The organism is Pseudomonas lundensis (assembly GCF_001042985.1).
Classification (GTDB): Bacteria; Pseudomonadota; Gammaproteobacteria; order Pseudomonadales; family Pseudomonadaceae; genus Aquipseudomonas; species Aquipseudomonas lundensis.
The window spans coordinates 57672-173014 of record NZ_JYKY01000002.1 but is presented as its reverse complement, the minus strand read 5'-3'; the positions used below and the strand labels follow the sequence as shown (position 1 = coordinate 173014).

102 protein-coding genes, 2 pseudogenes and 1 riboswitch (2 of these 105 cut by a window edge) are annotated in these 115343 nt (G+C 59.6%); of the genes and pseudogenes, 64 read left to right on the top strand and 40 right to left on the bottom strand.

The features are described 5' to 3' along the window. Together TU74_RS02505 and TU74_RS02500 are read left to right on the top strand one after the other, a co-directional pair. On the top strand, window positions 1–1121 hold the 3' portion of the coding sequence (locus TU74_RS02505) for an NADPH-dependent 2,4-dienoyl-CoA reductase (RefSeq protein WP_048374925.1). The gene continues 916 nt to the left of window position 1, outside the view; only the last 1121 of its 2037 coding nucleotides appear in the window; the start codon falls outside the window, past its left edge; the stop codon is at window positions 1119–1121. A 67-nt stretch (window positions 1122–1188) separates the two neighbouring features. Then, complete coding sequence (locus tag TU74_RS02500; protein ID WP_048374922.1) at window positions 1189–2115, top strand: 1-aminocyclopropane-1-carboxylate deaminase/D-cysteine desulfhydrase; 927 nt, start codon at window positions 1189–1191, stop codon at window positions 2113–2115. Here the strand turns inward: TU74_RS02500 and TU74_RS02495 are convergent. Further along, window positions 2112–2660, bottom strand: coding sequence for a cytochrome b (locus TU74_RS02495; protein WP_047275522.1), 549 nt, complete (start codon window positions 2658–2660; stop codon window positions 2112–2114). The two genes, TU74_RS02500 and TU74_RS02495, sit on opposite strands and share 4 nt — an antisense overlap. Before the next feature lie 94 nt (window positions 2661–2754). Further along, window positions 2755–3711 (bottom strand): DUF1853 family protein, encoded by a 957-nt coding sequence (locus tag TU74_RS02490; protein ID WP_048374920.1) that lies wholly within the window; start codon window positions 3709–3711, stop codon window positions 2755–2757. Window positions 3712–3815: 104 nt separating this feature from the next. Here TU74_RS02490 and TU74_RS02485 point away from each other — a divergent pair, with 104 nt between their 5' ends. The 6 genes from TU74_RS02485 to pepN all read left to right on the top strand — a co-directional run bounded on the left by TU74_RS02485 (window position 3816) and on the right by pepN (window position 10379). Then, entirely contained in the window at window positions 3816–4706 is an 891-nt protein-coding gene (locus tag TU74_RS02485; RefSeq protein ID WP_047275519.1) for an NAD(+) kinase, read from the top strand. Beyond that, window positions 4706–5677, top strand: coding sequence for a metallophosphoesterase (locus TU74_RS02480; protein WP_047276490.1), 972 nt, complete (start codon window positions 4706–4708; stop codon window positions 5675–5677). The genes TU74_RS02485 and TU74_RS02480 overlap by 1 nt, the downstream gene beginning before the upstream one ends. Continuing rightward, window positions 5674–6546, top strand: coding sequence for a rhomboid family intramembrane serine protease (locus TU74_RS02475; protein ID WP_048374918.1), 873 nt, complete (start codon window positions 5674–5676; stop codon window positions 6544–6546). Before TU74_RS02480 ends, TU74_RS02475 begins: the two co-directional genes overlap by 4 nt. Before the next feature lie 75 nt (window positions 6547–6621). Further along, window positions 6622–6882 carry a YeaC family protein gene (locus tag TU74_RS02470; protein WP_047276494.1) on the top strand — a complete coding sequence of 87 codons (261 nt, stop codon included), beginning with the start codon at window positions 6622–6624 and terminating at the stop codon, window positions 6880–6882. Continuing rightward, window positions 6879–7709 (top strand): DUF2797 domain-containing protein, encoded by an 831-nt coding sequence (locus TU74_RS02465; RefSeq protein ID WP_048374915.1) that lies wholly within the window; start codon window positions 6879–6881, stop codon window positions 7707–7709. The genes TU74_RS02470 and TU74_RS02465 overlap by 4 nt, the downstream gene beginning before the upstream one ends. Before the next feature lie 12 nt (window positions 7710–7721). Beyond that, a complete protein-coding gene (pepN, locus tag TU74_RS02460; protein WP_048374913.1) occupies window positions 7722–10379 on the top strand; it encodes an aminopeptidase N in 2658 nt (885 codons plus the stop codon). A 67-nt stretch (window positions 10380–10446) separates the two neighbouring features. On the opposite strand, the gene TU74_RS02455 is transcribed toward pepN, so the two are convergent. Both TU74_RS02455 and TU74_RS02450 read right to left on the bottom strand, forming a co-directional pair. Then, window positions 10447–11163, bottom strand: coding sequence for a FadR/GntR family transcriptional regulator (locus tag TU74_RS02455; RefSeq protein WP_048374911.1), 717 nt, complete (start codon window positions 11161–11163; stop codon window positions 10447–10449). A gap of 124 nt (window positions 11164–11287) precedes the next feature. Further along, window positions 11288–13024, bottom strand: a complete 1737-nt coding sequence (locus TU74_RS02450) for an IlvD/Edd family dehydratase (protein WP_047276501.1) — start codon at window positions 13022–13024, stop codon at window positions 11288–11290. A 188-nt stretch (window positions 13025–13212) separates the two neighbouring features. On the opposite strand from TU74_RS02450, the gene TU74_RS02445 reads away from it, so the two are divergent. From TU74_RS02445 to TU74_RS02420, 6 genes are all read left to right on the top strand, one after another. Next, window positions 13213–14535 carry an MFS transporter gene (locus TU74_RS02445; protein WP_047276503.1) on the top strand — a complete coding sequence of 441 codons (1323 nt, stop codon included), beginning with the start codon at window positions 13213–13215 and terminating at the stop codon, window positions 14533–14535. A 21-nt stretch (window positions 14536–14556) separates the two neighbouring features. Further along, a complete protein-coding gene (araD1, locus tag TU74_RS02440) occupies window positions 14557–15549 on the top strand; it encodes an AraD1 family protein (protein WP_047294256.1) in 993 nt (330 codons plus the stop codon). Between the two features lie 13 nt (window positions 15550–15562). Beyond that, window positions 15563–17143, top strand: a complete 1581-nt coding sequence (locus tag TU74_RS02435; RefSeq protein WP_048374908.1) for an aldehyde dehydrogenase (NADP(+)) — start codon at window positions 15563–15565, stop codon at window positions 17141–17143. 124 nt (window positions 17144–17267) lie between these two features. Continuing rightward, a complete protein-coding gene (locus TU74_RS02430; RefSeq protein ID WP_048374907.1) occupies window positions 17268–21992 on the top strand; it encodes a dermonecrotic toxin domain-containing protein in 4725 nt (1574 codons plus the stop codon). Between the two features lie 70 nt (window positions 21993–22062). Then, window positions 22063–22362 (top strand): DUF5629 family protein, encoded by a 300-nt coding sequence (locus TU74_RS02425; RefSeq protein ID WP_048374906.1) that lies wholly within the window; start codon window positions 22063–22065, stop codon window positions 22360–22362. Next, window positions 22352–23524, top strand: a complete 1173-nt coding sequence (locus tag TU74_RS02420) for a lactonase family protein (RefSeq protein ID WP_048374904.1) — start codon at window positions 22352–22354, stop codon at window positions 23522–23524. The genes TU74_RS02425 and TU74_RS02420 overlap by 11 nt, the downstream gene beginning before the upstream one ends. An 80-nt stretch (window positions 23525–23604) precedes the next feature. Here the strand turns inward: TU74_RS02420 and TU74_RS02415 are convergent, their stop codons facing one another. The 10 genes from TU74_RS02415 to TU74_RS02370 form a co-directional block, all read right to left on the bottom strand. Beyond that, window positions 23605–24204 carry a glutathione S-transferase gene (locus tag TU74_RS02415; protein WP_048374902.1) on the bottom strand — a complete coding sequence of 200 codons (600 nt, stop codon included), beginning with the start codon at window positions 24202–24204 and terminating at the stop codon, window positions 23605–23607. Continuing rightward, window positions 24201–27842 (bottom strand): AAA family ATPase, encoded by a 3642-nt coding sequence (locus TU74_RS02410; RefSeq protein ID WP_048374900.1) that lies wholly within the window; start codon window positions 27840–27842, stop codon window positions 24201–24203. The genes TU74_RS02415 and TU74_RS02410 overlap by 4 nt, the downstream gene beginning before the upstream one ends. Next, complete coding sequence (locus TU74_RS02405; RefSeq protein ID WP_048374899.1) at window positions 27839–29083, bottom strand: exonuclease SbcCD subunit D C-terminal domain-containing protein; 1245 nt, start codon at window positions 29081–29083, stop codon at window positions 27839–27841. The genes TU74_RS02410 and TU74_RS02405 overlap by 4 nt, the downstream gene beginning before the upstream one ends. A gap of 70 nt (window positions 29084–29153) precedes the next feature. Further along, window positions 29154–30788, bottom strand: coding sequence for a BatD family protein (locus TU74_RS02400; protein WP_048374897.1), 1635 nt, complete (start codon window positions 30786–30788; stop codon window positions 29154–29156). Next, window positions 30785–32521, bottom strand: a complete 1737-nt coding sequence (locus TU74_RS02395) for a tetratricopeptide repeat protein (RefSeq protein ID WP_048374895.1) — start codon at window positions 32519–32521, stop codon at window positions 30785–30787. The genes TU74_RS02400 and TU74_RS02395 overlap by 4 nt, the downstream gene beginning before the upstream one ends. After that, a complete protein-coding gene (locus TU74_RS02390) occupies window positions 32518–33594 on the bottom strand; it encodes a vWA domain-containing protein (RefSeq protein ID WP_048374893.1) in 1077 nt (358 codons plus the stop codon). Before TU74_RS02390 ends, TU74_RS02395 begins: the two co-directional genes overlap by 4 nt. After that, complete coding sequence (locus TU74_RS02385; protein ID WP_047275479.1) at window positions 33587–34081, bottom strand: DUF4381 domain-containing protein; 495 nt, start codon at window positions 34079–34081, stop codon at window positions 33587–33589. The genes TU74_RS02390 and TU74_RS02385 overlap by 8 nt, the downstream gene beginning before the upstream one ends. Beyond that, window positions 34078–35022, bottom strand: coding sequence for a DUF58 domain-containing protein (locus TU74_RS02380; protein ID WP_048374891.1), 945 nt, complete (start codon window positions 35020–35022; stop codon window positions 34078–34080). The genes TU74_RS02385 and TU74_RS02380 overlap by 4 nt, the downstream gene beginning before the upstream one ends. A gap of 3 nt (window positions 35023–35025) precedes the next feature. After that, complete coding sequence (locus TU74_RS02375) at window positions 35026–35985, bottom strand: AAA family ATPase (protein WP_016780594.1); 960 nt, start codon at window positions 35983–35985, stop codon at window positions 35026–35028. Between the two features lie 150 nt (window positions 35986–36135). Further along, on the bottom strand, window positions 36136–37026 hold the full coding sequence (locus TU74_RS02370; protein ID WP_048374889.1) for a LysR family transcriptional regulator: 891 nt from the start codon (window positions 37024–37026) through the stop codon (window positions 36136–36138). A gap of 147 nt (window positions 37027–37173) precedes the next feature. On the opposite strand from TU74_RS02370, the gene TU74_RS02365 reads away from it, so the two are divergent. Further along, complete coding sequence (locus tag TU74_RS02365; protein ID WP_048374887.1) at window positions 37174–37935, top strand: iron-containing redox enzyme family protein; 762 nt, start codon at window positions 37174–37176, stop codon at window positions 37933–37935. Window positions 37936–37967: 32 nt separating this feature from the next. Then, window positions 37968–38798, top strand: coding sequence for a DMT family transporter (locus TU74_RS02360; protein WP_047276529.1), 831 nt, complete (start codon window positions 37968–37970; stop codon window positions 38796–38798). 18 nt (window positions 38799–38816) lie between these two features. Here TU74_RS02360 and TU74_RS02355 read toward each other — a convergent pair whose 3' ends face one another. Further along, entirely contained in the window at window positions 38817–39176 is a 360-nt protein-coding gene (locus TU74_RS02355) for a hypothetical protein (protein WP_048374883.1), read from the bottom strand. 511 nt (window positions 39177–39687) lie between these two features. Between TU74_RS02355 and TU74_RS02350 the strand changes: the two genes are divergently transcribed. Together TU74_RS02350 and TU74_RS23930 are read left to right on the top strand one after the other, a co-directional pair. After that, window positions 39688–44544 carry an NAD-glutamate dehydrogenase gene (locus tag TU74_RS02350; protein ID WP_047294228.1) on the top strand — a complete coding sequence of 1619 codons (4857 nt, stop codon included), beginning with the start codon at window positions 39688–39690 and terminating at the stop codon, window positions 44542–44544. 82 nt (window positions 44545–44626) lie between these two features. Continuing rightward, window positions 44627–45989: pseudogene (locus TU74_RS23930) on the top strand (IS3 family transposase). A 78-nt stretch (window positions 45990–46067) separates the two neighbouring features. Here TU74_RS23930 and TU74_RS02335 read toward each other — a convergent pair. Continuing rightward, window positions 46068–46331: a DUF4404 family protein gene (locus tag TU74_RS02335; protein ID WP_047282686.1), complete on the bottom strand. Its 264-nt coding sequence runs from the start codon at window positions 46329–46331 to the stop codon at window positions 46068–46070. A gap of 294 nt (window positions 46332–46625) precedes the next feature. On the opposite strand from TU74_RS02335, the gene TU74_RS02330 reads away from it, so the two are divergent. The 3 genes from TU74_RS02330 to rssC all read left to right on the top strand — a co-directional run bounded on the left by TU74_RS02330 (window position 46626) and on the right by rssC (window position 49316). Then, window positions 46626–47315, top strand: a complete 690-nt coding sequence (locus tag TU74_RS02330; RefSeq protein WP_047275462.1) for an MlaA family lipoprotein — start codon at window positions 46626–46628, stop codon at window positions 47313–47315. 337 nt (window positions 47316–47652) lie between these two features. Continuing rightward, window positions 47653–48837, top strand: a complete 1185-nt coding sequence (gene rssB, locus TU74_RS02325; protein ID WP_047276147.1) for a two-component system response regulator RssB — start codon at window positions 47653–47655, stop codon at window positions 48835–48837. After that, complete coding sequence (gene rssC / locus TU74_RS02320; protein ID WP_047275460.1) at window positions 48834–49316, top strand: anti-sigma factor antagonist RssC; 483 nt, start codon at window positions 48834–48836, stop codon at window positions 49314–49316. The genes rssB and rssC overlap by 4 nt, the downstream gene beginning before the upstream one ends. Before the next feature lie 75 nt (window positions 49317–49391). Here rssC and dusA read toward each other — a convergent pair whose 3' ends face one another. Further along, window positions 49392–50402: a tRNA dihydrouridine(20/20a) synthase DusA gene (gene dusA, locus TU74_RS02315; protein ID WP_048374879.1), complete on the bottom strand. Its 1011-nt coding sequence runs from the start codon at window positions 50400–50402 to the stop codon at window positions 49392–49394. Between the two features lie 100 nt (window positions 50403–50502). Between dusA and TU74_RS02310 the strand changes: the two genes are divergently transcribed. After that, window positions 50503–51636, top strand: coding sequence for a site-specific integrase (locus TU74_RS02310; RefSeq protein ID WP_048374877.1), 1134 nt, complete (start codon window positions 50503–50505; stop codon window positions 51634–51636). Here the strand turns inward: TU74_RS02310 and TU74_RS02305 are convergent. The 8 genes from TU74_RS02305 to TU74_RS02270 form a co-directional block, all read right to left on the bottom strand. Beyond that, window positions 51614–51898 (bottom strand): pyocin activator PrtN family protein, encoded by a 285-nt coding sequence (locus TU74_RS02305; protein ID WP_047275453.1) that lies wholly within the window; start codon window positions 51896–51898, stop codon window positions 51614–51616. The two genes, TU74_RS02310 and TU74_RS02305, sit on opposite strands and share 23 nt — an antisense overlap. Window positions 51899–52111: 213 nt before the next feature. Continuing rightward, complete coding sequence (locus tag TU74_RS02300) at window positions 52112–52933, bottom strand: YfdQ family protein (RefSeq protein ID WP_048374875.1); 822 nt, start codon at window positions 52931–52933, stop codon at window positions 52112–52114. A 47-nt stretch (window positions 52934–52980) separates the two neighbouring features. Then, the gene (locus TU74_RS02295) at window positions 52981–53322 is read right to left on the bottom strand and encodes a hypothetical protein (protein WP_047275449.1); all 342 of its coding nucleotides are present in this window, start codon (window positions 53320–53322) and stop codon (window positions 52981–52983) included. Window positions 53323–53374: 52 nt separating this feature from the next. Beyond that, on the bottom strand, window positions 53375–53617 hold the full coding sequence (locus tag TU74_RS02290; protein ID WP_047275447.1) for a pyocin activator PrtN family protein: 243 nt from the start codon (window positions 53615–53617) through the stop codon (window positions 53375–53377). Then, window positions 53614–53988 carry a hypothetical protein gene (locus tag TU74_RS02285; RefSeq protein WP_047293134.1) on the bottom strand — a complete coding sequence of 125 codons (375 nt, stop codon included), beginning with the start codon at window positions 53986–53988 and terminating at the stop codon, window positions 53614–53616. The genes TU74_RS02290 and TU74_RS02285 overlap by 4 nt, the downstream gene beginning before the upstream one ends. Continuing rightward, window positions 53985–54266, bottom strand: coding sequence for a phage antirepressor KilAC domain-containing protein (locus TU74_RS02280; RefSeq protein ID WP_048374873.1), 282 nt, complete (start codon window positions 54264–54266; stop codon window positions 53985–53987). Before TU74_RS02280 ends, TU74_RS02285 begins: the two co-directional genes overlap by 4 nt. Window positions 54267–54277: 11 nt before the next feature. After that, window positions 54278–54841, bottom strand: coding sequence for a deoxynucleotide monophosphate kinase family protein (locus TU74_RS02275; protein ID WP_048374872.1), 564 nt, complete (start codon window positions 54839–54841; stop codon window positions 54278–54280). Between the two features lie 325 nt (window positions 54842–55166). Then, window positions 55167–55925 carry a LexA family transcriptional regulator gene (locus TU74_RS02270; RefSeq protein WP_053069951.1) on the bottom strand — a complete coding sequence of 253 codons (759 nt, stop codon included), beginning with the start codon at window positions 55923–55925 and terminating at the stop codon, window positions 55167–55169. Between the two features lie 581 nt (window positions 55926–56506). Here TU74_RS02270 and TU74_RS02265 point away from each other — a divergent pair. The 28 genes from TU74_RS02265 to TU74_RS02130 all read left to right on the top strand — a co-directional run bounded on the left by TU74_RS02265 (window position 56507) and on the right by TU74_RS02130 (window position 81630). Next, on the top strand, window positions 56507–56995 hold the full coding sequence (locus tag TU74_RS02265; RefSeq protein WP_048374870.1) for a phage regulatory CII family protein: 489 nt from the start codon (window positions 56507–56509) through the stop codon (window positions 56993–56995). After that, window positions 56988–57209 (top strand): TraR/DksA C4-type zinc finger protein, encoded by a 222-nt coding sequence (locus TU74_RS02260; protein WP_047275436.1) that lies wholly within the window; start codon window positions 56988–56990, stop codon window positions 57207–57209. The genes TU74_RS02265 and TU74_RS02260 overlap by 8 nt, the downstream gene beginning before the upstream one ends. Beyond that, window positions 57206–59923 carry a DUF5906 domain-containing protein gene (locus TU74_RS02255; RefSeq protein WP_048374867.1) on the top strand — a complete coding sequence of 906 codons (2718 nt, stop codon included), beginning with the start codon at window positions 57206–57208 and terminating at the stop codon, window positions 59921–59923. The genes TU74_RS02260 and TU74_RS02255 overlap by 4 nt, the downstream gene beginning before the upstream one ends. 327 nt (window positions 59924–60250) lie before the next feature. Then, entirely contained in the window at window positions 60251–60733 is a 483-nt protein-coding gene (locus TU74_RS02250; RefSeq protein ID WP_048374865.1) for a hypothetical protein, read from the top strand. 268 nt (window positions 60734–61001) lie between these two features. Next, a complete protein-coding gene (locus TU74_RS02245; protein WP_047275720.1) occupies window positions 61002–61340 on the top strand; it encodes a phage holin family protein in 339 nt (112 codons plus the stop codon). Window positions 61341–61500: 160 nt separating this feature from the next. Next, window positions 61501–62109 (top strand): hypothetical protein, encoded by a 609-nt coding sequence (locus tag TU74_RS02240; RefSeq protein ID WP_048374863.1) that lies wholly within the window; start codon window positions 61501–61503, stop codon window positions 62107–62109. Beyond that, window positions 62099–64129: a phage terminase large subunit family protein gene (locus TU74_RS02235; protein WP_048374861.1), complete on the top strand. Its 2031-nt coding sequence runs from the start codon at window positions 62099–62101 to the stop codon at window positions 64127–64129. Before TU74_RS02240 ends, TU74_RS02235 begins: the two co-directional genes overlap by 11 nt. A 2-nt stretch (window positions 64130–64131) precedes the next feature. Beyond that, the gene (locus TU74_RS02230; protein ID WP_047275423.1) at window positions 64132–64338 is read left to right on the top strand and encodes a phage head-tail joining protein; all 207 of its coding nucleotides are present in this window, start codon (window positions 64132–64134) and stop codon (window positions 64336–64338) included. After that, entirely contained in the window at window positions 64339–65823 is a 1485-nt protein-coding gene (locus TU74_RS02225) for a phage portal protein (protein WP_047275421.1), read from the top strand. Then, window positions 65820–66953 carry a head maturation protease, ClpP-related gene (locus TU74_RS02220; RefSeq protein WP_048374859.1) on the top strand — a complete coding sequence of 378 codons (1134 nt, stop codon included), beginning with the start codon at window positions 65820–65822 and terminating at the stop codon, window positions 66951–66953. Before TU74_RS02225 ends, TU74_RS02220 begins: the two co-directional genes overlap by 4 nt. Beyond that, window positions 66950–67294, top strand: coding sequence for a head decoration protein (locus TU74_RS02215; protein ID WP_048374857.1), 345 nt, complete (start codon window positions 66950–66952; stop codon window positions 67292–67294). The genes TU74_RS02220 and TU74_RS02215 overlap by 4 nt, the downstream gene beginning before the upstream one ends. 63 nt (window positions 67295–67357) lie before the next feature. Beyond that, entirely contained in the window at window positions 67358–68353 is a 996-nt protein-coding gene (locus tag TU74_RS02210) for a major capsid protein (RefSeq protein ID WP_048374856.1), read from the top strand. Between the two features lie 2 nt (window positions 68354–68355). Beyond that, window positions 68356–68676: a head-tail joining protein gene (locus tag TU74_RS02205; protein ID WP_047275413.1), complete on the top strand. Its 321-nt coding sequence runs from the start codon at window positions 68356–68358 to the stop codon at window positions 68674–68676. Next, entirely contained in the window at window positions 68673–69338 is a 666-nt protein-coding gene (locus tag TU74_RS02200) for a hypothetical protein (RefSeq protein ID WP_047275411.1), read from the top strand. The genes TU74_RS02205 and TU74_RS02200 overlap by 4 nt, the downstream gene beginning before the upstream one ends. Continuing rightward, the gene (locus tag TU74_RS02195) at window positions 69331–69840 is read left to right on the top strand and encodes a hypothetical protein (protein ID WP_048374854.1); all 510 of its coding nucleotides are present in this window, start codon (window positions 69331–69333) and stop codon (window positions 69838–69840) included. Before TU74_RS02200 ends, TU74_RS02195 begins: the two co-directional genes overlap by 8 nt. Next, the gene (locus tag TU74_RS02190; RefSeq protein ID WP_048374853.1) at window positions 69837–70430 is read left to right on the top strand and encodes a phage baseplate assembly protein V; all 594 of its coding nucleotides are present in this window, start codon (window positions 69837–69839) and stop codon (window positions 70428–70430) included. Before TU74_RS02195 ends, TU74_RS02190 begins: the two co-directional genes overlap by 4 nt. Window positions 70431–70472: 42 nt before the next feature. After that, window positions 70473–70706 carry a hypothetical protein gene (locus tag TU74_RS02185; RefSeq protein ID WP_230683715.1) on the top strand — a complete coding sequence of 78 codons (234 nt, stop codon included), beginning with the start codon at window positions 70473–70475 and terminating at the stop codon, window positions 70704–70706. A gap of 6 nt (window positions 70707–70712) precedes the next feature. Next, window positions 70713–71039 carry a GPW/gp25 family protein gene (locus TU74_RS02180; protein WP_048374851.1) on the top strand — a complete coding sequence of 109 codons (327 nt, stop codon included), beginning with the start codon at window positions 70713–70715 and terminating at the stop codon, window positions 71037–71039. After that, window positions 71036–71923 (top strand): baseplate assembly protein, encoded by an 888-nt coding sequence (locus tag TU74_RS02175; protein ID WP_048374849.1) that lies wholly within the window; start codon window positions 71036–71038, stop codon window positions 71921–71923. The genes TU74_RS02180 and TU74_RS02175 overlap by 4 nt, the downstream gene beginning before the upstream one ends. Further along, the gene (locus TU74_RS02170) at window positions 71920–72522 is read left to right on the top strand and encodes a phage tail protein I (protein ID WP_048374847.1); all 603 of its coding nucleotides are present in this window, start codon (window positions 71920–71922) and stop codon (window positions 72520–72522) included. Before TU74_RS02175 ends, TU74_RS02170 begins: the two co-directional genes overlap by 4 nt. Continuing rightward, a complete protein-coding gene (locus TU74_RS24615) occupies window positions 72519–74702 on the top strand; it encodes a phage tail protein (protein ID WP_241485535.1) in 2184 nt (727 codons plus the stop codon). Before TU74_RS02170 ends, TU74_RS24615 begins: the two co-directional genes overlap by 4 nt. Next, a complete protein-coding gene (locus TU74_RS02160) occupies window positions 74699–75313 on the top strand; it encodes a phage tail assembly chaperone (RefSeq protein WP_052892175.1) in 615 nt (204 codons plus the stop codon). Before TU74_RS24615 ends, TU74_RS02160 begins: the two co-directional genes overlap by 4 nt. A gap of 90 nt (window positions 75314–75403) precedes the next feature. Then, the gene (locus tag TU74_RS02155; RefSeq protein ID WP_047275400.1) at window positions 75404–76576 is read left to right on the top strand and encodes a phage tail sheath subtilisin-like domain-containing protein; all 1173 of its coding nucleotides are present in this window, start codon (window positions 75404–75406) and stop codon (window positions 76574–76576) included. A gap of 12 nt (window positions 76577–76588) precedes the next feature. After that, window positions 76589–77092: a phage major tail tube protein gene (locus tag TU74_RS02150; protein ID WP_047275398.1), complete on the top strand. Its 504-nt coding sequence runs from the start codon at window positions 76589–76591 to the stop codon at window positions 77090–77092. Window positions 77093–77103: 11 nt separating this feature from the next. Next, window positions 77104–77412, top strand: coding sequence for a phage tail assembly protein (locus TU74_RS02145; RefSeq protein WP_047275396.1), 309 nt, complete (start codon window positions 77104–77106; stop codon window positions 77410–77412). A 148-nt stretch (window positions 77413–77560) separates the two neighbouring features. Continuing rightward, window positions 77561–80587 (top strand): phage tail tape measure protein, encoded by a 3027-nt coding sequence (locus tag TU74_RS02140; RefSeq protein ID WP_048374845.1) that lies wholly within the window; start codon window positions 77561–77563, stop codon window positions 80585–80587. A gap of 16 nt (window positions 80588–80603) precedes the next feature. After that, window positions 80604–81449 (top strand): phage tail protein, encoded by an 846-nt coding sequence (locus TU74_RS02135; RefSeq protein ID WP_048374843.1) that lies wholly within the window; start codon window positions 80604–80606, stop codon window positions 81447–81449. Continuing rightward, window positions 81424–81630, top strand: coding sequence for a tail protein X (locus TU74_RS02130; RefSeq protein WP_048374840.1), 207 nt, complete (start codon window positions 81424–81426; stop codon window positions 81628–81630). Before TU74_RS02135 ends, TU74_RS02130 begins: the two co-directional genes overlap by 26 nt. Here TU74_RS02130 and TU74_RS02125 read toward each other — a convergent pair. Next, a complete protein-coding gene (locus TU74_RS02125; protein ID WP_047273846.1) occupies window positions 81627–82028 on the bottom strand; it encodes a type II toxin-antitoxin system MqsA family antitoxin in 402 nt (133 codons plus the stop codon). The genes TU74_RS02130 and TU74_RS02125 overlap by 4 nt on opposite strands. A gap of 2 nt (window positions 82029–82030) precedes the next feature. Beyond that, entirely contained in the window at window positions 82031–82327 is a 297-nt protein-coding gene (locus TU74_RS02120) for a type II toxin-antitoxin system MqsR family toxin (protein ID WP_048374838.1), read from the bottom strand. Between the two features lie 130 nt (window positions 82328–82457). Here TU74_RS02120 and TU74_RS02115 point away from each other — a divergent pair, with 130 nt between their 5' ends. From TU74_RS02115 to TU74_RS02095, 5 genes are all read left to right on the top strand, one after another. Beyond that, entirely contained in the window at window positions 82458–83504 is a 1047-nt protein-coding gene (locus tag TU74_RS02115; RefSeq protein ID WP_047273849.1) for a phage late control D family protein, read from the top strand. A gap of 47 nt (window positions 83505–83551) precedes the next feature. Continuing rightward, the gene (locus TU74_RS02110) at window positions 83552–84097 is read left to right on the top strand and encodes a glycoside hydrolase family 19 protein (RefSeq protein ID WP_047273850.1); all 546 of its coding nucleotides are present in this window, start codon (window positions 83552–83554) and stop codon (window positions 84095–84097) included. Next, complete coding sequence (locus TU74_RS02105) at window positions 84094–84621, top strand: lysis system i-spanin subunit Rz (protein WP_080960339.1); 528 nt, start codon at window positions 84094–84096, stop codon at window positions 84619–84621. The genes TU74_RS02110 and TU74_RS02105 overlap by 4 nt, the downstream gene beginning before the upstream one ends. Window positions 84622–84771: 150 nt before the next feature. Continuing rightward, window positions 84772–85566 (top strand): DNA adenine methylase, encoded by a 795-nt coding sequence (locus TU74_RS02100; RefSeq protein ID WP_048374836.1) that lies wholly within the window; start codon window positions 84772–84774, stop codon window positions 85564–85566. Between the two features lie 512 nt (window positions 85567–86078). Next, a complete protein-coding gene (locus TU74_RS02095; RefSeq protein ID WP_048374834.1) occupies window positions 86079–90092 on the top strand; it encodes an NACHT domain-containing protein in 4014 nt (1337 codons plus the stop codon). A 339-nt stretch (window positions 90093–90431) separates the two neighbouring features. Here TU74_RS02095 and TU74_RS02090 read toward each other — a convergent pair whose 3' ends face one another. The 4 genes from TU74_RS02090 to dcm form a co-directional block, all read right to left on the bottom strand. After that, on the bottom strand, window positions 90432–90665 hold the full coding sequence (locus TU74_RS02090) for a hypothetical protein (protein WP_047298777.1): 234 nt from the start codon (window positions 90663–90665) through the stop codon (window positions 90432–90434). Between the two features lie 114 nt (window positions 90666–90779). After that, window positions 90780–92030, bottom strand: coding sequence for a type II restriction endonuclease (locus tag TU74_RS02085; protein WP_047273859.1), 1251 nt, complete (start codon window positions 92028–92030; stop codon window positions 90780–90782). Beyond that, complete coding sequence (locus tag TU74_RS23265) at window positions 91991–92494, bottom strand: very short patch repair endonuclease (protein WP_080960338.1); 504 nt, start codon at window positions 92492–92494, stop codon at window positions 91991–91993. Before TU74_RS23265 ends, TU74_RS02085 begins: the two co-directional genes overlap by 40 nt. A gap of 60 nt (window positions 92495–92554) precedes the next feature. Beyond that, entirely contained in the window at window positions 92555–93961 is a 1407-nt protein-coding gene (dcm, locus tag TU74_RS02080) for a DNA (cytosine-5-)-methyltransferase (RefSeq protein ID WP_047273861.1), read from the bottom strand. Window positions 93962–94603: 642 nt separating this feature from the next. Between dcm and TU74_RS02075 the strand changes: the two genes are divergently transcribed. Both TU74_RS02075 and TU74_RS23260 read left to right on the top strand, forming a co-directional pair. Further along, window positions 94604–95683, top strand: coding sequence for a tyrosine-type recombinase/integrase (locus tag TU74_RS02075; protein WP_420912153.1), 1080 nt, complete (start codon window positions 94604–94606; stop codon window positions 95681–95683). Further along, window positions 95602–95853 (top strand): annotated as a pseudogene (locus TU74_RS23260) (DNA adenine methylase); the annotation flags it as partial. The gene TU74_RS02075 and the pseudogene TU74_RS23260, both read left to right, overlap by 82 nt. 59 nt (window positions 95854–95912) lie before the next feature. On the opposite strand, the gene TU74_RS02070 reads toward TU74_RS23260, so the two are convergent. The 3 genes from TU74_RS02070 to TU74_RS02060 all read right to left on the bottom strand — a co-directional run bounded on the left by TU74_RS02070 (window position 95913) and on the right by TU74_RS02060 (window position 97530). Next, window positions 95913–96146: a DUF7683 domain-containing protein gene (locus TU74_RS02070; protein WP_048374831.1), complete on the bottom strand. Its 234-nt coding sequence runs from the start codon at window positions 96144–96146 to the stop codon at window positions 95913–95915. A gap of 267 nt (window positions 96147–96413) precedes the next feature. Next, window positions 96414–96686, bottom strand: a complete 273-nt coding sequence (locus tag TU74_RS02065) for a hypothetical protein (protein WP_048374824.1) — start codon at window positions 96684–96686, stop codon at window positions 96414–96416. A gap of 130 nt (window positions 96687–96816) precedes the next feature. Next, window positions 96817–97530, bottom strand: a complete 714-nt coding sequence (locus TU74_RS02060; RefSeq protein ID WP_047293553.1) for a murein L,D-transpeptidase catalytic domain family protein — start codon at window positions 97528–97530, stop codon at window positions 96817–96819. Window positions 97531–97656: 126 nt separating this feature from the next. On the opposite strand from TU74_RS02060, the gene TU74_RS02055 reads away from it, so the two are divergent. Together TU74_RS02055 and TU74_RS02050 are read left to right on the top strand one after the other, a co-directional pair. Continuing rightward, entirely contained in the window at window positions 97657–99225 is a 1569-nt protein-coding gene (locus TU74_RS02055) for a L,D-transpeptidase family protein (protein WP_048374822.1), read from the top strand. Between the two features lie 121 nt (window positions 99226–99346). Next, window positions 99347–100429: an NAD(P)H-dependent flavin oxidoreductase gene (locus tag TU74_RS02050; protein ID WP_048374820.1), complete on the top strand. Its 1083-nt coding sequence runs from the start codon at window positions 99347–99349 to the stop codon at window positions 100427–100429. Here TU74_RS02050 and TU74_RS02045 read toward each other — a convergent pair whose 3' ends face one another. The 6 genes from TU74_RS02045 to TU74_RS02020 form a co-directional block, all read right to left on the bottom strand. Further along, window positions 100430–101743: a spinster family MFS transporter gene (locus tag TU74_RS02045; protein WP_048374819.1), complete on the bottom strand. Its 1314-nt coding sequence runs from the start codon at window positions 101741–101743 to the stop codon at window positions 100430–100432. A gap of 54 nt (window positions 101744–101797) precedes the next feature. Continuing rightward, the gene (gene dmpG, locus TU74_RS02040; RefSeq protein ID WP_047274630.1) at window positions 101798–102820 is read right to left on the bottom strand and encodes a 4-hydroxy-2-oxovalerate aldolase; all 1023 of its coding nucleotides are present in this window, start codon (window positions 102818–102820) and stop codon (window positions 101798–101800) included. 10 nt (window positions 102821–102830) lie between these two features. After that, window positions 102831–103760, bottom strand: coding sequence for an acetaldehyde dehydrogenase (acetylating) (locus TU74_RS02035; RefSeq protein ID WP_047277065.1), 930 nt, complete (start codon window positions 103758–103760; stop codon window positions 102831–102833). A 22-nt stretch (window positions 103761–103782) separates the two neighbouring features. Beyond that, on the bottom strand, window positions 103783–104574 hold the full coding sequence (locus tag TU74_RS02030) for a fumarylacetoacetate hydrolase family protein (RefSeq protein WP_047280755.1): 792 nt from the start codon (window positions 104572–104574) through the stop codon (window positions 103783–103785). 65 nt (window positions 104575–104639) lie between these two features. Continuing rightward, window positions 104640–105413 carry a glucose 1-dehydrogenase gene (locus TU74_RS02025; RefSeq protein ID WP_047274628.1) on the bottom strand — a complete coding sequence of 258 codons (774 nt, stop codon included), beginning with the start codon at window positions 105411–105413 and terminating at the stop codon, window positions 104640–104642. Window positions 105414–105463: 50 nt separating this feature from the next. After that, on the bottom strand, window positions 105464–106444 hold the full coding sequence (locus TU74_RS02020) for a flavin reductase family protein (protein ID WP_047274627.1): 981 nt from the start codon (window positions 106442–106444) through the stop codon (window positions 105464–105466). Between TU74_RS02020 and TU74_RS02015 the strand changes: the two genes are divergently transcribed. From TU74_RS02015 to TU74_RS01995, 5 genes are all read left to right on the top strand, one after another. Next, the gene (locus TU74_RS02015; protein WP_277620516.1) at window positions 106411–108063 is read left to right on the top strand and encodes a coniferyl aldehyde dehydrogenase; all 1653 of its coding nucleotides are present in this window, start codon (window positions 106411–106413) and stop codon (window positions 108061–108063) included. The two genes, TU74_RS02020 and TU74_RS02015, sit on opposite strands and share 34 nt — an antisense overlap. A 42-nt stretch (window positions 108064–108105) precedes the next feature. Continuing rightward, entirely contained in the window at window positions 108106–109686 is a 1581-nt protein-coding gene (locus tag TU74_RS02010) for an amidase (protein ID WP_048374818.1), read from the top strand. A 44-nt stretch (window positions 109687–109730) separates the two neighbouring features. After that, a riboswitch (cobalamin riboswitch) is annotated at window positions 109731–109931 on the top strand. A 92-nt stretch (window positions 109932–110023) separates the two neighbouring features. Beyond that, a complete protein-coding gene (cobW, locus tag TU74_RS02005; RefSeq protein ID WP_047274624.1) occupies window positions 110024–111091 on the top strand; it encodes a cobalamin biosynthesis protein CobW in 1068 nt (355 codons plus the stop codon). Window positions 111092–111094: 3 nt separating this feature from the next. Next, complete coding sequence (gene cobN, locus TU74_RS02000; protein ID WP_048374817.1) at window positions 111095–114865, top strand: cobaltochelatase subunit CobN; 3771 nt, start codon at window positions 111095–111097, stop codon at window positions 114863–114865. Between the two features lie 13 nt (window positions 114866–114878). After that, window positions 114879–115343, top strand: partial view of a magnesium chelatase ATPase subunit I gene (locus TU74_RS01995; protein ID WP_047274642.1) — the start only. It continues 543 nt past the right edge of the window; 465 of the gene's 1008 nt are visible here — the first part of the coding sequence; its start codon is at window positions 114879–114881; its stop codon lies beyond the right edge, outside the window.

Here is a 115343-nt window from a genome sequence, read left to right as displayed (position 1 = left end):
GCGATGCCGACATGGTGTCCATGGCGCGACCGTTTTTGGCCGACCCCGAGTTCGTCAACAAAGCCGCTGCCGGGCGCAGCGATGAAATCAACACCTGCATCGGTTGCAACCAGGCATGTCTGGATCACACCTTTGGCGGCAAGCTCACCAGTTGCCTGGTCAACCCGCGCGCCTGTCACGAGACCGAACTCAACTACCTCCCTGTCACCCATGTAAAAAAAATCGCCGTGGTCGGTGCCGGGCCTGCCGGGCTGTCGGCGGCGACTGTCGCGGCCGGGCGCGGCCATCAGGTGACGCTGTTCGATTCGGCCAGCGAGATCGGCGGCCAGTTCAACGTGGCCAAGCGCGTGCCGGGCAAGGAAGAGTTCGTTGAGACCCTGCGCTACTTCAAGCGTTTGCTGCAGACCACCGGGGTCGAGGTGTGCCTCAACACCCGCGTGGGGGTTGAACAGTTGGTGGCGGGCGGGTTCGACGACATCATTCTGGCCACCGGTATTGCGCCGCGCACCCCCGATATTCCGGGCGTAGATCACCCTAAAGTCCTGAGTTATCTGGACGTGATCCTTGGGCGCAAACCAGTGGGTGCCAGCGTGGCGGTGATCGGCGCGGGCGGGATCGGCTTCGACGTGTCGGAGTTTCTGGTGCATCAGGGCGTGTCCACCAGTCTGGACCGCGAGGCGTTCTGGAAGGAGTGGGGCATCGACACACGCCTTGAAGCCCGCGGCGGCGTGGCCGGTATCACTCCTCAGGTTGAGGCGCCTGCGCGTCAGGTCTTCCTGTTGCAACGCAAGAAAACCAAGGTGGGCGACGGGCTGGGTAAAACCACCGGCTGGATCCACCGCACCGGGCTTAAAAACAAGCGCGTGCAAATGCTTAACAGCGTTGAATACCTGAGCATTGACGACGACGGTCTGCATATCCGCATCGGCGACGGCGAGCCGCAATTGCTGGCCGTGGACAACATCGTGATCTGCGCCGGGCAAGACCCGCTGCGTGACTTGCAGGCCGGGCTCGAGGCGGCCGGGCAGTCTGTGCACCTGATTGGCGGCGCGGATGTGGCGGCCGAGCTGGATGCCAAGCGCGCGATCAATCAGGGCTCGCGTCTGGCGGCCGAGTTGTAAGCGCGGCGGTAGCGGCCATCAAAAAGCCGATGGTTTAAACTCCGTTCATTTTTGAGCGGAGAGTGCCGTGCGTGTGCCGTTGATTGATTGGGAGCCCTATGCGCCCTTGCAGCCTTTGCACCTCGACTGGCTGGCGAGGGCCGGGGTTGAGGTTGCTGTCTTGCGTCTGGACCTGATCGACCCGCTGGTCAGTGGCAACAAGTGGTTCAAGCTCCATCAGTCGCTGCGCGCGGCCCATGCAGCGGGGGCTCACGGGTTGATCAGCCTGGGCGGCGCACACTCCAATCATCTGCACGCCTTGGCGGCGGCGGGCAAACGCTTTGGTTTTACCACCGTCGGCCTGCTGCGCGGGCACCCTCAAGAAACCCCCACCACCCGTGACCTGCAAGACTTCGGCATGCACCTGCATTGGCTGGGGTTTGCCGGTTATCGTGCCCGGCATGCGCCGGAGTTCTGGCGGCCGTGGCAAGCGCAGTACCCGCAGTTGCAGTCCGTGCCCGAGGGCGGCGCCAGTTTGGCGGGCGCGCAAGGGTGTTCACCGTTGGTCAAGCAGGTGCGTGACCAAGTGGCCGCGCTTGGCTGGGCGGATTACGACGCGTGGTGGCTGGCCGCGGGGACGGGCACCACGCTGGCCGGTCTGGTGCTGGCTGAAGCCGGGCAGCGCAGGGTCTATGGCGCCATGGCGGTGCCCGAAGACCACGGGGTGGCGCCCACGGTGCGCGCCCTGTTGCAGCAGGCGGGCAGCCCTGTGGGTGACTATCAGTTGATCGAGGCCAGTCGCGGCGGTTTCGCGCGGGTCGATGAGGCGCTGTTGGCGTTTATTCGGCGCAGCGAGTTGGACAGTGGCGTGCCTTTGGAGCCGCTGTACACCGGCAAGGCGTTGCTGGCGCTCAAAGAGGCTGTGGACGCGGGGCATGTGGGGCGAGGCATGCGCGTGGTGTTTGTGCACACCGGCGGCTTGCAGGGCCGCCGGGGGTTTGCGCCAGCTGTTTAGTTGCGTTTAGGCAGCATGCGCAACAGCGTGTTGTCTTTCATCACGTAATGATGAAACAGCCCGGCCAGCGCGTGCAGGCCGATCAGCCAGTAGCCGAGGGTGCCGCCCAGCTCATGCCAGCCCTTGATCTGTTTGGCGGTGTCCACGTCCTTGAGGGTCAGGGGTGGCAGGTCGAATCCGTAAAAGAACACGGACTTGTCGTTGTAACTGAGCACCAGATAACCCATCACCGGCATGGCGATCATGAACACGTACAAGGCCCAATGCACCAGCGTCGCCAGGGCGGTTTGCCAGGCGGGCGGGGGCGGGGTGATCTTCGGCGCCACGCCCAGGGTACGTGCCAGCAACCGTAGCCACACCAGCGCAAACACGGTCAGGCCGAGCATGAAGTGGGCATCTTTCATCAAGTTGCGACCGTCGCTGTCTTTCGGAAAAATCCCGCGAAATTCAATGGCGGCGTAAATCAGTACAAACAGCAGCACCATCACCCAATGCAGGGCGATGGACATACGACTGTAACGGTCGGTGGAGCTTTTCCAGGACATGGGTGTTCCTCACGGTTCAGGTCTTGAGCCTCCGCTCTTGTATGACGGAGTTCCTTTACAGTAATACGTCTGCGTACATTTGCGCTGAGATGCATCAGTTTTCAGGGTTGCCAGGCACATGAGGCCATAAATCCGAAACCAGAAACAGGCGCTCGGCTTCTTCCCAATCACCGTCGGGCGTGGGCGTCAGGCGCACCAACAGCTGCGCGGGAGCCTGCGGGTGCAGTTCGGCCAGCCAGACCTGCAATTGCGCGTCATCCCAAAGCCCGTCCGGCCCATAGTGCGCAGGTGCCAGCCAGGCATGCCGCGGCAGGGGCTGCCAGCACCCGGCGGGCCTTTGGCGGACAAACGCGGGCCAGTCGCGCTGGTGCAGCCAGCGGCCGCGTAAATGCAGCGGATGCGCGCCGGCCGGAGGCTGCGCTTCACCGGGCCACGGATACAGCAGGTAACCGCCCAGCCACAGGTGCGCACTGACATGCTGAATGTCCAGGGCGGCCAGAATCTCGCGGCATTCTGGGCGGCTGGACATCGGTAACTGATGCTGACTGAAATGCGTGAGCTTGCGGTCCAGCCGGTCATTGCTGCCCGGCCCCAGCCAGTGCGCCGGGTCGTGCCCGTCGCCGTGTGGCGGGCCGAGGTAAAGTTTGATCGCCAGTTCCAGATGATGCGCGCCGTCACGGTCACGTAACAGCATGTCCAGCTCGCCCAGCGTATGCCCGCCCACGCGAATGGGCAGGTTGGCGGCCACCAGCTCGACACCGGGGGCGTGGGTTATGGCGAACTGCCACAGCCGCTCGTAGTAACGCCCCAGCCTGCGGGTGGTGGCCAGCGCCAGCCACTGCTGCAACGGCTCGCTGTGCCGGTCAAGGTCGCGCAGCCAGTTTTCCAGCCAATGTGGCGCCTGAACCCAGTCGCTACCGGTCAGCGGGTGGCGCTGAGGCCAGGGCGTTTGGCTGAGCATGGGCGGGGCCAGAATCACCCACGCCAGATCACGCACCTCGGGGTGACGTAACTGGCGGGGCAGGTTGAGCAAGTCGGGGAAGAGGATCATGCTGCGAGCATAGCCTTTTGCTCACGGGCTGAAAGGGTTTTGTCTATCGTGTCCTTTCGCCCATAATCGCTGTTTTCGCCCGTCACGTACCCCGCAGGAGCCTCATGGAGCACTTTCGTAATATCGGCATCATTGGTCGTTTGGGCAGTTCTCAAGTGCTCGACACGGTTCGCCGACTGAAAAAATTCCTGCTCGAGCGGCACATGCACGTGATCCTCGAAGACACCATCGCCGAAGTGCTGCCCGGCCATGGCCTGCAAACCTCGTCGCGCAAAATGCTCGGTGAAGTGTGCGACATGGTCATCGTGGTGGGCGGCGATGGCAGTTTGCTCGGCGCCGCCCGTGCGCTGGCGCGGCACAATGTCCCGGTGCTGGGCATCAACCGTGGCAGCCTGGGCTTTTTGACCGACATCCGTCCCGATGAACTGGAAGTCAAAGTCGCCGAAGTGCTTGACGGCCACTATCTGGTGGAAAACCGCTTTCTGCTGCAGGCCGAAGTGCGCCGTCACGGCGAAGCCATTGGCCAGGGCGACGCCCTCAATGACGTGGTGCTGCACCCCGGCAAGTCCACGCGCATGATCGAATTTGAATTGCACATTGACGGGCAGTTCGTTTGCAGCCAGAAGGCCGACGGCCTGATCGTCGCCACGCCGACCGGCTCCACCGCCTACGCCATGTCGGCTGGCGGCCCGATCATGCACCCCAAGCTGGATGCCATCGTCATTGTGCCCATGTACCCGCACACCTTGAGCAGCCGCCCGATTGTGGTGGACGGCAACAGCGAACTGAAAATCGTGGTGGCCAAGGACATGCAGATTTACCCGCAGGTGTCCTGCGACGGTCAGAACCATTTCACCTGCGCGCCGGGCGACACCATCACCGTGAGCAAAAAAGCGCAAAAGCTGCGCCTGATTCACCCGCTGGACCACAACTACTATGAAGTGTGCCGGACCAAGCTTGGCTGGGGCAGCCGACTGGGCGGCAGGAGCGACTGATGCTCGATCCGGCGCGCAGTTACGATCTGATCGGTGACGTGCATGGCTGTGCTCATACCCTTGAGCATCTGTTGGAGCGTCTGGGCTATCGCAAACTTGCCGGTGTCTGGCGGCACCCGCAGCGCATGGCGGTGTTCCTCGGCGACATCATTGACCGTGGGCCGCGGATCCGCGAATCGCTGCATATCGTCTATGACATGGTGCAAGCCGGTCAGGCGCTGTGCCTGATGGGCAACCATGAATTCAACGCGCTGGGCTGGTGCACCCCGGCCCCGGCGGGCAGTGGCAAGCAGTTTGTGCGGGAGCATAACCCGCGCCATACCCGGCTGATCCACGAAACCCTGGAGCAATTTGCGCACTACCCCGACGAATGGCGCGAGTTCGTGCAATGGTTTTACGACATGCCGCTGTTTGTCGACGCCGGACGGTTCCGCGTGGTGCATGCCTGCTGGGACGCCGACGTCATTGCGACCCTGCGTGCACAATTTCCCGATGGCTGCATCGATGAACATTTCCTGCAAGCGGCGGCCGAGCCTGAAAGCTTTGCCAGCATGAGTTTTAACCGCTTGTTGCGCGGCACCGACATGCGCCTGCCCGACGGCATGACACTGACCGGCGGGGATGGCCTGACGCGTTCGTTCTTCCGCACCAAATTCTGGGAAGACGACCCCAAAACCTACGGTGACATTGTGTTCCAGCCAGACGCCTTGCCGGAACGGGTGGCCCGCAAGCCGCTGTCGCCCTCCGAAAAAGGCGCCTTGCTGCGCTATGGCATTGAAGAGCCGATGTTGTTCGTCGGGCATTACTGGCGCAGCGGCAAACCCGCGCCGATCCGGCCTAACCTGGCCTGCCTGGATTACAGCGCCGTGTTGTATGGCAAGTTGGTGGCCTACCGTCTGGATCAGGAAAAACGCCTCGATCCGCACAAATTTGTATGGGTGGACGTTGATCGCCCGGAGGCTATTCAATGAGTGCTGTTGAGGTTTTACGCTTGCCCCTGTCGGTTGACCTGAGCGGATTTGTCAGCCTGCTCCAGCGCATGCACGTGCCGCATCGGGTCAGCGAAGAGGCGGGCGAGCAAGTGGTCTGGGCGCCCGAAAGCATTGCCGGGGAGGTGCGCAGCCTGTACGCACGCTTCCCTCAAGGCGACCCCGAAGGCCACGTGCCGGTTGTCGAGCCCCCGCCCGCCATGGCGCGCCCGGGGTGGGTCCAGCAACTGCGTGACAGCCCGGCCACCGCGACTATCCTACTGCTGTGCGTGATCGTGGCCGTGGTGACGCAACTGGGTGAAAACCTGTCGGTTCTCAGCGGGCTGACGTTCCTTGATTTCAGCATCCGTGGCCAATACATCCAGTTCACACCTTTGTCGGATAGCCTGGCGGCAGGGCAGTGGTGGAGATTGTTCAGCCCGATGCTGATTCACTTCGGTTTCCTCCACATCGCCATGAACGGCATGTGGTACTGGGAACTGGGTCGACGCGTTGAACTGCGTCAGGGCAGCATCAACCTGATCGGGTTGAGCTTGCTGTTCAGCCTGGTGTCCAACTTCGCCCAATACCTGTTTGGCGGCCCGAGCCTGTTCGGCGGCATGTCCGGGGTGCTGTACGGCTTGTTGGGGCATGTGTGGATTTACCAGCTCATGGCGCCGAACCCGTTGTATCGCCTGCCTCGTGGGGTATTGGTGATGATGCTGGTCTGGCTGGCCGTGTGCATGTCCGGACTGGTATCGCTGATCGGTTTCGGCCAGATCGCCAACGCCGCTCACGTCGGCGGGTTGTTGATCGGTTGCCTGACCGGCTTGCTGGGCGGGCTGTGGGCGCGCCGCAAGCAGGCTAAATGAAACACCTGGGGTTGCTGCCTTGCGCGGGCAGCGACCGCATACACCTCATCTGATGTTCAAGAGCGGAAACGAACCATGTCCTCTTTCAACGAAATGATCCAAAACATCACCCCCGAGATCTATCAGAGCCTGAAACTGGCCGTGGAAATCGGCAAATGGGCGGACGGCAACAAACTGACCGCCGAACAGCGTGAGCTGTCGTTGCAGGCCATGATCGCCTGGGAAGTGCAAAACCTGCCCGAAGAAGAACGTACCGGTTACATGGGCCCGCAAGAGTGCAGCTCCAAATCCATTTCGGTGCCTAACATCCTGTTCAAATCGGATGCTATCCATTGATTGAGATTGGTCGCGGTGCAATCAGCAAGATGTCGGTCAGCCTTGAGGCGCCGACCGTTCAATACGCATTTCGTCTGGGCGATACCGAGGTGCCGGTCAATCCGTTGATCGGCAGCAGGTTGCGTCTGGAGTACCTGGGCAGCATCAATTGCACCCATTGCGGGCGTAAAACCAAGAAGAGCTTCAGCCAGGGCTACTGTTACCCGTGCATGACCAAGCTGGCGCAGTGCGACGTCTGCATCATGAGCCCCGAGCGTTGTCACTATGATGCTGGCACTTGCCGCGATCCGTCGTGGGGCGAGCAGTTCTGCATGACTGACCACGTGGTGTACCTGGCCAACTCCTCGGGGGTTAAAGTCGGCATTACCCGTGCCACGCAACTGCCCACCCGCTGGCTCGATCAGGGCGCCAGCCAGGCGCTGCCGATCGTGCGGGTCGCCACGCGCCAGCAATCGGGGTTTGTCGAAGACCTGTTCCGCTCTCAGGTGGCAGACCGTACCAACTGGCGTGCACTGCTCAAGGGCGATGCCGCCCCGGTGGACCTCGTTGCCGTGCGTGAGCAACTGTTTGAGAGCTGCGCCCAGGGCCTGCAACAACTGCAGGAGCGATTTGGTCTGCAGGCGGTCCAACCGTTGCAAGGCGTCGAGCCTGTCGAGATTCGTTACCCGGTCGAGCAGTACCCGAGCAAGATCGTGAGCTTCAACCTGGACAAAGACCCGATCGTGGAAGGCACGCTGATGGGGATCAAGGGCCAATACCTGATCTTCGACACCGGCGTTATCAACATTCGCAAATACACGGCCTACCAGCTGGCCGTGCATCAGTAAAAGGACTCCAGCATGCGCACCGAACAACCCAAAATGATCTACCTCAAGGACTATCAGGCGCCCGAGTATCTGATCGACGAAACGCACCTGACCTTTGAATTGTTCGAGGACCACTCGCTGGTTCATGCGCAACTGGTGATGCGCCGCAATCCGGCCCGGGGCGAGGGCCTGCCGCCACTGGTGCTTGATGGGCAGCAGCTGGAACTGCTATCGGTCAAACTCGATGACGTGGAGCTGACCGACGCCGACTATCAGCTCACCGACAGCCATTTGACCCTGCACCCGCAACGCGCGCAGTTTGTGGTGGATACCAGCGTCAAAATCCATCCTGAGACCAATACTGCACTCGAAGGCCTGTACACGTCCGGCAGCCTGTTTTGCACTCAGTGCGAGGCCGAGGGCTTCCGCAAAATCACCTATTACCTCGACCGTCCCGACGTGATGAGCCTCTTCACCACCACGGTGATCGCGGACCAACACAAATACCCGGTGCTGCTGTCCAACGGCAACCCGGTGGGCAGCGGCCCTGAGGAAGACGGTCGGCACTGGGCGACCTGGGAAGACCCGTTCAAGAAACCGGCCTACCTGTTTGCCCTGGTGGCCGGTGATCTGTGGTGCGTTGAAGACACCTTCACCACCCGGAGCAACCGCGAGGTGGCGTTGCGCATTTATGTCGAACCGGAAAACATCGACAAATGCCAGCACGCGATGAACAGCCTGAAAAAATCCATGCGCTGGGACGAAGACACCTACGGCCGTGAGTACGATCTGGACATCTTCATGATCGTGGCCGTCAACGACTTCAACATGGGCGCCATGGAAAACAAGGGCCTCAACATCTTCAACTCCAGCGCCGTGCTGGCCCGTGCCGAGACCGCCACCGACGCCGCGCACCAGCGCGTCGAAGCGATTGTGGCCCACGAGTACTTCCACAACTGGTCGGGCAACCGCGTGACCTGCCGCGACTGGTTCCAGTTGTCGCTCAAGGAAGGTTTCACCGTGTTCCGCGACGCGGGTTTCTCGGCGGACATGAACTCGGCCACGGTTAAACGCATCCAGGACGTGGCCTACCTGCGCACCCACCAGTTCGCTGAAGACGCCGGCCCCATGGCCCATGCGGTGCGCCCGGACAGCTTTATCGAGATTTCCAACTTCTACACCCTGACCGTCTACGAAAAAGGCTCGGAAGTGGTCGGCATGCTCCACACCTTGCTGGGGGCCGAAGGCTTCCGTAAAGGCAGCGACCTGTATTTCGACCGCCACGACGGCCAAGCCGTCACCTGCGACGACTTCATCAAGGCCATGGAAGACGCCAATGGCGTGGACCTGACCCAGTTCAAGCGCTGGTACAGCCAGGCCGGTACGCCGCGTCTGAATGTCACCGAACACTACGATGCCGCTAAACAGACCTACAGCCTGACCTTCGCCCAAAGCTGCCCGGCTACCCCCGGCCAGACTGAAAAACTGCCGTTCGTGATCCCGGTGGCGCTGGGCTTGCTGAACGCCAACGGCGAGGAACTCCCGCTGCACCTGCAAGGCGAGTCGGCGGCGGTGGGCACCCATCGTGTGTTGTCGGTCACCGAGGCGCAACAGACCTTCACCTTTACCGGCATGGCCCAACAGCCGCTGCCGTCCTTGCTGCGCGGCTTCTCGGCGCCGGTCAAATTGCACTTCCCGTACAGTCGCGACCAACTGATGTTCCTCATGCAACACGACACCGACGGTTTTAATCGTTGGGAAGCCGGCCAGCAGTTGGCGGTGCAAGTGTTGCAAGACCTGATTGGCCAGTATCAGCGCGGTGAAGCGCTGGTCATGGACCCGCGTCTGGTAGCAGCCTTGCGCAGCGTGTTGGGCAATGAGCAACTGGATCAGGCGATGGTGGCCGAGATGCTGTCTTTGCCGGGTGAGGCTTACCTGGCCGAAATCAGCGAGATCGCTGACGTCGACGCCATTCACGCGGCCCGTGAGTTTGCCCGCCAGCACCTGGCTGAAAGCCTGCATGACGCCTTGTGGGCGCGCTATCAGGCCAACCGCGAGGTGTCCAAAGCCACGCCGTACGTGGCGCAAGCCGAACACTTTGCCCGCCGCGCCCTGCAAAACATCGCGCTGTCGTACCTGATGCTCACCGGCAAGCCGCAAGTACTGGCTGCGGCTCTGGAGCAATTCGAACACAGCGACAACATGACAGAGCGCCTGACGGCGCTGGCGGTGCTGGTCAACTCACCGTTCGACGCCGAGAAGGCCAAGGCGCTGGCCAGTTTTGCCGAGCACTTCAAGGACAATCCGCTGGTCATGGACCAGTGGTTCAGTGTGCAGGCCGGTTGCACCTTGCCCGGTGGTTTGGAGCGGGTGAAGGCGTTGATGCAGCACCCGGCGTTCACCCTCAAGAACCCGAACAAGGTCCGGGCGTTGATCGGGGCGTTTGCGGGGCAGAACCTGATCAACTTCCATGCGGCGGACGGCTCCGGCTATCGCTTCCTGGCGGACTTGGTGATCCAGCTTAACGCCTTCAACCCGCAGATCGCCTCGCGGCAGTTGGCGCCACTGACCCGCTGGCGCAAATACGACAGCGCCCGCCAGGCGCTGATGAAGGCCGAACTTGAGCGCATCCGCACCTGCGGTGATCTGTCCAGCGATGTGTTTGAAGTGGTGAGCAAAAGTCTGGCGTAAACACGCCGGGCGAGGTTTCGCCCCGGTCAGCTGACGGGCCTGGGCGAAGCAGGAGCGGTGGGGCCGGTCAGTGACTGTGCCCCAGCACCACGTCCAGCGCCGTGCGCGCGTCATCGAGTTGAACCAGCGTTGCATGGCGCGCACCCAGCGCGTCATGGTTTTCGATGGCGGTCAAAATTGCCTTGTGCCGGGGCAGCGCCAATTGATGCAGGTTGGGGCGGCGGTTCGAATGCTTCAACGCCTCGCGCAGTGCCAGTGACAACATGTTGCACAAATTGGCCAACAGGTCGTTGTGGGTGGCATCGGCAATGCGGCTGTGAAAATCCAGGTCGGGTTGCAGCAGGGCTTCGGGCGTGGGGGCGTTTTCCATGCGCTCGTAGGCTTCGCGGATCGACGCCACTTCCTCGTCGGTCGCATGTTGGGCGGCGAGGGCAGCGACGGCAGGTTCAATGATGCTGCGCACGCTGGTGAGCAAGGCAAAAAACTCATTTTGCGGCGAGCACTGCATCAGCCAATGCAGCACGTCCGGGTCGAGCATGTGCCATTCGCGGCGCGGCTTGACCACGGTGCCGACCCTGGGTTTGGAATAGACCAGCCCCTTGGCCAGCAATACCCGGGTCGCTTCGCGCAACACCGGGCGGCTGACGGCATACTCCTCGCACAGCAAGGCTTCGGCCGGCAATTTCTCATCGGGTTTGAAACGCCCGGAAACAATCTGCATGCCGAGTTCTTGAACGATGCGCGCATGCATGCTTTTGCGCTCGGAAGGCTGACGGTAATCCATTGGGGGCGAGTCGATCCTGTCGGTGAAAAGCGCCGATCATAGCAGGCGCGGACTCAAGGCTTATACACCTCACATTGACGCCGACGACGAAGCCGCTGGCGGCGTCGTCGACGGTGGCAGTGGCTCAATGGGAATGGCGTGGCACCTCGGCGCCACGGCAGCCCACCAGGAAGTCAAAATCACAGCCCTGATCGGCTTGCATCACGTGATCGATGTACAGCTGACGATACCCGCCGACCAGCAGCTTTTGCGGGGGCTGAATATCCGCCAGCCGGGCCGCCAGTTCAGCGTCCGGGATGTCCAGGTGCAAACGCCCGGACGCGCAGTCCAGCTCGATCCAGTCACCTTCCTGCACTGCCGCCAAAGGCCCGCCTGCCGCTGCTTCCGGCGCGACATGCAACACCACGGTGCCGTACGCGGTGCCACTCATGCGCGCATCCGAGATGCGCACCATGTCGGTCACGCCCTGGGCCAGCAACTTGGCGGGCAGACCCATGTTGCCGACTTCCGCCATGCCCGGATAACCCTTGGGTCCACAGTTTTTCATGACCAGAATCGAGTCGGCGCTGACCTTGAGCTCAGGGTCGTTGATGCGCGCCTTGTACATGTCGAAGTTTTCAAACACCACCGCCTGACCGCGGTGTTTCATCAGTGCCGGGGTGGCGGCCGAGGGTTTGAGCACCGCACCCAAAGGCGCCAGATTGCCGCGCAGCACACAGATGCCGCCGTCTGCCACCAACGGGTTGTCGAGGGCGCGGATCACTTCGTCGTCGCCATAAATCGGTGAGTTTTTCACGTTGTCCCACAGGCTCTGGCCATTGACGGTCAGCGCGTTCGGGTGCGGGATCAGGTCATGCTCGCCCATGCGCCGCAGTACGGCGGGCAGCCCCCCGGCGTAGTAGAACTCTTCCATCAGAAAACGCCCGGACGGTTGCAGGTCCACCAGGGTCGGCGTGCCGCGCCCGATGCGGGTCCAGTCGTCCAGTTCCAGGTCTACGCCGATGCGTCCGGCAATGGCTTTGAGGTGGATCACGGCGTTGGTCGAGCCGCCAATCGCGGCGTTGACCCGGATCGCGTTTTCGAACGCTTCTTTGGTCAGCACTTTGGACAGGCGCAAGTCTTCGCGCACCATCTGCACCGCGCGCATGCCCGACATGTGAGCCAGCACATAGCGCCGCGCATCCACCGCCGGAATGGCCGCGTTGTGCGGCAGTGAGGTGCCCAATGCTTCGGCCATGCAGGCCATGGTCGAAGCGGTGCCCATAGTGTTGCACGTACCGGCCGAACGCGACATGCCCGCTTCTGCCGAGAGGAATTCGTCGAGGCTGATGTTGCCCGCTTTATAGGACTCGTGCATTTGCCAGACGATGGTGCCTGCGCCGATGTCCTTGCCTTTGTGCTTGCCGTTGAGCATCGGGCCGCCCGTGACCACGATGGCTGGCACGTCGCAGCTGGCGGCGCCCATCAGCAGGGCGGGGGTGGTTTTGTCGCAGCCGGTGAGCAACACCACGCCATCGATCGGGTTGCCGCGAATGGCTTCTTCGACGTCCATGCTCGCCAGGTTGCGGGTCAGCATGGCAGTAGGGCGCAGGTTGGATTCGCCGTTGGAGAACACCGGGAACTCAACGGGAAAGCCCCCGGCCTCGATCACGCCGCGTTTGACGTGTTCGGCAATGGTACGAAAGTGCGCGTTGCACGGGGTCAGCTCCGACCACGTGTTGCAAATGCCAATGATCGGCTTGCCTTGAAACTGGTGGTCGGCAATGCCCTGATTCTTCATCCAGCTGCGGTACATGAAGCCGTTTTTATCAGCGCTGCCAAACCATTGGGCGGAACGCAGTGGCGGGGTTTTATCAGACATGGCGGCTCTCTTATTGTATGACTAATTGATTTTTATGACCCTAAAGTAGCGCTTAAAAAGCCAGTTTGGAAGTGTTGTTGAGTAAATAGTATTACTATATAGTCGATTCGACTGAGAGCTGATCCTGGTGTGTATTCACCTGAGGCCACTCCAGAGGTGCCATAACAAAAACAATGGGAGACCGTCTCATGAGCCAGGAACTCCGGCTTATTCGTCGCATCACGCTCAAACTGATTCCCTTTCTGGTCTTGCTCTACCTGATTGCCTACGTGGATCGCTCGGCAGTGGGCTTCGCCAAACTGCACATGGGGGCCGACGTCGGCATTGGCGACGCCGCCTATGGACTGGGCGCGGGCCTGTTCTTCATCGGTTACTTCCTGATGGAAATCCCCAGCAACCTGATGCTTGAGCGCTTCGGCGCGCGACGCTGGTTTGCCCGCATCATGATCACCTGGGGCGCCATCACCATTGGCATGGCCTTTGTGCAGGGGCCTCACAGTTTTTATGTGATGCGTTTTCTGCTGGGGGTGGCCGAAGCCGGTTTCTTTCCGGGCGTTCTGTACTACATCACCCAATGGTTCCCGGTGCGCCACCGGGGCAAGATTCTGGGGCTGTTCATCCTTTCGCAACCCATCGCCATGATGATCACCGGGCCTATTTCCGGCGGTCTGCTGGGCATGGACGGCGTGCTCGGCCTGCATGGCTGGCAATGGCTGTTCATCGTGATCGGCACCCCGGCGATCCTGCTGACCTGGCCGGTGCTGCGCTACTTGCCGGACGGCCCGCAACAGGTCAACTGGCTGGAGCAGGGTGAAAAAGACTGGTTAATGGGTGAGCTGGAAAAAGACCTGCAAGCCTACGGGCAGACCCGGCACGGCAACCCGTTGCATGCCTTGAAAGACAAGCGCGTGCTGTTGCTGGCGCTGTTCTACCTGCCGGTCACGTTGAGCATTTACGGGCTCGGGCTGTGGCTGCCGACGCTCATCAAACAGTTTGGCGGCAGCGACCTGACCACCGGTTTTGTGTCGTCGGTGCCTTATGTGTTCGGCATCATCGGCCTGCTGTTTATCCCGCGCAGCTCGGACCGCCTCAACGACCGCTATGGCCACCTCGGCGTGCTGTACGTGCTGGGCGCCATCGGCCTGTTCTTCAGTGCCTGGCTGACGGTGCCGGTCATGCAACTGGCCGCGCTGTGCCTGGTGGCGTTTGCGCTGTTTTCCTGCACTGCGATTTTCTGGACCTTGCCTGGGCGTTTCTTTGCGGGCGCCAGTGCCGCAGCCGGAATTGCCCTGATCAACTCGGTGGGCAACCTGGGCGGCTACATCGGCCCGTTCGTGATTGGCGCACTCAAGGAATACACCGGGCACTTGGCCTCTGGCCTGTATTTCCTGTCGGGCGTGATGGTCTTCGGCCTGTGCCTGACCGTCGTGGTGTACCGCCAACTGGAACGCAAGCACGTGCTCAACCCCAGTGAATTCGCGGCCAGCGCCCAGCCTGCCACCCATCCCTGAATTGCCCCAGTGAGGCTCAACATGCGTTTAGTACAGTTTGAATTGAACAATGGCCAGCGCCGCGTGGGCGTGGTGCAGGACGACCTGATCTGCGAAGTGTCCGGTTGCACCAGCGTGCGCGAGGTGGCACTGGCCGCGATCGACGCCGGGGTGTCGCTGGCACAGCAGATCGAAGCGCTGGGGCTGGGCATCACCCATGACTATCAGGCGTTGCTGGCTGAATGCCGGATCTTGCCGCCGCTGGATCACCCGGACCCGGCCCACATGCTGATCAGTGGCACCGGGCTTACCCACCTGGGCAGTGCCTCGGCCCGGGACAAAATGCACCAGCAGGCCCACGACGACACCGCACTCACCGACACCATGCGCATCTTCAAATGGGGCGTGGAGGGTGGTAAGCCCGACGCAGGCGAGGCCGGGGTGCAACCCGAATGGTTTTACAAGGGCGATGGCAGCATTGTCGTGCGGCCGGGCGAACCGTTCCCGCTGCCGCCGTTTGCCGAAGACGCGGGTGAAGAGCCAGAAATCGGCGGCCTGTACGTCATCGGTCATGACCGCAAGCCGTACCGGCTGGGCTTTGCCGTGGGCAATGAGTTCTCCGACCACGTGATGGAGCGCAAAAACTACCTGTACCTGGCCCATTCCAAACTGCGCAGTTGCTCGTTTGGCCCGGAGCTGCGGGTCGGCGACTTGCCCCGGCATTTGTCCGGCAGCAGCCGCATCCTGCGTGATGGTCAAGTGCTCTGGGAGAACGAGTTCCTGAGCGGCGAAGCCAACATGTGCCACAGCCTGGAAAACCTCGAATACCACCACTTCAAATACAGCCAGTTTTTACGGCCGGGCGATGTGCACGTGCACTTTTTCGGCACGGCGACGCTGTCTTTCGCTGATGGCGTACGCACCCGTGCGGGCGACCGTTTTGAAATAACCCAGTCGGCCTTCGGCGCACCGCTGATCAACGGCATTGCGCCGGTTGACGCGGTGTTCGAGCCCGGCGCTGTCGGCACACTTTAAAAGGAGAGCAGGTATGACTCAGATTCTCGGCCACAACTACATCGGCGGCCAACGCAGCGCCCAAGGCAGCGTCATCGTGAACAGTGTGGACGCCACCACGGGCCAGGCACTGCCCTACGACTTTTACCAGGCCACCGCGCAAGAGGTGGACCGTGCCGCCTGCGCTGCGGCCGCCGCTTACCCGGCCTACAAAGCGTTGAGCGCTGAACGCCGGGCAGCGTTTCTGGACGCCATTGCCGATGAACTGGATGCCCTGGACGATCAGTTTGTGGCGCTGGTATGCCGTGAAACCGCGCTCCCGGCCGCCAGAATTGCAGGCGAACGGGGTCGCACCAGCGGGCAGATGCGTTTGTTCGCCACGGTATTGCGCCGTGGTGATTTTTACGCGGCCCGCATCGATCAGGCGCTGCCTGAGCGCACCCCGCTGCCGCGTCCGGATGTGCGCCAGTACCGCATCGGGCTTGGCCCGGTCGCCGTGTTTGGCGCCAGCAACTTTCCGCTGGCCTTTTCCACGGCAGGGGGGGATACCGCTTCAGCGCTGGCGGCTGGCTGCCCCGTGGTGTTCAAGGCGCACAGCGGGCACATGGCGACTGCGGAACAGGTGGCCGATGCCATTTTGCGTGCCGCCGAGCGTACCGGCATGCCTCAAGGCGTGTTCAACATGATTTATGGCGCAGGCGTCGGGGAGGCGCTGGTCAAGCACCCGTCGATTCAGGCCGTGGGCTTCACCGGATCGCTCAAGGGCGGGCGCGCGTTGTGTGACATGGCCGCGGCGCGGCCGCAGCCAATTCCGGTGTTCGCTGAAATGTCGAGCATCAACCCGGTCATCATCCTGCCGCAGGCCTTGCAGGTGCGTAGCGCCACGGTAGCCCGCGAGTTGGCCGCCTCGGTGGTGCAAGGCTGCGGCCAGTTCTGTACCAACCCCGGGCTGGTGATCGGTCTGCGCTCGCCCGCATTCACCGCCTTCATCGAGCAACTGGCCGGGCAAATCAATGAACAACCCGCGCAGACCATGCTCAATGCGGGCACGCTGCGCAGCTACGCCAAGGGGGTCAGCCAACTGGCCGAACATGCCCTTGTCGAACACCTTGCAGGCCTTGCCCAGCAAGGCACACAAGCACAGCCGCAGGTGTTCAAGGCGGATGTGCGGCTGTTGCTGGAAGGTGATCCGGTGTTGCAGGAAGAAGTGTTCGGGCCAACCACGGTGGTGATCGAAGTGCAAGACGCGGCCCAACTGGACGCCGCGATCCAGAGCCTGCACGGCCAACTGACCGCCACCCTGATTGGCGAGCCCGAGGACCTGCAACAGTTCGGCGGGCTGACGCCTTTGCTGGAACAAAAAGTCGGGCGCATCTTGATCAATGGCTACCCGACCGGTGTCGAGGTGTGCGATGCCATGGTGCATGGCGGGCCTTACCCGGCGACCTCGGATGCCCGGGGCACGTCAGTCGGTACGCTGGCCATCGACCGTTTTCTGCGCCCGGTGTGCTTCCAGAACTACCCGGACAGCCTGCTGCCCGAGCCGTTAAAAAACGCCAATCCGCTGGGCATCCAGCGCCTGGTGGATGGCCAGACCACGCGCACCCCCCTGTAATCCCGTCGGGGGTTGGTCAACGATTAACCCCCGCCATAGCCGGCTACCACTCACCGCGTGGCAAATCCTTTAACTCTTCCTGTCAGGCAGGGGCTTATCCCTGCGCCTTGATAAGGAAGCCCGTATGTCCGACTCCGTAACATCTTCCCTACCGGTGTATGGCACTTTTGCCATTCAGCGAGCGGTAGCCGCACAGTTTGCAACGCGTCCGACGGTGCGCGGTGTGGTCACGCAACTGCTGACAGAGCTACTGACCGAGTCGTTCAGGCAGCACGCTTTTGACCTCAGCAAAACCTATATCGTGCTGACCGTCGATGCTCAGGGCAACGCCCTGACCACGCAGCGCTACCGTTTATTGATTGATGAACTGCTTGAGCATATCGCCAGCCGAGAGCCACTCAACTACAGGTACCTCGCTGACGACGCGTGTTTCGTGGCGATGAGTGCGCCGCCTGCGCCGCCCGGAGGGTTCACACTCATTGAACCCATGACCCGTATCGAGCCTCTGTTGATGGACGTTATGAGCATCTGGCAGGTTGCACTGCAACACGCTCACGTCACGTACTGGAATCAACCTGGCAATACCGGCACAAGCCGACTGCTCTGGCTGGGCACAATGATTCAGGATCAGTTGCTGAGCAGCATCAGCCGGGCGAGCAATCTCACCGACAGTCAACGCAGCCATCTGCGACAGGTGCTGCGTTACCCCCATCGCAATGAACGTTTGAGGGACCGCCCACGTGCGCAGAGGATCTTTGATTCGAACACCCGCGTAAACGTGCATAGCGTGGCTGGCAGGTTTGTGACCGGGCGCACGTTCAATGTCGTGACCCCCGACATCCTCATCGAACATGTCGAAGGTCGCCTGAGCACCTGGTTTTATTGCAAACCCGGCGGCGCCATTGAGCGTTTTTCTTTGCTGGATCTGTTTACGCGCACATGGAACATGAGGTTCGCCACCCGCTATCGCCTGCAACGTGTCAAGTGCGTGCTGTACGAGACTGCGAGTAACTTTCTGGATACTCAGGCGATGTGTGTCCTTGAGCGTCAACTGGACGCCATCCTGGCCCTTGAAAAGCCCATGCCACTCCAGGCACTGGAGCAATGTGTCAGGGACGTCACTGACACCGCCGCCGTCTTTGGCGTGGGTGAAGAGCCCGCACCGATCAATCTGGCACCTGTTTATTCGGCGCTGCCGCAGTGGTTACAAAATGCCACTGCGGGGGATCGTTTTGAATACCGCTCGCAACTGGTCGCGTTGGCCAGCGTGTACACACAAGCAAAGGGCAAGCGCTTCAACGACGACATCCCGGATCTGTTTACCTTCACCGCCAATGCCTTGCGCCAGCAGATGCGCCATGACCAGCCACTCGCTCCGGGTTACGAGCCTGACGATATTGAACTGACGTTTTTGGACCCGGTAGGGCCGGGCGGCGAGGGCACCATTGGCACACTCAACCCCTACACGTTGACCCTCACACAACTGGCCGTGGCGAATCTGTCCGCCGCGCGAAGCAGCCGCATGACAATCCGTCACGCCAAAGGTCAATTAATTCAGGGCTGGTGGATGACCCCGGCGTACATCAGGACATTGATCAAAACCGTCAATATTGGTCTGCGTTATCCGCGCTGGATTGAGCAGTGTTTGACTGCCGACCCCGATCAAGCCCTGCGCCGCGAAAAGCTATTCACTGAAGAATTGCGCGTTCAACTGGTTTTACAGGCGCTGGAATGCAAGATTCGCAGGTTGTGTTCGTTCACGGAGCGCGGTTTTCGGTGGGTGAAGGCCCTGATGCACCTCGACCCGCAAATGCGCAGGGTGGACGGGGAGCCGGTGAGCATCCGGCCATTGAAGTTTTTGTCAGCCCCTAAAGCCCCGCCGCATACCGCCCGCAACATGTTTGTGATCGGCCCGCTGAACGTGCTTGCCGGGCCTCACGTGTTGTACCGACCGTTGCACAAGCAGCCCTTGATCGAATTCCCCTCATGGGACGCATTGTTTGCAGCGATTGCTCAAGCCGGGGAATTGCAAAACAACGTATTGCAGTGGCTGCCCTCAGATGCCCGCAAACTCTATGAAGCGGGCGGTTTTTATCGTCTGAATCTGCCGTCACGGCATGTGCATGACGATCACTCACCCCCCGTGATTCCCGGGGCAGCCAAGCTGGGCGATTTTGCCTTGAACCAGGACTTCATGCACACCCTGTACCTGGAACTGGCCCGAACCCTTAGTGAGTTGGCGGATCGGCAAACTGTTTCCAATGTTGAGGAGCGTTGGCAGTCGCTGGTCACTGGCGGCTGGCTCGTGTTCAGTGCGATTGTCCCCAATCTCCCGTTGGCCTGGCCGTTACGCCTTATCGCGGGCATCAGCATGACTTATCTGGCGGTGCAGCACGATATAGAAGCGCTGCGCTCGGATGATGAACCAGAGAAAGCAGCGGCAATAATTGATTTGTTATTCAACTGCGCACTGGTGCTTTTGCATCTTCGCCCGGTTGCAGGTCAACGTCCGTTACCCATACAGCAACAGGCCGAGGCGGTTCTGATCCCGGCCAGTCTTCGGGAACGGGCACAGCGCCAACCGTTAACGGCAGCCGCCACCCTCGATTTGCCACAGGTCCATGATGTGAGTGTGGTGGTTGGAAACCGTCAAACCGAGCTGGACTTTTCGTGGTTTACCAACCCGCAAGTCAAATACACGCGCGCACAATTGACGTGGCTGGACCGTAATCACGTCGAAGGCTTTAAAGAAGACAGCCCGCCGGTAGCGCGCGGCCCTTATCAAGGCTTACTCAGGCTTAACTACCAGTTCTATGCCGAGGTGGATAAATGGATCTATCGCGTGCAGTTGGAAGAGGACGATGTGTATCTGGTCAATCCTCACGATTCAAAGGATCGCGGGCCTCGTATTGTTCGCAATGAAAGAGGTATCTGGACATATGATTTGCGCGTCCGGCTGCGGGGAGGGGCGCCTAAAACCCGAGTGTCCATCAAGAAAGAGCAACGTATTAAACGGTTGAATGAACTGCGTGAACAACTGACGCGCTATAACGCCCGGTCCAAAGTGCTGGAAGCAGAAATGTCGAGGGTGCAAGCGCTGAGTGACAAGGCCAATATCAGTGAGTTTGAAACAACCCCCTTGGCACAACGTCGCGCAGCACTGGAACGTTATATAGAGGTCATTGAGCGTCAAAAACCAGAGTACGAATCGGCGTTGAGTCTGTTTCTGGAGAAGCAGGAAGTGCTGTCCGAAGACAATGACCCGAACAATCTGGTCGGTTTCTACAAGTACCTGATTCGCCTGAACAGCACATTGTTTGATTGTTATTTTTTGCTCACGGGCGTTTTCAAGTTGCAACATCCCGAGGTATTCAGCACCCACGGTCAGTTGGTCAATGTTGATCTGCTTCGGTCCCCTGCCTATCGAAACGATTGCCAGTCCATGGTGGAGGCCTTTGATAAGGCCGCTGCCTCTTATGTTGAGCTTGAGTCCTATATCAAAAAATTGCGCGCCGTCCCCAAGCTGGGCTATTCGACAGCAGCGCAAGCGCAAAAAAATTATGCGATGTTTGAACAATCAGACACCGTTCACTACCGCTCCAACACGGTGTGCCGGGCTTACCAGTTGCTTATTTTTCCTGACCTGTTGATTGATTCACCCGGTAGCGCAGATTGGCATAACGTGCGAAAAACGCTGACTGACTTGTTTTACACCGCACAAACGCACTACGCGCTCGAAGATCAAGCCCTGTTCAGCCTTGATGAGCGCAGCGAAATTCTCACCGATATCCGTGAGCGTTACGCCCGCGCGGACGATGCGTTGGGGATTTTCCGAGAAGAGGCCGGAGCGCGGTTGAACATGACTGCGTTTGAACACGTGCTTTCAGCACTGGCTGAGTTGGATCAAAAAGCCGAAGCGATGTTGCAGGCCCAGGCCAGGGCGCACACAGAGTGGTTACCTGAGCAGCCGCACCCTGTGCGTACCCCCACGTACACCCGAAAAATTGTACGCACGCGCAAAAAAGGCATTTTGATCGGCACCCCCAGAGCGGACGCCGGTCAGGAAGGTGAGGTGGTTGATGTGGGGGACATGTCAGGCGCCAGTGTGAGAAGTAACAGCCCCGCACCTCACTTGACCGTCACATTCAAAGAGACGGCCCCGGACCAATGGGTTGAGGTGCAGGCGCCTGTTGTGCTCCCAGCGCGGCCCTTATCAGCCTTGAAAACCGAGGCCAATACCCTGTTGGAGGGTCTAAACGCTCAAATCCGTCGGGTCAAGGGTTACGCCAAGCGGTCCCGATTCCCGTTGGAACTGGAAGAAATTCTCGACCGTTACGCGCAAAAACTGGATCGGCTGGTGCTGGAGATCAAACAGGCTGCCCCCGATGAGCCTGCCGTCGAGCACCCCAAGCCGGGCACCGTGCCGATGTACATCAAACGCCTGGAAAACGGCGCGGCGCTGCTGCGTTCCCAAGGCGTTGAGCTGCTGATGTCGTTACCACCCACCACCGCCACGGTTAACTTCCTGCTGGAGAAGCAACACGTCAGCGTGAACAAACTCGAGCCGCGTGTGGCCTTGCGCGGGGAACGTCAGGACTTCGTGCAGGAGTACGAAATCAAAAACACCGCCGGCAACGTGCTCTGGTATGCGCATTTGCATTACAAAGCGGCCGACAGCCCGGCGCAGAACGTGGAAGCGGCCCATTTCAAGCTGGCGGCTCAACGGTATGCCAGCCAGCCAGCTGAAGATGCCAAAGCCAAACCCGGGCGTGCGCCGACCCAGGTGTATTACGCGCCTATCAGTCAAAAGATGCTGATGGAACGATTTCTGGCGCTGGACGTCCAGTGAAAGACAGACAGGCATGGGTAAAGGGGCTGGTTTGACCTATCATTGCGCCTTTCCAACAGGTGAATGATTAATGAGCGATTCAAACCAGACCATGCGTGCGGCCCTTGAAAGCAGCGACATGCTGATTATTGACGGGCTGCACGCCTGGGATTTTTCTCTGGATGATGTGCAATTGCTCATCAAGTGCATGGATGGCCGCGCCGAAAAGCGCTGGAGTTTTACACCCCCACAGCTCGACGCGGCGGTTTTTGACGACAGCCTGCAAAGCTGGACCCTCGTGGGCGACTCGGGCGAGCACCGCCTGGTCTGCCTCAGCGCATTGAGCGCAAGCAATGATGACGACGCGTGTGAGGTGGTTGATGAAGCTTAAATGGTTGCCGCTGTTGATGGCCTCAAGCGTGGGCGCGATGTCGGCGCAGGCGTCCTCCGAGCGTGAAGTGGAGTTGCTTGTCGGTTCGTATACCCAGGGCAAAAGCCAGGGCATCTACCGCTTGCAGTTCGACAGCGAAAAAGGGCGTATCACCCCTGAACCGCTGCAAGTGTTCAAATCGGCCAACCCTTCATGGCTGACACTGTCCGCCGACCAGCAGCGGCTGTTCGTGGTCAACGAAAACGGCAAAGGCCAGGCGGATGGGGTGGGGCGCGTGAGCAGTGTCGCGATCAACCCGAAAACCCATGAGCTGACGCTGGTCAATCAGGTCAAAACCCTGGGCGAAGAGCCCACGCACTCCAGCCTGAGCCATGATGAGCGTTATCTGTTTGTGGCCAACTATGGCGTGCATGCCGACCCCGGCGGCAGCCTGGCGGTGTTGCCGATCAATGCGCAGGGCCAGTTGCAGCCCGTGACCCAAATGAGCAGCCACCCGGCCAGCCGGGTCAACCCTGAACGCCAGTTGTCCGCGCACGTGCACTCGGTGGTGTCATCCCCGGACGGCCAATTCGTTTATGCCAACGATCTGGGCGCCGACAAGATTTTTGTCTACCGCTACGACCCCGCAGCCAACCCCGAGCATCCGCTGATCCCCGCCGAACCGGCTGCCATTGAACTGCCTGCGGGCAGCGGCCCGCGCCACCTGTTGTTCGCGCGCGATGGCAAGCACGCTTACCTGACCACAGAAATGAGTGCTCAGGTATTTGTGTTCGATTACGACAACGGTCAGCTCAAACAGCGTCAGGCGGTAGAACTGGCTCCGGGCCAACCGGCCGGTAACCGCGCCGCAGGCGGCCTGCACACCAGCGCCGACGGCAAGTTCCTGTACGTCAGTAACCGGGGCAAGGCCAACGAATTGCTGGTCTTTGCGATTAACCCCGCCAATGGCGAGTTGACGCATCTGCAGCGCCGCTCCGTTGAAGGCGATCACCCCCGTGAGTTCGCCCTCAGCCCTAACGGCAAGTTTGTGCTGATCGCCAACCAGATGAGCAACAACATCGTGGTCGTGGAACGCGATCCGCAGACCGGCAAGCTGGGCGACACCGTGCAACACCTGTCGATGGACGCACCGTCCGACCTCAAGTTCATCAACCGGCCGTAACCCTGGGCGGCTGCGTCTCTGCGCACGAGTCGACAGGCGCAGGGACGTTTCGGCCCTTTTGCGCCCTCAACCCCTGTCGCTCAGGGCTGTTTGGCCATCACCGCCGTGAACAACCCTGAGGCGAGGAAGCGTTCAAGCCAGGCCTGCAATTTAGGGTAGGGCGCTTGCGCGAACCACGCGCGGTCCACGTGGGCGAACTGGCGTATGAACGGCGCCAGCGCCACGTCGGCCAGGGTCAACGTGGTGCCGGTCAGGTAAGGGGTGTGTTCAAGCAGGCACTCAAGCCGCTGCAACACAACCGCCCCTTGCGCGCGGTAATGCTCCATCGGGTACTCGGGGTAGCGCACGGCGTACTTGTAGCGGTCCAGCAGCACCTTGAAGCGGGTGTCGTTTTCTTCAATCAACGCTTCGATCAAAGGCCGGTCCGCTGGCAGCCAAACGTCGGGGTCGTTCTGACTCAGGGCCCAGTGCATGATCTCCAGACTCTGCTCGATGACCCGGCCGTCGGCGCACACCAGCACCGGCACCGTGCCCTTGGGCGAAGCGGCCAGCATCTGGGCGGGCTTGGCTTTGAGGCTGACCTCAATGATCGACACCGGGACACCGCTGTAGCGCAGGGCCATGCGGGCGCGCATGGCGTAGGGGCAGCGGCGGAACGAGTAGAGGGTGTGCAGGCTCATTTGACCTGCACCGTGCTCAGCCCGTTGCCTTGGCGCTGAACCTGTATCTGCACCGGAATCCGTTCGTGCATTTCCTGCACGTGTGAAATCACCCCGACCTTGCGTCCCTGCGCCTGCAATCCGTCCAGCGCGTCCATCGCCAGTTGCAAGGATTCGGGGTCGAGACTGCCGAAGCCTTCGTCAATAAACAGCGATTCGATTTTCAGCGTGCTGGACGCCATGGACGCCAGCCCGAGGGCCAAGGCCAGCGACACCAAAAAGGTCTCGCCGCCCGACAACGAATGCACCGAGCGCAGTTCGTCGCCCATTTCCGTGTCCATCACCAGTAACCCCAGCATGCTGCCGCCCCGCTTGAGGCGGTAGCGGCGCACCAGTTGGCGCAGTTGGGCATTAGCGTGGTGGACCAGCAGGTCGAGGTTATAAGCCTGGGCTATCTTGCGAAATTTGTCCCCGGTGCCCGAACCGATCAAATCACTGAGCCGCGCCCAGCGCTGCCACTCGTCATAGGCCTGCGCCGTGCGCTGCGCCAGCGCTTGATTGGCCTCAGTGCGCCGGTCGTCTTCGGCTTGTTGCGCGCGCAGTCCGGCGCTCAATTGTTCGCTCACCTCCAGTTGGACGTTCAGCGCGTCAAGGGCTTGGGTCAGGGCCTCGGCGTCCAGATTGCCGTTGGCCTGCGCCTGATGCCGGGCGAGTTGCTGTTCGCGTTCCTGAAGCAGAACCCGGGTGTGCTCCAGGTTTTTTTCACTGCCTGACAGACGCTCGCGCAGTGACCGCACCTGTGGTTCGTCATGGGCCAACAATTGATGCAGGCGTGCGTCATCCACGCCAGTGTGCAAGGCACGCCATTGAGCGACCTGCGCCGTTAACGTGGCGTGCTCCTGCTCAAGTGCCTGCAAACGCTCGCGGAGCGCCTTGAGTTCAGCCGTCAGCTGGATCTGTTGGCGGGTGGTAGCCTGCACGGTGTCGCTGGCATGGGCTTGCGCGGTGCGGGCCTGTTCCAGAGCCTGTTCAAGGTGTTGCTGCCAGGCTTCGGCGCTGCTGTGTGGGCCCAGCAGGGCGTGCAGGGCCTGCTTGCTGGCATGTTGCTGCGCGAGCCATTCGTCCAGGGCTTGTTGCAGCGCGTCCTGCTGGGAGCGCTGATGGCTGTGCTGCACCTGCTCGCGCTCGAGGGTCTGGCTGCGCGCCGCATGCTCGGCGAGTTCGTCGCGTTGTTGCTCCAGGTGCGCAAGCCGCTCGGCCACCTGTTGATCCAACGCCATGAAACAGGCCGACGTGTGCGCACGCAGTTCGGCCAGGCGCTCGGCAGGCAACAGGCTGGAGAACGCCGCCAGTTCCTCTTCGAGGCGCTGGGCGTCGGCGTTGAGCTGCACCTGCTGGTCGGCCAGTTGCCGGGCGGCCAACTGGCTGGCGTCGCTGCTGCGCTGGATGTCGCCTTGCAGTTGTGCGGCATCCCTTTGCAGGGCGAGCAGGGCGTTCTGACGTTCTTCGTCACGGCTGATGCTGTAGTGCAATTGTTCAAGCCGATGGGCCAGCCACGGCGCCCGCTTGGCCGCGGGTTGGTCCTGCCATTGCGCATGGTGCGGGTGCGCCTCCAGGCTGGGGGCGAGTGCCTGTTGGTCGTCCAGCAATTGCTGATGTTGCAGGCGCAGTTCGCGCAGTTGTGCATTCAGGCCGCTGACCTGTTCACGCAGTTGGTCGAGGGTGGCCTTGAGTGTGTCCACGGCCTTGCGGGCAGCCGCCTCTTCGTTTTCGTCATGGCGCGAGAGGCTTTGCAACAGGGCTTCGGGCTGGTGGTACGGGTGCTCGTGGCTGCCGCAGACCGGGCACGGCTGGTTGTCCTGCAAGTGCTCGCGCAGTTCTTCAACACTGGCGCTGCGGGCCAGTCGCTGGCGTTCCAGCAGTTGGCGGGTGAGGTTCAGTGCCTGCTCGGCCGCCTCGTACTGTTTTTTGGTCAGGGTGCCGAGTTCGATCCGCTGTTCGCGTTCTGATTGCAGCGCCTGCAATTTGCTTTGCAGGGCCTGTAGCCGGTCGTCCAGCGCCTGTTGAGTGCTGCTCAGCCGCTGCAAGTCTTCGTAGTCGCGCTGCTGCTGGCGATTGTCCTTGAGCAAGCTGCCCAACGCCTGGATTTGCTCGTTGACGGCGTGGGGTTCGGCCGCCGCTTCCTGAAACAGGATTTCCAGGCTGTTGCGCTGTTCAGTCAGTTGCTGCGCGGCGTGCAGGGCACGTTGCTCCAGGGCCGGCAGCTCGTGTTGACCGGTGCTTAGGGTGGTGCTCAAGCGCACCAGTTGCTGCAAGCGCGGGCGCCAGGCGTCCCAGGCATTGGCCAGCGGCGTCAGTTCAGCGCTGTGCTCAAGCTGTTGGGCAATCTGTGACAGCTGTTCGGTGCTGCGTTGTTGGCGCTCGATCAGGGTGTCGAGCCGTTGTTGGCCCGCCGCACTGGCGGTGTCGGCTTGCTGTTTGAGGGCGCGTTGCTTGTCGAGCGTGTCAGTGAGCCGTTGCAGGTTGGCCTGTTCTGTATAGGCCTGCTGCAGTGGCGTGGCGCACTGCTGGTGCATGGCCTGGGCCTGCTCCGTCGCCAGCCGCGCGGCTTCCAGCGTGTGCTCCTGTTGCGCGTGTTGTGCCTCTAACTGCGCGTGTTGTTGTTGATGGTCGGCCATCTGCGCCGTGAGTGGACGCACCTGCGCGTCCAGCTCGGCCAGCCGTGCAAACTGATGGCGCTGGGGGGCCAGTTGTTCGAGCCAGTGCAGGGTGTCGCGTTCACCGGCCTGGCTGTCCCACAGCCCTTGCGCCTGCTGCAACTGCACGGCGGCGCTTTGGTGTTGTTCTTGCAGTTCGCGCAAGGTCTTGAGCCAGACGTGTTGCTGCTCCAGCTGTTTGAGCTGGCCTTGCCGGGCCTTGAGCTGTTGTTGGGCCAGGGTGAATTGTTGATCCAGTTCGAGGCGAGCGTCAGGCGACAGGGGCGTAATGCCCACCGCTTGATCCTGTAGCTGCTTGTGCAGGTCGCGGGTTTCCTTGGCCTTGTCGAAAGCGCGTTTGCCCAGACGGGTGTACAGCGCAGTGTCGGTGAGTTTTTCCAGCAGTTCGCTGCGTTCGTTGTCGTCGGCCTTGAGGAAGGCGCTGAACTCGCTTTGGGCCAGCATCACGGCGCGGGTGAACTGTTCGAAGTTCAACCCCAGCCGCGCTTCGAGCTGGACCTTGTAATCACCTTTCTGGCTGGCCAGCAATTGATCGCTGTCCAGATCGCGCAGGCTCTGGCGGCTGGCCTGGAGCTTGCCGGTGGCCTTTTCCCGCGCGCGGTTGGCTTCCCAGCGCGCCCGGTAGCGGCGTCCGTCGATGCCGAGAAAATCCACTTCGGCATAGCCTTCGCCCGTGCCGCGCCGCAGCAGGGTGCGCGGGTCGCCAGTGGCGATCTCGCCGTCAACATCGGGCACTTTGGCATCGCGGCCGGTGTTGTTCAGGCGCGGCACGGCGCCAAACAACGCCAGGCACAAAGCGTCGAGCAGGGTGCTTTTACCGGCGCCGGTGGGGCCGGTAATGGCGAACAGACCGGCGCTGGCCAGGGGCTCAGCCGTGAAATCCAGTTCAAACGGGCCCGCCAGCGATGCGAGGTTTTTCAGGCGGATGGCGAGGATTTTCATGGCTCTTCGCCCTCCAGCTGTACGTCTTGCAACAACATGGCAAAGTCCTTGAGGGTCTGTTCATCGGCCTCGCGGCCATAGCTGTCTAGCCAGGCCCGGCTGAACAGCTCTTGCGGGGTCAACTGGTCGAGTTCAATCAGCCGCGCGTTGTCGTCTTCGTCCCCGCGTTTACCCGTGCCCGCATACTCGGCGCTGATGCGCACCAGGCGCACGGACTTGCCTTGCAACGCGGTTTCAATCTGCTGGCGCAGGTCTGGCTGGGGTTCGTCGAGGATCACCCGCACTTCGAGCCACGGCTGGCGCTGGGTGTCGGCCAGCAGATCAACGTCCGGCACGCCGCTCAGTTGCGAGAGAATTTCGCTCAGTGGCGCCGGGCCGATGCGTTGCAGATTGACCGCGCGGGGGATCAGCAAGGGCTCAACGCTGACCAGGGTTTCGCCCTCCAGTTGCACCTCCAGCACCTGATGCGGGTAGCTGATTTCCGAAAAGGACAGGGGAATGGGCGAGCCGCAGTAGCGAATCCGCTCTTCACCATTGACCTTTTGCGGCTTGTGCAAATGCCCGAGGGCCACGTAGCTGATGCTTGGGCCGAACAGGCTGGCGGGGAGGGCTTCGGCGTTGCCGATAATCAGGCTGCGTTCCGAGTCTTCGGAGACCGAACCGCCCGCCATGTGCGCATGGCTGATGGCTACCAGCGCCTGACCGGGCTGGCGTTTGGCATTGGCGGCCTCGATCAGCCACTCATGCACCTGACCGATGCCGCGCAGGTAGTCATCGCCCAAGTGTGCGCCCGTGACCTCGGCGGGGCGCAGGAACGGCAACGCCAGGCACCAGGCCGCGATCTGTCCGGTTGCGTCCGGCAGCGGGATCATCAGGCGCTCGGCATCGAGCTGGCCATCGTCAAGCCACAGCACACGACCCAGCGCGTGGGTGCGCAGGCGCCGCATCAGCGGGGCAGGCAGCTCAATGCGCGAGCCGGAGTCATGGTTGCCGGCAATCATCACGATGGTTAACGCGGGGTGCTGTTCATGGGCGCTGACGATGAAGTCGTAAAGGCGTTCCTGGGCTTTGACCGGCGGGTTGACCGTGTCGAAGATGTCCCCGGCAATTAACAGCACGTCGGGTTGCCGGGTGGCCAATTGGGCCAGCAGCCAGTTAAGAAAACAGGCGTGTTCGAAGTCACGTTCCTGGCCATGGAGGTTTTGCCCCAAATGCCAGTCGGAAGTGTGAAACAAGCGCATAACAGAATCCGTTTAAAAAGGTCATCAGCGGTCGCGTCAGGCCGGGAGCATGCCCGCCGCCACCTCGACATTATTTGGGGTAGAGCGGCGGCAGGCTGCTCGGCTCGCTGCCGGGGTCTTGCTCGCGCTCGTGCGCCGGAATGCTGCGAATGGCTTTCCATAACTCTTCGCCTTGCCAGTGCTGGCCGGACTCGCTGTAGAGCGCGCCATTGAGGCCGTCCAGCGCATCGGACAACAACACAAAGCGCGCGGCCATGTCCGCCAGGGTTTCGGGTTGCTGGCGGGCCCAGGCATCGAGTGCCTGGCGGGTCGCTTGCGGGTCGTTGGCCAGGCAGGCGCGTTTGAGATCATCGAGCAGTGTGCGCGGGCTGGGGCCAGTTTGCGCAGCCCGCAAAATGGCCGGCTGCCAGCGGGCGCGCCACCACAGGCCAAAGCCGATCAGCGTCGAGCAACCCAATACAAAGGTGCTGAGTTGCCACAGCCAGAGCGACGATTCATCGCTCAGCGGCCGCGTCGTATCGCTGGCGGCAGGGTCCAGCGCCAGGTCAGGGTTGGCGGCGACTTGCAGCGTGCGCGCCGGTAAGTAGCTGCGCTCAAGGCGATCTTCGTGGGTGTTCCACCACACCACTTCCACCGCGGGCAATTCGACTTGGCCTATGCGGGTGGGCACCAGCGCCTCGCGCTCTTCGCGGCTGCCGATCAGGCCGTTTTCGGTGATTTGATTGCTCAGTTGCGGCAGGTCGGGATAGCGTCGCAAGCCGTTGACGTCGGTGGCGGTGAGTGCGGGCAATTGCGCGCTGGACAGCCCTTGGGCCTTGAGCGTCAGGGTCCGGGTGAGCGAGTCGCCCACCCTGCAGTGATCGGGCTCGGGGTTCCAGGTTTCACTCATGCTCAGGCTGCGTGCGGGCAACCAGGGCGCGGTGCTCGGGTAGTCTTGCGGCTTGGGCTTGACCTTGAGCGGGATGTCCGGCGACGTCACGTGCACCAGTTTTCCCGGTATAGGGCCCAAGGGCGCCGGGGCGTTGGACTGTTGGCTGTCGACCTGGGTGGCGCTGAAAGTTTGCGCAGGCACCAGCAGCTCGCCACTGTGATGCGGGTAGATCCCGTAGCGCATTTCGATGACGCCGTGGCGCACCCCGTTGATCAGTTTTTCGTAAGTCCGCGACTCGCCGAGCTGTTCGACAATGGCATCGCTCAGGTGCAACGGGGTCAGGCTGCTGTCGTCGTACAGGGCCACCGAGTGGTAAATACGCAGGGTCAGGATGGCCTGGGCCTGCACGTAGACGCTGGACTGGTCGAGGCTGGACTCAATAAAGACCGGAGCCAGTTCGTTGACCGTGGCTTCACTCTGGCTGACGGTCAGGCTGATCGGCTGGCTGTGATAATCGCCCACCTGCAGCGGCGGGATCACCACTGTACCGGTGCGCCTGGGTTGCAGGGTGATGATCCAGCGGGTGTTGGCTTTGTTGCTGTCGCTCAGGTTGGTCAGTTGATTGACCTGCCGCGTACCGCGCACCTCAAACAGGTCGTCAAGGGGGCTGAGGTCGGGCTTGCCAAATTGCGTGGCGTCATTGGATTCCAGCGTCAGCTCAACGGTTTCGCCCGAGTTGAGGTGATCGCGATCGACACTGGCGACCAGCCCCAGTGCCTGGGCGGGCAGTGTCCAGCACCACAGCAAAAGTAACAAAGCACAAAGGCGGTTCATTGAGGCGTGTCCTGATGTTGCTGCTGTTCGTACCAAAATTTTCGTCGCAACAGTTCGCTGGGGTTGTCGGGAATCTGCTTCAGCCATTGTTCCAGTGCCTGCCGGTGTTCTTCTTCAATGGGCCGAATGCCTGACGGGGCAGGGTCGGTCGCGGGCGCTACCTCGGGTTCGCCGGGGGCGGTCGGCGGTGCGTCCGGCTGTTGCGCAGGCTGAGGACTGACCTCGCCAGCAGGCGTCGAAGCCCCGCTCGGGTCTTGCGCAGGACGGGTAGCACCGGGCGCGCCCTGGGGTGGCGTGCTGCCCGGTGATTGGGCGTCAGGTGCCGGGTTTTCGGCCTCGGGGGGGCGTTCGGGCGTGGCGTGGCTTTGCTCATGCTGCTCTTCAAGCAGTTGCTCGATCAAGGCCTTGTTCTGGGCCGCGGCCTGCAACTCGGGCTGACGCTCAAGCGCTTGCTCGTAGGCGTCAATGGCCGCCTCCAGCTCGCCTGCCATGGCCAGTGCATTGCCGCGATTGTAGTGGGCGCTGGCGCTGTTGACCTCGGCGAAACGCTCAGCTGCAGCGGCGTAGTCCCCCGCTTGATACAGCGCCATGCCTTGCCACATCGGGTCTTCGAAGTGCTGCACCGCTTGCAACGGTTTTTTCTGTTCCAGCAGGCGTTGGCCCTGTTGGTCGGGGCGTAGCCACAGGTCGGTAAAACTGAAGGCATAGCTGGGCTGTGGCAGCAAGAACAGCAGCGGCAGGCAGAACAGCCAGCCGCGCCGCCCGGCACAGGCCGCGAGCAGCAACAGGGGCAGCAATAGCCAATAACCCTGGTCAGCCCAGGTGTCCAGGCGTTGGGTCTGGCCGTCCGCGCGCAGGTGGAGTGCGCCGTCCAGCAGGCCGAGCCCGCGCAAGTCGTTATCATCCAGACGCGCCTGCCGGTAGCGGCCGCCGATGTCCAGCAAGAAACTGCGCAAATCGGGGCTGTCCAGGCGAGGCAACAGAATGGCGCCCTGGTCGTCTTTAAGCAGTTGACCGTTTTCATCGACCACCGGTGCCCCGTCGCGCGTACCGATGCCGAGCATCAGCAACGGTGGCGCATCGCTGCCCAGCCGGCTGCGGATGCCTTCCCGTTCTTGCGCGCTCAGGGAGGAGCCGATCAGCAGCAGTCGCCCTTGGCCCAGTGCGCCCTGATCCAGCAACTGCAAGGCTTTACCGACCGCCAGATCGGCGCGATGGCCGGGTTGAGGCATGATCGAGGGCTTGAGCGCCTCCAACAGGTTGCGGCTGGTGGCCAGGTCGTCAGACAGCGGCACCAGCGTGTGGGCGCTGCCGGCGTACACGATGACCGCCGTTTGCGCGTCACTGCGGTTTTGCAGCTGGTCGTACACCTTGCGCCGGGCTTGTTCCAGGCGAGTGGGCGAGCTGTCCGTGGCCAGCATCTCGGGGGTCAGTTGCAGCATCACCACCAACGGATCGGCGGGTTTTTGCGTGGCTTGCTCCACCCGCTGCCAGCTCGGGCCCATCAGCGCCAGCGCCGCCAGCAGCCAGCCCAGCCCGAGGACAATCCAGGGCAGTTTGCTGTCGCGGCCATTGCCGCCGCTCAGCAGCACCCGTTGAAACGCTACGGGCAAGATCATTTGCCAGCGCCCGGCGCGTTTTTGGCGGTGCCAGAGTTTCCACAGCAGCCAGCCGAGCAGGGGCAATACCGCCAGCCATTCGGGCCGAAACCAGTGCGGCCAGAACGTGTTCATCGGCGTCTCCGCAGGCGCAGCCGCTTAAGGCGCTGGCGCCATTGAGGCAGAGGGTGCAGGCGGTGCTCCTCGGTCAGCCAGCGGTGCAGCAGCGCATTGGGCCACAGTTCGCGAATCACCATCAGCACACTCAGCAGCAATGCGCCTGCCAGTGGCCAGCTATACAGCGCGTTGGCCGGGCGCGCCTGAGTGGGTTGCTGGGCCACCGGTTCGAGTTGGTCGAGGGTGTCCTTGATCGCGGCAAGCTCTTTGCCGTCATGGGCGCGGAAATACTGGCCGCCGGTCAGCCGGGCGATTTCCTGAAGCGCGGGCTCGTCCAGATCCACCCCGGGGTTGATCCCGAACAGGCCCTTGGTGCTGCTGTCTTCCGGGTCTGCTCCGATGCCGATCGGGTAGATTTTGACGCCTTCTTCAGCGGCCAGGCGCGCGGCGGTCAGCGGGTCGATCTGCCCGCCGTTGTTGGCACCATCGGTGACCAGGATCAGTACGCGGCTCTGGGCCGGACGTTGGCGCAGGCGTTTGAGGGCCAGGCCAATGGCATCGCCAATGGCGGTATTTTTGCCCGCAATGCCAATGCGTGCCTCGTCCAGCCAGGTGCGCACGGTATGCCGATCAAAGGTCAGCGGCGCTTGCAGGTACGCCTGACTGCCGAACAGAATCAGGCCGACACGGTCGCCTTCGCGGTTTTCCAGAAAGTCGCCCAGCAGGCTTTTGACCAGATCGAGGCGACTGACGTCTTCGTCACGCCATTGCATGTCCGGAAAATCCATCGACCCCGAGACGTCAACCGCCACCAGTAAATCGCGGCCACTGGCGGCAATGGGCAGCGGCTCACCGACCCATTGCGGGCGTGCAGCCGCCGTCAGCAGCAACAGCCAGAGCAGCAGGTAGGGCGCCTGTTGGCGCCACGAAGGCAGGGTCGAACGGGCTTTGCGTCGCGCCAGTTCTTCGAGGTCGCCCAGAAAGCTGATGTTGAGCGCCGCTTCGCCACTGTCCGCCACCGGCAACACAGCACGCATCAGCCACGGCAGCGGCAACAGGGCGAACAGCCAGGGCCAGGCGAACTCAAACATGTTTGCGGATCCAGGTTTCTACGGCTTGATTGAGCCCGGCAATGGCTTTGTCATCAAGCTTGCATTCGGGTTTGTAGGCGCCTTCTACCAGCACCATCCAGCGTGTCAGCCCGGCGGCGGGGCAACGGTTGTCTAGGAACGCCAGCCATTTGCGGCCATTAAGGGTGTGGCTCTGGCTGTAGGGGTAATGGTTGCGGCACAGACGTTTGAGCAGGCCATTGAGCTGTTGCAGCCAGGCACCGGCGGGTGCGCCGTCGTAAGGTTTTGGAAAGCGCGCAAGTTCTTCAAGCGCCGCCAGACGTACCGGGTCCAGCGGTTGCTCGGTGCGCTTTGGCAGGCGTTTGGCCGGCAAATAGCGGCGTAACCACCACAGGCCCCAGCCCAGCGCAGGAAGGATTACCAGCAGCAGCCACCAACCCGGCGCAGGCGGCCACAGGCCAATGGCCTGAGGCGCAATCAACGGTTGCAGTTGCTCAAGGGTAGTCATAGGGTTTTGCCGGGGCGCTTGGCATTCAGGTAGTCGCGCAATTGTTCGATCATTTCGCTCTGGGTGCTCAAGGGCATCAGCAGCACCCGCAGTTTTTGCGCGAGCAAGGCCCAGCGCGCGATGCGAGCTTCGGCTTGCGCGCGGTAAGCCTGACGCAAATCATAGTTGAGGGTGTCGAGTTCGAGCTGGGCCCCACGTTCGGCAAAGCGCAGCAAGCCCGCTGCAGGCAGCGCATGGTCCAGCGGGTCCGAGAGCGGTAACAGCATCAGGTCGCAATGGCGGGCCAGCAGGCTCAATTGTTGTTCGGCTGCGTCGGTGAGGGCGCGCTCGTCGCAAATCACGATCACCAGGCTGCCGGGCCGCAGCACTTCTCGGGCACGAATCAGTGCCATGCCCAAGGCATCGCGGTCCGATTGCACCTCGGTGTGCAAGGACTGATTGACCCGTACCAGGCGGTTGAGCAGTTGCAGCAGGCTCTGTTTATTGCGTCGCGGCTTGATTTCGTAATGTTCGTGGTCGCCGAATACCAGTCCGCCCACGCGGTCATTGTGGCCCAGCGCTGCCCAACCGATCAGGCTGGCGGCTTGCGCGGCCAGTACGGACTTGAACATCAGCCCCGAGCCGAAAAACAGTCGGCGGCTTTGTTCGGCGAGGATGAAAATCGGCCGTTCGCGTTCCTCATGGAACATCTTGGTGTGGGGCTCAAGGGTGCGGGCTGTGACGCGCCAGTCAATGGTGCGCACATCGTCTCCGGCCTGATACACCCGCACCTGATCGAAATCGACCCCGCGCCCGCGCAGTTTTGAGTGGTGCAGGCCCACCAGCGGGCTGCGCTGGCTGGGCGAGGAAAACAGTTGCACTTCGCGCACCCGATGGCGCATTTCGATCAGCTCGGCCAGGGTCACGCGAATGCCGGGTTCGGCGGGCAGGGGGTTGTTCATCGGTCAGGCAACGGCGACGACGTCAAGAATGCGCTGCACCACGCGGTCCTGGTCGATGCCGGCGGCTTCGGCCTCAAACGACAGAATGATGCGGTGACGTAGCACGTCGAATAATACGGCCTGTATGTCTTCGGGGCTGACAAAGTCACGCCCGGCGAGCCATGCGTGGGCCCTGGCGCAGCGGTCCAGCGCAATCGAGCCGCGGGGGCTGGCACCATAGGCGATCCACTCGGCCATCTCCGGGTCGAATTTGCCGGGGGTGCGGGTGGCCATGACCAGTTGCACCAGGTATTCCTCTACGGCGTCGGCCATGTACAAACCGAGGATTTCCTTGCGCGCTGCGAAAATGGCTTGCTGGCTGACCCGGCGCTCGGGCTTGGTTTCGCCGTTCAGGGCTTCGCCACGGGCCTGTTGCAGGATACGGCGCTCGACCGCCGCATCCGGGAAGCCGATTTTGACGTGCATCAGAAAACGGTCGAGCTGGGCTTCAGGCAGCGGGTAGGTGCCTTCCTGCTCGATGGGGTTCTGCGTGGCCATCACCAAAAACAGTGGCGACAGCTCGTACGTGCTGCGCCCGACGCTGACCTGGCGTTCGGCCATGGCCTCCAGCAAGGCGGACTGCACCTTGGCCGGGGCGCGGTTGATTTCATCGGCCAGTACCAGGTTGTGGAAGATCGGGCCTTGCTGAAACACGAAACTGCCGGTTTCGGGGCGATAGATCTCGGTGCCGGTGATGTCGGCGGGCAACAGGTCGGGGGTGAACTGAATACGATGGAACTGCGCTTCGATGCCTTCGGCGAGTTCTTTGATGGCCTTGGTCTTGGCCAGGCCGGGGGCGCCTTCGACCAGCATGTGGCCGTCAGCCAGCAGCGCGATCAGCAGCCGGTCGATCAGCTTTTCCTGACCGAGAATCTGCGTTGAAAGAAAGGTTCGCAGCGCAAGCAGCGCTTCACGATGTTCCATCGATGACTGTTCCTGAAAAGGACACCGGCGGCGCATGAATTGCGCCGGGGCTGGGGGCGTTACTTTAATCCATTGCAGGGGGTTGGGACTAATGCCAGTCGGGGTTTTTGTGGAAAAAGCACAAAACAACCCGGTTGTTGAGAATGTTGCTTATTTGCACGCCGTGGCCGGCCCCGGATTCTTCGGTGAAAAGTGCTCTGCCAGCAAGTTGGCGAAGGCATCGCGCGCCGTGTGGCATCCCGTTTCACGGTGCCACACCAGCCGGTTTTGCACCGCTGGCAGGTCGTTGAAACGATAGCGCGTCAAGGTGGCGTCGGTGCCAAAACGCTCCAGCATGCCCTCGGGGACGATGGCCAGCCCGGCGCCGACGCAGCCGATGATGCTGCCCCAGTTGGCGTAGGCCACGCTGTTGATGGGCACGTTGTGTACGGCAAGCCACTGTTCCAGTGTGTCGCGGTACGGACAGCCCGCTGGCCACATGAATACGGTTTGCCGGGAGATGGCGCTCAAGTCCGTGAGCGGCGGATGGGCAGCCCCGGCAATCAAAATCAACGGCTCGTGATAGAGCGCGGTGCTGAGCAATTTGGGGTGCTGAACATCGATGGCGACAATCGCGGCATCCAGCCGATGGTGCTGGACGTCATCAAGCAGTTGCGGCCATTGGCCGGTCACCAGCTCCAGCGTGACCTCCGGGTAGCGCTGGTGGTATTCGGCCAGCAGCGGCGGCAGGCGCCCGGTGGCGCACGAGTCGATGGCGCCGATGCGCAGTGTGCCGTGGGGCTTGGCGTGGGGCGTGACGGCGCGGCGGGCTTCATCGACCAGTGCAAGGATGCGTTCGCAATACCCCAGAAACAATTGACCGGCGGCACTGATTTGCAGCCCTCGGCCCGCACGGGTGAACAGCACGGTGCCCAGTTCGTTTTCCAGTTGTTTGATGCGCGTGGTGATATTGGACGGCACGCAGTGCAGGTGTTGAGCCGCCAGCGCAATACTGCCGCACTCGGCCACCGACTTGATCATCCTGAGTTGGCTCAATTCCACGGTTCACTCCCCCTGAGTTCAGAACTCTTAATTAATCACTTGTTCGCTGCGCCAGGGCTGACTGACATTGACTTCTGCAAACACTGCGGCTGACGTCAGTGTGCGCTGGATGAAACGAAGGGTAACCCCTCTGTTAGCGAGGTCAATATGAACATTACAAAAACAAAAGTTGAGTCATTGGCGCAGACTGTGTTTTCACATGGCGCACTCAATAACGGGTTTTATCAACGCTGGCTCAACGAAACCCTGACATTTGCTGAAGTTGAAATTTTTGCCCGTAACTATTGGGCGCGTACCCGGCGCACCGCGACGATGGTCGCGCTGTCGTTGCTGCGCGCCAACACCCTGCAGGCGCGGGTGGAAATCGTCAAGAACCTGTATTCGGAGTTGGGTGGCGGGGATGTGCATAAAGCGCACAGCGCGCTCTTGCAACGCTATTTGCTTGACCTGTTGAGCCGTTTGGCCAAACGCCCTTATTCGCTGCAAGAACTGGAAGCCGGGCCCTTGTTGGCGTCCACCCAATTATTTATTGAAGAACAAGATGCGCTATATGCACCGCACGGATTGGGGCGCTCTGAAAGTCATGTATTAGGGGCGTTGTTGGCGCAAGAGTGGTTGGCGTATTCCATGTTGACGCGTTTATACGAAGGCGCGAGGAATTATCAGTATGCGTATAAACACAATGATGAGTTTCATGAGCACTGTGAGTACTTTCATATTCATATCGGTGAAGCGGAGAAAGAGCACAAAGTTCAGGCGGTCGAAGCCGCGGCCGTTGAATGTTGTACGCAAGAAGACTTCGCCGGACTGTGCGTCGGGTTCAATCGTTTTCTGGCCATTACTGAGCATTATTGGCAGGGCATCGCGGTTGCCATGGCTCAAACCCCGACGATGGCGGTGCGCGCTTGAGGCGTGCAACGGCCCCGGCGTTGTTCGGGGCAATGCTGGCAGTGGTGCTGTGCTGGGCGTATTCGCCGATCGGGATTCATATCGGCTTGCAAAGCTACACCCCCGGCCACTTGGCCTTGCTGCGTTTTTTGGTGGCGTCGCTGTTCATGGGCGTAGTGGCGCTGGTGCGCGGCATTGGCTTGCCTCGCCTGCGTGACGCGCCGTGGTTGATGGTGTTGGGGCTATTCGCCATTGTGATTCACCATGTGGCGTTGAACACCGGCCAGCGCTGGGTCAGCCCCGGCGCGTCCAGTGTGCTGGCGCAGTCAACGCCGATATTTAGCACGTTTATTGCGGCAATCTGGCTTAAAGAGTCCGTCAGCGCCTGGCGTTGGTGTTGGGTGGGCACGGGGCTGGTGGGGGCGCTGGTGGTCATTTGGGGGGACAAGGGCTTGGGCACCTTTCGCCCCCAGGGGTTGTTGATACTGCTGGCGGCGTTGTCCTGGAGTGTCTATTTCGCGCTGCAAAAGCACTATTCCAGCCGCTACAGCCCCTTGACCATCGTCTGTTACACCATTTGGGCCGGAACCCTGTTGTTAGGTGTCTATGCACCGGGCCTGGCGGCGCAGGTGAGCGCTGCGCCGGTCAGGGTCAACCTCGCCGTGCTGGTGCTGGGGGTGTTTCCCAGTGCATTGGCCTACTTGTTGTGGGCCTATGTGTTGGCGCACACCGAAGTGAGCCGTTCGGTGTGCGTGATGTATCTGGTGCCTCCCGTCGCCATGTTGATGGCCGCTGTGTTGCTGGGCAGCCAGGTATCAGGCGGGGTGCTGTTCGGGATGGCGATTGTGTTGGGCAGCGTGTTTGCGATGCGGCGGGCGGCTTGAAGACAGGTGAGGTCTGTGTCAGCTCAGCTCGCTGGCATAGGTGCCGACGCCGTCCAGAATGAGGGTCAGGGTCTGCTCAAGCTCTTGCATGTCCGTGGCCTCGGCGTCGAACTGGACTTCAAGGTGATCATTGCCATTGAGTACGTCAACGTCACTGGCGGCCACTTCAAGCAACAGGCGGGTCTGGCTCAGGGTGACTTTGACCCCTGCCAGTGACGAGGGATCGTTGTCCCCCAGGGAAATCTCCAGCTCATCTTCGTCCGGATAGCGGCTCATCAGAAACATGTCGCCCTGCGCGCTGAAGCAGCAGACCGTGGCGAGGTTCTCTTCTTCCTCGTCGCACGGGTTGGCGAGCAGTAGAGGGGCTGTGATTTTCATGGGCTAATTCCTGGCGCTTGGGCGCCTGCAGAGCGATCAAAAGCGGCAAGTTTGCCAGCCTGCGCGCGTTTGTGCAGGTCTGAATGCTGAAACGGCGCAACTGAAGTGTTTTCGACTGTCAGTCATTTCAGATTCCTACGTCAGTAAAACGGTATTTTCCGTGAAGTTTTTTCGTTATCGAGTGCTAGGGTTGAACATGAGCAGCGCCCGCGGTTACGTCCCGATGACTGAATATGTCGCCGCATCGCAAGTATCGCGGGCATCTCTCTCGTTAAGCTGCATCCGGGATAGTTATCTCTAAAGACACAGCCCGCTGAGCGGTCAGTCGTTTTTGTAGATACCCCTCCTGGAACGTGAATGTGACCCCTGGGTCGCGGCCAGCTTCACCTCCCTGTCATGCTGTGCATTGAGGGTGGTTGCCACATCCAGCCTCACGCAGCATGGGCAGCTCCCCATGCGGGAATAGCACGCGACGCTTCTCTCAATAACAAGCCCAAGCGGAGTACCACAGATGGCGTTCTTCACCGCAGCCAGCAAGGCCGACTTCCAGCATCAACTGCAAGCGGCACTGGCGCAGCACATCAGTGAACAGGCACTGCCACAAGTGGCGCTGTTCGCCGAGCAATTCTTCGGCATCATTTCTCTGGATGAACTCACTCAACGTCGCATGTCCGACCTTGCCGGCTGCACGCTGTCGGCCTGGCGCCTGCTTGAACGTTTTGACCCGGCCCAGCCTCAAGTGCGGGTCTACAACCCGGATTACGAACGTCACGGCTGGCAATCGACGCACACCGCCGTCGAAGTGCTGCACCACGATTTGCCGTTTTTGGTGGATTCGGTACGTACCGAACTCAACCGTCGCGGTTACAGCATCCATACGCTGCAAACCACGGTTCTGAGCGTACGCCGTGGCAGCAAGGGCGAGTTGCTGGAAATCCTGGCGAAGGGTACGCAGGGCGAGGGTGTTTCCCAAGAGTCGCTGATGTATCTGGAGATCGACCGCTGCTCCAATACCGCTGAATTGAATGTGCTGAGCAAAGAGCTGGAACAGGTTCTGGGTGAAGTGCGCATTGCTGTGGCTGACTTTGAGCCAATGAAGGCCAAGGTTCAGGAATTGCTGGCGAGCATCGACAGTTGCCAGTATGCCGTGGCGGCTGATGAGAAAGCCGAGATCAAGAGTTTTCTGGAATGGCTGGTGGGCAACCATTTCACGTTCCTGGGCTACGAAGAGTTCGTGGTGCGCGATGAAGCGGACGGTGGCCATATTGAATATGACCCGGCTTCCTTCCTCGGCCTGACCAAGCTGCTGCGCGCCGGGTTGACCCCCGAAGACCTGCGCATCGAAGACTACGCAGTCAGCTACCTGCGCGAACCGACCCTGTTGTCGTTCGCCAAGGCGGCTCACCCAAGCCGTGTACATCGTCCTGCTTACCCCGATTATGTGTCGATTCGTCAGATCGATGCTGACGGCAAGGTGGTGAAGGAATGCCGCTTCATGGGCCTATACACGTCGTCGGTGTATGGCGAGAGCGTGCGTGAAATCCCGTATATCCGCCGCAAAGTGGCTGAAATCGAACGCCGCTCCGGTTTCCAGCCCAAAGCGCACCTTGGCAAGGAACTGGCGCAGGTGGTCGAAGTGCTGCCTCGCGACGACCTGTTCCAGACGCCGGTCGACGAACTGTTCAGCACGGTGATGTCGATTGTGCAAATCCAGGAGCGCAACAAGATTCGCGTCTTCCTGCGCAAAGACCCGTACGGGCGTTTCTGCTATTGCCTGGCGTATGTGCCGCGTGACGTGTACTCCACCGAAGTGCGGCAGAAAATCCAGCAAGTGCTGATGGACCGTCTGCAAGCCTCGGACTGCGAGTTCTGGACGTTCTTCTCTGAGTCGGTGCTGGCACGCGTGCAGCTGATTCTGCGGGTAGACCCGAAAAACCGCATCGATATCGACCCGCTGCTGCTGGAAAAAGAAGTCATCCAGGCGTGCCGCAGCTGGCAGGACGACTACGCCAGCCTGGTGGTCGAGAGCTTCGGCGAGGCCAATGGCACCAAAGTACTGAGCGACTTCCCGAAAGGCTTCCCGGCCGGCTACCGCGAACGATTCGCGGCGCACTCGGCCGTGGTCGACATGCAGCACCTGATGAGCCTGAACGAGCAAAACCCGCTGGTGATGAGCTTCTACCAGCCGCTGGGGCAGAGCGCCGGTCAGGAATTGCATTGCAAGCTGTACCACGCCGACACACCGCTGGCGCTGTCAGACGTGTTGCCGATTCTGGAAAACCTCGGTCTGCGGGTGCTGGGCGAGTTTCCGTATCGCCTGCGCCACGCCAATGGCCGTGAGTTCTGGATCCATGATTTCGCCTTTACCGCGGGCGAAGGCTTGAACCTGGACATCCAGCAACTCAACGACACCCTGCAAGATGCGTTCGTGCACATCGTCAGTGGCGATGCGGAAAACGATGCGTTTAACCGCCTGGTGCTGACCGCCGGTTTGCCATGGCGTGATGTGGCGCTGCTGCGTGCCTACGCCCGTTACCTGAAGCAAATTCGTCTGGGCTTCGATCTGGGCTACATCGCCAGCACGTTGAACAACCACACCGATATCGCCCGCGAACTGACCCGGTTGTTCAAAACGCGTTTCTACCTGGCGCGCAAGCTCACCGCTGAAGACCTGGAAGACAAGCAGCAGCGTCTGGAACAGGCGATTCTCAGCGCGCTGGACGATGTTCAGGTGCTCAATGAAGACCGCATCCTGCGTCGTTATCTGGACCTGATCAAGGCCACGTTGCGGACTAACTTCTACCAGCCGGATGCCAACGGCCAGAACCGTTCGTATTTCAGCTTCAAGTTCAATCCGCACCTGATTCCCGAATTGCCCAAGCCGGTGCCCAAGTTTGAAATCTTCGTGTATTCGCCCCGTGTGGAAGGTGTGCATTTGCGCTTCGGCAACGTTGCGCGCGGCGGCCTGCGCTGGTCGGACCGTGAAGAAGACTTCCGCACTGAAGTGCTGGGGCTGGTGAAGGCCCAGCAAGTGAAGAACTCGGTCATCGTGCCGGTGGGCGCCAAGGGCGGTTTCGTCCCGCGTCGTTTGCCACTGGGCGGCGGCCGCGACGAGATTCAGGCAGAAGCGATTGCCTGCTACCGGATCTTTATTTCCGGCTTGCTGGACATCACCGACAACCTCAAGGACGGTGCGCTGGTGCCGCCATTGAACGTCGTTCGTCACGACGAGGACGACCCGTACCTGGTGGTGGCTGCGGACAAAGGCACTGCGACCTTCTCCGACATCGCCAACGGTATCGCCATTGACTACGGGTTCTGGCTGGGTGATGCGTTCGCGTCGGGTGGTTCGGCCGGTTATGACCACAAGAAGATGGGCATCACCGCCAAAGGCGCCTGGGTCGGTGTGCAGCGCCACTTTAAAGAGCGCGGGATCAACGTTCAGGAAGACAGCATCAGCGTGGTCGGTATCGGCGACATGGCCGGTGACGTGTTCGGCAATGGTTTGTTGATGTCGGACACGCTGCAACTGGTGGCTGCGTTTAACCACCTGCATATTTTCATCGATCCCAACCCGGAGCCTGCCAACAGCTTTGCAGAGCGCAAGCGCCTGTTCGACTTGCCGCGTTCGGCCTGGTCGGACTACGACACCAGCATTATGTCGGCGGGCGGCGGTATTTTCTCGCGCAGCGCAAAAAGCATCGCCATTTCTCCGGAAATGAAAGCGCGTTTCGCAATCACCGCTGACAAGTTGACCCCGACCGAGTTGCTGAACGCCTTGCTCAAGGCGCCGGTCGACCTGCTGTGGAACGGCGGCATCGGGACTTACGTCAAGGCCAGCAGCGAAAGCCATGCGGATGTGGGCGACAAGGCCAACGATGCACTGCGCGTCAACGGTAACGAGTTGCGCTGCAAAGTGGTGGGTGAGGGTGGCAACCTCGGCATGACGCAATTGGGTCGTGTGGAGTTTGGTCTCAATGGCGGTGCCACCAACACAGACTTCATTGACAACGCCGGTGGTGTTGACTGCTCTGACCATGAAGTGAATATCAAGATCCTGCTCAACGAAGTGGTGCAGGCCGGCGATATGACCGAGAAGCAGCGCAATCAGTTGCTGGGCAGCATGACCGACGAAGTGGGTGCGTTGGTGCTGGGCAACAACTACAAGCAGACGCAGGCCATATCGTTGGCGGCGCGCCGTGCTTATGAGCGGATTGCCGAGTACAAGCGCCTGATGAACGATCTGGAAGCGCGTGGCAAGTTGGACCGAGCCATTGAGTTCCTGCCCTCTGAAGAGCAGCTCAACGAGCGCGTGGCGGCCGGTCATGGCCTGACCCGTGCCGAGCTGTCGGTGTTGATTTCCTATAGCAAGATCGACCTTAAAGAAGCGTTGCTCAACTCCCAGGTGCCGGATGACGCCTACCTGACCCGCGACATGGAAACAGCGTTCCCGCCGATGCTGGTCAGCAAGTTCGCCGAAGCGATGCGTCGTCATCGCCTGAAGCGTGAAATCGTCAGCACCCAGATCGCCAACGATCTGGTCAACCACATGGGCATTACGTTTGTTGAGCGGCTCAAAGAGTCGACCGGCATGAGCGCCGCCAATGTGGCCGGTGCTTACGTGATCGTGCGTGACATTTTCCACCTGCCGCACTGGTTCCGTCAGATCGAGGCGCTGGATTATCAAGTGCCGGCCGAGATTCAACTGGCTTTGATGGATGAGCTGATGCGCCTAGGGCGTCGCGCCACGCGTTGGTTCCTGCGCAGCCGTCGCAATGAGCTGGACGCCGCGCGGGATGTGGCGCACTTCGGGCCGCATCTGGCAGCGTTGGGCCTCAAACTTGACGAACTGCTGGAAGGGCCGACCCGTGAAGGCTGGCAGACGCGCTACCAGGCGTATGTCGAGGCGGGCGTTCCGGAGTTATTGGCACGCATGGTGGCGGGCACCACGCACCTGTACACCTTGCTGCCGATCATTGAAGCCTCGGATGTGACCGGGCAGAACGCAGTGGACGTGGCCAAGGCGTATTTCGCCGTTGGCAGTGCGCTGGACCTGACCTGGTACTTGCAGCAAATCAGCAACCTGCCGGTGGAAAACAACTGGCAAGCGCTGGCCCGTGAAGCCTTCCGCGACGATATCGACTGGCAGCAGCGGGCGATCACGGTCTCGGTCCTGCAAATGACCGATGCCGGTGAGAGCATCGAGGCGCGTCTGGCGCTCTGGCTTGAGCAGAACCAGACCATGGTTGAGCGCTGGCGCGCCATGCTGGTGGACTTGCGTGCAGCGACGGGGAATGACTATGCGATGTATGCCGTCGCTAACCGTGAGCTGCTGGACTTGGCCATGAGCGGTCAAACCGCGATCTGAGGGACAAAGCGGTAAAAAAAGCCCCGGCTTGAACTGCACCCCAAAAGTTGGACACCCGTCCTGACTTTTGGGGTGTTTTTTCATCAGCAAATACTCAGAGCAATTCAAGCTTGAAGCAATAACCTCTTACCTTGCTGGCGGCACAAGCTATCGAGTGGCCGCTGACAAGCATGAAATAGAGTTTGGAATGCTGCGCCGGTGGGTCGCCAGCTACCGCATCCACGGTGCCGCAAGCCTTAAAAAAATACATCGCCGATACAGCCCAGGCTTCAAGCTTTCTGTCTTGCAACGAATGTGGCGTGATGAGCTGTCTTATCGCGAGACGACGGCTTTGTTCCACCTTCGCAACGCCAATCAGGTAGGTATTTGGGAGCGCCAGTATTACAGTGGCGGCATTGAGGCTTTGACCTCTCGCAAACCAGGTCCTGCAGCCAAAATGTCCAAAAAGCCATCCAAACCTGTTACCACTTCTTGTGATGCTGACTCGCCGTCTCGTGAGCAACTGCTCGCCGAAGTGGAGTATTTGCGGATGGAGAACGCTTATTTAAAAAAGCTGAAAGCCTTGATCCAGGCAGACGAACTGGCTGCACGCGCCAAAAAGCGCAAATAGTTCTGGCATTGAGGCTGCACTACCCATTGGACGGTTTGCTTCAAGCGTCTGGCTTGGCACGCAGTACGTTTTACTACCAGCAGAAAGCTTTGCAGGTGGTGGACAAGCACGCCTCGCTCAAGACGCAGATCAAATCTGTATTTGAGCAACACAAGGGCCGTTATGGCTATCGGCGCATCACAGCCGCTATCGGTCACTTAGGCACTGTGGTGAACCACAAAAAAATCCAGCGCCTCATGGGGCAGCTACAGCTGAAATCGCTCGTCAGACCCAAGCGATACCGCTCCTATAAAGGCCCTGTAGGCCGTATAGCGCCTAACCATTTGGCGCGTGGGTTCGAAGCCGAGCAGCCCAATCAAAAATGGGTGACTGACATTACAGAGTTCAAGGTCGCGGGGGTGAAACTGTACCTTTCGCCTGTTCTTGATCTGTATAACGGCGAAATTGCGGCCTACCAAATGGAGACCGCACCTCGCTTTTCGATGGTGAGCGACATGCTCAAAAAAGCGCTGAGCTGCTTGAAAGCGCATGAGAAACCCATGCTTCACTCAGATCAGGGTTGGCACTACCAGATGGCCGCCTATCGACGTCAGCTTGAGGAAAGAGAGTTGAGTCAGAGTATGTCGCGAAAGGGAAATTGCTATGACAATGCGACGATGGAGAGCTTTTTCGGCACGCTGAAAACCGAGTTTTACTATCTGAACCGCTTCACCAGCGTTGACCAGTTGAAGGCTGGGCTGGATGATTACATCCACTATTACAATCACGACGCATAAAGCTGAAGCTAAAAGGGCTGAGTCCTGTTCAATACAGAACCCAGCCCGTAAGGCCCTAGCTTCAAACTGTCCAACTTAATGGGGTCAGTTCAGCTCGGTTGAGTCGGGGCTTTTTTGCTTTTAATGACCGCTGTGGTTTAGATGCCAATGTTGCCCAGTGTCTGGACAATATTGCGCAGTGTGCCGGCCAGGGTGGGGTGTTCCACTTCAAAGCGTTCTACAGCCAGATTAAGGTTGTCGGCGAGGCTGTGGTCTTGCGTGGCGTTCTCAAGTTTGATTTCAGCATCGATTCGCGCCGCCAGTTGATTCAAATCTTCACGCTCTTTTTCACTCAGCGGCGGATTTTTTTCCAGTTGCTCGCGCAGGGTGTCGAGTTGTTCTTGCAGTTCGCGGGCAGGCATAACGTTCATCCTTTATTGAGAGGCTGTGCGATAGACCATCGTAATGAACAAAAGGTCGATCAAGCGGGCCTTTAGAGTAATCCACTCATGTCGACTTGGCATGATCCTTATCACGTACGCCTGAAAAAATGCGCTGTCTTCTGGCCTTCAAGGAGGCGCTTGAAGGTCGGCGGGGGTGAGCAGATTGCACGTTGTGTCGTTAAGGGGGCTGCCTGTTCGGCATTTCTCGTTATACTAACGCCCAAAACCAGGGCATAGCGCCCGAGTGTAAGTGTTGCCTAGGAGTTATTTGCTATGCGCTGGAATGATCGTCTAGCCCAATTGTGTCTGGTTGCCGGTGTGGCCATGCTGCCCTTTACGGCTCAGGCCGCGACCGAAGATGACCCGTGGGAAGGTGTCAACCGTGTCATTTTCAAGTTTAACGACACCCTTGATACCTATGCCTTGAAGCCAATTGCTCAGGGCTACCAATACATCACGCCTCAGTTCCTCGAGGACGGTATCCATAACATGTACCGCAACATCGGTGACGTGCGTAACCTGGCCAACGATGTGTTGCAGGCCAAGCCGCACGCAGCGGGCGTGGATACTGCGCGGGTGCTGATGAACACCATCATCGGTGTGGGTGGTTTCTTCGATGTGGGCACCAAAATGGGCCTGCAACGCAATGAAGAAGACTTCGGTCAGACGTTGGGCCGCTGGGGTGTTCCGAGTGGTCCATACGTAGTGTTGCCGCTGCTGGGCCCAAGCACGGTGCGTGACGCGGTAGCCATCTACCCGGACACTTACGCCGAACCCTACCGTTACATGAACGACATCCCGGCGCGCAACATGGCGATCGGCATGGACGTGATCGATACCCGCGCCAGCTTGCTGTCGGCTGAAAAACTGATCACGGGCGACAAATACGTATTTATCCGCAATGCCTACCTGCAAAACCGCGAATTCAAGGTGAAGGATGGTCAGGTAGAAGACGATTTTTAAACCGTTTTTTACCGCTTGCGCAAAAGAGCCCCTCGGGGCTCTTTTTTGTTTTCAGGGCGTTTAAGCGGGCAAATCATACGTAACTGACCATGCTTTTAGTCAGCTCTGCGATGGTTCTTATAACTGTGGGGAATTTCCCTTGTGGAACTCCGTCTGCCAGCATCGGGCTGAGCTTGAAACCCCCCGCGGATGGGAGTACCGTCTGCGCCTTACGCGAGCACCTTTGTAGAACTGAGCAATACTCAATACCGGTTCAAGGTGTTTCACAGTACATTCAGTCGTTGAGCCCGCTCAGTGCGTGTTTAATGCCAACCTAATTCTGGCGCCATTTGCCCACATGCAAAAAACCAGTGCCACGCTGCTGATCATTGATGACGACGACGTCGTACGCGCCAGTCTGGCGGCTTATCTGGAAGACAGCGGCTTCAGCGTCCTCCAGGCCAGTAATGGCTTGCAGGGACTTCAGGTCTTCGAGCGCGAACAGCCAGATTTGGTCATCTGTGACTTGCGGATGCCGCAAATGGGTGGCCTTGAGCTGATTCGCCAAGTGACGCTTCAGTCTCCCGTGACCCCGGTGATCGTTATTTCAGGCGCGGGCGTCATGAGTGACGTGGTCGAGGCGTTGCGCCTCGGGGCAGCTGACTATCTGATCAAGCCCCTCGAAGACCTGGCAGTGCTTGAGCATTCCGTTCATCGTGCCCTTGATCGCGCCCGTTTGTTAGTGGAAAACCAGCGTTACCGTGAGAAGCTCGAATCCGCCAATCGCGAGCTGGAAGCCAGTCTGCACTTGCTGCAGGAGGATCAGAACGCAGGCCGACAGGTGCAGATGAACATGCTGCCCGTCAGCCCCTGGTCCATCGATGAGTTTGATTTCGCGCACCAGATCATTCCGTCGCTGTATTTGTCGGGCGACTTTGTTGATTACTTCAGGGTGGACGAGCGCCGCGTGGCGTTTTATCTGGCTGATGTTTCAGGTCACGGGGCGTCTTCGGCTTTCGTGACGGTGTTGCTCAAATTCATGACCACACGTTTGCTGTTTGAATCCAAACGCAACGGTACACTGCCTGAGTTCAAGCCTTCCGAGGTGTTGGGGCACATCAACCGTGGCCTGATCAACTGCAAGCTGGGCAAGCATGTGACCATGGTTGGCGGGGTCATCGATGAAGAGAGCGGCCTGTTGACCTACAGCATTGGTGGGCATCTGCCCTTGCCGGTGCTGTACACGCCTGACAGCGTCAGTTATCTGGAAGGTCGGGGTCTGCCGGTCGGTTTGTTTAAAGAAGCCACCTATGAAGATCACACGTTTAAACTGCCTGACATTTTCAGCCTGACGCTGATGTCCGACGGAATTTTGGATCTTTTGACTGAGCAGACGCTCAAAGAGAAAGAAGCTGCTTTGCCTCAATTGGTGAAAGCAGCGGGCGGCAGCCTGGAAGGTCTGCGCCAAGTGTTTGGTTTAGCTACGCTCGGGGAGATGCCGGATGATATCGCCTTGTTGGTGTTAAGCAGGAATCTGAAATGAGTACCGGTAGAATTCAGTTCGCCGAACAGGATGGCACTTTCGTCCTGAAGTTTGTAGGTGAAGTGCGCCTGACCTTGTGTTCGGCACTGGATGCGACGATAGAGAAAATATTCACGGCGTTGAATTTTTCCGCCATCGTGATCGATCTGACCGATACGCGCAGCATTGACAGCACAACGCTGGGGCTGCTTGCGAAATTGTCGATCCTGTCCCGGCAGAAAGTCGGCTTGTTGCCCACTGTCGTGACCACCCATGAAGACATTACCCGTCTGCTGCAATCCATGGGTTTTGATCAGGTTTTCAATATCGTGGGTACGCCCTTGCCTTGCCCTGAGTGTCTGACCGATCTGCCTTCACAAGATCAGTCGGAGGAGGTCGTACGCGTCAAGGTGCTGGAAGCCCATAAAATCCTCATGAGCTTGAATGATTCCAACCACGAGGCTTTTCATGATCTGGTCAATGCGCTCGAGCGTCATTGAATCCAGGCCATGCATAACAGCCATACATAAAAAGGAGCCGATCTTGCGCAGGATCGGCTCCTTTTTGTTGCGGTGTCAGCGACCTTCCAGCAGCTCCCCGGCTTGATCCAGCAGCGCCAGAGGATCTTTAGCCTTATGAATATCCACTGAAAGCAACTGGCGAAAGCGTCGAGCGCCGGGGAAACCTTGGCCCAGCCCCAAAATATGGCGTGTTACGTGATGCATCGCACCGCCAGTTGCCAGATGTTGAGCAATGTAAGGGCGCAACAACGCCAATGCCTGGGCGCGGGTGACGACCGGCGCTTCACTGCCAAATAACTGCTGATCGACCTCGGCCAGAATGTACGGGTTGTGATAAGCCTCGCGGCCCAGCATCACACCATCAAACGTTTGCAGATGCGTTTTGCATTGATCGAGGGTTTTGATCCCGCCATTGAGAATGATCTCAAGCGCTGGAAAATCGGCTTTGAGCTGTGCGGCCACGTCGTAGCGCAAGGGCGGAATATCCCGGTTTTCTTTGGGGGAGAGCCCTTCAAGAATCGCGATTCGCGCGTGTACTGTAAAACTTTCGCACCCCGCATCCCTCACCGTGCCGACAAAGTCACACAGTTGTGCGTAACTGTCGCGACCATTAATACCGATGCGATGCTTGACCGTAATCGGTATCGACACCGCATCGCGCATGCCTTTAACACAATCGGCCACCAACGCGGGATGAGCCATCAGGCATGCGCCAATCATATTATTCTGCACCCGATCGCTCGGGCAGCCGACATTCAAGTTCACTTCGTCATACCCGGCATCTTGCGCCAAGCGTGCACATGCCGCCAAATCTGCAGCCGTGCTTCCCCCCAGCTGCAATGCCAGCGGATGTTCGGTCACGTCATGCCGCAGAAAACGCTCTGCATCACCATGTAAAAGCGCGCCAGTGGTCACCATCTCGGTGTAAAGGAGAGCGTGCTTAGAAAGCAGACGCAAGAAAAAACGACAATGACGATCGGTCCAATCCATCATAGGTGCAACAGAAAACCTCCTAGATACCGAATCTAGTGGGCTGGCTAGGTTTTCTGCGGGTATGGTGTGCATTCGGGTAACTCTCGTTCACTACTGTTTACCGCTGTTTTTGCTTGTTTTTGAATGCTCGTTGCTACAATGTAGCAAATCCGAATATTCGTGTAGCAAAATCATGGGCACTATCACCGTTCGCAAGCGCAGAGATGGATCGACGGGTTACACCGCGCAGATCCGCATCATGCAAAAGGGTGTGACAGTTTATCAGGAAAGCCAGACGTTCGACCGCAAGGCGACTGCGCAGGCCTGGATCAAACGTGTCGAAACTGAGATGTCAGTTCCTGGAGCAATCGAGAAGGCCAATCGATCAGGTGTGACGGTCAAGGAGATGATCGACCGCTACCTTTTGGAGTACGAAAAGCTGAGGCCGCTAGGGAAGACCAAGCGCGCCACACTCAAGGCTATCGGTGAAACCTGGTTAGGCAAGCTTGAGGATAGAGAGATCACCAGCCAGAAGCTGGTGGAGTACGCTGATGGACGAATGACGAACGATGGCATACAGGCGCAGACCGTGGGCAATGACCTGGCTCACTTGGGGGCCGTGCTTTCTGTGGCGCGGCCAGCGTGGGGCTATGACATCGATCCAATGGCCATGCCCGATGCGCGCAAGGTATTGCGCAAGATGGGCGCGGTGACACGCAGCAAGGAAAGGAACCGTCGCCCAACACTTGAAGAACTGGATAAGCTGTTTCAATACTTCGGTGAGATGCGAGACCGGCGCAAGCAGGAAATAGACATGGTACGGGTGACGGCCTTTGCGCTGTTCTCTACGCGTCGACAGGAAGAAATCACGCGCATCAAATGGAATGCCTTAGATGAGCAGCGCCAGATGGTTCTGATCACTGATATGAAGAATCCGGGTCAGAAGTACGGCAATGACGTTTGGTGCCATGTCCCTGATGAAGCGTGGCGGATCATGATGTCTATGCCAAAGGTTGCAGAGGATGTTTTCCCTTACAACTCTCGCTCTATCTCGGCATCCTTTACCCGTGCCTGCCACTTTCTTGAGATCGATGACCTGCACTTTCATGACCTTCGCCACGATGGTGTCAGCCGCCTATTTGAAATGGGCTGGGATATCCCGAAAGTGGCCTCTGTATCCGGCCACCGGGACTGGAATTCAATGCGCAGATATACGCACTTGAAAGGGAATGGCGATCCTTACGAAAACTGGTCTTGGCTGGAGACGATAGTAACGGGCCCCATCATTGAGGCCCGGAAGCGAATCAAGAAGCGCGGCGTAGACTAGAGTTGCGCATCAGCTTGTCATGCTCCGTGCGAGCACGTGCATGCTGGGTATCCAGATAGGCAGCCAGGTCGGCAAGGTGAACCCCGCGTGCTGATTTTTGGCTGCGTTCGATGGCTACAAGTGGCAGGTCAATCTGGCCTGCTGCGACTTTCATCTTCATCTTTTCGGGTGTCAGATGGCTAAAGTAGTCAGCGCACACTCGCTCAAGAGGAATGATTGCCTGGCCGCCATACTGCGCAAGTAGCAGAAATTGAGTATTCATATTCTATCTCTGTTGCGCCGCTCGGGGTGGCGAAAGGATTATTTGGTTGCTTTGGCGATGGCGGGGCATGCGTCGAGCATTGCCTCATACATGGGATGAAAGATCGCGCAGTTTGGATCTTCGTTTCGTACTTGCATGTGATGTGTACCTCATTAAAACCCGCCGCCAGGATCATTGGTGAGATGACGGAGGCGGGCTGACGCGGATGATTAATTACAAAGTGGCTTCATACAGCGGCACTTCATTGATGGCGGCTTGGATTTTGTCGCGCACCGCGTTGTAGGCTTCTTCAAGTACCTTGTCCGGGCGTACCAGTTCGAACCACATCATCAAGCGGCCGTCCTGGATGCGATAACGGAACCGCGCAGGCACGCAGAACGCATCACCGCCAAGGAAGGGTTTCACTGCAATGAAGAACTGCTCAGGAATACGCAACTGACCAGCTTCGCCAGCACGGCCGTCGATTTCTTCGTTGTACGTGAGTTGTACTTGGCCATTGTCGAGGCGTGTGCCTTGGCGGAAGGTGATGTTTTTCTTGGCCTCAAGGGTGCGGCTGATTTCCAGCATATCCGCTGCACCTGGTGCATTTTGTTCGTTGGCAGGCTGGGTAATGTCCCACACGTTTTCTTCGATGAATTCAGCGAAGGTCGCTTGGTCCATGCGTTTGCGGTCGTATTCTTTCCAGCGGCCCCATTCAACAGTGGTGGGGCAGCGATAGGTGGCTACATGCTCTAGCCACGCCGGGCAGTCTGGTTGGTGGTAGTCGATCACTGCCGAGAAGGTGCGTCCTTCCGGGCCGTTGCAGAATACGGCTGTTGCCGAAGTGGCGAAGCGATTCACGTAGTCGATGAACGACTCAGCATCCAGCACGGTGAGCTTTTGTTTGGCACGGGTCGGTGCAGGCAGCAGGTGCTCAAGGCTTTTGAGCGAGACATCTTGCGGGAGTAGGGCGATTGGCGCGGCCAACCCAGGGTGATCGACGGGCTTGCCGAGGGATTGAGCGTAGCTGAACAGCTGTTGCAGGGCTTGTTGCATTGGATGTGCTCCAGTGGGTAGTGCAAATGGTGAGAGGCGAGAGTTTTTTATTGACTGACTTGTCGCAGAACTTCGGGTTTTTCTTCACCCACAGTTCTAAGTGCCAGGTCTTGTTGGCGAGGGTCGCGGCGAGTGAGGTTGCCCTCAGGCGTCAGGAAGAACAGAGATGTGCCGCGTGACAAGGCCGGCTCTTTGGCTTTCACGTCTGCCTTGATGGTCATCTGGCCGTTGCCATCGGGTTTGTAGGCGAGCTTGATAGTCAGCTCGCCACCTTTGCCGGTCAGGCGGATGGCATCGATCAGGCTGTGCTGCGTTTCGCTGAGTTCATCCAATAGCCCGCCCGCTTCGATATCGCGCAGGGTGTCGATGAATGGACGTGATTTGCTCATGTGCTGTGCCTTTTTACGTTGGTTGCAGTGGCCCTGAATTTCAGGGGAATACTCAGGCGGCTTGGTTGGGCGCTTGCGCGTCGAGGTAAGCCGCCAACATGTGCAGGTACACCACCGGCTTGGCTCGACTTGAGCGGTGCAGGCGGGTGACCTTGAGTGCAATGCGCCCGGCTTTTATTTCGCTGAGCAGGTAACGATCAGTTCTGATGTGCGTGAAGTAACGTTCGCGGACTGCTGTGAGGCTTGGGCAGGGTGTGGCGAACTCCCTTCGTAACTGGTCGAGTGTGTCGCTCACGCCGCATCCTCCCCGCACCCCTTCTGTTGGGGCACCAGCTTGAGGCGGATCAACTCGGCCAGGCCTTCTTTGGTTTTACCCATTGCCGCCGCGCAAATCTGGCCCTTGCTGTCTGCGATCACTGCGCCATAGGGGTATTCAGGGCAGCGGGTCGGTGTGACGTAGGCGATTTGTCCATCATTAATAACGGCGTCTACGCACCGGAATACCTCAGCCAACTCCGCCGTAACCGCGGGAAGCGCTTCAAGCAACGTTACGGCTTCAGCTGACGCGCCAATAAGCGTGGCGCGGCTGATAATCGCGGGGTTATTGACAAAGATCGGGACCAGCTTCAGGGCGCCTATCGCTTGGGTGATTGCGTTCTGTTTCATGCGGCGGCGTCCTTATGGGTAGGGGATGGGGTGATGCCCAGTTTCTTGCTCAGCCACGCCACACCGGGTTCTTTCACCATCACAACCGCGTAATGGCTGAAGGTGTTGATGTTCGTGTTCCAGCGACTACGGGTGTCTACGTACAGGTAACCCTGGTCGCGGTGCTTGCTGGCCAGCTCACCGCTCTGGGTCAAAATGCCGAGCTCACGCAATCGTGTGCGAAAGGCGCGTGGTTTCAAGCCGAGCAGGGCGGCCGTGGCGTCCAGGGTTCTGTTCATGTGGGCGCTCCTTAAGCCGCTGCGCGAGCGCACAGGGCTGTGAAGATTTCGTCCAGTTGACCGGTCATGTCCTCAATCGACGCGTCGTTATGCAGAACGAGGTCGTTGTCATGGATGGAGATGCCGGACTCGCTGATATGCGGGTTCACATTGGGTGCGTCTGCACGCAGCAGGTGAATGACCAGGCCGCCTTTTTCCCGAACGAAAGTGGCTTCATTTTCGAAGCGCAGATCGCTGATCACAAAGCCGCTGGTGGTGTCGTTGATCTGGCCGAGAAGCTCAAGGTTTTGCTCGGCCAGCCACACCCACACATCGGGGTGGATCTGATTGCGGCCCCATTCAGTGCCCAGCGATTGCATCAACTCGCGCGCTGAGTGGCCGACCCAGTCGACAGGCTGCTCTTTGTGTTCGTCGTCAAAATCACGCGCGGTCAGATTGAAGAGGGTCATCAGGCCTTCGCGCAGTGGGTCTGCAAAGGCGTAGGTTTGAAAGTTATGGGTGCTGGCCAAGTGCATCGCTGCGGTCGTTTTGCCCGAGCGGGCAAGCCCTGCCAGTCCAATCAGTACCTGTTTCATGCTGCGTCACCTCCGAGTGGAGCGAGGTTTTCAGCATGTTTAGTGGTTAAAGCGATTCGTTGCGGATTATTGATGATGACCAGTAGGCCTGTGCTGCGCTGGATATCTTCAACTGAAGCGCGACTGGTGCAGGCTGCCGGATGGACATAGATCCGGCAGCGGGTGCTGCTGTGCTGTGTAGTCTGCATGGCTCGTACTCTTGGTGAGAGGTTTCGAGACAAAGACTACAATCCAATTTGTAATTTGGTCAACACGCTAATTTGTATTATTTTTTATTTACAATAAAAAACCCGAATAAACGGGCTTTTTTTGATTGCCTGATTTGTTACCTCAGGACCGAATACCAGAATACTCGTCCTAGAACGCATATGTCTTCGTTGCGGATTTTTTCTGGGGAGTACTCTTCGTCGGGGTATTCATCGCGATTAAAGCTTCGCATCCTGATGCCACCTGATGGCAGGCGATAAAGAATTTTTACACGCAGATGATCGTTATGCCTCAAGGCATAGATATCGCCATCTTTGATGTCTTGCTTCCCTTGATCCACCCCTACTGTACTGCCGCTGGGTAGGACCGGCTCCATGCTGTGTCCTGATACAGTCACGCAAATGGCATTTGCGGGATCTATGCCTTGTCGTCTTAGGGTTATCTTTCCAAAGCGCAGCTTTGACTTTGAATAGTGCTCAACTGCAGAGCAGCCCGAGCCCGCAGACAGTTCTATTTCCTTTAACAAAGGAATCTCTACCTCATCGTCGTCTAGCGGGGTTTCGTCATCCCACACTTCGATAGGTCCAAGCATTACCGCATCGGCAGTGACAGATTTGGGCGCTGTCTTTGCAGTAGGACTGATGCCAGATACTTCATCCATGGATAGCCCAAGCACCTGAGCTATCTGTAATGCAAATCGGGTGTTCTGGGTGTTGCCTGCTTCAAAAGCAGCATAAGTCTGCTGGCTGAATGTTTCATCAGGGCCTAGTAGTTCGCGGACTCGATCAGCGAGGGCTACCTGGCTTAGTTTCAGGGCCTTCCTGCGGGTCTTGAACAGTGCTGCTACAGGTGAGGGTGAGCGCGTTGTTTTGGTCATGCGGGGAGGATACAAACCCTTTTGTATTGGTTCCAACACGCTAATTTGTTGCCTGAATACAAATTAGCGTGTATTTTCCGGTTGTACTTTTCGCTTTGAGGTCTTCATGAGCCCAAAAACAGAGATGCGCGAGGCACTAGTGGCCGCCGTGGATTCCGCTAAAGGCCAGGTCGCATTCGCATCAGCCATGTCGACTTCTGGGCGGCCTGTATCTCAGCAAATTGTTTCGTATTGGTTGAAGCGAGGCTTTTTGCCTGCAGAGCTGGTTGTGCGGGCCGAGTTTATTACAGGAGTTTCGCGGTTTCGCCTTCGACCTGACGTGTTCTGTATCCCTAAGGATCTTGAGCCAGACCAAGCAGCATAAGAAAGCATCGACCCAAAGCCTCTCACCAAAGAAACACCGGGTCGACAGAGCGATGCAGCAGTAAAACAACATCGCTAAAAGGGTGCTGAACCGGAGCCTCTCACCAAAGATCCTCCGGTCCAGCGACGACGATACACAGCACATGCACATCGGTCGTGGTCGTAGGATAGGGCGTGCCCTGCTTTATGGCTACACCGTAAAAGGGGTTTTTACGGTTATGAGTCGCATCGATCTATTACCGGACGCTGGTCCGGTGCTTTCATTGCGTCACGCGCTGTATCGCGCAGGGCGTTCCTATAAGGGTGGCGTCACCGCTTTAGCGTTTGCGATGGTGATCGACAATGACGCCCTGCAAAAGAAACTCAAACTTGATGAAGAGCGCCGCTGGCTGACGCCGGATGAGCTGGAGGAGGTGATTCGCCTCACGGCTGATCCGCGTTTGCTTGATGCCTTAGTGCGTCCAGCCGGGGCCGTTTGGTACAAGCCAACGCCAGTGCCTGCTACAAAAGAAGCGTTGAAAGCGGTAGGCAAATTGCTTCATGAATCTGGCGAGTTTGTATCTTGCATGCACGACGGTGTGGTCGATGCCGTTTGGGAAGCTCACGAAGTCGCCCTGCTCGAAAAACGCGGCATGGACGTTATCCGTGAGGTGCTGGGCATCATGACGGGCGCACGTCAGGCAATGGAGGATCGCGACAATGGCTGATGACGTCGATCTGGCTAACGACTATGCGGATGAGTTTTTGCAGCGTGCTCTAGCGCGACGCGCGCTTGAGAAACGTCTACGCGAAGCCAATGCCACGGCCAGTGCCGAATTTTGCGTGGATTGCGATGACGCCATTCCGCTGCTTAGGCAGCAGGCAGTCCAAGGATGTGAAACCTGCATCTCCTGCGAAGAGTTGCGGGAGCGCCGCAGATGACTGACCGCTCTCAAGCTGTGCCGATGGCGACATGGGCACAACGCTACATTGATACTTTCAACTTGGCACTGGTGGCCATCGAACCCGGTGAAAAAGCTCCAAAGGGGTTGGGCTGGAATAAACCCGGCGGCTACATCACTGATGCGAGCGCGGCTGAGGCGTTTTGGGCAGCAAACCCAACGCACAACCTTGGCGTAGTGCTTGGCCCTAGCCGCGTGTGCTCATTGGATGTGGACGATGTGCAGTGGACACGTCACGTCTTGTACGAGCTTCTCGGCCTGGACCTGGACGCAATGGCATTGGTTTACCCGACCGTAGTGGGTAACCCGGCGCGTTTTCGTATCCTGTTTCAGTTGCCCGATGGAATAGACCTCACCCGTCACTCGCTGGCATGGCCCAATGAAAACGACCCTGATGGGTCGATTTTTAAAGGTCTGATCGCAAAAGCCAAAGCAGCAAAAGACGCGGGCGATCTGGTGGGCGAAGCCGCCGCGCGCGACGAGGCTGAGCACTTCAAGCGCTTTACTGTTTTCGAGTTGCGTGCGGGTTTAGTACAAGACGTGTTGCCGCCCTCTATTCATCCCGGTACCGGCAAACCATATACCTGGCGCACGCCTCCTTCCGCCGAGGGGTTGCCAGTACTGACCAGTGACCTGCTGAACATTTGGCAGAACTGGGACATTTTCAAACGTGACGCCGAGTCAGCTTGCCCTTGGGTACCAAAGACTGAAAAGCCCAAAGCCAAGCCGACCAGGGCACCTGTGCAGGCGCCCGGCAACCGACCCTCGGTGATTGATGAATTCAACCGCTGTCATGATGTTGAAGAACTGTTGCGCACGCACGGCTACATCAAGCGCGGCAGCAAATGGCTCTACCCGCAGAGCAGCACCGGCTTGCCGGGCATCACCATTACCGATGACAAGCTGTACTCGCACCACGGCGCTGATCCGCTGGCCAATGGTCATCAGAACGATGCATTTGAGGTGTTTTGCCTGCTTGAGCACGGCGGAGACCAATCCAAGGCGGTCAAAGATGCCGCGCGGATGTTGGGCATGCAGCAATCGTCTCGACCATCGCCTGCGGATCTTCCCCCGACCCCTTCTGAGGATGCCAGCAGGCCGTGCGATTCTATGCCTGCAAGCGCAGCGGCTCCTGCACCTGAGGGGGGCGGGGGGGGTGAGTGGACGGCAGACCGTATCTTCCAGCGCTTCGCCCTGATCGAAGGTAAGACCGCAGTTTTCGACATGTTCAAGCGCGTGATTATCAAAAAGCCCGCGTTTGAGTTGCTGGTCACGAAAGCGCTGGCCAAGGACTGGTTTGAGTCCGCTCAAAAAAAAGTTATTGCTGACGACATGGCGGAGCGCCAAGCCAGCAAAGCCAAGGCTGAGGCCAAGTTTAAGCAGGTGTCGGGGGAGGGCATGAGCCCCACCGAACGTTACGTCTATATAGATGGCACCAAAGATTCATGGGACATCAAGTGTCGCCGTCGAGTCCCCGAGGGCGCCATGCGCATGGCCTTGGGTGATGCGTACGCCATGTGGCTGAATAGCCCGGATCGTCGCACCGTGGACATGGAACACATCGTGTTTGACCCCCGCATGACGAAAGACCCCGAGGTGTACATCAATACCTTTGAAGGGCTGCCATTGGTTCCGATCAATGAGCCGAACAAATGCCGCACCCTGCGCTCGCTGTTCAGCTTCTTGTGCAACCACGACGAAGCTGCCACGGACTGGCTGATCAAGTGGTTGGCTTACCCGTTGCAAAACATCGGCGCCAAGATGGACACCGCTGTGTTGCTGCACTCTACGATGGAAGGCAGCGGTAAAAGTTTGTTACTCAGCGACATCATGGGCGCAGTTTATGGCGAATACGCAGCCACGGTTGGGCAGTCGCAGTTGGAGTCAAGCTGGACGGTGTGGCAGTCAAACAAGCTATACGGCGTGTTTGAGGAAGTGGTCAGCCGTGATCAGCGTTACAACCAGGTGGGCAAGATCAAGCACATGGTTACCGGCAAAACAGTGCGCATGGAGTCCAAGTTTGTGAACGGTTGGGAAGAAGCCAACCATATGAACGCGGTGTTTCTTTCCAATGAGATCATGCCGTGGCCGATTGGTGAGAATGACCGGCGCATGTTGGTGGTCTGGCCCAAAGAAACGCTAGGGCCGGATGAGCAGGAGCGGGTGAAGTACGAGTTAGCCAACGAGGGCATCCCGGCGCTTTATGACTATCTACTCAGCTATGACCTGGGCGACTTCGATCAACGCACCCGGCCACCCAACACGGAAGCCCGTCAGCGTTTGGTGGATTTGAGCATGGCGAGCTGGCAAACCTTTCTGCGTGAGTGGCGCAACGGCCTGCTGGGTGCACCGTTCAGCGTGTGCGTCAGCAGTGATCTGTACGCGTTGTTTTTGGAATGGTGCCACCGCAACAAGGAACACACCTTGAGTCATACCAAGTTCAGCGGGTTCATCTCCACAGAAGTGGACAAGATTCAGGGCAAGCCCTGGATGGATGGTTCGCGGCGCTCTTTCGGCACGTTTTTCTTTCCTTGGTCGGGTATCGACGCTGCACCTTCCCCGCCCCCATCCCTGACAGCAGCCGGGCTGGGCGCTGCGGTTGTGACATGGCGCGAAGCAGCCAAGGCAGGCGGCTGGAGTGTGGGCAGTTGGGAACACGTGAAGTTCGGGCAACGACAGGACAGCGCAGCATGACGGCTCATTGTGTGTGGGGTGTGTTGACGGTGTGGCGGGTTAGAACCACCAACCTGACACAGCTACAGGCCACGTCTTTAAAGGCTTTCGGGATCAGTGTGTCAGGTGTGGCGGGTTTCTCGCACATGCGGGCGTGTGTGCATGTGCAATCAGCCAAAGGTTGATGTTCGTTAATTATTTCTTGTACGTGAGAAGAAACCCAACACACCTGACACACCCAACACATAGAGCATTAAGGCTATGTTTTTAAAGGTTTTTTAGTGTATTAGGTGTGTGTCGGGTTGGTTCTTTTCTGTGTCAGGTTGGTTTTTCAGGGAGTAGATGGGGATGATTCAGCAAATCGAAGAACTGATGCAGCATTGGGGTGAGCAGCACTGCCACGTTGGCGAGGCCGGTGGCTTGGGCAGTCCAATGGCGACGATCATGCAATACGGCGGCTGCGCCCCTCGGGGCACGGCAGGTTCACGGGATCTGTTGGTAGGAGCGGGCGCGGGTATGGATCACATCGCATGCGAAGTGGCAGCAGCCGTTGCCGAGCTGGACCGTCAGTCAACCAAAGGCAAGCAATTGGCCAAGCTGGCCAGACTGCGTTATTTGCATCACCCCGCCATGCCGCGACGTGAGCAGATGCGACTGCTCGACATTACCGAGGGGGCAGACCAAACGTATCGCAACTGGGTGAAGCGGTTGCATCAACAAGTGATGTTGATCCTCACCGTTCGAAGTGGCACCACACGGGGCTACACCCGGCGCAGCGGCAGCCAAGCAACCAACCTGACCCGCGCAACGGTGCTGGGTCAAGCCGGTTAAGCGTTGACCGCTCGTCGGGGTGACTTGCCTCAAACCTGCGTCAAAGTGGCGTCAAAGTGAGTAGGGCAAAATGACCGAAAAACACCTCTTTTCGGTTTTACCGAACAGGGGTAAAACGTCCCCACGATATGAATTCTGCGCCTGAGCGCTACCCGAGCACGTGCTGTGCACCTCGCCCTGGCACCCACCAGCGCACTGAAAACCCTGCCCACCCCGGCGGGGTTTTCTTTTTTCAGCACCCGCGTTGTTCTATTGATTGAGGCTAAACATGACAACAGAGCAACAAGCGTTAGCTGATATGCCGATCTGGTTACTGATCGTCCTGTCCATGATCGGTGGCGTGTCCGGCGAGATGTGGCGGGCGGACAAGGACGGGGCGCGAGGCTGGTCACTGGTGCGGCGCTTGGTCTTGCGCTCCGGTGCCTGCGTCGTCTGCGGGTTGTCGACGATGATGCTGTTGCACGTCAACGGCGTTTCGCTCTGGGCGTCTTCGGCACTGGGCTGCCTCACGGCCATGGCCGGGGCGGATGTGGCCATTGGGCTTTATGAGCGTTGGGTTGCCAAGCGGCTGGGTGTTTGTGACGTGCCGCCATCGGATCGCTCGTAATAATCCCCGGATGTTCAAAACCTGCCGGGGACCCTGGGGAATATCCACGGGTACGGGGCAGGAAACCCGCGGGAAAGCGTAACTGGCTGGCCTTCAAACTTAGTTAACTGCGGTTAACAGTTAACTGCCTGTATTCATCGGGTTAACTGGTAGTTCAATCATGGAATATCTGAGCAAGTCGGCGTATGCCGCGAGTCGTAATTGGTCCAAGGCATGGGTGTCCAAGCTCGCTAAACAAGGGCGTTTGGTGTTGTCCCCTGAAGGGCTTGTGGATGTGGCAGCAACAAATGCCTTGATCGATAAAACGAGTGATCCCAGCAAAGTCAACGTTTCTGTCCGGCATGAGCAAGAGCGAGCCAGCAAAGGTCACCCCTCGGCTGATCCAGTAGGCCCGGCGGCGTTTTTACAGGCTGCGCCGGGTGACTTATCTGAAACGGGTGGTCTGCGCCCTGACTTCCACAAGGCTCGCGCTCGTCGCGAGCACTTCAACGCCATGACCGTCGAGGCGGACTTCTACAAAAATCAGGGCACGTTGGTGGAGATGGCTGCCGTCGATGAGGCGGCTTACACCACGGGACGGCTTCTGCGGGACTTGTTGTTGGCTGTACCCACGCAGATCGCGCCTGAGCTGGCGGCAATGACCGATGCCTGGGGTATTGAAAAACACCTTATGGCCTCGATCCGTCGAGCACTTGAGGACGCCGAGCGCATGTCAACGGCCGACCTTCGGCACTCACTGTCAATCAAGAAGGACAACCATGCTCAGTAATCAACGGGGAGGCGAAGAGGTCTACCGCGCGGGCTACTTTCGTGGCCTGCGCCCAGAGCCAGAGCTGTGGGTCGATGAGTGGGCTGATCGCTATATGCGAATCCCTCAAAGCTCTGGCGCTGCTGAGCCTGGCCCATATCGTACTGAACGCACCCCTTATGCGCGTGAGCCGATGCGTTGCCTTTCGCCGGCACACCCTTGCAAGCGAGTCGTCACAATGGTGGCCTCGCAGTTGATGAAAACTCAGATCGCGCTGAACTGGATCGGCGGCTGTATCCACATGGCACCGGCCAATATCCTGCTGTTGGAGCCCACGCAGAAGCTGGCCCAAAGCGTTGCAGGCCGCGTTGACCAAGCCGTCGAAGCCGTTCCTGAATTGCGTGAGCGAGTTGTCGTACCGCGTTCGCGCAAAGGCACCAACACGTGGGAGAACAAACAGTTTGAAGGTGGCCGCTTGTTCATTGCCACGGCCGGCTCATCGTCCAACCTTGCGGAGAAGTCCGTGCGCTATGTGTATGGCGACGAGGTGGATCGCTGGGAGATGGACATTGATAACGAGGGTGATCCGGTCAAACTGGCCGAGGCGCGAGCGTCCACGTTTGGCCGCAACGCCAAGTTTTACTTCTCCAGTTCCCCCACGATCAAAGGTGCGTCGCGCATTGCCGATCTATTCAAGATGAGCGACCAACGTCACTTCTATGTGCCATGCCCGCATTGCGGCCATATGCAGGTATTGGAGTGGACCAACCTCAAGTGGGATGAAAATTACCGCCTGGTGCAATACCTGTGCAGCGGCCCTGACTGCGGCGCAATGATTGATGAACACGCTAAGGCCACGATGCTCTCCAAAGGCGAGTGGCGTGCTCACGCGCAGGGTGATGGGGAAACTATCGGATTCCATCTTAATGCCTTGTATGCGCCATTGGGCTGGACGAGCTGGTCCTCCCTGGCCAAGGATTTTGACGACGCCTTGATCATGCAAAAACAGGGCGACCAAGCGACGATGCAGGTGTTCTACAACACAAAACTTGCACTGCCTTGGGACAACGCAATGGAGCAAACCAAAGCGGATGTCTTGCAGGCAAGGGCGCGTGCCGAAAACTATGTGTTGGGCACAGTCCCTATAGGCGCGCTGATGCTCACCGCAGCAGTGGACGTTCAAGGCAACCGCCTTGAGTTCATCGTCATTGGCTGGGGGATGGGCATGGAGCGTTGGGTGATCGATCACCAGGTGATCATGGGCGACCCGTGCGATTCCCGAACCTGGGAAGTGCTCGATGACAAACTCAAAGTGCGCTACCGGCATGCAAGTGGTGTGGGTTTAGGCATTCTGGCAACAGCCGTTGACTCAGGCGGGCACCACACCCACGAGGTGTATCAGTTCTGCCGGATTCGCCGTTGGCGCAACGTATTTGCAGTGAAGGGCGACAGCCACTCAAGCAAAAACATCATCGCCCAGCGACCTTCGCGGGTGGATGTGAACTGGCGCGGCAACATCGAGAAGAACGGTGCAGAGCTGTGGATGATCGGAACCGACACCGCCAAGGACTGGATTTACAACCGATACCCGTTGGAGTCCGGCCCCGGTGCGTTGCACTTCGCAAAAGACCTGCCGGACGACTTCTTTGCTCAATGCGTCGCCGAGCGCAAAGTCGCCCGGTACGTCAAAGGCAAGCGTCGGGTCGAGTGGACCAAGAGCAAGGCCGAGCGCAACGAAGCGCTCGACTTGATGGTGTATGCACTGGCGATGGCCGAATACCTCGGTCTGCATCGTTATCACGAAAATGACTGGGAGAAGGTGCGGCAATCGTTGATGCAGCACCATTTGTTTGAAGACAAAACGCTGCCTGTTGACGACAGCGAACCTGAAACATCAGTCCAGCCCGTGGCCCGCCCAGTTGAAACGCTTCAAACAGCACCCCCACAAGTTGTCGTCACTCACTCCGTAAACACACCAAAATCGGTTGCTGCTGCACCGCCTCGCCGTGTCAGTCGAAGCGGCTACCTCAAGAGACGCTGATTATGTCCTTTACCCAAAAGCACCTCGACGCCGTTGAGTCGGCCATCGCGCGTGGCGAGAAAACCGTGCGCTACGCCGACCGCACCGTGGAATACCGCACGGTCGATGAGCTGCTCAAGGCGCGCGATCAAATCCGCAGTTCGCTGGTCGCCGCCACGGGGCCGCGTTCGCGGGTGATCCGGCTGTATCACGCAGGCAAGGGGCTTTAAATGGCGCGCCAGTATCCAACCCTGACCCGCAACGGCTTTCTGTTGCCCGAGCGGATCAAAGCCAGTTACGAAGGGGCCGGTGAGGGCAGGCGCTCGGCCAGTTGGGAGGCGCCGGACATCGGCATCAACAGCCTCAACACCCCGGCCTTGCGCAACCTGCGCGCCCGTTCGCGCTCAGCGGTGCGCAATGATCCCTACGCCTTCAACGTCATCGACAAACGCGTCAGCAACCTGATCGGCACCGGCATCACCCCGCGCCCCAAAACCGAAGACGATGCCCTGCGCAAGTTGCAGCAAGACCTGTGGGATGACTGGGTCGACGAGTCAGACGCCGATGGCCTGACCGACTTCTACGGCCAGCAGGCGTTGATTGCCCGCACAGTGGAAACGGCCGGTGAATGCTTTGTACGCCTGCGGCCTCGCGGTCTGGACGAGGATCTGGCCGTGCCATTGCAGCTCCAGGTGCTGGCCCCGGAGTTTGTGCCGCACGACAAATTCGAACCATGCAAAAACGGCAACAGCATCCGCGCCGGGATCGAGTTCAACCCGGCGCACAAGCGCGTGGCCTATCACATGTACCGCGTCCACCCGCGTGACGCTTCGTCGCTGAACGCCGGTTACAACCAACTGGTGCGTGTGCCAGCGGAACAAGTGCTGCACATCTTCGAATCGGTCGAGCCGGGCCAGTTGCGCGGTGTGCCGCGTTTGGCCCCAGTGCTTAAGCGCCTGCGCAGCCTCGACAACTACGACGACGCGGTTTTGTTCCGTCAGGAAGTGGCCAACCTGTTTGCCGGTTTTATCTCGCGGCCACCGCCCGAAGCCACGCAACAACCGCGCGACCCGGTCACCGGCTTGCCGCTGACCGAAGACCGCGACGGCTTCACCCCGATGGTCGCGCTGGAACCGGGCACCATGCAGGAACTGGGGCCGGGCGAAGAGGTGGAGTTCTCCAAACCGCCGGATGCGGGCAACAACTACCCGGACTTTATGCGCCAACAACTGATGGCCGCTGCGGCCGGGACCGGCACGCCGTACGAAATTCTTACCGGCGACATGCGCGAGGTTAATGACCGGGCGTTACGGGTGGTGCTCAACGAGTTCCGGCGCCGTCTGGAGCAACTGCAATTTGGCGTGTACGTGCACCAACTGTGCCGCCCGGTGCGCGCGGCGTGGCTGGACATGGCCGTGCTCGCCGGTCGTCTGACACTGGTCGACTACGCGCAACGGCGCCGTGAATACCTGCGCACCCGTTGGGTGCCGCAAGGCTGGGCCTACATCCAGCCGGTGCAAGACATTCAGGCACGCATGATGGAAGTCAACGCGGGCTTCAACTCCCGCAGCGAAATGGTCCTGCGTCAGGGCTACGACGCCGAAACCGTCGACGAAGAAAACGCAGCTGACCAAAAACGTGCCCGCGAGCTGGGCCTCAATTACAAAACGCTCGTCGAGCTGCCCACCGAACCGGCCGACAAGGAGACGCCATGAACAGGCTACGCATTTTCAATAAGGCGGCAGACCCCGCGCCGCCGCAAAACAAACACTGGTACAGCCTCAAGGCCAGCGGCGAGGCCGAAGCCCGCAGCATTGAGGTCTACGTCTATGGCGAGATCGGCACCTGGGGCATCACCGCCAACCAGTTTGTGCGCGATCTGGCAGCGATGGACGACGGCGTGTCGCCGATTGTGGTGGCATTCAACAGCATCGGCGGCGACCTGTTCGACGGGCTGGCCATTCACAACGCCCTGTCGCGGTTAGGCGAGCGCTGCACCGGGCGGGTTGATGCGCTGGCAGCCAGCGCGGCCAGTGTCGCGGTGTGCGGGGCGCACAAGGTGGTGATCGCAAGCAACGCCATGCTGATGATCCACAACCCGTGGACCTACGCGGCTGGCGATGCCGAGGATCTGCGCAAGGTCGCCACCGCACTGGATCAGGCGCTGGAAGTCATCATCGCCGCCTACAAGGCCAAGTCGCCCAACATCGACGAAGTGGAGCTGCGGCGTTTGGTCAATGCCGAAACCTGGCTCACCGCAAGTGAAGCGGTGGCCTTGGGGCTGGCCGATGAAGTGGGCGAGGGGGTCACCGTCAAAGCTTGTCTGGGGCAGGGCGGCGCATTGCAGCGTTATCAGCATGCGCCGCAAGCCTTGCTGGCTCAGTTGGAGGAACCGCCAGAACAGCCGCCAGAACCGGAGCCTGACCTTAAACCAGAACCGGAACCGGAAAAACCGCCCATTGTTGACTCGGCCGCATTGGCCTTGTTGATCACCCAGAGCTGCAACGCCGCGGGGATCAGCAACCTGATCGAATCCATCATCAACACCACCAAGCTGGCCGACGAAGCCACGGTTAACGCCGCCATCACCAACGCCAAGGCCGTGCGCGACCTGTGCGTGGCGGCGCGGCTGCCGGAGTTCACCCAGCAGTTCGTGGCGTCCGGGCTGACCGCCGAAGCAGTGCGCGGTCGCCTGTTCGACAAATTGGTGAGTGGCGGCGGGTTTGAGATCGACAACAGCCTGCCGATCAACGATGACCCGGCACCCAAAACCCAGGCCAAACAACCTGACACCAACGCGATCTACGCGGCCCGTCGCGCCGCCCAGACAGGGGTAAAAGCATGACCATCAAACATGAGCCGATGCACGCGGGCGAATTCCTGCTCTCCGAAGGCGCGGGCAACATCTCCCGCGAAGCCATCAACGTGGCCGCTGGCCCGGCCCTGAACCCCGGCCAGGTGCTGGGTCTGGTCACGGCCTCGGGCGAGTTCGCGCCGTACGTGCCGACCGCCGAAGACGGCAGCCAGACCGCCGTCGCCATCCTGCATGGCCCGCTGGGCGAGTCCGACATCGTGCGCCGTGGCCGTGCGGTGGTGCGCCTAGCCGAAGTCAGCGAAGCGCACCTGACCGGCCTCGACCCCGAGGGCGAAAAGTCGCTGGCTGAACACTTTGTGATCGTGCGCTAAGCCGCCCATTTCTTTACTGCACCCCGCCATCGAGCGGGGTTTTTACATTCTGGAGAGTCCCCCATGGCCGACATCGCCATCTTTGAAGACGATGCGTTTTCTGTTTCGTCGCTGACCGCTGCCATCAACGAACAACCGTACCAGCCCGGCCGCCTGAGCAGCCTTGGCCTGTTTCAGGAAGAGGGCATCACCACCCTGACCGTACAGATCGAAAAGGACGGCGACACCCTGGCCCTGGTCCCGGCCGGTGAGCGCGGCACCTCGGGCCTGATCGTCGGTGCCAGCAAACGTACGTTGATCCCGTTCAACACCGTGCACCTGCCGGAACGCTTCACCATCAAGGCCGATGAGATTCAGGGCATTCGCGCCTTCGGCACCCGCAGTGAGTTGCAAGCGGTGCAGGACGTGGTCAATGCACGACTGTTGAAAGCGCGTCGCCAGTTGGACGCCACTCACGAATTCCAGCGCGCCGGTGCCTTGAATGGCCAGATCCTCGATGCGGACGGCAAAACCGTGCTGATTGATCTGTACAAAAGATTTGGTGTTGACCGACAACGTATGTCGATGGGCATGACCAAGGCTGGCAACGACTTTCGCGTCAACTGCGGTATAGCTTTGGATCTGCAAGAAGATGCGCTTGGCAGTGTCACCAGCACCGGGGCCCGGGCGTTCTGCGGCAAGAACTTCTGGAACACGTTGATGGGTCTTCAGGAAATTAAGGATACCTATCTTGGTTCTGCACAAGCCGCTGCGTTGCGCGGCGATGCCCGTGAGAGTTTCGAGTATGGCGGCATTGTCTGGGAACGCTATCGCGGCAAGATCGGAAGCGTTGCATTCGTCCACGACGACAAAGCCCTGCTCGTGCCCGAAGGCGTCCCCGACCTGTACATCTCCGCTTTCGCCCCGGCCGACTACATGGAAACGGTCAACACCCAAGGCATCCCGTACTACAGCAAGATCGAGCCGATGCCGTTCAACAAAGGCATGGCCGGTGAGGCGCAGTCCAACCCGCTGCACATCTGCACCCGGCCGCGCGCGCAGATCCTGCTGGAGCTGTAAGCGTGGGCATCCGCGATCTTGTGGCCGAGATCGACAGCGTGATCTTCGACGTGCTGGCCGACACCGGCCACATCGAAGGCCGCGCCGAACCGGTGATGGGCATGTTCTCGGCACCGTGGAAACAGCCGCAGATCGGTCGCCTAAACACGGCCATTCGTGAGCCGCACTTTGTGGTGCGGGTGGCGGACTCCGACGGGCTGAGCAAAGGGTTGAAAGTCACCATCGACCTGCCTGCGCTGGACGGTGGCGGCGATTACGACCTGCTGCAACTGGAACCCAGCGGCGACGGACTGGTGTCGCTGATCTTGAGAAAACGCCCATGAGCATCGGCAGTTTCAGCGAAGTCAAAAAGAACAGCGGCATGCTCCACATCCAGGCCTCGGCTGAGGATCTGAAAGCGTTTGCAGACTTGGCCATCCTGGTGCCCAAGGCTGCCGCCAAAGCACAGCGCCGAGCCATCAACAAAACCCTAGGTTGGTTGCGCACCCATATCGCGCGGGCCGTGGGTAAGCAGGAACGCATCGCGGTCAAGGCGGTGCGGCAGCGGCTGCGCAGTTACCCGGTCGCGGGTGGCGCGATGCGCGGCAAATTGTGGTTCGGCATTAACCCGCTGGAAGCCAGCCGGGCAGGGCGCGCCCGTCAGACCAAGGCGGGCGTGTCGGTGGCTGGGCGGCGTTATCAGGGCGCCTTCTATAAGAAGGTGTACGGCAATCAGGCTGATGTGTGGATTCGTACCGCGAGCAAGCACTTCAACCCGGCTGATTATCCTGATAGCGAGGTCTCATCCCGTACCGGGGGCAGTTCAGGTTTTGTCGGTGAAAACAGTGCCCGCTTCCCGCTGGCCAAAGCCAAAATCTCACTGGACGCCGTGCGCCCCCACTTCGATGCCTGGAGCCGCAAGGCCGACGAACGCTTGATGCACGTTCTCAAACAAGAGATGAACTTTGAACTGCAAAAATACTTGAAGGGGACACGCCGTGCCTGAGCCGCCGTTTAACCTCGACCTGCTGTATCAGGCCATCGAGCAGCACCTCCAGCAGCACTTGCCGGGCGTGCAACTGGTCAGCTTCTGGCCGGACATCCAGCAGCACATCCCGCTCCCGGCGGTGTTTCTCGACATTGCCGAGATCGAGCCGGGCACCGATATCGGCACCGGTGAAACCACCCTGACCATCACTTTTGAAGCACGGGTGATTGTCGACGTAATCCGCGCCGATCACTACCCGCAAGCCGTGCACCTGGCCACCCAACTGGCGGTGCTGTTACGCGCCCAGTCGTGGGGTTTGCCGGTTGAACCGGCCGAGTTTCAGCGGTCGGGCCAGGATTGGACGCGCCCGGAACTGGACGGCTACACCGTATGGCTGGTGGAGTGGACGCAGACCGTTTACCTCGGTGAACAAGAATGGCCATGGCCCGATGAGCTGCCGGGCACCTTGCTGATCAGCGTCAACGATGAAGACCACGTCGCCCCCGAGGGGCTGCCATGAGCTACGCCAGTGCTGAACACGACCGCATCATCGCGGCCCTGTTGATTCCTTGCTACGTGGTCGCGGTGGATTTGGCCGCATCCCCTCCAGCCTGCAGGGTCTCCACCGGCGACTGGACCAGCGCCTGGGTGCGCTGGCACAGCGTGGCCGCAGGCAAGGCGCGGCATTGGCGCGCACCGAGCATTGGCGAGCAGGGCGTGTTGTTCAGCCCTAGCGGAAAACCCGAAATGGGCACCTTTGTGCCGGGCCTTTACGGCGATGCAGGCGCACCCCCGGACAACCGCGACCACGTCGAGGTGTGGCGGTTTGATGATGGCGGCTCGCTGGTCTACGACTGGCAGGCCAAAAGCTACAGCATCACCTTGCCCAGCGGCACCGTGACCATTGCGGTCGGTAGCAGTTCGGCGGTGGTCACGGACAGCGCCATTACTGGCAAGGCCGAAGCGATCAACCTGACCGGGAAAATAACCCTGAACGGCGACGTGGTGATCAAAGGATCGATCTTGACCCACAACGGGCTGAATGTCGGATCGACGCACACCCATAAAGGCGTAACACCCGGTGCGGGAATAACGGGCACACCGTCTTAACCAACCTCGCTACGGCGAGGTTTTTATTACCTGGAGAACACCATGAGCAAAACATCTGACGACAAAGTCACCGAGCCGGGTGCCTTGGTCCTGCAAAAAACCACCCCTGTCACGGAACCGGTTCGTGCGTTCCGCGACAAGGTCTACACCTCCCGCACCCTGATCCTGCCCGGCGGCGCCACGCTTGCGGTCGCCAAAGGCCGTGCCACGGCGGTCGACGATCAGCAGTTTCAGTACCTCAACACCCACCCGGATTTTGAACGCCTGACGGAGTAAGCCGCGATGATCGGAATGGATCGCCACACCGGCGCGGCCCTTTCCGGCGTCGAGCACTTGCGCCAATCCATTGCCGACATCCTCACCACCCCGGTGGGCAGTCGGCGCATGCGCCCGGCCTATGGCTGCCAGTTGCGCCGGTTCGTCGACATGCCGATCAACGCGGGTTGGAAAAGCGCGGTACAGGCCGAGGTCGCCCACGCGCTGAACCTGTGGGAGCCGCGTTTCAAGTTGCAGGCGGTGCGGGTGTCGGCGGTGCTCGATGGCGTGATCACTTTTGAACTCAAGGGCCTGTACCGGGGCGAGGGCGTAGCAATGGAGGTGAGCGCATGAGTACCGTGGACCTGTCGGCATTGCCGACCCCGGAGGTGCTGGAGTCGCTGGACTTTGAAGACGCCTATCAGGAAGAACTGGCGGTGTTTCGCGCCTACATGGGCGACAACTGGAACGCGGCGTTGGAGAGCGACCCGGTGGTCAAGTTGCTGGAGCTGGGCGCCTACAGCCGGGTTCGGCACCGGGCGCGGGTTAATGACGCGTCCAAGTCGCTGCTGTTGGCCTACGCCCAGCGCACCGACCTCGATCACCTCGCCGCCAACGTGCGGCTTAAACGGTTGGTGATTCAGGAAGCCGATCTGCAAAGCGTGCCACCGGTGCCGCAAGTGATGGAACTGGACGACGCGTTACGCGAGCGTATCCAACTGGTGTACGAGGGCCTGACCACGGCCGGGCCGCGTAACAGCTACATCCTGCACGCGCGCAACGCCTCGGCGCTGGTGGCTGACGCGCAGGCCGAAAGTCCGAGCCCGGCCCACGTGGTGGTCACCGTGTTGCATCTGGAGGGCAACGGCGTGGCCGACCAGCCGTTGCTGGACAAGGTGCTGGCCCACCTCAGCGACGAAGACATTCGCCCGGTCGGGGATCGGGTCACGGTGCAAAGCGCCGAGGTGCAGGAATACCGTATTGACGCGGTGCTGCACATGGCCGGGACCGGCTCGGAAAACGAAGCGATTCTGGCCGAAGCCACCCGGCGCCTCGCGGCCTGGATCAACCCGCGTCGGCGCCTTGGCGTGGAAATCGCCCGCTCGGCCATTGATGCGCAACTGCACATCACTGGCGTCAGCCGCGTGGACTTGCCCGGCTGGGTCGACATTCCCCGGGCCACGCACCAAGCCGCGTACTGCATCGGCTACAGCGTGACCCAAGGCGGTGCCGGGTGAGCCTGCTGCCGCTCAACAGCACACAGTTAGAGCGGGCCATCGAAGCGGCGATTGATCACAACCCGGCGATTCCGATTCGCACCTTGTACAACGCGAAAACCTGCCCGGCGCACTTGCTGCACCAGTTGGCGTGGGCATGGTCGGTGGACCGCTGGGACAACCGCTGGAGCGAGCAGGTCAAGCGCGCCGCCATTGAATCGGCATTCTTCATCCATGCCCACAAGGGCACCATCGGTGCGCTGCGCCGGGTGGTGGAGCCGCTGGGCTATCTGCTGGAAGTGATCGAGTGGTGGCAGACCGTACCGCTGGGCGTGCCGGGCACGTTCGGGCTCAAGGTCGGGGTGCTGGACACCGGTATCACCGAGGAAATGTACCGCGAGCTGACAGCCCTGATCGATGACGCCAAACCGCTCAGCCGCACGCTGACCGAACTGGTGATCAGCCTTGAAAGCACCGGCCAGCTCAACGTCTTTTCCTGCCTGTACGAGGGCGAGGTGATCGACGTGTACCCACCGGCGCCGCACGACATCGAGGTCACGGGGCATTACGGCCCGGCTGGCCGGGAACATCAAACCGAATACCTGGACGTGTACTCATGATTGATCAAAGCAGCCAGTTTATGGCGATCCTCACGGCCGTGGGCGAGGCCAAGCAGGCCAACGCCGACGCAATGAACATCCCGTGGACGTTCTCTCAGATGGGCGTGGGCGATGCCAACGGTGCCGATCCGCAGCCCAACCGGGCGCAAACCAAGCTGATCAACGAGCGCCGCCGCGCGCCGCTGAATCAGGTCAAGATCGACCCGAAAAACACCAACGTGATCATTGCCGAGCAGGTGATCCCGGAAAACGTCGGCGGCTGGTGGATTCGTGAAATCGGCCTGTACGACGCGGACGGCGATCTGGTGGCGGTGGCCAACTGTGCGCCCAGCTTTAAACCGGAGCTGGCACAGGGCTCCGGCAAGACCCAAGTGGTGCGCATTAACTTCATCGTCAGCAGCGCCGCCAACGTCACGCTCAAAATCGACCCGAGCGTGGTACTGGCGACCCGGCAGTACGTGGACGACCGCATCATTGAAGTGTTGCCGCCGACGCGCAAGCCCGGCAGTTACACCAAGGTGCTGATCGACAAACGCGGCGTGGTGATCGAGGGCAGCAACCCCGAGACACTGGCCGATAACGGGATCAAGGACGCTTACACCAAAACGCAAGTCAATGACTTGCTGCAGGGGAAAGCGGCGCTCGACAGCCCGGTGCTGACCGGCACCCCGAAAGCACCTACGGCGCCGCTGAACAGCAACAGTCAGCAGTTGGCCAACACGGCTTTCGTTCAGGCGCTGGTTGCCTCGCTGATCAGCGGCGCGCCGGGTGCGCTGGACACCTTGAAAGAACTGGCCGACGCCTTGGGCGGTGATCCAAACTTTGCCAACACCATCATCAATGCCTTGTCGCGCAAAGTGTCCCGCGAAGGCGATGAGATGTCCGGGGGCCTGACCCTGGGCAATGGCACCGATGTATCGCCCTCGCTCAGCTTTCGCGATGCCTCCGGTATTGGCGGGTTCAGCCTGAACAAAGGCGTGTTGCGCTACATCGGCTATTACGGGTCGCAATCCAAACAACTGTTCTCGCTGGACTTCAACAGCGGGAACGTGGCCAACGCTCGCGGCGCCTTGTGGGACGTGGTCACCTATCCGCCGTCGACGTTCTGGAACACCGGCAATTTCAACCCGGCGTCCAAAGCGGACGCGGCAGCGGTCACGGCCGCACTGGCGACCAAGGCCGACAACGCGACCACGCTGGCGGGCTACCGCATCGGGGACGCCTACACCAAAACCCAGACGGCCCAGCTGGTCGAGAACGCGATTACCGCGCTGGTGGGTTCCTCCCCGGAAGCGCTGAACACGCTCAACGAACTGGCGGCCGCGCTGGGCAATAACCCGAACTTCGCCACGGCCATCAACGAAGAACTGGCCAAGCGCGTGCGCCACACCGGCGACACCATGACCGGCCCGCTGACCCTTGCGGGCCTGACCACCAGCAGCCCTTCGATGAGCTTCAAGTCTGAAGAGGGCGTCGGCTCGCTGAACGTCTACCGACAGCGTCTGCGCTACATCGGCTATTACGGCAGTGAGTCGAAAGAGATCTTTTCGGCCGACTTTGCCACCGGCGACGTGTTCAACGGGCGCGGCGCGTTGTGGGACGTGTCCAAGTACCCGCCTGCGCAGTACCTCAAGGTCAACCAGTCGTTGGCCAGCGGATCGAACCTGCATTGCGGTTCTGGGAATTCGCCGTATATCGCGTCCATGACCAGCGAAACCGGCTCGCTGGAAGTGCATAACGAGGCCAACAGCGCGGCCTCGGCGGTGATGCTGTTTCACCGTAAAGGGATTTTCGGGGCCTACTTTGGCCTGGACACGGACAACCAGTTCAAGGTCGGCGGGCTCTCGATGGGCGCCAATGCCTACACCGTGTGGCACTCGGGCAACGCCCCGAAAAACACGGGCAGTGCAGCGGTGACCGGTTGGTGGCGATGCGCTGACACCGGACTGATGCGTATGTGGGGGGTGACCAACAGTGTCGGGCAGGATTCGGCCGTGGCGGTGCCGCTGCCGATGACCTTCCCGAACGCGGTGTTCGGCGTCCACTTTATGCAACAGGCCGAGATGAAGCCCAGCGCGGTGGGTAACTACGGCGTCAAAGACGTGACCCGCCAAGGGTTCACACTGGTTAACGGCAACGACGGCGTAGGGCCGTGTTATTGGGAGGCGTGGGGAAATTGAAGACTGACACCTACTACCTGCACCGCACGCAGTTGAATTTCTACTGTGATTCGGTGTTTGGTCCACGTCGCATCGACGTGGTTGATCCCGAGTGGACGCCGCCTGTGGTGTATGTGCCGGACCCGGACTGGTCGCCGGATGCCGACAACCTCAGTGCGTCGGCGCCGAACATTGAAATGCCCGATCCGGACGCCATACCGCCCTTGATCAGCGTGCCCAACCCGGCCTGCAAACTGCCGCCTGAGCACGAGCTGCTGGAACTGAGCGAGGCGTTGTACCTGGAACTGTCCCACGCGTCGGCGGCAGGCAAGGTCGTGGCCCTGGACGAGGACGGCGTGCCGTGTCTGGTTGACCGGCCGCCACCCAGCCTTGCCCAGCAAGCCGCCGGACAGCGCCAATGGCGTGACCGGCTGCTGCTGAGCACCGACACGCTGATCGTTCGCCATCGGGATGAAACCGAAGCCGGTCGGCCGACCACGCTTGGTGCTGATCAATACCGGGCGTTGCAAGGCTTTCGCATGGACCTGCGCGACTGGCCCGAATCCGAGGCGTTTCCGGACGCCACCCGGCGCCCGGTCGAGCCGGACTGGTTGGCTGACTACCTTGCCTGACGCCCCGCACCCCGGGGCGTTTTTGTATCCACTGTTTGACCCACACAAGCCCCGCCCTGCGGGGCTTTGTTGTTTCTGGAGAGTACCTGTATGAGCACAGCCAGCCGTTTTCACGGCGTTACCGTAACGCTGGTCGACACCGGCGCGCGCACCATTGCGCTGCCGTCGACCTCGATCATCGGCCTTTGCGACACCTACACCGTCAGCCCGGCCGCATCGGCCAAACCCAATGACCTGGTACTGCTGACCAGCGAGCGCGAAGCCATCGCCGCATTCGGTGAAGACTCGGCCATCACCCGTGCGGCCAAGGCGGTGTTCTTGAAAGCCAAGGCCGTGATCGTCGCGTGCGGCGTGGCCGAACTGGAAGATGAAGCGCTGCAAACCTCGGCCATCATCGGCGGCGTGTTGGCCTCGGGTCAGCGTACCGGCCTGCAAGCCTTGCTTGACGGCAAAAGCCGCTTCAACGCCCAGCCGCGGCTGTTGATCGCGCCCAAGCATTCCGCCACGCAAGCGGTGGCCACGGCCATGGATGCACTGGCGGGCAAGTTGCGCGCCATCGCCATCGTCGACGGCCCCAACACCACCGACGAGGCGGTGCTGGCTTACGCGCAGGAGTTCGGCAGCAAGCGCATCTACATGGTTGATCCGGGCGTGCAGCAGTGGGACACGGTCACCAGCAAAACCATCGACGCCCCGGCCTCGGCGTTCACCGCTGGCCTGTTCGCCTGGACTGACACCGAGTACGGCTTCTGGGCCTCGCCGTCGAACAAGGAATTTGTCGGCATCACCGGCACCACGCGCCCGATTGAGTTTCTGGACGGCGACGAAACCTGCCGCGCCAACCTGCTCAACAACGCCAACATCACCACCATCATCCGCGACGGCGGCTATCGCCTGTGGGGCAACCGCACGCTGTCGGCCGATTCGAAATGGTCCTTTGTCACCCGCGTGCGCACCCTCGACATCGTGATGGACGCGATTCTGGCCGGGCACAAATGGGCGGTGGACCGCTCGATCACCAAGACCTACGTCAAGGACGTCACGGACGGCCTCGAAGCCTTTATGCGCGACCTGAAAAATCAGGGTGCAGTGATCAACTTTGAAGTGTTTGCAGACACCGAACTGAACACGGCCAGCCAGCTGGAGGAGGGCAAGGTGTACTGGAACATCCGTTTCACCGACGTGCCGCCTGCCGAGAACCCTATTTTCCGCGTGGAGGTCACCAACCAGTGGTTGACCGAAGTGCTGGAAACCGCCGCCTAAGGAGGCCGCTCAATGATTCCGCAAATGCTCAGCAACACCAACCTGTTCGTGGACGGGGTCAGCTTCGCCGGTGACGTGCCGTCGCTGACACTGCCCAAGCTCACGGTTAAAACCGAAGCGCATCGCGGCGGCGGGATGGCCGGTGAGATCGAGATGGACATGGGGCTGGAAAAGCTGGAAGCCAGCTGGACCAGCACCGGGGTACGCCGCGAGATGATGAAGTACTTCGGACTGTCGGACCAGACCGGCTGCAACGCGGTGTTTCGCGGGGCCTTCAAGGGGCTCAAGGGCCAGATCACCCCGGTGATTGCCACCCTGCGCGGCATGCTCAAGGAAGTCGACCCGGGCGACTGGAAGGCGGGCGACAAAGCTGAAATGAAATACGCCATGGCGGTCACCTACTACAAGTTGGAGATCGACGGTCGCGTGATGTACGAAATCGACATGGTCAACGCGGTGCGCGTGATTGACGGCGTCGATCAACTGGCTGCCGAACGCAGCGCCCTGGGCCTTTAAGGAATTCCCGCATGACTATCAATACTGAAAAGAAACTCCCGTCCTGGCTCATCCTGACCGACGAAGGCGTCACCATCACCCTGCGTTACCCCACTGAACTTAACCATGTCAAAACCGACAAGGTGGTCATGCGCGCGCCGACCGTTCGCGATGTACGGGCAGCAGGCGCGGTCTCCGGCGGCGATGCTGAAAAGCGCGAATTGCAGCTGTTCTCCAGCCTGACCGAAATCCCGCCCGGCGATCTGGAGGGGCTTAAGGTGGTGGACTACAGCCGCGTGCAGGAAGGCTATTTTCGTCTGGTCGACGAAGGCGAACTGTAACCCCGCAACCCTGAAACAACTGGCCAAGCGCTTGGCGGCAGAAACGAGTTTTTCTGCCGCCGAGATCATGGCCATGCCGTTTTCGGAAATGGTCTGGTGGCTCACGGATTGAGCCGCCTGACGCGCAACCACAGGGCAGGGCGAACAGATGGCAAACAAACTCGCGCTCGGGCTGGTGATCGGCGGGGCGGTCAGCTCCTCCGTGGGCTCAGCGTTCAAGGACGTTGAGGGCCGGATCAAGAAGCTGGAAGCGACCGGGGCCAAGGCCCGGGTCATGCAACGCCAGATCGGTGACACCATCCGCCTGCGCAACGAATGGAAAAAGGCCCACGACAGCGGTGCGGCGGGTGCGTCCACGCTGCTGACCAAACTCAACTCCAACCTAGACAGCCTGCGCAAGCAGGGGATCGAGGTCGGGCGACTCGACCGGGCCTATCAAATGCTCGGCCGTACGGCTCGGCAGGCGGATCTGAAAGCCCAGGGCCATGCACAAATCAACGAAGGCCGGGCCAGTGTCAAAAGCACGGTTGGCCGGGCAGCGGTGGGGGCGGCAGCACTGGCGGTGCCGACCAAAGTCAGCGCCGATTACAACGCCATCATCCGCGACATCGCGATCAAGGCAGGCATCGCCAATGCCCCCGAAGAAAAGCAGATGTCGCGCACTATCATCGATACCTCACGTGACACCGGCATGGCCCGTAACGAGGTGGCCACCGTGGTCAACGAGCTGGTGGGTGCCGGTATGGACCTGGCCAAGGCCATGGAGTACGCGCCGGTGGCGGCCAAGTTCGTGATCGGGCAGGGCTCGGACGGCGGCGAAACCGCCAAGATGATCAACGCCCTCGGCCAGAACGCCCAGATCACCAGCGCCAAGGAAATGCAGCAGGCGCTGGAAGCCATTGCGTTTCAAGGGCAGGCGGGCAGCTTTGAGGCCAGTGACATGGCCAAGTGGTTTCCCGAACTGCTGGCCAACATGGGCAAGCTGGGCATCACCGGCATGGACGCCGTGACCCAGCTGGGGGCCATGCTGCAAGTACAGATGAAAACGGCGGGCAGCTCCGACGAGGCGGCCAACAACCTCAAAAACTGGATGGACAAGATCAGTTCATCGCAGACCGTGGATGCCTACGGCAAGGCCGGGATCGATTACGAAGCCTCCATGCAAACCGGCATTCAACAGGGCATGTCGACGCTTGAGTCGAGCATGGCTCTGGCCAAGAAGTACATCGAGCAAACCGACCCCAAACGCGCCGCCAAGATGGCCGAAGCCACGGCGCAGATCAGCAAGGAATCGAACCCGGAAAAAGCCAAGGCCATGCTCGCGTCACTGGAGCAGGCCCTGCGCACTGGCGATATTTTTTCCGACATGCAGGTCAAGGCCGCGCTCACGGCCTACATGCAAAACAAGGAGCTGTACGGCCAGCTCAAGCGTGAATCGCGCGAAGCCAGCGGCATCCTCGACAAGAACCTGGCCGAGCGCCGCGAAACCTCGTCGCAGAAATGGAAGGAAATGGCGCAGTCGATGGACGACGCCATGCGCTCGGTGGGCGATGCGATCCGGCCGATCACCGACGGCGTGGCCGAAGGGCTGACCAGTGTGGCCAAGGGTATTACCTCGCTCAGCGACCGCACGCCCGGGTTGGCCATGGGGCTGACGGTGTTGGCCGGTGGAGCGCTGACCCTGCAAGGGCTGCTGGGCTCGTTCAAGATCGGCAAGGGCCTGTTCAACCTCGCCCGGGGCGCCATGGGCGGACGGGATGCCAAGGGCGTGCAAAAGGTCTTTGTCACCAACGCCGGTGATGACGACAAGGAAGACGGCAAGGGCTCCAAGGTGTTGGCCCTCGCGGAGATCGGCCTGAAAGCCTTCGGCGGCAAAAAGGACGATGACGGCGACAGCGAGGAAGGCGGCGAAAGCAAAGGCTTTGACCCGATCGATACCGGGCTCAAGCTGCTGGATGTATTCCGCGAAGCGAAAAACGACGAAGACGGCGGCGAAGACTCGGGGCCGCAAAAGGTGTTTGTGGTCAACGCCGCCGCCATGGGTGGCGGTGGTGGAGGCGGTGCCGGTGGTCGTGACGGTCGACGTCGCGCGGGCAATCGCAACGGCCGCCGCCGTGCGGGTGGTGGTGGTGGTGGTGGTGGTGGTGGTGGTGGTGGGCCTCGGCCGCCGCGTCCGCCAGTGCCGCCCGTTCCACCTGTACCGCCGGGGCGGGCGGCGCGCGCCATGGGGTTGATTGGCAAAGCAGGTAAAGCGGTTCCTGGTGCTGCGCTGTTTGAAGGCGTCCTGCGCGCGGCCGACACCTACCAGAACGCCAAAACCAAGGACGAAAAGGCCGAAGGCTACGGCGCCGCTGCGGGCAACATGGCCGGTGCGCTGGCAGGGGCAGCGGCCGGTGCGGCCATCGGTTCCGTGGTGCCGATTTTGGGCACGGCGGTCGGTGGCTTGATCGGCGGCATCCTCGGCAGCATGGGCGGGGAATCCATCGGGGGCAGCCTCGGTAAATCATGGTTCGGGTCGGACGATGAAAAACCCGCTGAACCGCCGAAGTCCGAAGCCAAAGCGGCAGGCGAGCCACTGGCTCCAGTGGTCAAGCCGGTGTCATATGACCCGACTGATCCGGACTCGAAAGACCCGTTCCTGTTGCCGCACTTTGCCAACAAGCCGCGCTTTCCCGGTGCGGACCTGGTGCGCCCGGATTCGTTGCCGCCGCCGACAGCATCACCGGCGCCGGTGGTCAAACCGGTGTCGTATGACCCGGCTGATCCGGACTCGAAAAACCCGTTCCTGTTACCGCACTTTGCTAATAAACCGCGCTTCCCGGGCGCGGACTTGGAACGGCCCAAGTCGCTGCCGCCTGAGGGCTCACTCGGTGCCAGCGCATCACGCGAGCTGCCCGGGGCGGTGAACATGGGCGACGTGGTGCGCTCGTTCGCCGCCACGGCACCTGCCGGGCCGCTGGCCATGCCGCCCCAAGCAGAGCCGGTGCTCAAGGTTGAACCGCCGAAGATCGATCAGAAGATCGACGTCAATGCGGCGCTTTCCATCACCGTGCAGGGCGACGTGAAAGACCCGGCCGCACTGGCCCGGGAGCTACAGCCACACCTGCAACGGCAGATCGAGCAAATCAACCAGCAGATGTCGAGCCGGAATCTGTACGACCAACCGCATCTTTAAACAGAAGGGGCAAGCCATGGCCTACATGGAACAACTGCAGTCGGGGTTGAAGTACCTGACTGCGGCCGGGGAAACCGGGCGTCGTAGCCTGGACGGCATGCTTGGACCGGTGAACGGCGCCATTGGGGAAATCACCGGCGCCGCCTCCGAACTGAGCGACTTGCCGTTCATTGGTCCTGCGGTCGGGGCCAAGGTGCAACGGCTGATGCGTGGGGTCAACGCCGCGCAGGCCAAGGTCGGCGCGGTGGTGGCCACCTACAACAAAGCCACCCGGGCGGCCTCGCAAATTGAGGAACGCCTCGGCGTACTCAAAGAACAGGCGGGTAAGGCGGCGACCGCGCTCAACAAAATCGCAGGCAAAGTCAGCCCGTCACTGGCCAACATCGTGCCCACCGGCGCGCTGGGCGCAGACGCGACCCCGGCCGCCGAAGCGGTGAAGCCATTCCCGCACCTGCTGATCATGCAACCGCTCAAGCCCGGATCGACACCGTTCTACTTCAACCTGGACACCGCCGCCTTCGACGAACTCAAGCGCTCCAGCGAATACCGCTGGGCTTCACAAGAGCGCCTGAGCCGTCGCCCGGCGCAACAAGCCGTGGGCATGGGCGAAGAACGCATCACCCTGACAGGCGCGATCTTTGGCGGGTTCAAAGGCGGCATCAAACAACTCGACACCCTACGCAGCATCGGCGCCCAGCTTCAACCACTGGGCCTGACCACCGGCTACGGCGAGGTGCTGGGCAACTGGTGTTTGAAAAACATCGAAGAAGAACAAAGCGCCCTGCTGCAAGGCGGCATCCCGCGTAAACAGGGCTTTACCTTGGAGTTTGTGCGCTATGGCGACGACCTGCAGAACGGCTAGCGGCGATGTGCTCGACACCATCTGCCAGAACTACTACGGCCACCTCAATGGCACGGTCGAGGCCGTACTCGATGCCAACCAGGGGCTGGCCGAAGAGGTTCAGCCGTTCAAGGCCGGGCTGGTGATTCACCTGCCGGATTTGCCTGCGCCGAGTGATGAGGTGGTGATGTTGTGGGGTTAGCCTAAACGCACTTCATTCAGCAGCTCGGGATGGTGATCGAGCAGTTTCAGTAACTTCACCAGTGCCAGTGGTGGTTTTGTTTTGCCGTTCTCATAACGGGAAAACGCATTCACGCCACCGCCGAAAATCTCGGCCGCTTCACGCTGGTCCAGGTCCAGCTTTTTACGCACAGTAGTGATGAAGCCTGGGTCAACAATCGAAGCATTCACTTGTTTGTTGAAGGCCAGCATTGCAGCACTCACGCGGGTGGATTCGCTGGCATCCAGCACGGTTTCACCACAGGCCGGGCAGAATTCGCCGGTGACCGAAGGGATCACAGTGGACTCGTTCTTGTAGGTGTAAGACACGTCGCGGGTGTCATGCACCAGCTCTGCCGAGACGCAAGATGGACATTTCATGTTCATAGCTCCTTGAAGGACACGATGAGCACATCATCAATGACCGTGAGTTTCAGGTAGACCTCGCCAGCGTGGGTTTTACGCCGGTACACGTCCTGCCAGACCTTATGGTCTGCATGCGTGGTCATGCTCTTGTAAAAGTCAGCGGGCGCCAGTGCCATTACCACGCTGACGATGCCGTCAAAGTCGAAGCCTAAAGCCGCGCCACCGGTCAGTGCTGACAGGGTAGAGCGCACCTTGCCCGCTTCAATCAGGGCTTTAACGGTGTGTAGTTTGCAGTGCGGGGTCTTTTTCTCCATGCGGCGAAAATTAACTTACTTGGTTTAATTTGGCAAGTAGGTTAATGCGCTGAGCATAGTCCGTTTTATAACCGAGTGATGTTTCTTTACAGCCCCGTCCAGAGCGGGGCTTTTGCCGTTTGGAGAATGTATGACACCCACCTTCCGCATCGTCGCAGACGGTGCCGACATCACCGCGCTGATCAACGACCGCCTGCTGTTGCTGCGCACCACTGATAAACCCGGGATGGAGTCAGACGACTTTGAGCTGCGCATCGACGACCGTGATAGCGCAGTGTCTTTACCCAGCCGAGGAGCCAGCATCGAAGTGTTCCTCGGCTACAGCGGCACGGCTCTAACCCGTCTCGGGCGTTACACCGTGGACGAGGTCGAGTTGTCCGGCCCGCCCGATACGCTGGTGATCCGGGGCAAAGCCAGCGACATGCGTGGCAGCGGCAAGACCACGCGCAGCGGCAGTTGGGAAGGGGTGAGCCTGGCCAGCATCGTCAAGGACGTGGCGGCACGCAACGGCTGGTCGCCGGTGTGCCCGGTCGACACGGTAGTGCCGCGTGCTGACCAGCTCAGCGAATCCGACTTTAACTTCATCACCCGACTTTCCAAGCAGTTCGACTGCACCGCTAAAGTGGCGGACGGCAAGCTGCTGGTGATGCAGCGCCAAGGTGGACAAAGCGCGAGTGGTACAGCGCTGGGCACCATCACCCTGACACGTAGCGACGTCAGCCGGTGGCAGTTCCGGCTGGGTGATCGCAGTGCCCACAAGGCGGTCAGCACCAAGCATCAGGACAAGAAAACCGGCAAGTTGGCCATCGTCACCTTGGACAACGACGAAGCCCCGGACGGTCTACCGCCCGTTCACACAGACCGCCACATTTACCCCAACAAATCCGCCGCCGAACAGGCCGCCAAAGCGCGACTGGCCGCGTTCAACCGCTCGACCGCCGCAGTGCGTCTAGAAATGCCCGGGCGAACTGATTTGTTTGCTGAGCGGACCATCAATGCCCAAGGCTTCAAGGTCGGGCTCGATGGTGAGTACCTGGTGGACTCGGTGGAGCAGGTTTTCACCCAAAGCGGCTGGAGCACCACCGTCGAATGCAATGGCGGCAAGAAAGGCAAAGCCAAGGCCAAAGGCAAGAAGCCCAAAGCCCCGCTAAAAGTCGTGCAGCTACAAGCAAATTAATCCCAAACCTAACCCGCCTTGTGCGGGTTTTTCATAAGGGCAAGCCTATGTCGATTACCCAGCAACAACTCCAGCAGATCCTCCCCAACGCCGGCCAATCAGCCGGCGTTTTTGTTCCTGTGCTAAACACGGCGATGGTTCGCTTCCAGATCATCGGGACGAAGCGCGTCGCCGCCTTCATCGCCCAGATCGGCCACGAGTCCGGCCAGTTTCGCTACGTGCGCGAGCTGGGCAGCGACCAGTACCTGAGCAAATACGACACCGGCTCACTCGCCAAGCGCTTGGGCAACACACCTGAGGCGGACGGCGACGGCCAGAAGTATCGCGGCCGTGGCCTGATCCAAATCACCGGCCGCGCCAACTACATCGCATGTGGCGAAGCGTTGGCCCTTGATCTGATCAACCAGCCAGAGCTGCTGGAAAAGCCGCAGCACGCGTGCATGTCAGCAGCGTGGTTTTGGGCGAGCAGAGGGCTCAACACCTTGGCCGACTTGGGTCAGTTCGACACCATCACCCGGCGCATCAACGGCGGCCAGAACGGCGCAGCAGACCGTCAGGCGCTGTACGCCCGGGCGTTGAAGGTGTTGGCGTGAAGCTCGATGCGCTGAAGTGGAGCGGGGCATTGGTGTTGATGCTCTGCCTCATGGCGGGCAGCGCGTGGGCCGCATGGGAGTGGCAGGCAAACGCCTACGGCCAGCAGATTGCCGAGCAAAAAGCCGCCCACCAAACCGCGCTGACCGACGTGGCCAACGCCAACTCCGTGCTGATCCTTGCCGAACAGAACAAACGCTTCGCCCTGGAGCAATGGCTGGCAGCGAGTGACCAATCCCATTACCGAGCCCTGACCGATGCAAAAACCAATCAAGACCGCTTGCGTGATCGCATTGCTACTGCTGACCTGCGGCTGTCAGTCCTACTCGACGCCACCGCCGCAACTGATAGTGACGGAATGCAAGCCTCCACCGTCCCCGGCGGCGTGGTTCATGGAACCGCGAGAGCCCAACTTGACCGAGCGCATGCTCAACGAATTATCGGAATCACCGGCGACGGCGACCAAGGACTGATCGCGCTGCAGGCCTGTCAGGCCTACGCCAAAGAAGTCTCACACACGAAATAAAAGGAGCGGCCGAAGCTGGATGCGTCAACATCCAGCCTGGCCACCAAACCCGCAGATTAGCCCTGCAAGCCCAGTCAAGGCTCCTGCTCCGTGCACAAAGCGGAGCGAGCCTATCACCTGTCTATCCATACAGTAAAGGTCTTGCAAACAATGTCCTCACCCATAATTCCTTGGATGGGCGGCAAGCGCCGCCTCGCCGACCGCCTTATCCCCCTGTTCCCACCCCACGAATGCTATGTCGAAGTCTTTGCCGGCGGCGGGGCGCTGTACTTCCTGCGCCCGCAGCCTGCCCCGGTTGAAGTCCTCAACGACATCAATGGCGACCTGGTCACCCTGTACCGTGTGGTAAAGAACCATCTGGAAGAATTCGTGCGGCAATTCAAATGGGCACTCAGCTCACGTCAGATATTCGAGTGGCAAAAAATGACCCGCCCGGAAACCCTGACCGACATTCAGCGCGCCGCTCGTTTCTTCTACCTGCAGCACCATGCTTTCGGTGGCAAGGTCTCAGGTCAGAGTTTCGGTACCGCAACCACCGCCCCTGCAATCAACTTGCTGCGCATCGAAGAAAACCTGTCTGCCGCTTGGCAGCGCCTGTCCGGCACCTACGTCGAAAACCTGCCCTGGCTTGAGTGCGCCGAGCGCTACGACCGGCCGCACACTTTCCACTACATGGACCCACCTTACTGGCAGACGACAGGGTACGGTGTCGACTTTCCGTTTGAAAACTATGAGCGCATGGCCGATTTTATGAGGTGCTGCAAAGGGAAGGTGATGGTCAGCATCAACGACCATCCGGAGATCCGGCGGGTGTTTGATGGGTTTCATTTTGAGACGACGGAGATCCGGTATACGACCACGAATCAGCGGCAGGGGAAGGCTGAGATGACGGGGGAGTTGATTGTGATGAATTGGGAACCGAAGGCTTTGGGAGGATTGTTTTAGATTGGTAAGTTTGAAACCGACAGCAGTCCGTGACGAAGGGCTGCTATCGGCCGAGGCTGTGTAAAAACGTTTTTGATCACGGCAGGTGCTCAAAACAGGACTGGAAATCGCGTTTCTGCGCGAAATTCACATCTGCAGACGTGCCGATAAATTTCAGATTTAACGTAGACGCGGACACTTCAATTTTGGCGACGCGTTTTTACACACTCTGGGCCAGGAGCGTACATTCGCCAGCGTCCGCTGACGGCCAAATACGGTCATTCAGACGTGACTACTAAATTGGGGGCGATTTAGAGTGTAAACGCAAATCAGCACCACTAACCTATGATCAGGCAGATAGCTCTTGCTGAGATTGGCACCGTACCGAAAAACCTGAGCGCCAGAACTTTTGCAAGCCCAATTTGAGATTGAAATGGCGTACTATCATCAGTAGGAACAGTCAGTGAAACTGACCTGGCTGAAATGACATAGCACCGAAAATAAGGTGCAATTCAAAATGCAGAATTTATCCTATGAATTCAATTTTCTACCTTCCGCGCAGCCTCTCCAATAAAGACAGAATTTACACTGAAGAAGCGTTGCTGGCGGCTTCAAATTACGTTGTTGTCTTAGCAGAACCCGGAGGCGGAAAAACTGAACTTATGGGAAGCCTAGCCCGACAGCTGGGAACTTCAACCGTTACCGCAAACAAGTTCAAACACTTGGGGGCCGATGCCGAGAATTCCCCACTCGTGATCGATGCGTTTGATGAGTTGGCCAAACTCGATCAAACGGGCATTCACAGCCTTCTTGCTAACGCCAGAAAAGCAAAGCCAACACGCGTCATCATTTCGAGCCGATCCAGCGAGTGGGGTACAGCTGCCACAAACGCATTCGAAGACTATCTAGGATGCTCACCGCTGGTGGTTAGGCTTTGCGAGTTTGAAGAGGGAGAACAGCGGGAAATTTTTCATCATCATGTTCGGGGTGAGGAATTTTCAAAGTTCCAAGCGGAAGTGGCTCGATTCGACTTAGGAGCGTTACTCCCTAACCCCCAATTTCTCAAGATGTTTGCAGATGCCTATATGGAAAGCGGCAGACACTTCACAGATAAACGAAATATATTTTCACAAGCGGTCGAGCGGCTGGCGAAGGAAGCTAACGTCAATGTAGCGCAGACGCTATCCAGCAAACAAAGGGTTGCTCTGTCGTCCGAAGTGTTCGCCAAGCTTTTGCTGTCCGGAGCAGAAGGCATAGGGACGAGCGAGTTAACCGCAGATCGGATCTATCCACTGCTGGCATCACTTTTTGACAAACACACAGCAGCTGAAGGCATCTTGGCATCTCGGCTTTTCAAACCTGGAGACAGTGCGGATCAGCATCGGCCTGTTCACAAGATCGTTGCTGAATACTGTGCGGCAGACTACCTTGCAAAGCGGATCGCTGATCCGGTTGATCCTCTGACATTACATAAATGCCTACCTATCATCGCTCCGAACAACGTAGTTCGAGATGAACTCCGGGGATTACTGGGTTGGCTCGCGGCGCTAGGCAACAGATCCATTCAAGAGACTGCTATTGAGCTTGATCCCTACGCGGTGCTTGCGAACGGTGATCCCTCTCAACTTGAACACTCCTCAAAACGTCTACTTATACAGGGCCTGAAAGACGTCGAAACGAAGGACCCCTATTTCCGCCGAGGAGATGCTTGGCGCCGGTTCAGTGCTTCAGGTTTCTTCACCCAAGAGGTTATGACAGAGATTAAACCCCTGCTAGCGAGCGGCAGTGATGGGCATTTGCGTGATCTAATTCTTGAGCTGTTGACGGGGTCACCAGCGATTGCGCATCTGACACAAGAACTGCGTCAACTCGTGTTGAACTCAAGCGAAAGCGAACACACTCGCTTGTTGGCTAGCAGATGTCTGCTCGACCTGTCCGGCCATGACCATCGCGCCGATTTAGCAGTCCTAGTCTCTGAAGCCAGTCATACCTCTCTGAAAATTGCGGTAACCATCCTTACGGCTATCGGCGCAGAAGCATTAGGTTTAGCTTACCTCGCCAGCTTCTTTCGAGTCTGCTCAAACCTTTACCCTAGTCATCAAGAACCTTACAAATCCACAATCGGTACGCGTTATTTCATAAGGCGCTTTGTTGGCGGACTTGATTTGATATCAATCGAGTGGCTACTTGATGACTTAACCAAAGACCTTGTTTGCACATGCAAAAAAAAACATTATGAATGTGATTGTCGAATTGGAATCAGCAAGATTGTAGGCCTAATGCTGGATCGATACTTTGACCTGGAAATGCCTCCTTTTGCCCCGAAAAGGGTTTGGCATTGGATCGAAAATCTGATTTTCCATGAGCAGAAATCAACAGATCAGAGCAAGGCAGTTCAAGTGCTTCAAAATGACGATGGATTGCGCCAAGGGATCATGGCACAAGCACTTGGAAACCTTACCAACAGCGACGATATTTTCGAGACTAAAATACAGAAATTTGATTTTCACGCTCACTCCGGCCTTCGTTTTCAATCCGATGATTACAACTTTATAGTCGATCTGGCATTTGAAATTGATAACCCAGCCCTGTGGGCGAGTTACATCGCAATGCATAGCTTTAATCAAAGTCAAGCACTGCGAGGCCCAAACAAATTGCGACGGCACATGCGTGAACAGGCATTGGAGAAGCCTTCTTTAATGCGCGAGTGGGTAAAGTTCAACAGAGCAGTCGCGCAATCTGCACAATCCCAACAAAAAAGCATGTCTGCACACAGGCGGAGGATGAAACGCCGCCACCGAGAACAAAACGACATAAAAAAGTTAAACATCCAGTATTTGCGGGACAACCGAGAGCTTGTTGAAAGTGGTCGGCATTGGAATTGTCTTGCGCGCTTTGCTGATTTGGTACTTACCGCGCCCGATCAAATTGAGCATGAGTTCGGTGATGAAGTGCTCGTTCGTAAAGCTCTCAGAAACTGCCTAGATTTCATTGCTCCCGATGTACCTAATCTGCTCAGGCTTGCGGAATTACAGTGTGCATCGCAGGGCGCGTACACTGAACCTGTTCTTTTTGCAGCTTGCTTGGAAATCATGCGCAGCGACGGAAACCTGGAAAATGTCGATCTGCCGTTACTGAATGCACTGCGAACTAATCTCGACATGGGCTACGGTGCCGTGTCGGACGAAGAACGTGATGCGCTGAAAGATGAAGTCAACCGATTGATTTTCGCAGGTGCGGGAAGTGCCGAAACCTTTCTCCGGCAGTACGTCGAGCCCCAACTCGCGCAAAAGGGCTGTCAACATCCCGATATTTGGTTGTTACGCGGTGATGAGGTCTTCAGCCACCTACGGGCGGCAATCTCAATAGAATGGCTTGACCGATTTTCTGATCTGGCGCTCGGATCGCTTGATACGCTCTTTGAAATTGCGGCCGAATTCGGTGATCGCGATGTCCTTCAAAAAATCATCGCAGAGCGTTGCTCAACTTTCATGTCCGCGTGGCCCAGCCCGACTGGCGATGAAGACCTCGAAAAAAGGCGCGTTTTTTGGTTCGTGCGCGCTTTTTATTTTTTAGAGGACGCGCCTGAAACATATTGGAACTGGCTCAAAACCGACAAGGACACCATATTTTCGCTTAATGAGCGCTCTGGGCGATTTAACTATGGCGAACACTCCCATTGGCCCAAGCTCACATTAAGAAAAGTGGTGGCTGTTCTAGAGGCCTTTATTGACAAGTGGCCAAAGGTAGACCTCCCGAGCCATTGGGGTACGGGAAGCCCCAACGAAGAAAATGCGTACCGCTTTTTGACAGAAATCGTTTGGTTAATCGATTTAGACGTCTCCGATGACGCCGTCCGTGTCATTGATCGTCTCCTTGCCGATCCGAAGTTCACAGACATGTACAACGATCTTAGGAGCATACGTGCTCGTAAAATCAGTCAGATTGCACGGAGGTATTTCGAACCGCCGACGCCACAGGAAATCGTCGATCGACTGGATCGCGACATGGTGGTGAATGTTGAGGGTTTGCGTCAACTCGTCCTCCAAGAACTTCAAGATTTTCAGAAAGCAATAAATGGTGGTGAATTTAACTCCGCGGATCGCTTTTACGACAATGGTAAGCACTTGAACGAAGTACGAGCTACCGAGATCATTGCTGAACGTCTCAGCCTAATACTCAAGCCTCAGGGCATCGTGATTACGCCGGAGCACCAGCTAAAAAGTGCTAACCGCAGCGATTTCACGACGACAAAATTGATTGGCGGTACAAGACGGCTGCTTGTGACTGAGGTAAAAGGTCAGTGGCATAGAGAGTTATACACTGCCGCGGCGGCGCAACTATATGCGCGCTACTCCATCCACCCCGACGCTGAACACCAAGGCATTTATCTTGTGATCTGGTTTGGCCGAGATGTGAACGTCGCAGGAATTAAAAACCGAAATATCAACACCGCTCAGGAGCTGAAAAGCAGCATCGAGAAAACGATGCCGCCAGAGCTAGCTGGACTAATTGATGTGTTTGTTCTGGACGTTTCTAAACCCTAAAATGCAGCAATGAAGGATCGAACCGAAGGTTGGACGCAGCAGGCCTAGAAGAGGCCAAATATCGCACTCCGAATCACCCCTATTTTTGTAGGCAGGCGGAATGACCGCTTCTGGCCGATTTCTGCCTGTCACAAAGGGCTTAAATCGGCCAAAGGCCTTGTGCTACGTTGCCAGGAGCATCTCAACGTCAGGTTCGCCCAGGAACAAGAGAAAATACTGCAGCATTAAGTCTGATTGCTGGATACTTACCTACGTCGTTCAATTTTCAATCAACACGACGGCGCATATCTTCTGTTCTTCAGGTCGATCGGTATTGAATAGCTGATCCTAGCAAGCACTCTATTTTGACTCGTTCACCGAGGATTCTGCATTACCTTCAGAGACACCGGGTTCGCCTCGGAACGAAGATTCTATTATCACTTTTTTGAGTATTTGATGCTGTAAATCAGCAAACAGCTTTCTCGCTTGCAAATCCGTTATGTGGCCTTTCGCTTTTTCACTTTCAATGTGTGCTATGGCGTTGACGATGCGCGGATCCACCTCGTCGCGTTGCAAATATGGCCGAAGATTCATAACCAAAACACCTAAACTCATCAAGTGCCAGATTTTTATCGAGCTAAAGCTCAGCAATTCAAAAGTTTTTAACCATGGCTTTAGTATGTGAGTTTAAATTTGTGTTTGGCGCTTTCATAGAGATGGGGGTCTAATTCGCTCGATGAATTGATTAAGAGTGAGCAGCCATTTTGTCTGGGACGATGTGTAGGTCGAATGTATGGGGGCTGGTATCACTAGCTGTAAGTTTTGTGATTGCATCTCAGCGGTCTGTTTTTCACTGATTGCCGCCTCAAGAGTTATGAGGTGCTTTAGCGGAATTTTATTGGCTTCACTAAGAACTTGTCGCCAGCGATCTTTACATGTCGTTTTGGCTCCCAGCATATGTAAGTGTTGTACTGGAAATGCTGGGCAATGATATGACTTAAAATCTGGGAATATGAAGTCTGGCTTGGAGTTGTTTTCTGTAGTGAATCCCTTGCCACCCCCTTGCTCAAAGCGCAAGCCATATGCATTAAATATCTCACTGAGATAGAGCTCAAAAGCATGGCCAACGCGAGACTTTCGTCGATTTTGCACACTTAACGAAAAACTGATGAATCCGTCTACATCAGCTCCGTCTTCGCCAAATCCTTCACGTAGTCTGTCCTGAACCAAGTGGCGTTCATAAATCCTGAACAGTTTTTCCTCATGATCCATCCAGTTAAGAATGGCTTGATCCGGGTCTGCAAGTGGATCTACTTTTTGCTCAATGGATTCGCGGGCAAATTTAGAAAATGCAGATGTCGTTGGAAATTTCTCGCCGCCAAACAGTTTTACAAGACGCTCTAACCAAGCATCATCACCTGTCTCAAACTGACCTGTCTCGATGCCGAGATCTTCCAGCATCAGTCTTAGCGGAAGAAACAAGCGGAGCGTTTCAACGCTACCGGCTTTAAATCGTTCGTCAACATTATCGAGTGCGAAAAGAACGCGAAGCTGCCGTTCTATTGTGCTTCCAGCCGGAGTGAAAACCATCAACAAAGAGTCGTCACGCAGCTTGGCCACCAGCAAAAAGTCACCTTCTGAAAGCAATTCAGTGACTGCATTTGTAGGGTAGTAAAGTCTGTATTCCGGGCCACGATGCGGCTGTTTTCTACGGCAGTCATACCACGTGACGTCAGCCTCCACGGTTTCTGGGGCGACTGAATCGTCAGCGATGTAAATCTGCTTTGTCTTGAACCGGTACTCTTGATCTTTAGAGGGGGTGCCCAAGTACTGTTTAAATCCTGCCGCAGGAAGCCCGCCAATCTCATGCTGGTTGGAGCGTTCAGGATCAGCATCGACAGCGCTCAAGTATTTTGCCGCTACACCTTCGAAGTAGTCACTGATACGGTCTGAGAACATGCGGATTCCAAATGGGTTTCGTCTATCTGGGCTAACGCTGAACCTTGTAGCAGCCAGTAAACAATTTGGTCAATCAACAATGGTGTTCTTTGCTTTTTCATGGATCGTACGGCGCACTCCCAAATGGTTAACACCCGCCATCTCTGAGCCCTTAAGGCAGCGATCTGCAGTTCATCCCGTACCTGGTTTTTGCCTATTTTTTCCAGCCAGAACTCCTGACGGGTTTGGGGGATTTTGAAATAGCGGCATCGGTGACCGTGCCAGAAGCAGCCGTGGATAAAGATTGCAGCTTTATACTTTGGCAGTACCAGGTCTGGCGTTCCCGGAAGGTTTTTAGCATGCACACGAAAACGAAACCCTCTGGCATGCAGGACTTTACGGATCAAAAGTTCGGGAGAGGTGTTCTTGCTCCGGATGTTGGACATCATCCGGGAGCGGGTTTCGACATTGACAATATCAGTCACGGCATCCTCCGCATCGGGGCAGTGATGGCCCCGATGCTTGTGTGGAGAACTCCGGGGCACTTACTGCTGCTTAGGGGCTGCGGTTTTGGCTTTCGCGGCCAAAATCCGATCCTTCATCAGTCGTGCAACCGCCTCAAACACAGGGACTGCAACTGAGTTACCAAATTGACGATACGCTTGCGTATCTGAAACTGGAATCACGAATTTGCTTTCGCCCGGTTTATCGAAACCCATCAAACGTGAGCATTCTTGCGGCGTAAGTCTGCGAGGGCGATTCAGCTGATTGAGCTCACTATTAAAATCGAGCTTCTCTGAGAAGCCGCGATCCACCAATATTTCAGACCCGTCTTTGTGGTATCGGGCCGATAGGGTACGTGCTACGTCATTCGGCCCTGTCAAGCCAAACCCAAAGCCGTTGCCTTTCTGGCGGTGTTTCTCGGCATACCTGTAAAGGTAATCCCAAAGTTTCGGCGTGAGGATGTACTTGCTGTCCACTTCTTCTTTTGGCTCCAGGATGTCACCAAAGGTAGGGCGTTGTTTGGGGATAAACTTTTCAATGTCACGCAACGTGAAGCCGTCATGGATACCCAAGTCGCGGCGGAAGCCGACCAGGACGATACGTTCCCGATGCTGCGGTACGAAGTTTTTAGCGTCGATCACCTTTGGGTCTGAACCCTTTGGCGCGTTGACGTCTGCGACTTCATAATCGAGCTCATCCAGTGCTTCGCAAATGATGCGGAATGTATTGCCCTTGTCGTGGCTTTTCAGGTTCTTGACGTTCTCCAGCAGGAAGGCTGCCGGGCGCTTGGCTTTGATGATCCTGGCGACGTCAAAGAACAGGGTGCCCTGAGTTTCGCACTCGAAGCCATGCTTGCGGCCCAAAGAGTTTTTCTTGGAAACACCTGCCAAGGAGAACGGTTGGCACGGGAAGCCGGCCAGCAGGACGTCATGATCAGGAATTTCACGATCGATATTCTGGTAGGCCTCTTCTTCGCTAACGTCGAGCTTGTCGGACAAGGTAACTGTGCGGATGTCCTGATTGAAGCGGTGACGCTCCGGGTCGCAATAGTGGTTTGCCTTGTAAGTGCGGACGGCGAAAGGGTTCCACTCGGATGTGAATACGCATTCACCTCCGATGGCTTCAAACCCCTTCCGGATTCCACCGATTCCTGCAAACAGGTCGATAAAAGTGAAAGTGGTCTTTTTTGTAGGCTTGGGTGGAAGCAGGGACTTCAGATGCATGTGCTCTGCGTAGGTAAGACGAGGCGTTGCCTTGCCTTTAACCCAACGGTTTACCGTCTCCCGGCAATGCAGGGAGCCTACCTCATTAAGCTTTGCGGCAAGCTGCCCCTGGTCGTAGATCTCGAGTAGCTTGTTTATCAGCTCAAGATCTTCTGCGAGGTGCGGTGGAGAGATTGGAAGTCCCAGTTGGGCAGACTCAGGAGCTGCGCTATCAAAAAGGTTCATGAGTCCTGTTTTCCTCTGGGTAAAATCTGTGACGTAATGTCACCATTCTATCCCTCTAGCTTGTGATGTAAATTAATATCTTCCCGGAAGGGCGAAATCAGCCACCGCATCGGATCGAAGCGAGTCAGGGATATGTTGCGTGGTAGGTTGCTGTATATCCAACCAGTATGCAAGGGTGGTAATCCACATTTTTTGTTGCTCATTCGCAAGCGTCTATTTATCAGTTGGTCAATGAGCGTTTAGCGCTTGGGACGACGAGGATGAGCAGGGAGATGCTTAGGGCGGTTAATGGTGGCATGTACTGCCAAAGGGGAAGAGCGGGAGGGGGGCGGGATTCCTTTGGATGGCCTCTGTGTAGCTTTAATTTTGCTACAGCAACACTGAAACGAAATATAAGCTATTGATTAATAATGGTTTTTTAAATCAGTCGTTTCGATCCATCATAGGGGCCACGCTAAAGCGTCTGGACACCGCAGAGCGTCTGTTTACGTGGGGAGTAGCTGAATTCTGTACCATTTTTGTCTACGTGTTTTAAGCATGTTTTAGGGCGTTTTCAGGCGTTTTTCAAGGCTCGGTGGTACGATGTACCACTTTGAAACTGACGCGTACCACTTTCTCATGGCAACTATCAGGGCAAGATAACTGGCAAGTGGGGTTGTGACCTACACTGCCCAGATCCGCATCAAACGCGACGGTGTGCAAGTCTACCAAGAGAGCCAAGCCTTCGCCCGTAAACAGGCCGCTCAAGCTTGGGTTCGCAAGCGTGAGGCAGAATTAGATCAACCAGGCGCCATCGAGCGCGCAAACCGCGTGGGCGCTACAGTCAAAGAAATGATTGAGCGCTACGTGCTCGAAATGGAAAAAGCCCGCGCACTGGGAAAAACCAAGCTGGCCACGCTCAAAGCGATCAGCGAATCCTACTTGGGCCAGATAAATGACCAGGACTTGAACTGCCAGATACTGGTCGAGTATGCGGTCTGGCGAATGGGACCTGAAGGCGGCGGTGTGCTGCCGCAGACAGCCGGTAATGATTTAGCACACTTGGGCGCCGTTCTATCCATCGCCCGCCCTGCATGGGGCTATCAGGTGGATCCTCACGCGATGGGTGATGCCCGCAAGGTACTGCGCAAGCTGGGTTACAACATGCGCAGCCGTGAACGTGACAGACGCCCGACACTGGATGAGCTGGACAAGCTGCTGACACACTTCCAAGGCATCCTTGCCTACTGCCCCAGCTCAATCAACATGCTCAAGATGACCGCCTTCGCGCTGTTCTCGACGCGCCGCCAAGAAGAGATCACCCGTATCAAGTGGTCTGATCTGGACGAAGAGGGCAACCGTGTCCTGGTGCGGGACATGAAGAATCCCGGGCAGAAACTTGGCAACGACGTGTGGTGCCATTTGCCACCCGAAGCAATGGCCATCATTAAGACAATGCCCAAGGCAGTAGATGAAATATTCCCCTACAACGCCGAGTCCATATCCGCACCCTGGACACGCGCCTGCAAGTTTTTGGGGATTGAGGATCTGCACTTTCATGACCTGCGTCACGAAGGCGTCAGCCGACTGTTTGAAATGGATTGGGACATTCCTAGGGTGGCCAGCGTATCGGGGCACCGGGACTGGAACTCCATGCGCCGTCGGCTGGGTATGGAGTGGACTTCCCGTTTGATAACTATGAACGGATGGCCGACTTCATGCGCCGCTGTAAAGGCAAGGTGATGGTCAGCATTAACGATCACCCGGATATACGGCGGGTATTTGAGGGCTTTCACTTTGAGACCGTGGATATTCGGTACAGCACCGCGAATCAACGGCAGGGGAAGGCTGAGGTTAGCAGTGAGTTGGTGATTATGAAGTGGGAGCCAGAGGCGCCGGGGATGTTGTTTTGATATGACGGTGGCGAGGGTATGAGTCAGTACCCGCTACGTGAATCATCAGAGGCCGTATTTCAGCTCACGTTACAGGGGAGTTGAAATAGGTGTTTATCGTCGCTGAAACACTTACCTGCCAATGCCTCGATGCTAGACAGTTGGGTGCTGCTAAGGTTGTAGCCCTCATCACCTCGCTGTGGTGATGACCAGTTCATGATTTTGGCTAGTTGGGCTTCGCAGTCGTTTGGCAGAACAACTTCAAAATCTAGAAATTCCTTCTCTTTATCGAATGCTTCGACGATAAATTTCATGGTTCTACCTCTCTGTTTTTATCAGCATCTTTAGTTTGTCCTTACTGGCACCCACGTGTCAGTACCCGCTTAAGTGCCGAAGCCACCCACATGTGGTTCATTCTGGAAAGCTTGCCCTCCATGCCGCAAAAGGCGCTCAGCGAAGACGGGGATCAGTGGGTCAGAGGCTTACAGTCGAGGATGCCGGGGCCGTGATCGCATCCAAACGCCAGGAGGGCATCACCGCGGGTAGGCCGGGCGGTCCCGCGATCGATGGGCGTGCAGACTTCAGGGGCAGCCGTGGTATTTCGGCTTGAGCGTGGGATTGATCCGCAGGGGGTCGTCTACCGCCCATTCCCATTGGCTGTCCAGTTCCTGAACCACACTGTCGACACCCAGGCCGGGAAGGAGGGTGCAATACGTTTGCCTGGGCACGCAATGCAGCGTGGGATTATCGAGCGGGCGGTCAGCCCGGGTGACGAATGCCAGGGCTTCTTCAATGCCGGAAACGTTAACGGCGTTGGCTTCGCCGGCCTGTTCAAATTTCAAGAGAAATGTCACTACAGCGTTCCTTGTCTAGCGCAACCTCGCTACGAGGCGCCATGTTAATGACACCTCGTAGCGTAGTCTCTTAGCGGAAGGTCTGTAGTGTTGAAGTCGGCATTTGCGTGACGACGATTGCCCCGGTGCTTTAGCTACCTTTGGCCGTAACAATGCTGGCCACCAGCCGGGGCTGGCAATTGAGGTAAGCCGAAGACTGCAGCCAACGCTTGTCGGGGTACCACGCGAACATGAACTGTCCGTCCTTGAGTTTGTCTACCACTTTACGCGCCACTTGCGGGCGAACCGCCGGGCAGCCCTGGCTGCGACCGATGCGCCCCTGGCGCTGGCTCCAGAGCGGATTCACGTAGCTGGCGGCATGAATCACGATCGCCCGGTCGCGTGCCCGGTCATTGATGCCGGGCTCAAGGCCATCCATGCGCAGTGAGTAACCATGGGTGCCTTTGTAGCTTTCCTGGGTGCGGAACAAGCCCAGGCTGGACTGGTAGCTGCCTTCGTCATTGGAAAATTGGGTGGCGAAGTTTTCTCCGGAGTTTTGCCCGTGGGCCACCAGATCACGCAATACCAGGCGTTTGCTTTGCAGGTCGAAGATCCACAGGCGGCGCGCTGTAGAAGGCTGCGAGTAGTCAATCACCGCCAGATGGCGTGCTTGACTGGCGCCATTGTTCACGGCGCATTGCATGGCGCTGATGGCACTTTTTAGTGCTTGGGGATTGAGTTCTGGTGCTGCCTGGGCGAGGCTGTTGAACAGTACCGGTGTAGAGGGGCTGGCGGCGAACGCAGGGCTGCAAAGCGTGCCCAGGGTCGCGGCGGCCAGACAAAGCCGTCGCAGGAAAGTCAGCATAGGTCGAGGATTCTCACTGATGTATTGGCTCCAGATGCCCCGTCCAGCCAGCTATTTGCCTGTGTAAAGCCGACGGGTCTTACGGTTATCCATCAACCATGATGGCCATGGATTGGAGTAAAGCAGTTGATCAAAAAACACGCATGTTACTTGAGCATTGCTTTGCTCGCAGTGCCATTGGTCGTTCTGGCCGATGAGGTGCCTGTGGACCCCGCGACGATGATTCAGGTTGCGCTCGCAGATTTGCCCCGCGAATGCCCGACGCTGGCCCCGCGGATCAAGCCCGCCGACCAGCAATGGCTGCAGGCGTTTTATCAAACTCAGCAGTATCAGCCGCTGTGGTCAGTGGACGGCCGTCTGGCCGCGTTGCAGACCGAACTGCCCACGCTGGCCGACGATGGGCTGGACCCGGCGCATTACCCGTTGCCTAAAGAGCAGGGGGTGTGCGCTGACATCGATACCAGCTTTCAATACCTGCAAGCCTTGCAGGACCTGCATTTCGGTCGTCTGAACCCATCACGTTTCGAGCCTGTATGGCACTCCGGCGATGAAGCGCCGGACCGACAGGCCGAGATTCTGGCGATTGCCGGGCCGGGGTTGCAGGACATACGCAGCGCGTTCGACAAGGCGCGCCCTGCGCTGGAGCGCTACCAGAACCTGCGCAAAGTCTATGCCCGGGAACGCGTGCGGCCGCTGCCTCACTGGCCTGTAGTGGGGCAGGGGCAATTGCTCAAACCCGGCATGCAGGACCCACGGGTGCCCGTGCTGGCTGAGCGCATGCTGAGCGAGGGCTATCTGGATCACCTGCCCAAGCCCACAAACACGACCTACGGCCCGGAGCTGGCCGCCGCCGTGAAGAGCTTTCAGCTGGATCATTCCCTGCAAGCCGATGGTGTCATCGGGCCGGGTACGCTGAAAGAGATGAACGTCAGTGCGCAGGCGCGCCGGGATCAATTGCGCATCAACCTGGAGCGATTTCGCTGGATGGCGCAGGACTTCGAACCCACCAGCCTGCTGGTCAACGTGCCGGCCGCGTTGCTGATGGTCTATCAAAATGGCGTGCCGGTCTGGCAAACCCGCACGCAGGTGGGCAGGCCCGACCGGCAAACACCACTGCTCAAATCCCGCGTCACCCGCTTGACCCTCAACCCCACCTGGACCATCCCGCCGACCATTTTCAAGCAAGACAAACTGCCGCAAATTCGCCGCGATCAGTCGTACCTGGCGCGTCATGACCTGCAAGTGCTCGACAGCAGCGGTCGGCAGCTTTCACCACAAGAGGTGAACTGGGAGCGTCCGGGCAACATCCTGCTGCGCCAGGGCGCAGGTCCGCGCAATCCGTTGGGCAAGATCGTGGTGCGTTTCCCCAATCCGTTCGCCGTGTATTTGCACGACACCCCCAGCCAGGCGCTGTTCAGCAAAGCACCGCGGGCCTTCAGTTCTGGGTGTGTAAGGGTGGAGTCGGCGTTCGAACTGCGGGACTGGCTGGTCAACCCTGCCGAAAAAGCCCGCACTGAAGAATTGCTCAGCACGGGGCGCACCCATGAGTTTCGGCTGGAACAGCCGATGCCGATCTTGATGACGTACTGGACGGCCCAGGCCGACAAAGACGGCAAGATCACGTATGCGCCGGACGTGTACGACCACGATCCTCGGTTAATCGCGGCACTGGCGAGCAAGTCAAAAGCCGACTGATGTCATTGGCAGGGTTCAATAAGGGGTGGCATGCACCCCTTGATCCAGGACGGCTCACCCTTGTGACGCCCTGAACGCCCGCTTTACTATGGCCCCCCCATTTTCCCCAAGAGAGAACCGCATGAACGTCTGGCCGGACACACGCTTCATCGACTTGGCAGGCATTGCCGCCCCCCTGATTCAAGCCCCGATGTTGGGGGCGGGTGCCGACGTGATGATCGGTGTGGCGAAGGCGGGCGGTTTGGGTTCACTGGCCTGTGCCACCCTGGATCTGGCGACGATTCGCAGCGAAGTCGCAGCCTTTCGTGACGCATGCGACAAGCCCTTGAACCTGAACTTTTTCTGCCACGTGACGCCTGTTGCCGATGCCCAACGGGCTCAGCAGTGGAAGACGCAGTTCAAGGCGTACTACGACGAACTCGGCGCCGACTTCGATGCGCCCACTCCCGTGTCCAGCCGTGCGCCATTTGACGACGCCACCTGCGCCCTCGTCGAGCAGTTGCGACCGGAAATCGTCAGCTTCCACTTCGGCTTGCCCGCACCGGCGCTGGTGGCGCGGGTCAAGGCATGCGGCGCCAAAATACTGAGCTCCGCCACTACGGTCGAGGAAGCGCAGTGGCTCGAACGCCATGGCTGCGACGCGATCATTGCCATGGGGTACGAAGCCGGTGGCCACCGGGCAATGTTTTTGAGCGATGAACTGACCACCCAGATCGGCACCTTCGCCCTGGTGCCGCAGATCGTCGACGCGGTTTCAGTCCCGGTAATCGCCGCCGGGGGCATTGCTGATGCGCGCGGGATTGCAGCAGCGTTTGCCTTGGGGGCGAGCGCGGTGCAGATCGGTACGGCCTACCTGTTTTGCCCGCAAGCCACAGTGACTCACCCCCATCGGCGGGCGTTGCGTGAAGCCACGTCGAGCCAGACCGCGTTGACCAATCTGTTCACTGGGCGGCCTGCGCGCGGCATCGTCAATCGGGTGATGCGCGAGATGGGCCCGATGCATCATCAGGCCCCGGCCTTTCCACTGGCAGGCGGGGTTCTGTTGCCGCTCAAGGCCAAAACCGAACCCCAGGGCTCGGGGGATTTCATCAACCTGTGGGCCGGCCAGGCATTTACTTTGAGTCCGGGGCGCGCTGCCGACCTGTCGTCCTATGAACTCACGAAAAGACTGATCGACGATTACGCGGCCCGCCGTCCAGTTTGATCAGGCGCTGTGCGGCAGGGCACCGTAGCGGGTTTGCGCCACATGACCTGCGGCGCGAATCAGCAAACCGATCGAACCGAGCACTGGCACACTCACCAGCAACAAACTGTAACGCAGTGACTCAAGGCCAAACGCCGGCTGCAACGCATCACTGAGCAACCCGGCCAGCAGCGGGCCGGCGCCAATACCCAGCAAGGTCGACACAATGGTCTGCAAGGCCATGGCCGTGCCGCGTCGGCTGGCGGGCACCAGTTGCGTCACCAGGTTGTATGACGGTGCCACCCACCACACGGCAAAAAAACTGTAAAGCGCGCACCACAGCATGGCCCCGGGGACCGGCAGGCTCCCCAGTTGCATCAACACGGTGTCCGGCCACAACAAATACGCCACCAACGCCGCCAGCGCCGCGACGTGCCCGATGATCGGGATGCTCACCTGCCAGTGCGGGTTGCGTGGCGTCAGGTGGTCACTCAGCCAACCGCTGAACAGCGCGCCGATGCCCGCGACGCCGCCGCCAATCACACCGGCCAACAGCCCCGCATGTTGCAGCGACAAACCATGGGAGCGCACCAGAAAACTGGTGTTCCACATGCCAATGGCGTACGCACTCAGGGTGCACAAACCGCCCGCCAGGATCAGGCAGCGGTAGGCGGGAATGGCCCATAACGCGCGTGCTTCCCCGCCTAAACTTTGCAACGGATGAGCGGCGTGTACACCGGCCAGGTCCCAGCGTCCGCGAGCCGGGTCTTTGACCACAAACGCCAGCACGGTTGAGAACAGCAGCGCTGGCAAGCCAATGGCGATAAACGCGGTGCGCCAGCCATAGTGTTCAACCACCCACGCGCCCAGGCTGAGCCCGATCACCGCCGAAAAGGTCGGCGCCGCGGTAAAACAGCTGATCGCAAAGGAGCGGCGGTGGGGCGGGTAGAGGTCGGCAATGATCGACATGGATGCGGACGTGGTGGGTGACTCGCTCACCGCTACTGCCATGCGCGCCAGTGCCAGCATCCAGAAGCTCACCGCCAGCCCGCAGGCCATGGTCGCGATCGCCCACAACAGACACGCCACGGCCAGCAGGCGAGTGCGCGACATGCGATCGGCCAGACGCCCGGCGGGCAGGCCGAGCAGGGCATACACACCGGCAAACGCCAGGCCCGATATCAGGCCCAGCGCGGTGTCACCCACGCCGAACTCGCGTTTGACCGGTTCAATCATGACCGCCAGAATCTGCCGCCCGACAAAGTTGTCAGCGAAGATGGCGGCCAGTAATAACAGCAGGCCATGGCTGCGCCAGCCGACATGGGCGTTGGGCATTGTCGATTCTCTGTCCACTGAACACACCGTAAGCGCCGGCACCCCCTGAAGGGCTCAGGCGCGTTGACGGGCCAGGGTCATGGCGGTGTCTTCGATCATGTCCTCCTGACCGCCGACCATGCCACGACGCCCCATTTCCACCAGAATCTCCCGGGCAGGCACGCCATACTTTTTCTCGGCGCGTTTGGCGAACAGCAAAAACGATCCATACACCCCGGCATAACCCATGGTCAGCGCGTCGCGGTCGCTGCGAATCGGGAAGTCCATGATCGGCACCACCAAGTCTTCGGCCACGTCCTGTATGCCGAACACGCTGACGCCGGTCTCGATGCCCATGCGGTCACACACCGCCACCAGAATTTCCATGGGCGTATTGCCTGCGCCTGCGCCAAGCCCGGCCGCCGCAGCGTCGATCCGCGTGGCGCCGGCGGCGATGGCAGCGATGGAATTGGACACCCCCATCGACAAATTGTGGTGGCCATGAAAGCCGATCTCGGTGTCCGGGTGCAGGGCGGCGCGCAAGGCACTCACGCGGGCACTGATGTCGTGGGGCAGCATGTAACCGGCAGAGTCGGTGAGGTACACGCAATTGGCGCCAAAGCTTTCCATCAGCTTGCCTTGCTTGACCAACCCTTCAGGGCTGTTCATGTGCGCCATCATCAGGAACCCGACGGTGTCCATGCCCAGTTTGCGGGCATAGGCAATGTGCTGTTCCGACACGTCGGCTTCGGTGCAATGAGTCGCGACCCGAATCGTGTTAACCCCCAGCTCATGGGCCATTTGCAAGTGGTCCACGGTGCCGATGCCGGGCAGCAACAGCGCCGAGACCCTGGCGTTTTTCATCATCGGGATCACGGCCGACAGGTACTGCTCATCGGTGTGGGCCGGGAAGCCATAGTTGACCGAACTGCCGCCCAGGCCGTCGCCGTGGGTCACTTCAATCAGCGGCACCCCGGCAGCGTCGAGGCCACAGGCAATGTCTTTCATCTGTTGCAGGCTGATCTGATGACGCTTGGGGTGCATGCCGTCGCGCAGGCACATGTCATGCACGGTGATTTTTTTGCCGCGAAGGTCCATGGTCGGCTCCTTAAACGAGGGCGGGTTGCGGGGCGTGGGCGCGCAGTTGCAGGTCGCCCTTGAGGAGTTGCTCGGCAAACATCTCAGCGGTTCGCGCCGCCGCTGCCGTCATGATGTCGAGGTTGCCAGCGTACGTGGGCAAGAAGTCGCCCAAGCCTTCGACCTCCATAAAGATCGACACCCGGTTGCCGTCAAACACCGGCCCGTTGACCAATTTGTAACCCGGTACGTACTGCTGCACCTGGGTAATCATCTGGGCAATGGCTTGGCTGATCGCGGCCTGGTCCGGTTCGGTCTCGGTCAGGCAATGCACCGTGTCGCGCATGATCAGCGGGGGCTCGGCCGGGTTGACGATGATGATGGCCTTGCCTTTTTTGGCGCCGCCCACCTGTTCGATGGCGCGGGCGGTGGTGCGGGTAAATTCGTCAATGTTTTTGCGCGTGCCGGGGCCTACGGACTTGGAGGCCGCCGTGGCGACAATTTCGGCATAGGCCACGGGCTGGACGCTGGACACCGCTGCCACCAGCGGGATCGTCGCTTGCCCGCCGCAGGTCACCATGTTGACGTTCATCGCGCCGCGTTCGAGGTTGGCCGCCAGGTTGACCGGCGGGACGCAGTAGGGGCCGATGGCGGCCGGGGTCAGATCGATCATCAGCACGCCCAGCTCATTGAGCTTGCGGCTGTTTTCGGCATGCACGTAGGCCGAGGTTGCGTCGAAGGCAATCTGGATGTTGTCGCTCAGCACATGGGGCAACAGGCCATCCACGCCGTCACTGGTGGTGTTGAGCCCCATGTCCCGGGCCCGCACCAATCCCTCGGACGTGGCGTCGATGCCCACCATCCACACCGGTTCCAGCACCTCGCTGCGCAACAGTTTGTAAAGCAGGTCGGTGCCGATGTTGCCGGGCCCGATCAGGGCGCATTTGATCTTTTTGGTCATCATTGAGCTCTCGATCACAGGTTCAGGACACAAAGCGCAGGCGGGCGCTGCCCAGCCCGCTGAGGGTCAGGCTGACGTCATCCCCCGGCAGCACGGGCACCAGCGGTGCCAGGGCGCCGGAAAGAATGATTTCGCCTTTGCGAAACGGGATGTCGAACTGACCCAGCGTATTGGCCAGCCACGCTACGGCTTCACAGGGATGGCCCTGAACCGCAGACCCCAGGCCCTGGCCCGCGGGCTGACCGTTTTTGCGCAAGTTCAATTGCACCTTGGCCAAGTCCAGCTCACGGGGGTTAATGCGTTCATCCCCCAGCGCGAAGACCCCGCACGACGCGTTGTCGGCCACGGTGTCCTGAATGCGGATGTTCCAGTCGACAATGCGTGAATCGACGATCTCAAAGCACGGTGCGACCCAGTGCGTGGCGGCCATTACGTCATCAGCGGTGATACCCGGCCCGTGCAGGTCTTGCCCGAGCATGAAGGCGATTTCGCCTTCGGCCCGGGGTTGCACTAACCGGTGGGTTTCAAAACTCACGTCACTGTCATTACCGACCTGCATGCGATCGGTCAAAAAGCCGAAATCGGGTTGATGCACGTCGAGCATCTCTTGCACCGCGCGGCTGGTTACCCCGATTTTCTTGCCGACAACCTGTTCGCCCAAGGCTTGGCGGCGCTGCAAGAAGCGCAGGGAGATGTGGTAAGCCGTTTCCAGCGTCAGGTCCGGGTAGCGTTGCGTCAGCGGCGCCACGCTGCGGCGTTCGCGCAGGGCGTGAAACAACTCATCGCCCAGCGCTTCAATCAGTTTGCTGTCCATAAATGTTCTCTCTGGGCCCGTTGTCGCGGCCTGTACACCCGATGACCTGGGCAGGGGGGGCGGGCTCAGCCCGGCCACACGCTCGATTCGGCGCCGCCGTCCACTTCAAGGATTTTCCCGGTGACCCAGCGCGAGGCTGGGGAGGCGAGGTACAGCGCAGCGGCGGCAATGTCGTCAGGTTCGCCGAGGCTGTGCAGCGGGGTGGCCTTGATCATGCTTTCGCGCATGGGCACTGGCAGCACGCGGTTCAGGGCATCGGTGAGGATTGGCCCCGGTGCAATCGCGTTGACCCGCACCTGCGGCGCGAAATCCTGTGCCAGCAAGCGCGTCATATGGCTCAGGGCGGCTTTGGCGGTGCCATAGGCGCTGAACTGGGTTTGCGCGTAACGGGCAGCACCGGAGGTGATGTTGATGATGTTGCCGCCGCCCGCGTCGCGCATGTGCGGCACGCACAGCTGAGTCAAGTGGTACGCCGAGGACACGTTGAAACGCATGATCTCTTCGAAGCGCTCAACGGTCAGGGTCAACGGGTCATTGGGGCCGGCGCCTCCGGCGTTGTTGACCAGATGGGTGATGCGGCCCATGTGCTCGCGCGCCCGGGTGATCAGGGCGGCGCGTTGTTCGGCGTCATTCACGTCGCACTGCACGGCCAGGGCGCGTCGCCCCAGGTCGCGCACGGCGTCGGCCACGGCTTCGACATCGCTCAGGGTGCGAGCCGCCAGTACCACGTCGGCCCCTGCCTGGGCATAGGCCAGCGCAATGGCGCGGCCGATACCACGCCCGCCGCCGGTGATGACGGCCACGCTGCCAGTGAGGGTAAAGCGTTGAATGATGTCCATGAATATCCCTTGTTTTTGTTATCCGAAGGCTTGTGCATTCTGCACACGACTCAGCGTGGCGCCCACAGGTCGGGCAGGCCGGGATCGCTGGCGGCAATCAGGCGCTTGAGCAGCACCTTCAGGGCTTGCGCGTCGCCGGGGCCGAGTTTGGCCGACAGGTTTTCTTCGACCGCCTTGGCCAGCGCCAATTGTTGCAACGAGGTCTCGCGGCCCGTGGCGGTCAGCACATAACGCGGCGCCTGGTGACTGCCCTCGACGGCCACCAGGTTTTGTTTCTCCAAAAAACGCATGCTGGCGGCCGTCACGACGTGGCCGGTGTAGCTGACGAAGGTGTTGATCTCCGACAGGCTCAGGTTGTCGCGGATGCACAGCACCGAGAGGATGAAAAACGCGTGCTCGTCCAGTTGCTGATTGCTCAGCAAGCGGTGCAACGCATCCAGCAATTGGTAGTGCGCACGGCCGAGCAAGTACCCGAGCAAATCTTCGGTGTAGCTGCACTCGGGCGGCGGCGGGGTGGTGGCCAGGCGCAGTTCACTGCGCGGTTTGCGCGTGGCCAGCGCGTACTGCCCGCTCTGGAACGCCAGCGGTGCGCGGTCGCTGTGATCGAAGGCGAGCACTTCACCGACAAAAATCACGTGGTCGCCGCCTTCGTACTGGAACGCGGTGCGGCACTGAAAACGTGCGGTGCAGTCTTGTAACAGCGGTGCCTCGCTGATGCCGTTGTCGAGCTGGATTTCCGCGAACTTGTTCTCGCCCTGCATGGCAAAACGACCTGACAGCGGCTCCTGCTCGGTGGAGAGCACGTGCACATTCCAGTGTTTGCCGCTGGTAAAGACCGGCAGGCTGCGCGCGGTCTTGGCCAGGCTCCACAACACCAATGGCGGGTTGAGCGAGACCGAGTTGAAGCTGTTGGCGGTAATGCCGATGGGCGAGCCGTCTTGGGCCTGGGTGGTGATGATCGTCACCCCGGTGGTGAACGTGCCCAGCGCCGTGCGGAATGCCTGCGGGTCGAAGCTGCTTTGCATTGCCATGGCGAACCTCATGGATTGAATTTTCGTACGTGCAGTATTCGTCGCCAGGCCACGGGCTACATCGTCTCAACGGACTAACGAAGGCGGCCGATTATCGTCCGATCGGACGAGGCGTCGGGCGCCCCGATTGGCTAGTTTCCGAGGCATTGACCCACCCGCAGCCTCTTTCACAGGACTCGCCCATGACGTGCACTCAGATCACTCCCGAGCAACTGCCGCAGGTGCTACAGGCACAAAAAGCCGCGTTTGTCGCCCATGGCCCGGTCAGCGCCCAACAGCGTCGCGAACGCCTGCAACGGGTGATCGAGTTGCTGGTGCGTTATCAGCAGCCGCTGGTGGACGCCATGGACGCGGACTTTGGCGGGCGCCCGCAAGGGTTCTCGCTGATGAACGACGTGATCGGTTCGCTGGCCTCACTCAAGTACGCCCGCGACCATCTTGAGCACTGGATGCAAGACGAGCCGCGCGAGGTGTTTTCACCCTATGACCAGTTGGGCGCCAAGGCGTGGGTCATGCACCAGCCCAAGGGCAGCGTCGGCATCATCGGCACCTGGAATGCGCCACTCTTTACCTTGCTCAGCCCGTTGGCGTGTGTGCTGGCGGCGGGTAACCGGGCCATTCTCAAACCGTCCGAGGTGGTGCCGCGCACCGCCGCCGTGGTGGCGCAAGCGTTTGCCGAGCTGTTCGATCCCCTTGAAGTGGCGGTGGTCAACGGGGATGCCGAGCTGGCGCAGGTCTTCACCTCGCAGCCGTTCGATCATCTGGTGTTCACCGGCAGCACGGCCGTGGCGCGCTCGGTGATGCGCAACGCCGCCTTGAATCTGGTGCCGCTGACGCTGGAGTTGGGCGGTAAATCGCCGGTGATCATCTCGCGCACCGCCGATCTGGCCAAAGCGGCGTTCAGCATTGCCGCCGCCAAGGCCAATAACGGCGGGCAGATTTGCATCAACCCCGATGTGGTGTACGTGCCGCAGGGGTTGCTGGACGATTTTCTGGGAGCGCTGCGCACCGCTTACGGTGAGCTGTTCTCGCGCATCGAAGACAACCCGGACGTGGTGGCGGTGATTAACGCCCGGCACTTGCAGCGGGTCGAAGGCTACGTGCAGGACGCCCGAGATCGCGGCGCCCGCATCGAAAGCTATCCGCAGCCGTTGGCAGTGGATGAGCAGCAGCGCCGACGGCCGTTGCAGGTGGTGGTCAATCCACCTCGCGACAGCCAGATCCTGCACGAAGAAATCTTTGGCCCGGCGCTGGTGGTGCTGCCGTACGCGCAGCTCGACGAGGCGCTGGCCGACATTCACAGCCGTGAGCGGCCATTGGCCTTGTATTACTTCGGCCAAAACGAAGAGGAACAGCGCTACGTGCTGCAACACACCCATTCCGGCGGGGTGACGATCAATGACGTGATGATGCACGCCGCCCTGCACGATGCGCCCTTCGGTGGCATTGGCGCGTCCGGCATGGGGCATTACCACGGCCGTGAGGGTTTCCTCGAATTCAGCCACATGCGCACGGTGTTCAAGGCACCTGCCCATGATCCGCGTCGCGAGTGGGGCTTGTTGCCGCCCTATGGCGAGCACTTTTTGCCGACGATGCAATCGATGGTCACGGCCGATTGATGGTCGCGCGCTCGGCCCTGAAAACAACAATAAATTCGGAGAATGACTGTGCAAGAGACGCCTGTGCTCACTGACGAACTGCCAACCGCTGTCGGCTGGCCGCGCCGCCACGTACTCAAGGCCGGGGCCGTGGCAGTGGGGGCCGGGTTGCTGGGGCGCTTTGCCCTGGCGGCTGACAGCCCGGCGTTGTCCCAGGCCGATTATGTGCAGATGGACGCCTGGCGCATGGCGCAGGCCGTGCGTCAGGGCGAGGTCAGCCCGCAGGCATTGCTGGCAGCGGCCATGGCCCGTTGCGATGCCGTCAACCCCAGGGTCAAGGCGGTCAACCTGCGCCATGACGACTACGCGCAGGCGTTGCTCAAAGCGCGTGAGGCCAGCGCCACGTCAACCTCCGGCAGCCTGGCCGGGGTGCCGATTCTGATCAAGGACCTCAATACCTACCTGCAAGGCACGCCCACCACCCATGGCTGCCGTCTGTTCAAAGATGCCGCTGCCGCGCCGCATACCAGTACCCTGATTGCCCGTTATCAAGCCGCGGGGGCGGTGCCGTTCGGCAAGACCACCTGCCCGGAGTTCGGCTTGACCACGACCACCGAATCCCTGCTGTGGGGGCAAACCTGCAACCCGTGGAATCTGGCCATGAGTGCCGGGGGTTCCTCCGGCGGAGCGGCCGCGGCCGTGGCGGCCGGGATTGTGCCCGTCGCCCATGCCACGGACGGTGGCGGTTCAATTCGCATCCCGGCCTCTTATTGCGGGCTGGTGGGCCTCAAGCCGGGCCGTTACCGTACGCCCAGCGGCCCCGGCAAGTTCGAAGGCTGGTTCGGGGCCAGCGTCGGCAATGTGGTGTCGCGAAATGTGCGGGACATGGCGCTGTTTCTGGATGCCGGGCAGGGCCATGAAGCCGGCAGCCCGTATTGGACCAAACCGCTGGCACGGCCCTACGTGGACGAGTTGCAGGCCGCGCCGGGACGTTTGCGCGTGGGGCTGGTGCGCGAATCGCTGACCGGTGCACCGCTGGACCCTGAAGTGGCCCGGGTACTCGACGCGACCGCTCAGCGGTTGTCGGCGCTGGGGCACGACGTGGAGCCTGTGCGTTTGCAGGTCGATCCGCGGCAATTGTTCGGAGCCCATGGCGCAGTGATCGGCGACGCGCTGTTGACCCTGGTGCGTGACCGTGAGCAAGCGCTGGGCCGCAGTGCCACGCCTGAGGACCTGGAACGCATTACGCAAGTGGTGGTGGGCAACGCGCAAAAAGTCACGGGCGAAGCGTTGTATCGCGCTCGCCAGTCGTTCGAGTCGATTGGCGGCTACATGGAAGACCAGTTCCGCCAGCTCGACGTGATCCTGTCCCCGGTCACGGCCAACGTCACCCCGAAACTGGGGCTGCTGAGCCTCGACCAGCCTTGGGACAGTTACGCCCACAACGCCATGGGCAGCGCCGGGTTTACCGTGCTGGCCAATGTCAGCGGGCAGCCCGCCATCTCGCTGCCCGTGGGCATGAGTGACACCGGCATGCCGATTGGCATGATGCTCACCGCCCCGATGGGCGGGGAAGATGTACTGCTGCGCCTGAGTGCGCAGCTGGAACAGGCGCACCCGTGGGCCAAATTGCCGACCCTTTGATCCACCCGCTCGCGTCTTGACATTGACCTGTTACAACGCACTGCGTAGCCTTGCGCGTTCGAGGTTCTTCGCCACGCGAAGCTAAGAAGGGAACGCGGTATGCCGCGGCTGCCCCCGCAACTGTAAACGGTCAATTGCCTTGCAAGGCCACTGCTCCAGGGAGCGGGAAGGCGCAAGGAAAGACGCAGCCCTCCGGCTGCTTGTCAGCCGTAAGCCAGGAGACCTGCCTCGTGAGCGTTTCTTACTTCAACCGGGCGGGGTGATCCGGTGGCGAATACGGCCGTGCAGCGTGTGCGGCCTCGTCCCGTATGCCCGCCGCTTTGCCAAAGGGCATCCGATGAAAACACTGGCCAAAACCCCCGTCACCATCGTCACCGGCTTCCTCGGTTCGGGCAAAACCACCTTGCTGCGTCACATGCTGGACAACGCGCAGGGCCGTCGCATTGCCGTTATCGTTAACGAGTTCGGCGAGCTGGGCATTGATGGCGAAATCCTCAAGCAGTGCTCTATCGGGTGTACCGAAGAAGAAGCCAATGGCCGCGTGTATGAGCTGGCCAACGGCTGCCTGTGCTGCACCGTTCAGGAAGAGTTCTTCCCGGTGATGCGCGAGTTGGTGGCGCGCCGTGGCGACATCGACCACATCCTGATCGAAACCTCCGGCCTGGCGCTGCCAAAGCCGCTGGTCCAAGCCTTTCAGTGGCCTGAAATCCGCAGCGCCTGTACCGTAGACGCCGTGATTACCGTGGTCGACAGCCCAGCCGTGGCCGCGGGCACCTTTGCCGCGTTCCCGGACCAGGTGGATGCCCAGCGCAAACTCGACCCGAACCTAGACCACGAATCGCCGCTGCATGAGCTGTTCGCCGACCAACTGGCCAGTGCCGACCTGGTCATTCTCAATAAAGCCGACCTGATCAGCCCTGAAGACCTCGCCAAGGTGCGTCTGGAAGTGGCAGAAGAACTGCCGCCTGCGGTCAAAGTCATCGAAGCCAGCAGCGGCCGTTTACCGCTCGACGTGTTGCTGGGGCTGGGTAACGGCTCGGAAGCGCACATCGACAGCCGCCACAGCCATCACGATCATCACCATGAAGGCGATGACCATGACGACCACGATCACGACGCGTTCGACTCCATCTCCATTGAGCTGCCCCAGGCCGAAGAGCGCGTGCTGCTCGAAGCCCTGACGCAGTTGGTGATCCGCCACGGCATTCTGCGGGTCAAGGGTTTCGCCGCGATTCCGGGCAAACCGATGCGCCTGTTGATTCAGGGCGTGGGCACCCGTTTTGACAAGCATTTCGACCGTGCCTGGGCGGCGGATGAAAACCGCGTCACCCGGTTGGTACTGATTGGTCAGGACCTGGACGCCGCGCTGCTGGAATCCACCCTGCGCACTGCGCTGAGCGCTTAAGCCATGCATTTGCTCAGGACCCAGCCCGGTGGCTTTGTATCGGACGACAACATTGCCGACCTGGGGCAAACCCCCGCCGAGCTGGTGATCCTGTGCAGCGGCGACTCCAGCCTGGCTTTGCTGGCCGAAGCGGCGCAGCAATTGCCCGACGATTACCCGAGCCTGCGTCTGGCTAATCCGATGCAGGTTCAGAATCATGCCTCGGTCGACCTGTATGTCGACCAGGTGCTGCAACACGCCAAGGTCATTCTGCTGTCGTTGCATGGCGGGATTGGCTATTGGCGCTATGGCATCGAACAACTGATGCAGTTGGCCGAGCGCGGCGTGACCCTGATCCTGGTGCCCGGCGACGATCGTCCCGACCCTGAACTCAGCGCGCTGAGCACTGTGCCGGCCGAACAGGCCGAACGGTTGTGGCACTTTTTGCGTCAGGGCGGGCGGCACAACGCGCTGCAACTGTTCAACTGCCTCGCAGGCCAGTGGCTGGGGCGCGCTTACCCCTGGGGCGAGCCGCAGGCCCTGCCGCGTACCGCGATTTATCACCCGGTGCATGCCAGCCCGCAGCTCAGCGACTGGCAGGCCCAATGGCAGCCCGATTTTCCCGTGGCTGCGTTGCTGTTTTATCGCTCGCATTTGCAAGCGGCCAACACCGGCTTTGTGGATGTGTTTTGCCAGCGCCTGCAAGCGGCCGGGATCAATCCGTTACCGATTGCCGTGGCCAGCCTCAAGGAACCGGGGTGTCTGGCGGTGGTGCAAGACCTGCTCGATGAGGTGGACGCCGGGGTCATTCTCAACACCACCGGCTTCGCCCAGTCCAGCCCGGAGGCACCGCACGTGCGGCCGTTCCGGCGCAACATCCCGGTGATTCAGGCGATTTGCGCCCAAGACAACGAACCCGGCTGGCGTGACAGTGAACAAGGGCTGGGCCCCCGAGACCTGGCGATGCACATTGCGCTGCCGGAGCTGGACGGGCGCATCATCAGCCGCCCCATCAGCTTCAAGGATCTGGCCTGGCGCAGTGAGCGCAGCCAGTCGGATGTGGTGTGTTATCGCGCTCAGCCCGAGCGCATGGACTTTGTCGCACAACTGGCGCGCCGCTGGGTTGAGCTGGCCCGCGTGCCGAACCCGCACAAGCGCATCGCGTTGATCCTTGCCAATTACCCGACCCGTGACGGGCGCATCGGCAACGGGGTCGGGCTGGACACCCCGGCCGCGGCGTTGAATATCCTGCGGGCTTTGAAGCAACAGGGTTATCCGCTGGACGCCGAACTGCCAGCGTCCGGCACGGCGTTGATTCAAGCGCTGCTGGGCGGCGTGAGCAATGACCTGGAAAGCCTTGACCTGCGCCCTTGCCACCAAAGCCTGGGGCTGGACGAGTACGCCGAGCAGTTCCGTGCGTTGCCGCACGCCAACCAGCAGGCAGTGCTGGCGCGGTGGGGGCGGCCGGAAAATGACCCGATGTTTCGCGACGGCCGGCTGATGATCGCGGGCCTGCGCTTTGGCCTGACCTTTGTCGGCATTCAACCCGCCCGTGGTTATCAGGTGGACGCCAGCGCGGTGTACCACGACCCGGATCTGGTGCCGCCCCATGGCTATCTGGCGTTTTACTTCTGGTTGCGCCACACCTATGGCGCGCATGCTGTGGTACACGTGGGCAAGCACGGCAATCTGGAGTGGTTGCCGGGCAAAGGCGTGGGGTTGTCTGATGAGTGCTGGCCCGATGCATTGCTGGGCCCGCTGCCCAATGTCTACCCGTTCATCGTCAACGATCCGGGTGAAGGCGCGCAGGCCAAGCGCCGGACCCAGGCGGTGATTATCGACCACCTCATGCCGCCGCTGACTCGCGCCGAAACCTATGGTCCGCTGCGCGACCTTGAACGGCTGGCGGACGAGTATTACGAAGCGCAGTTGCTGGACCCGCGCCGGGCGCGCGAATTGCAGCGCGACATTCTCAAACTGGTGCGTGAAACCCATATCGACCGCGAACTGGAGCTGGACGAACAGCTTGACAGCGACGCGGATGCGGCCATCTGGCTGCCGCGACTGGACACCTACCTGTGCGACTTGAAAGAGTCGCAAATACGCGACGGGCTGCATATTTTTGGCGAATCGCCCACAGGCCGTTTACGCATTGACACGCTGCTGGCGCTGTTGCGCATTCCCCGGGGCGACGGGCGTGGTGCGCAGTCCAGTGTGCTACGGGCACTGTCCAAGGCCTTCGATCTGGGTTTTGACCCGCTTGACTGTGCGCTGGCCGAACCCTGGACCGCACGGCGCCCGGCGCCTCTGTCGGCGGTCAGCGATGCCCTGTGGCGCACGGCCGGCGACACCCGCGAGCGCCTTGAACTGTATGCCGCCGGGCTGATCGAGCAGGCGCTGGACGGCACGTTGGCCTTGCCGCCCGACGATCAATGGGCCGAGGTGCGGAGCATATTTGACGCCTTGCTGCAGGTGGTTGCACCACGGCTCGACGCCTGCGGCCCCGCCGAGATGCAGGGCTTGCTCGACGCGCTCAACGGCCGCTTCGTGCCTGCCGGGCCCAGCGGGGCGCCGAGTCGCGGACGGCTGGATGTGTTGCCCACCGGGCGCAACTTTTTCTCGGTGGACGTGCGTAATCTGCCGACGACCACGGCGTGGCGCATCGGCTTTCAATCGGCCAACCTGATCCTCGAGCGCCACTTGCAGGACCACGGCGATCACCTGCGTCAGCTAGGTTTATCGGTGTGGGGCACGGCCACCATGCGTACTGGCGGTGACGACATCGCCCAAGCCATGGCCCTGATGGGCGTGCGCCCAGTGTGGGCCACCGGCAGTCAGCGCGTCGACGACTTTGAAATCCTCCCGGTGAGCTTGCTGGATCGGCCGCGCGTGGATGTCACGCTGCGGGTGTCGGGGTTCTTCCGCGATGCATTCGCCAACCTCATCCGCCTGTTCGATGCGGCCGTGCAAGCGGTGGCAGCGCTGGACGAACCGGATGACCTGAACCCGCTGGCGGCCAGGGTGCGCAACGAGCGTCAACAGCTCGAGCGTGAGGGGCTAAGCCCGGAGCTGGCGGCCCGCCAGGCAGGCTGGCGGGTGTTCGGCGCCAAGCCCGGCGCTTATGGCGCCGGGGTACAGAACGCCATTGACGGGCGTTTGTGGCAGAGCCGCGATGATCTGGCCGAGGTCTATTTAAATTGGGGCGGGTATGCCTACGGCGGGGCCGATGAAGGCACGGCGGCCCGCGGCCCGTTCGCCCAGCGCCTGAGCCAGTTGCAAGCGGTGGTGCAGAACCAGGACAACCGCGAGCACGACGTACTCGACTCCAACGACTATTACCAATTCCAGGGGGGCATGCTTGCGGCCGTCGAAAGCCTGAGCGGCGGGCAGGTCGCCAGTTACCACGGCGATCATAGCCAACCGGATCTGCCGAAGATTCGTACCCTCAAGGAAGAACTGAACCGGGTGGTCCGTTCCCGTGCGGCGAATCCGAAGTGGATTGAGGGCGTCAAGCGACATGGCTATAAAGGCGCGTTTGAAATGGCCGCGACCCTGGACAACCTGTTCGCGTTCGACGCCACCACGCACCTGATCGACGACCATCAATATGCCTTGTTGGCCGACGCCTATTTGTTGGACCCGGACACCCGGCAATTTGTGCAGCAACACAACCCCCACGCCTTGCGCGACATGACCGAGCGGCTGCTGGAAGCCCAGCAACGCGGCTTGTGGAGCGAGCCCGGCGAGTACCGGGATGCACTGGAAAACCTGCTGCTGGACATTGAAGAAGACTGATGTGGACACTGACATGACTGATACCCCTCACTTCCCGTTGTCTGCGGTCGTGGGCGCCGAGGACTTGAAACTGGCGCTGTGCCTGACGGCAATCGACCCGAAAATCGGCGGGGTGTTGATTGAAGGCCCGCGCGGCATGGCCAAGTCCACCCTGGCACGCGGGCTGGCGGATGTGCTTGCCAGCGGTCAATTTGTCACCTTGCCACTGGGCGCCACCGAAGAACGGTTGGTGGGCACGCTCGATCTGGACGCGGCCCTGGGGCAGGGCAAGGCGCAGTTTTCGCCGGGCGTACTGGCCAAGGCGGATGGCGGCGTGCTGTACGTCGACGAAGTTAACCTGCTGGCCGACCATCTGGTCGACGTGCTGCTGGACGTGGCCGCCAGTGGCGTCAACGTCGTGGAGCGCGACGGTATTTCCCACCGGCACCCGGCCCGGTTTGTTTTGATAGGCACCATGAACCCTGAAGAGGGTGAGCTG

Bases quoted from the DNA above. Each gene is read 5' to 3' on its own strand.
- TU74_RS02490 (WP_048374920.1), bottom strand. From the start codon at position 3,711: ATGATCCTCTTCCCCGACTTGCTCAACCTGCCCCGCCAGTTACGTCAC.
- TU74_RS02420 (WP_048374904.1), top strand. From the start codon at position 22,352: ATGAAGCTTAAATGGTTGCCGCTGTTGATGGCCTCAAGCGTGGGCGCG.
- pepN (WP_048374913.1), top strand. From the start codon at position 7,722: ATGCGCACCGAACAACCCAAAATGATCTACCTCAAGGACTATCAGGCG.
- TU74_RS02175 (WP_048374849.1), top strand. From the start codon at position 71,036: ATGAGTACCGTGGACCTGTCGGCATTGCCGACCCCGGAGGTGCTGGAG.
- TU74_RS02110 (WP_047273850.1), top strand. From the start codon at position 83,552: ATGTCGATTACCCAGCAACAACTCCAGCAGATCCTCCCCAACGCCGGC.
- TU74_RS02375 (WP_016780594.1), bottom strand. From the start codon at position 35,985: ATGGAACATCGTGAAGCGCTGCTTGCGCTGCGAACCTTTCTTTCAACG.
- TU74_RS02120 (WP_048374838.1), bottom strand. From the start codon at position 82,327: ATGGAGAAAAAGACCCCGCACTGCAAACTACACACCGTTAAAGCCCTG.
- TU74_RS02225 (WP_047275421.1), top strand. From the start codon at position 64,339: ATGGCGCGCCAGTATCCAACCCTGACCCGCAACGGCTTTCTGTTGCCC.
- TU74_RS02125 (WP_047273846.1), bottom strand. From the start codon at position 82,028: ATGAAATGTCCATCTTGCGTCTCGGCAGAGCTGGTGCATGACACCCGC.
- TU74_RS02335 (WP_047282686.1), bottom strand. From the start codon at position 46,331: ATGCCTGCCCGCGAACTGCAAGAACAACTCGACACCCTGCGCGAGCAA.
- TU74_RS02445 (WP_047276503.1), top strand. From the start codon at position 13,213: ATGAGCCAGGAACTCCGGCTTATTCGTCGCATCACGCTCAAACTGATT.
- TU74_RS02285 (WP_047293134.1), bottom strand. From the start codon at position 53,988: ATGAAACAGAACGCAATCACCCAAGCGATAGGCGCCCTGAAGCTGGTC.
- TU74_RS02200 (WP_047275411.1), top strand. From the start codon at position 68,673: ATGAGCATCGGCAGTTTCAGCGAAGTCAAAAAGAACAGCGGCATGCTC.
- TU74_RS02275 (WP_048374872.1), bottom strand. From the start codon at position 54,841: ATGAAACAGGTACTGATTGGACTGGCAGGGCTTGCCCGCTCGGGCAAA.
- TU74_RS02425 (WP_048374906.1), top strand. From the start codon at position 22,063: ATGAGCGATTCAAACCAGACCATGCGTGCGGCCCTTGAAAGCAGCGAC.
- TU74_RS02485 (WP_047275519.1), top strand. From the start codon at position 3,816: ATGGAGCACTTTCGTAATATCGGCATCATTGGTCGTTTGGGCAGTTCT.
- TU74_RS02435 (WP_048374908.1), top strand. From the start codon at position 15,563: ATGACTCAGATTCTCGGCCACAACTACATCGGCGGCCAACGCAGCGCC.
- TU74_RS02210 (WP_048374856.1), top strand. From the start codon at position 67,358: ATGGCCGACATCGCCATCTTTGAAGACGATGCGTTTTCTGTTTCGTCG.
- TU74_RS02045 (WP_048374819.1), bottom strand. From the start codon at position 101,743: ATGCCCAACGCCCATGTCGGCTGGCGCAGCCATGGCCTGCTGTTATTA.
- TU74_RS02430 (WP_048374907.1), top strand. From the start codon at position 17,268: ATGTCCGACTCCGTAACATCTTCCCTACCGGTGTATGGCACTTTTGCC.
- TU74_RS02085 (WP_047273859.1), bottom strand. From the start codon at position 92,030: ATGTTCTCAGACCGTATCAGTGACTACTTCGAAGGTGTAGCGGCAAAA.
- TU74_RS02150 (WP_047275398.1), top strand. From the start codon at position 76,589: ATGATTCCGCAAATGCTCAGCAACACCAACCTGTTCGTGGACGGGGTC.
- TU74_RS02400 (WP_048374897.1), bottom strand. From the start codon at position 30,788: ATGAACCGCCTTTGTGCTTTGTTACTTTTGCTGTGGTGCTGGACACTG.
- TU74_RS24615 (WP_241485535.1), top strand. From the start codon at position 72,519: ATGATTGATCAAAGCAGCCAGTTTATGGCGATCCTCACGGCCGTGGGC.
- TU74_RS02060 (WP_047293553.1), bottom strand. From the start codon at position 97,530: ATGCTGACTTTCCTGCGACGGCTTTGTCTGGCCGCCGCGACCCTGGGC.
- TU74_RS02090 (WP_047298777.1), bottom strand. From the start codon at position 90,665: ATGAATCTTCGGCCATATTTGCAACGCGACGAGGTGGATCCGCGCATC.
- TU74_RS02410 (WP_048374900.1), bottom strand. From the start codon at position 27,842: ATGAAAATCCTCGCCATCCGCCTGAAAAACCTCGCATCGCTGGCGGGC.
- TU74_RS02140 (WP_048374845.1), top strand. From the start codon at position 77,561: ATGGCAAACAAACTCGCGCTCGGGCTGGTGATCGGCGGGGCGGTCAGC.
- TU74_RS02305 (WP_047275453.1), bottom strand. From the start codon at position 51,898: ATGAATACTCAATTTCTGCTACTTGCGCAGTATGGCGGCCAGGCAATC.
- TU74_RS02095 (WP_048374834.1), top strand. From the start codon at position 86,079: ATGAATTCAATTTTCTACCTTCCGCGCAGCCTCTCCAATAAAGACAGA.
- TU74_RS02310 (WP_048374877.1), top strand. From the start codon at position 50,503: ATGGGCACTATCACCGTTCGCAAGCGCAGAGATGGATCGACGGGTTAC.
- TU74_RS02245 (WP_047275720.1), top strand. From the start codon at position 61,002: ATGACAACAGAGCAACAAGCGTTAGCTGATATGCCGATCTGGTTACTG.
- TU74_RS02155 (WP_047275400.1), top strand. From the start codon at position 75,404: ATGAGCACAGCCAGCCGTTTTCACGGCGTTACCGTAACGCTGGTCGAC.
- TU74_RS02455 (WP_048374911.1), bottom strand. From the start codon at position 11,163: ATGGATTACCGTCAGCCTTCCGAGCGCAAAAGCATGCATGCGCGCATC.
- TU74_RS02240 (WP_048374863.1), top strand. From the start codon at position 61,501: ATGGAATATCTGAGCAAGTCGGCGTATGCCGCGAGTCGTAATTGGTCC.
- dmpG (WP_047274630.1), bottom strand. From the start codon at position 102,820: ATGGACCTTCGCGGCAAAAAAATCACCGTGCATGACATGTGCCTGCGC.
- TU74_RS02035 (WP_047277065.1), bottom strand. From the start codon at position 103,760: ATGACCAAAAAGATCAAATGCGCCCTGATCGGGCCCGGCAACATCGGC.
- TU74_RS02130 (WP_048374840.1), top strand. From the start codon at position 81,424: ATGGCGACGACCTGCAGAACGGCTAGCGGCGATGTGCTCGACACCATC.
- TU74_RS02390 (WP_048374893.1), bottom strand. From the start codon at position 33,594: ATGTTTGAGTTCGCCTGGCCCTGGCTGTTCGCCCTGTTGCCGCTGCCG.
- cobW (WP_047274624.1), top strand. From the start codon at position 110,024: ATGAAAACACTGGCCAAAACCCCCGTCACCATCGTCACCGGCTTCCTC.
- TU74_RS02355 (WP_048374883.1), bottom strand. From the start codon at position 39,176: ATGAAAATCACAGCCCCTCTACTGCTCGCCAACCCGTGCGACGAGGAA.
- TU74_RS02030 (WP_047280755.1), bottom strand. From the start codon at position 104,574: ATGGACAGCAAACTGATTGAAGCGCTGGGCGATGAGTTGTTTCACGCC.
- TU74_RS02395 (WP_048374895.1), bottom strand. From the start codon at position 32,521: ATGAACACGTTCTGGCCGCACTGGTTTCGGCCCGAATGGCTGGCGGTA.
- TU74_RS02265 (WP_048374870.1), top strand. From the start codon at position 56,507: ATGAGTCGCATCGATCTATTACCGGACGCTGGTCCGGTGCTTTCATTG.
- TU74_RS02220 (WP_048374859.1), top strand. From the start codon at position 65,820: ATGAACAGGCTACGCATTTTCAATAAGGCGGCAGACCCCGCGCCGCCG.
- TU74_RS02135 (WP_048374843.1), top strand. From the start codon at position 80,604: ATGGCCTACATGGAACAACTGCAGTCGGGGTTGAAGTACCTGACTGCG.
- TU74_RS02280 (WP_048374873.1), bottom strand. From the start codon at position 54,266: ATGAACAGAACCCTGGACGCCACGGCCGCCCTGCTCGGCTTGAAACCA.
- TU74_RS02470 (WP_047276494.1), top strand. From the start codon at position 6,622: ATGTCCTCTTTCAACGAAATGATCCAAAACATCACCCCCGAGATCTAT.
- TU74_RS02385 (WP_047275479.1), bottom strand. From the start codon at position 34,081: ATGACTACCCTTGAGCAACTGCAACCGTTGATTGCGCCTCAGGCCATT.
- TU74_RS02380 (WP_048374891.1), bottom strand. From the start codon at position 35,022: ATGAACAACCCCCTGCCCGCCGAACCCGGCATTCGCGTGACCCTGGCC.
- TU74_RS02450 (WP_047276501.1), bottom strand. From the start codon at position 13,024: ATGTCTGATAAAACCCCGCCACTGCGTTCCGCCCAATGGTTTGGCAGC.
- TU74_RS02270 (WP_053069951.1), bottom strand. From the start codon at position 55,925: ATGACCAAAACAACGCGCTCACCCTCACCTGTAGCAGCACTGTTCAAG.
- TU74_RS02015 (WP_277620516.1), top strand. From the start codon at position 106,411: ATGCCTGCGGGTCGAAGCTGCTTTGCATTGCCATGGCGAACCTCATGG.
- TU74_RS02330 (WP_047275462.1), top strand. From the start codon at position 46,626: ATGCGCTGGAATGATCGTCTAGCCCAATTGTGTCTGGTTGCCGGTGTG.
- TU74_RS02115 (WP_047273849.1), top strand. From the start codon at position 82,458: ATGACACCCACCTTCCGCATCGTCGCAGACGGTGCCGACATCACCGCG.
- TU74_RS02020 (WP_047274627.1), bottom strand. From the start codon at position 106,444: ATGGCAATGCAAAGCAGCTTCGACCCGCAGGCATTCCGCACGGCGCTG.
- cobN (WP_048374817.1), top strand. From the start codon at position 111,095: ATGCATTTGCTCAGGACCCAGCCCGGTGGCTTTGTATCGGACGACAAC.
- TU74_RS02190 (WP_048374853.1), top strand. From the start codon at position 69,837: ATGAGCTACGCCAGTGCTGAACACGACCGCATCATCGCGGCCCTGTTG.
- TU74_RS02050 (WP_048374820.1), top strand. From the start codon at position 99,347: ATGAACGTCTGGCCGGACACACGCTTCATCGACTTGGCAGGCATTGCC.
- TU74_RS02215 (WP_048374857.1), top strand. From the start codon at position 66,950: ATGACCATCAAACATGAGCCGATGCACGCGGGCGAATTCCTGCTCTCC.
- TU74_RS02480 (WP_047276490.1), top strand. From the start codon at position 4,706: ATGCTCGATCCGGCGCGCAGTTACGATCTGATCGGTGACGTGCATGGC.
- TU74_RS02360 (WP_047276529.1), top strand. From the start codon at position 37,968: ATGCTGGCAGTGGTGCTGTGCTGGGCGTATTCGCCGATCGGGATTCAT.
- TU74_RS02235 (WP_048374861.1), top strand. From the start codon at position 62,099: ATGCTCAGTAATCAACGGGGAGGCGAAGAGGTCTACCGCGCGGGCTAC.
- TU74_RS02230 (WP_047275423.1), top strand. From the start codon at position 64,132: ATGTCCTTTACCCAAAAGCACCTCGACGCCGTTGAGTCGGCCATCGCG.
- TU74_RS02255 (WP_048374867.1), top strand. From the start codon at position 57,206: ATGACTGACCGCTCTCAAGCTGTGCCGATGGCGACATGGGCACAACGC.
- TU74_RS02250 (WP_048374865.1), top strand. From the start codon at position 60,251: ATGATTCAGCAAATCGAAGAACTGATGCAGCATTGGGGTGAGCAGCAC.
- TU74_RS02300 (WP_048374875.1), bottom strand. From the start codon at position 52,933: ATGCAACAAGCCCTGCAACAGCTGTTCAGCTACGCTCAATCCCTCGGC.
- TU74_RS02100 (WP_048374836.1), top strand. From the start codon at position 84,772: ATGTCCTCACCCATAATTCCTTGGATGGGCGGCAAGCGCCGCCTCGCC.
- TU74_RS02145 (WP_047275396.1), top strand. From the start codon at position 77,104: ATGACTATCAATACTGAAAAGAAACTCCCGTCCTGGCTCATCCTGACC.
- TU74_RS02475 (WP_048374918.1), top strand. From the start codon at position 5,674: ATGAGTGCTGTTGAGGTTTTACGCTTGCCCCTGTCGGTTGACCTGAGC.
- TU74_RS02365 (WP_048374887.1), top strand. From the start codon at position 37,174: ATGAACATTACAAAAACAAAAGTTGAGTCATTGGCGCAGACTGTGTTT.
- TU74_RS02010 (WP_048374818.1), top strand. From the start codon at position 108,106: ATGACTGTGCAAGAGACGCCTGTGCTCACTGACGAACTGCCAACCGCT.
- TU74_RS02350 (WP_047294228.1), top strand. From the start codon at position 39,688: ATGGCGTTCTTCACCGCAGCCAGCAAGGCCGACTTCCAGCATCAACTG.
- TU74_RS02185 (WP_230683715.1), top strand. From the start codon at position 70,473: ATGAGCAAAACATCTGACGACAAAGTCACCGAGCCGGGTGCCTTGGTC.
- rssC (WP_047275460.1), top strand. From the start codon at position 48,834: ATGAGTACCGGTAGAATTCAGTTCGCCGAACAGGATGGCACTTTCGTC.
- dcm (WP_047273861.1), bottom strand. From the start codon at position 93,961: ATGAACCTTTTTGATAGCGCAGCTCCTGAGTCTGCCCAACTGGGACTT.
- TU74_RS02260 (WP_047275436.1), top strand. From the start codon at position 56,988: ATGGCTGATGACGTCGATCTGGCTAACGACTATGCGGATGAGTTTTTG.
- TU74_RS02180 (WP_048374851.1), top strand. From the start codon at position 70,713: ATGATCGGAATGGATCGCCACACCGGCGCGGCCCTTTCCGGCGTCGAG.
- dusA (WP_048374879.1), bottom strand. From the start codon at position 50,402: ATGCACACCATACCCGCAGAAAACCTAGCCAGCCCACTAGATTCGGTA.
- araD1 (WP_047294256.1), top strand. From the start codon at position 14,557: ATGCGTTTAGTACAGTTTGAATTGAACAATGGCCAGCGCCGCGTGGGC.
- rssB (WP_047276147.1), top strand. From the start codon at position 47,653: ATGCAAAAAACCAGTGCCACGCTGCTGATCATTGATGACGACGACGTC.
- TU74_RS02070 (WP_048374831.1), bottom strand. From the start codon at position 96,146: ATGAAATTTATCGTCGAAGCATTCGATAAAGAGAAGGAATTTCTAGAT.
- TU74_RS02415 (WP_048374902.1), bottom strand. From the start codon at position 24,204: ATGAGCCTGCACACCCTCTACTCGTTCCGCCGCTGCCCCTACGCCATG.
- TU74_RS02025 (WP_047274628.1), bottom strand. From the start codon at position 105,413: ATGGACATCATTCAACGCTTTACCCTCACTGGCAGCGTGGCCGTCATC.
- TU74_RS02405 (WP_048374899.1), bottom strand. From the start codon at position 29,083: ATGCGCTTGTTTCACACTTCCGACTGGCATTTGGGGCAAAACCTCCAT.
- TU74_RS02495 (WP_047275522.1), bottom strand. From the start codon at position 2,660: ATGTCCTGGAAAAGCTCCACCGACCGTTACAGTCGTATGTCCATCGCC.
- TU74_RS02295 (WP_047275449.1), bottom strand. From the start codon at position 53,322: ATGAGCAAATCACGTCCATTCATCGACACCCTGCGCGATATCGAAGCG.